At 63.9% G+C, this 112,376-nt stretch carries 106 protein-coding genes, 1 other RNA gene, 3 pseudogenes and 1 riboswitch (2 of these 111 running past the window's edge); of the genes and pseudogenes, 60 read left to right on the top strand and 50 right to left on the bottom strand.

The features are described 5' to 3' along the window. Positions 1–606 carry the 5' portion of a helix-turn-helix transcriptional regulator gene (locus AC4FS3_RS03550; RefSeq protein ID WP_491019414.1) on the bottom strand. The gene continues 357 nt to the left of window position 1, outside the view, so only the first 606 of its 963 coding nucleotides appear in the window; its start codon is at positions 604–606; its stop codon lies off the left edge, out of view. Positions 607–1,249: 643 nt separating this feature from the next. Then, positions 1,250–1,531, bottom strand: coding sequence for a hypothetical protein (locus AC4FS3_RS03555; protein ID WP_491019415.1), 282 nt, complete (start codon positions 1,529–1,531; stop codon positions 1,250–1,252). 50 nt (positions 1,532–1,581) lie between these two features. On the opposite strand from AC4FS3_RS03555, the gene AC4FS3_RS03560 reads away from it, so the two are divergent. Beyond that, the gene (locus AC4FS3_RS03560; protein ID WP_491019416.1) at positions 1,582–1,872 is read left to right on the top strand and encodes a hypothetical protein; all 291 of its coding nucleotides are present in this window, start codon (positions 1,582–1,584) and stop codon (positions 1,870–1,872) included. A gap of 28 nt (positions 1,873–1,900) precedes the next feature. On the opposite strand, the gene AC4FS3_RS03565 is transcribed toward AC4FS3_RS03560, so the two are convergent. The 4 genes from AC4FS3_RS03565 to AC4FS3_RS03580 form a co-directional block, all read right to left on the bottom strand. After that, a complete protein-coding gene (locus AC4FS3_RS03565; protein ID WP_491019417.1) occupies positions 1,901–2,536 on the bottom strand; it encodes a class I SAM-dependent methyltransferase in 636 nt (211 codons plus the stop codon). A gap of 40 nt (positions 2,537–2,576) precedes the next feature. Next, positions 2,577–3,464 carry an NAD(P)/FAD-dependent oxidoreductase gene (locus tag AC4FS3_RS03570; RefSeq protein ID WP_491019418.1) on the bottom strand — a complete coding sequence of 296 codons (888 nt, stop codon included), beginning with the start codon at positions 3,462–3,464 and terminating at the stop codon, positions 2,577–2,579. A 5-nt stretch (positions 3,465–3,469) separates the two neighbouring features. Beyond that, a complete protein-coding gene (locus AC4FS3_RS03575; RefSeq protein ID WP_491019419.1) occupies positions 3,470–3,925 on the bottom strand; it encodes an RrF2 family transcriptional regulator in 456 nt (151 codons plus the stop codon). A 148-nt stretch (positions 3,926–4,073) separates the two neighbouring features. After that, positions 4,074–4,958, bottom strand: coding sequence for an NmrA/HSCARG family protein (locus AC4FS3_RS03580; RefSeq protein WP_491019420.1), 885 nt, complete (start codon positions 4,956–4,958; stop codon positions 4,074–4,076). A 149-nt stretch (positions 4,959–5,107) separates the two neighbouring features. Between AC4FS3_RS03580 and AC4FS3_RS03585 the strand changes: the two genes are divergently transcribed. Continuing rightward, on the top strand, positions 5,108–5,461 hold the full coding sequence (locus AC4FS3_RS03585; RefSeq protein WP_491019421.1) for a winged helix-turn-helix transcriptional regulator: 354 nt from the start codon (positions 5,108–5,110) through the stop codon (positions 5,459–5,461). 138 nt (positions 5,462–5,599) lie between these two features. On the opposite strand, the gene AC4FS3_RS03590 is transcribed toward AC4FS3_RS03585, so the two are convergent. After that, entirely contained in the window at positions 5,600–6,526 is a 927-nt protein-coding gene (locus AC4FS3_RS03590) for an AraC family transcriptional regulator (protein ID WP_491019422.1), read from the bottom strand. A 105-nt stretch (positions 6,527–6,631) separates the two neighbouring features. Here AC4FS3_RS03590 and AC4FS3_RS03595 point away from each other — a divergent pair, with 105 nt between their 5' ends. Next, positions 6,632–7,384, top strand: coding sequence for an SDR family oxidoreductase (locus AC4FS3_RS03595; protein ID WP_491019423.1), 753 nt, complete (start codon positions 6,632–6,634; stop codon positions 7,382–7,384). Between the two features lie 28 nt (positions 7,385–7,412). Here AC4FS3_RS03595 and AC4FS3_RS03600 read toward each other — a convergent pair whose 3' ends face one another. The 3 genes from AC4FS3_RS03600 to AC4FS3_RS03610 all read right to left on the bottom strand — a co-directional run bounded on the left by AC4FS3_RS03600 (position 7,413) and on the right by AC4FS3_RS03610 (position 9,970). Then, positions 7,413–7,928, bottom strand: coding sequence for a hypothetical protein (locus AC4FS3_RS03600; RefSeq protein ID WP_491019424.1), 516 nt, complete (start codon positions 7,926–7,928; stop codon positions 7,413–7,415). Positions 7,929–8,058: 130 nt separating this feature from the next. Continuing rightward, the gene (locus tag AC4FS3_RS03605; RefSeq protein ID WP_491019425.1) at positions 8,059–8,598 is read right to left on the bottom strand and encodes a TIGR02444 family protein; all 540 of its coding nucleotides are present in this window, start codon (positions 8,596–8,598) and stop codon (positions 8,059–8,061) included. 40 nt (positions 8,599–8,638) lie between these two features. After that, complete coding sequence (locus AC4FS3_RS03610) at positions 8,639–9,970, bottom strand: formimidoylglutamate deiminase (protein WP_491019426.1); 1,332 nt, start codon at positions 9,968–9,970, stop codon at positions 8,639–8,641. Positions 9,971–10,201: 231 nt separating this feature from the next. On the opposite strand from AC4FS3_RS03610, the gene hutI reads away from it, so the two are divergent. From hutI to AC4FS3_RS03635, 5 genes are read left to right on the top strand one after another with little or no spacing between them, the layout of a single operon-like run. Next, positions 10,202–11,365, top strand: coding sequence for an imidazolonepropionase (gene hutI / locus AC4FS3_RS03615; RefSeq protein WP_491019536.1), 1,164 nt, complete (start codon positions 10,202–10,204; stop codon positions 11,363–11,365). A 2-nt stretch (positions 11,366–11,367) separates the two neighbouring features. Then, positions 11,368–12,897 (top strand): histidine ammonia-lyase, encoded by a 1,530-nt coding sequence (gene hutH / locus AC4FS3_RS03620; protein WP_491019427.1) that lies wholly within the window; start codon positions 11,368–11,370, stop codon positions 12,895–12,897. Then, a complete protein-coding gene (gene hutG / locus AC4FS3_RS03625; RefSeq protein WP_491019428.1) occupies positions 12,897–13,697 on the top strand; it encodes an N-formylglutamate deformylase in 801 nt (266 codons plus the stop codon). Before hutH ends, hutG begins: the two co-directional genes overlap by 1 nt. Positions 13,698–13,707: 10 nt before the next feature. Beyond that, on the top strand, positions 13,708–15,402 hold the full coding sequence (hutU, locus tag AC4FS3_RS03630; protein WP_491019429.1) for a urocanate hydratase: 1,695 nt from the start codon (positions 13,708–13,710) through the stop codon (positions 15,400–15,402). Further along, positions 15,399–15,941: a HutD/Ves family protein gene (locus tag AC4FS3_RS03635; protein ID WP_491019430.1), complete on the top strand. Its 543-nt coding sequence runs from the start codon at positions 15,399–15,401 to the stop codon at positions 15,939–15,941. The genes hutU and AC4FS3_RS03635 overlap by 4 nt, the downstream gene beginning before the upstream one ends. A 61-nt stretch (positions 15,942–16,002) precedes the next feature. On the opposite strand, the gene hutC (AC4FS3_RS03640) is transcribed toward AC4FS3_RS03635, so the two are convergent. The 8 genes from hutC (AC4FS3_RS03640) to hutC (AC4FS3_RS03675) all read right to left on the bottom strand — a co-directional run bounded on the left by hutC (AC4FS3_RS03640) (position 16,003) and on the right by hutC (AC4FS3_RS03675) (position 23,040). Further along, positions 16,003–16,740, bottom strand: coding sequence for a histidine utilization transcriptional repressor HutC (gene hutC / locus AC4FS3_RS03640; protein ID WP_491019431.1), 738 nt, complete (start codon positions 16,738–16,740; stop codon positions 16,003–16,005). Between the two features lie 88 nt (positions 16,741–16,828). Continuing rightward, on the bottom strand, positions 16,829–18,208 hold the full coding sequence (locus tag AC4FS3_RS03645; protein WP_491019432.1) for an FAD/NAD(P)-dependent oxidoreductase: 1,380 nt from the start codon (positions 18,206–18,208) through the stop codon (positions 16,829–16,831). Continuing rightward, on the bottom strand, positions 18,205–18,519 hold the full coding sequence (locus tag AC4FS3_RS03650; protein ID WP_491019433.1) for a (2Fe-2S)-binding protein: 315 nt from the start codon (positions 18,517–18,519) through the stop codon (positions 18,205–18,207). Before AC4FS3_RS03650 ends, AC4FS3_RS03645 begins: the two co-directional genes overlap by 4 nt. After that, positions 18,500–19,615 (bottom strand): NAD(P)/FAD-dependent oxidoreductase, encoded by a 1,116-nt coding sequence (locus AC4FS3_RS03655; protein WP_491019434.1) that lies wholly within the window; start codon positions 19,613–19,615, stop codon positions 18,500–18,502. The genes AC4FS3_RS03650 and AC4FS3_RS03655 overlap by 20 nt, the downstream gene beginning before the upstream one ends. Next, complete coding sequence (locus AC4FS3_RS03660; protein WP_491019435.1) at positions 19,612–20,325, bottom strand: aspartate/glutamate racemase family protein; 714 nt, start codon at positions 20,323–20,325, stop codon at positions 19,612–19,614. Before AC4FS3_RS03660 ends, AC4FS3_RS03655 begins: the two co-directional genes overlap by 4 nt. Continuing rightward, on the bottom strand, positions 20,322–20,915 hold the full coding sequence (locus AC4FS3_RS03665) for a UbiX family flavin prenyltransferase (RefSeq protein WP_491019436.1): 594 nt from the start codon (positions 20,913–20,915) through the stop codon (positions 20,322–20,324). Before AC4FS3_RS03665 ends, AC4FS3_RS03660 begins: the two co-directional genes overlap by 4 nt. A gap of 2 nt (positions 20,916–20,917) precedes the next feature. After that, positions 20,918–22,249: a UbiD family decarboxylase gene (locus tag AC4FS3_RS03670; protein ID WP_491019437.1), complete on the bottom strand. Its 1,332-nt coding sequence runs from the start codon at positions 22,247–22,249 to the stop codon at positions 20,918–20,920. A 26-nt stretch (positions 22,250–22,275) separates the two neighbouring features. Next, positions 22,276–23,040 carry a histidine utilization transcriptional repressor HutC gene (gene hutC, locus AC4FS3_RS03675; protein ID WP_491019438.1) on the bottom strand — a complete coding sequence of 255 codons (765 nt, stop codon included), beginning with the start codon at positions 23,038–23,040 and terminating at the stop codon, positions 22,276–22,278. 272 nt (positions 23,041–23,312) lie between these two features. On the opposite strand from hutC (AC4FS3_RS03675), the gene AC4FS3_RS03680 reads away from it, so the two are divergent. The 8 genes from AC4FS3_RS03680 to AC4FS3_RS03715 all read left to right on the top strand — a co-directional run bounded on the left by AC4FS3_RS03680 (position 23,313) and on the right by AC4FS3_RS03715 (position 32,063). Next, positions 23,313–24,803 (top strand): aldehyde dehydrogenase, encoded by a 1,491-nt coding sequence (locus tag AC4FS3_RS03680; RefSeq protein ID WP_491019439.1) that lies wholly within the window; start codon positions 23,313–23,315, stop codon positions 24,801–24,803. A gap of 5 nt (positions 24,804–24,808) precedes the next feature. After that, complete coding sequence (locus AC4FS3_RS03685) at positions 24,809–26,503, top strand: thiamine pyrophosphate-binding protein (RefSeq protein ID WP_491019440.1); 1,695 nt, start codon at positions 24,809–24,811, stop codon at positions 26,501–26,503. Positions 26,504–26,515: 12 nt separating this feature from the next. Beyond that, positions 26,516–27,616, top strand: a complete 1,101-nt coding sequence (locus AC4FS3_RS03690; protein WP_491019441.1) for an ABC transporter substrate-binding protein — start codon at positions 26,516–26,518, stop codon at positions 27,614–27,616. Between the two features lie 89 nt (positions 27,617–27,705). Then, positions 27,706–28,791 (top strand): ABC transporter ATP-binding protein, encoded by a 1,086-nt coding sequence (locus AC4FS3_RS03695; protein ID WP_491019442.1) that lies wholly within the window; start codon positions 27,706–27,708, stop codon positions 28,789–28,791. Positions 28,792–28,794: 3 nt separating this feature from the next. After that, on the top strand, positions 28,795–29,655 hold the full coding sequence (locus AC4FS3_RS03700; protein ID WP_491019443.1) for an ABC transporter permease: 861 nt from the start codon (positions 28,795–28,797) through the stop codon (positions 29,653–29,655). Beyond that, the gene (locus tag AC4FS3_RS03705; RefSeq protein WP_491019444.1) at positions 29,652–30,446 is read left to right on the top strand and encodes an ABC transporter permease; all 795 of its coding nucleotides are present in this window, start codon (positions 29,652–29,654) and stop codon (positions 30,444–30,446) included. Before AC4FS3_RS03700 ends, AC4FS3_RS03705 begins: the two co-directional genes overlap by 4 nt. Positions 30,447–30,524: 78 nt before the next feature. After that, positions 30,525–30,911 (top strand): Rid family hydrolase, encoded by a 387-nt coding sequence (locus AC4FS3_RS03710; protein ID WP_491019445.1) that lies wholly within the window; start codon positions 30,525–30,527, stop codon positions 30,909–30,911. Between the two features lie 987 nt (positions 30,912–31,898). Continuing rightward, positions 31,899–32,063 (top strand): ClbS/DfsB family four-helix bundle protein, encoded by a 165-nt coding sequence (locus tag AC4FS3_RS03715; protein WP_491019446.1) that lies wholly within the window; start codon positions 31,899–31,901, stop codon positions 32,061–32,063. 19 nt (positions 32,064–32,082) lie between these two features. On the opposite strand, the gene AC4FS3_RS03720 is transcribed toward AC4FS3_RS03715, so the two are convergent. After that, positions 32,083–32,839 (bottom strand): IS5 family transposase gene (locus AC4FS3_RS03720; RefSeq protein ID WP_491019447.1). Its coding sequence is split into 2 segments (ribosomal slippage): positions 32,083–32,509 and positions 32,508–32,839, totalling 759 coding nucleotides; the frame shifts between segments, so codons are not numbered across the junction. A 99-nt stretch (positions 32,840–32,938) separates the two neighbouring features. On the opposite strand from AC4FS3_RS03720, the gene AC4FS3_RS03725 reads away from it, so the two are divergent. Continuing rightward, the gene (locus tag AC4FS3_RS03725) at positions 32,939–33,247 is read left to right on the top strand and encodes a ClbS/DfsB family four-helix bundle protein (protein WP_491019537.1); all 309 of its coding nucleotides are present in this window, start codon (positions 32,939–32,941) and stop codon (positions 33,245–33,247) included. Then, on the top strand, positions 33,210–33,620 hold the full coding sequence (locus tag AC4FS3_RS03730; RefSeq protein ID WP_491019448.1) for a hypothetical protein: 411 nt from the start codon (positions 33,210–33,212) through the stop codon (positions 33,618–33,620). The genes AC4FS3_RS03725 and AC4FS3_RS03730 overlap by 38 nt, the downstream gene beginning before the upstream one ends. Before the next feature lie 631 nt (positions 33,621–34,251). Here the strand turns inward: AC4FS3_RS03730 and AC4FS3_RS03735 are convergent. Next, complete coding sequence (locus AC4FS3_RS03735) at positions 34,252–34,392, bottom strand: hypothetical protein (RefSeq protein WP_491019449.1); 141 nt, start codon at positions 34,390–34,392, stop codon at positions 34,252–34,254. A 269-nt stretch (positions 34,393–34,661) separates the two neighbouring features. After that, positions 34,662–34,814, bottom strand: a pseudogene (locus tag AC4FS3_RS03740) (IS5/IS1182 family transposase); the annotation flags it as partial. A gap of 376 nt (positions 34,815–35,190) precedes the next feature. On the opposite strand from AC4FS3_RS03740, the gene dhaL (AC4FS3_RS03745) reads away from it, so the two are divergent. The 8 genes from dhaL (AC4FS3_RS03745) (at position 35,191) to AC4FS3_RS03780 (ending at position 45,515) form a co-directional block, all read left to right on the top strand. Further along, on the top strand, positions 35,191–36,921 hold the full coding sequence (gene dhaL, locus AC4FS3_RS03745) for a dihydroxyacetone kinase subunit DhaL (protein WP_491019450.1): 1,731 nt from the start codon (positions 35,191–35,193) through the stop codon (positions 36,919–36,921). Between the two features lies 1 nt (position 36,922). Next, positions 36,923–37,576, top strand: a complete 654-nt coding sequence (gene dhaL, locus AC4FS3_RS03750) for a dihydroxyacetone kinase subunit DhaL (protein ID WP_491019451.1) — start codon at positions 36,923–36,925, stop codon at positions 37,574–37,576. After that, positions 37,576–39,624, top strand: a complete 2,049-nt coding sequence (locus tag AC4FS3_RS03755) for a bifunctional sugar-binding transcriptional regulator/dihydroxyacetone kinase subunit DhaK (protein ID WP_491019452.1) — start codon at positions 37,576–37,578, stop codon at positions 39,622–39,624. Before dhaL (AC4FS3_RS03750) ends, AC4FS3_RS03755 begins: the two co-directional genes overlap by 1 nt. A gap of 154 nt (positions 39,625–39,778) precedes the next feature. Further along, positions 39,779–40,762: an ABC transporter permease gene (locus AC4FS3_RS03760; RefSeq protein ID WP_092898255.1), complete on the top strand. Its 984-nt coding sequence runs from the start codon at positions 39,779–39,781 to the stop codon at positions 40,760–40,762. Positions 40,763–40,839: 77 nt separating this feature from the next. Next, positions 40,840–41,841, top strand: coding sequence for a substrate-binding domain-containing protein (locus AC4FS3_RS03765; protein ID WP_092898257.1), 1,002 nt, complete (start codon positions 40,840–40,842; stop codon positions 41,839–41,841). 82 nt (positions 41,842–41,923) lie between these two features. Beyond that, positions 41,924–43,516: a sugar ABC transporter ATP-binding protein gene (locus tag AC4FS3_RS03770; RefSeq protein ID WP_491019453.1), complete on the top strand. Its 1,593-nt coding sequence runs from the start codon at positions 41,924–41,926 to the stop codon at positions 43,514–43,516. Next, positions 43,513–44,532, top strand: coding sequence for an ABC transporter permease (locus AC4FS3_RS03775; protein WP_283178287.1), 1,020 nt, complete (start codon positions 43,513–43,515; stop codon positions 44,530–44,532). Before AC4FS3_RS03770 ends, AC4FS3_RS03775 begins: the two co-directional genes overlap by 4 nt. 38 nt (positions 44,533–44,570) lie before the next feature. Beyond that, positions 44,571–45,515: a carbohydrate kinase family protein gene (locus AC4FS3_RS03780; RefSeq protein WP_491019454.1), complete on the top strand. Its 945-nt coding sequence runs from the start codon at positions 44,571–44,573 to the stop codon at positions 45,513–45,515. 81 nt (positions 45,516–45,596) lie between these two features. On the opposite strand, the gene AC4FS3_RS03785 is transcribed toward AC4FS3_RS03780, so the two are convergent. Beyond that, a complete protein-coding gene (locus AC4FS3_RS03785) occupies positions 45,597–46,577 on the bottom strand; it encodes a sugar-binding transcriptional regulator (RefSeq protein WP_491019455.1) in 981 nt (326 codons plus the stop codon). A 162-nt stretch (positions 46,578–46,739) separates the two neighbouring features. On the opposite strand from AC4FS3_RS03785, the gene AC4FS3_RS03790 reads away from it, so the two are divergent. Beyond that, a complete protein-coding gene (locus AC4FS3_RS03790; protein WP_491019456.1) occupies positions 46,740–48,788 on the top strand; it encodes a bifunctional aldolase/short-chain dehydrogenase in 2,049 nt (682 codons plus the stop codon). 313 nt (positions 48,789–49,101) lie between these two features. Here AC4FS3_RS03790 and bluB read toward each other — a convergent pair whose 3' ends face one another. Further along, complete coding sequence (gene bluB, locus AC4FS3_RS03795; protein ID WP_491019457.1) at positions 49,102–49,872, bottom strand: 5,6-dimethylbenzimidazole synthase; 771 nt, start codon at positions 49,870–49,872, stop codon at positions 49,102–49,104. Between the two features lie 63 nt (positions 49,873–49,935). Beyond that, positions 49,936–50,136, bottom strand: a riboswitch (cobalamin riboswitch). Between the two features lie 320 nt (positions 50,137–50,456). Here bluB and AC4FS3_RS03800 point away from each other — a divergent pair. Then, complete coding sequence (locus AC4FS3_RS03800; protein WP_283178292.1) at positions 50,457–50,858, top strand: bactofilin family protein; 402 nt, start codon at positions 50,457–50,459, stop codon at positions 50,856–50,858. Positions 50,859–50,947: 89 nt separating this feature from the next. On the opposite strand, the gene AC4FS3_RS03805 is transcribed toward AC4FS3_RS03800, so the two are convergent. Then, a complete protein-coding gene (locus tag AC4FS3_RS03805; RefSeq protein WP_491019458.1) occupies positions 50,948–51,376 on the bottom strand; it encodes a DUF1489 family protein in 429 nt (142 codons plus the stop codon). 184 nt (positions 51,377–51,560) lie between these two features. Here AC4FS3_RS03805 and AC4FS3_RS03810 point away from each other — a divergent pair, with 184 nt between their 5' ends. Continuing rightward, positions 51,561–53,867: an adenosylcobalamin-dependent ribonucleoside-diphosphate reductase gene (locus tag AC4FS3_RS03810; protein WP_491019538.1), complete on the top strand. Its 2,307-nt coding sequence runs from the start codon at positions 51,561–51,563 to the stop codon at positions 53,865–53,867. 9 nt (positions 53,868–53,876) lie between these two features. Here AC4FS3_RS03810 and AC4FS3_RS03815 read toward each other — a convergent pair whose 3' ends face one another. Both AC4FS3_RS03815 and ssrA read right to left on the bottom strand, forming a co-directional pair. Then, positions 53,877–54,620 carry a YoaK family protein gene (locus tag AC4FS3_RS03815; protein ID WP_491019459.1) on the bottom strand — a complete coding sequence of 248 codons (744 nt, stop codon included), beginning with the start codon at positions 54,618–54,620 and terminating at the stop codon, positions 53,877–53,879. A 247-nt stretch (positions 54,621–54,867) separates the two neighbouring features. Further along, positions 54,868–55,223: a transfer-messenger RNA gene (gene ssrA / locus AC4FS3_RS03820) on the bottom strand. Positions 55,224–55,547: 324 nt separating this feature from the next. Here ssrA and AC4FS3_RS03825 point away from each other — a divergent pair. The 5 genes from AC4FS3_RS03825 to AC4FS3_RS03845 all read left to right on the top strand — a co-directional run bounded on the left by AC4FS3_RS03825 (position 55,548) and on the right by AC4FS3_RS03845 (position 58,867). Further along, positions 55,548–56,144: a TetR/AcrR family transcriptional regulator gene (locus tag AC4FS3_RS03825; protein ID WP_491019460.1), complete on the top strand. Its 597-nt coding sequence runs from the start codon at positions 55,548–55,550 to the stop codon at positions 56,142–56,144. A gap of 11 nt (positions 56,145–56,155) precedes the next feature. Further along, positions 56,156–56,488: a DMT family transporter gene (locus AC4FS3_RS03830; RefSeq protein WP_491019539.1), complete on the top strand. Its 333-nt coding sequence runs from the start codon at positions 56,156–56,158 to the stop codon at positions 56,486–56,488. Positions 56,489–56,569: 81 nt separating this feature from the next. After that, positions 56,570–57,478: a polyphosphate kinase 2 gene (gene ppk2, locus AC4FS3_RS03835; RefSeq protein WP_283178296.1), complete on the top strand. Its 909-nt coding sequence runs from the start codon at positions 56,570–56,572 to the stop codon at positions 57,476–57,478. Positions 57,479–57,722: 244 nt separating this feature from the next. Further along, complete coding sequence (locus AC4FS3_RS03840; RefSeq protein ID WP_283178297.1) at positions 57,723–58,100, top strand: DUF1428 domain-containing protein; 378 nt, start codon at positions 57,723–57,725, stop codon at positions 58,098–58,100. Between the two features lie 11 nt (positions 58,101–58,111). Then, positions 58,112–58,867, top strand: a complete 756-nt coding sequence (locus AC4FS3_RS03845; protein ID WP_491019461.1) for a VOC family protein — start codon at positions 58,112–58,114, stop codon at positions 58,865–58,867. Between the two features lie 4 nt (positions 58,868–58,871). Here AC4FS3_RS03845 and AC4FS3_RS03850 read toward each other — a convergent pair. From AC4FS3_RS03850 to AC4FS3_RS03865, 4 genes and pseudogenes are all read right to left on the bottom strand, one after another. Further along, positions 58,872–59,416, bottom strand: a pseudogene (locus AC4FS3_RS03850) (IS66 family transposase); the annotation flags it as partial. A 60-nt stretch (positions 59,417–59,476) separates the two neighbouring features. Next, positions 59,477–60,438: pseudogene (locus AC4FS3_RS03855) on the bottom strand (IS5 family transposase). Between the two features lie 169 nt (positions 60,439–60,607). Further along, complete coding sequence (locus AC4FS3_RS03860; RefSeq protein ID WP_491019462.1) at positions 60,608–62,668, bottom strand: OmpA family protein; 2,061 nt, start codon at positions 62,666–62,668, stop codon at positions 60,608–60,610. Between the two features lie 171 nt (positions 62,669–62,839). After that, positions 62,840–63,766, bottom strand: coding sequence for a LysR family transcriptional regulator (locus AC4FS3_RS03865; RefSeq protein ID WP_491019463.1), 927 nt, complete (start codon positions 63,764–63,766; stop codon positions 62,840–62,842). 94 nt (positions 63,767–63,860) lie between these two features. Here AC4FS3_RS03865 and AC4FS3_RS03870 point away from each other — a divergent pair, with 94 nt between their 5' ends. After that, positions 63,861–65,093: an acyl-CoA dehydrogenase gene (locus AC4FS3_RS03870; RefSeq protein WP_491019464.1), complete on the top strand. Its 1,233-nt coding sequence runs from the start codon at positions 63,861–63,863 to the stop codon at positions 65,091–65,093. A gap of 321 nt (positions 65,094–65,414) precedes the next feature. Further along, positions 65,415–66,350 (top strand): hypothetical protein, encoded by a 936-nt coding sequence (locus AC4FS3_RS03875; protein ID WP_491019465.1) that lies wholly within the window; start codon positions 65,415–65,417, stop codon positions 66,348–66,350. Between the two features lie 67 nt (positions 66,351–66,417). Here AC4FS3_RS03875 and AC4FS3_RS03880 read toward each other — a convergent pair whose 3' ends face one another. Then, positions 66,418–66,825 carry a lysozyme inhibitor LprI family protein gene (locus AC4FS3_RS03880; protein WP_491019466.1) on the bottom strand — a complete coding sequence of 136 codons (408 nt, stop codon included), beginning with the start codon at positions 66,823–66,825 and terminating at the stop codon, positions 66,418–66,420. Then, the gene (locus tag AC4FS3_RS03885) at positions 66,822–67,178 is read right to left on the bottom strand and encodes a GFA family protein (RefSeq protein ID WP_491019467.1); all 357 of its coding nucleotides are present in this window, start codon (positions 67,176–67,178) and stop codon (positions 66,822–66,824) included. Before AC4FS3_RS03885 ends, AC4FS3_RS03880 begins: the two co-directional genes overlap by 4 nt. A gap of 81 nt (positions 67,179–67,259) precedes the next feature. Here AC4FS3_RS03885 and pyrC point away from each other — a divergent pair, with 81 nt between their 5' ends. The 14 genes from pyrC to AC4FS3_RS03955 all read left to right on the top strand — a co-directional run bounded on the left by pyrC (position 67,260) and on the right by AC4FS3_RS03955 (position 81,206). Then, entirely contained in the window at positions 67,260–68,303 is a 1,044-nt protein-coding gene (pyrC, locus tag AC4FS3_RS03890; RefSeq protein WP_491019468.1) for a dihydroorotase, read from the top strand. 102 nt (positions 68,304–68,405) lie between these two features. After that, positions 68,406–69,083 carry an orotate phosphoribosyltransferase gene (locus AC4FS3_RS03895; RefSeq protein ID WP_092898310.1) on the top strand — a complete coding sequence of 226 codons (678 nt, stop codon included), beginning with the start codon at positions 68,406–68,408 and terminating at the stop codon, positions 69,081–69,083. Between the two features lie 265 nt (positions 69,084–69,348). Then, a complete protein-coding gene (locus AC4FS3_RS03900; RefSeq protein ID WP_198835610.1) occupies positions 69,349–70,854 on the top strand; it encodes a replicative DNA helicase in 1,506 nt (501 codons plus the stop codon). 177 nt (positions 70,855–71,031) lie between these two features. Continuing rightward, positions 71,032–72,081, top strand: a complete 1,050-nt coding sequence (gene alr, locus AC4FS3_RS03905; protein WP_491019469.1) for an alanine racemase — start codon at positions 71,032–71,034, stop codon at positions 72,079–72,081. 5 nt (positions 72,082–72,086) lie between these two features. After that, positions 72,087–72,878: an MlaE family ABC transporter permease gene (locus AC4FS3_RS03910; protein ID WP_092898314.1), complete on the top strand. Its 792-nt coding sequence runs from the start codon at positions 72,087–72,089 to the stop codon at positions 72,876–72,878. Beyond that, a complete protein-coding gene (locus tag AC4FS3_RS03915; RefSeq protein ID WP_491019470.1) occupies positions 72,875–73,621 on the top strand; it encodes an ABC transporter ATP-binding protein in 747 nt (248 codons plus the stop codon). The genes AC4FS3_RS03910 and AC4FS3_RS03915 overlap by 4 nt, the downstream gene beginning before the upstream one ends. Positions 73,622–73,628: 7 nt before the next feature. Further along, positions 73,629–74,006 carry a hypothetical protein gene (locus AC4FS3_RS03920; protein ID WP_491019471.1) on the top strand — a complete coding sequence of 126 codons (378 nt, stop codon included), beginning with the start codon at positions 73,629–73,631 and terminating at the stop codon, positions 74,004–74,006. A 156-nt stretch (positions 74,007–74,162) separates the two neighbouring features. Then, on the top strand, positions 74,163–74,975 hold the full coding sequence (locus tag AC4FS3_RS03925) for a DNA repair protein (protein ID WP_491019472.1): 813 nt from the start codon (positions 74,163–74,165) through the stop codon (positions 74,973–74,975). 169 nt (positions 74,976–75,144) lie between these two features. Beyond that, positions 75,145–75,594 (top strand): paraquat-inducible protein A, encoded by a 450-nt coding sequence (locus AC4FS3_RS03930; protein ID WP_283178311.1) that lies wholly within the window; start codon positions 75,145–75,147, stop codon positions 75,592–75,594. Beyond that, positions 75,587–76,588 (top strand): LLM class flavin-dependent oxidoreductase, encoded by a 1,002-nt coding sequence (locus AC4FS3_RS03935; RefSeq protein ID WP_491019473.1) that lies wholly within the window; start codon positions 75,587–75,589, stop codon positions 76,586–76,588. The genes AC4FS3_RS03930 and AC4FS3_RS03935 overlap by 8 nt, the downstream gene beginning before the upstream one ends. Before the next feature lie 186 nt (positions 76,589–76,774). Then, positions 76,775–78,133 (top strand): DNA repair protein RadA, encoded by a 1,359-nt coding sequence (gene radA / locus AC4FS3_RS03940; RefSeq protein ID WP_198835511.1) that lies wholly within the window; start codon positions 76,775–76,777, stop codon positions 78,131–78,133. A gap of 25 nt (positions 78,134–78,158) precedes the next feature. Then, positions 78,159–78,818 (top strand): CvpA family protein, encoded by a 660-nt coding sequence (locus AC4FS3_RS03945; protein WP_283178313.1) that lies wholly within the window; start codon positions 78,159–78,161, stop codon positions 78,816–78,818. 121 nt (positions 78,819–78,939) lie between these two features. Continuing rightward, positions 78,940–80,415 (top strand): amidophosphoribosyltransferase, encoded by a 1,476-nt coding sequence (gene purF, locus AC4FS3_RS03950; protein WP_491019474.1) that lies wholly within the window; start codon positions 78,940–78,942, stop codon positions 80,413–80,415. A 131-nt stretch (positions 80,416–80,546) separates the two neighbouring features. After that, positions 80,547–81,206 (top strand): SDR family NAD(P)-dependent oxidoreductase, encoded by a 660-nt coding sequence (locus AC4FS3_RS03955; RefSeq protein WP_491019475.1) that lies wholly within the window; start codon positions 80,547–80,549, stop codon positions 81,204–81,206. On the opposite strand, the gene pdxR is transcribed toward AC4FS3_RS03955, so the two are convergent. The 6 genes from pdxR to AC4FS3_RS03985 form a co-directional block, all read right to left on the bottom strand. Then, positions 81,199–82,689 (bottom strand): MocR-like pyridoxine biosynthesis transcription factor PdxR, encoded by a 1,491-nt coding sequence (gene pdxR, locus AC4FS3_RS03960; protein ID WP_491019476.1) that lies wholly within the window; start codon positions 82,687–82,689, stop codon positions 81,199–81,201. The genes AC4FS3_RS03955 and pdxR overlap by 8 nt on opposite strands. Before the next feature lie 1,496 nt (positions 82,690–84,185). Beyond that, entirely contained in the window at positions 84,186–85,319 is a 1,134-nt protein-coding gene (locus tag AC4FS3_RS03965) for a substrate-binding domain-containing protein (RefSeq protein WP_491019477.1), read from the bottom strand. Between the two features lie 35 nt (positions 85,320–85,354). Next, entirely contained in the window at positions 85,355–86,332 is a 978-nt protein-coding gene (locus AC4FS3_RS03970; protein ID WP_491019478.1) for an ABC transporter permease, read from the bottom strand. Next, positions 86,329–87,285: an ABC transporter permease gene (locus AC4FS3_RS03975; RefSeq protein ID WP_491019479.1), complete on the bottom strand. Its 957-nt coding sequence runs from the start codon at positions 87,283–87,285 to the stop codon at positions 86,329–86,331. Before AC4FS3_RS03975 ends, AC4FS3_RS03970 begins: the two co-directional genes overlap by 4 nt. A 2-nt stretch (positions 87,286–87,287) precedes the next feature. Next, on the bottom strand, positions 87,288–88,787 hold the full coding sequence (locus tag AC4FS3_RS03980) for a sugar ABC transporter ATP-binding protein (protein WP_491019480.1): 1,500 nt from the start codon (positions 88,785–88,787) through the stop codon (positions 87,288–87,290). Continuing rightward, on the bottom strand, positions 88,784–89,647 hold the full coding sequence (locus AC4FS3_RS03985; protein ID WP_491019481.1) for a sugar phosphate isomerase/epimerase family protein: 864 nt from the start codon (positions 89,645–89,647) through the stop codon (positions 88,784–88,786). Before AC4FS3_RS03985 ends, AC4FS3_RS03980 begins: the two co-directional genes overlap by 4 nt. Before the next feature lie 111 nt (positions 89,648–89,758). Here AC4FS3_RS03985 and AC4FS3_RS03990 point away from each other — a divergent pair, with 111 nt between their 5' ends. Further along, a complete protein-coding gene (locus AC4FS3_RS03990) occupies positions 89,759–90,802 on the top strand; it encodes a helix-turn-helix transcriptional regulator (RefSeq protein WP_491019482.1) in 1,044 nt (347 codons plus the stop codon). A 343-nt stretch (positions 90,803–91,145) separates the two neighbouring features. Here the strand turns inward: AC4FS3_RS03990 and AC4FS3_RS03995 are convergent, their stop codons facing one another. After that, the gene (locus AC4FS3_RS03995) at positions 91,146–92,402 is read right to left on the bottom strand and encodes an MFS transporter (RefSeq protein ID WP_491019483.1); all 1,257 of its coding nucleotides are present in this window, start codon (positions 92,400–92,402) and stop codon (positions 91,146–91,148) included. Between the two features lie 206 nt (positions 92,403–92,608). On the opposite strand from AC4FS3_RS03995, the gene AC4FS3_RS04000 reads away from it, so the two are divergent. Both AC4FS3_RS04000 and AC4FS3_RS04005 read left to right on the top strand, forming a co-directional pair. Then, positions 92,609–93,082: a carboxymuconolactone decarboxylase family protein gene (locus AC4FS3_RS04000; protein ID WP_491019484.1), complete on the top strand. Its 474-nt coding sequence runs from the start codon at positions 92,609–92,611 to the stop codon at positions 93,080–93,082. Beyond that, a complete protein-coding gene (locus tag AC4FS3_RS04005; protein ID WP_491019485.1) occupies positions 93,072–93,926 on the top strand; it encodes a sigma-70 family RNA polymerase sigma factor in 855 nt (284 codons plus the stop codon). Before AC4FS3_RS04000 ends, AC4FS3_RS04005 begins: the two co-directional genes overlap by 11 nt. A 30-nt stretch (positions 93,927–93,956) precedes the next feature. Here the strand turns inward: AC4FS3_RS04005 and AC4FS3_RS04010 are convergent, their stop codons facing one another. Further along, the gene (locus tag AC4FS3_RS04010) at positions 93,957–94,964 is read right to left on the bottom strand and encodes a zinc-dependent alcohol dehydrogenase family protein (RefSeq protein WP_491019486.1); all 1,008 of its coding nucleotides are present in this window, start codon (positions 94,962–94,964) and stop codon (positions 93,957–93,959) included. Positions 94,965–95,103: 139 nt separating this feature from the next. Here AC4FS3_RS04010 and AC4FS3_RS04015 point away from each other — a divergent pair, with 139 nt between their 5' ends. After that, positions 95,104–95,454, top strand: a complete 351-nt coding sequence (locus AC4FS3_RS04015; protein WP_491019487.1) for a winged helix-turn-helix transcriptional regulator — start codon at positions 95,104–95,106, stop codon at positions 95,452–95,454. A 449-nt stretch (positions 95,455–95,903) separates the two neighbouring features. Here the strand turns inward: AC4FS3_RS04015 and AC4FS3_RS04020 are convergent, their stop codons facing one another. From AC4FS3_RS04020 to tam, 6 genes are all read right to left on the bottom strand, one after another. Then, the gene (locus AC4FS3_RS04020; RefSeq protein ID WP_491019488.1) at positions 95,904–96,122 is read right to left on the bottom strand and encodes a hypothetical protein; all 219 of its coding nucleotides are present in this window, start codon (positions 96,120–96,122) and stop codon (positions 95,904–95,906) included. 231 nt (positions 96,123–96,353) lie between these two features. Continuing rightward, entirely contained in the window at positions 96,354–97,013 is a 660-nt protein-coding gene (locus tag AC4FS3_RS04025; RefSeq protein ID WP_491019489.1) for a GntR family transcriptional regulator, read from the bottom strand. A 210-nt stretch (positions 97,014–97,223) separates the two neighbouring features. Then, positions 97,224–98,147: an NUDIX domain-containing protein gene (locus AC4FS3_RS04030; protein ID WP_491019490.1), complete on the bottom strand. Its 924-nt coding sequence runs from the start codon at positions 98,145–98,147 to the stop codon at positions 97,224–97,226. Beyond that, positions 98,123–98,569 (bottom strand): TrgA family protein, encoded by a 447-nt coding sequence (locus AC4FS3_RS04035; RefSeq protein ID WP_491019491.1) that lies wholly within the window; start codon positions 98,567–98,569, stop codon positions 98,123–98,125. The genes AC4FS3_RS04030 and AC4FS3_RS04035 overlap by 25 nt, the downstream gene beginning before the upstream one ends. 210 nt (positions 98,570–98,779) lie before the next feature. Continuing rightward, positions 98,780–100,012 carry an aminotransferase class V-fold PLP-dependent enzyme gene (locus tag AC4FS3_RS04040; RefSeq protein ID WP_491019492.1) on the bottom strand — a complete coding sequence of 411 codons (1,233 nt, stop codon included), beginning with the start codon at positions 100,010–100,012 and terminating at the stop codon, positions 98,780–98,782. A gap of 282 nt (positions 100,013–100,294) precedes the next feature. Next, positions 100,295–101,092 carry a trans-aconitate 2-methyltransferase gene (gene tam / locus AC4FS3_RS04045; RefSeq protein WP_491019493.1) on the bottom strand — a complete coding sequence of 266 codons (798 nt, stop codon included), beginning with the start codon at positions 101,090–101,092 and terminating at the stop codon, positions 100,295–100,297. A gap of 270 nt (positions 101,093–101,362) precedes the next feature. Between tam and AC4FS3_RS04050 the strand changes: the two genes are divergently transcribed. Then, a complete protein-coding gene (locus AC4FS3_RS04050; protein WP_491019494.1) occupies positions 101,363–102,415 on the top strand; it encodes an ABC transporter substrate-binding protein in 1,053 nt (350 codons plus the stop codon). A 1,114-nt stretch (positions 102,416–103,529) separates the two neighbouring features. Here AC4FS3_RS04050 and AC4FS3_RS04055 read toward each other — a convergent pair. Both AC4FS3_RS04055 and AC4FS3_RS04060 read right to left on the bottom strand, forming a co-directional pair. Then, positions 103,530–104,003, bottom strand: a complete 474-nt coding sequence (locus AC4FS3_RS04055; RefSeq protein ID WP_198835534.1) for an Hsp20 family protein — start codon at positions 104,001–104,003, stop codon at positions 103,530–103,532. 202 nt (positions 104,004–104,205) lie between these two features. After that, positions 104,206–105,177 carry a trypsin-like serine peptidase gene (locus AC4FS3_RS04060; protein WP_491019495.1) on the bottom strand — a complete coding sequence of 324 codons (972 nt, stop codon included), beginning with the start codon at positions 105,175–105,177 and terminating at the stop codon, positions 104,206–104,208. Between the two features lie 245 nt (positions 105,178–105,422). On the opposite strand from AC4FS3_RS04060, the gene AC4FS3_RS04065 reads away from it, so the two are divergent. The 5 genes from AC4FS3_RS04065 to AC4FS3_RS04085 all read left to right on the top strand — a co-directional run bounded on the left by AC4FS3_RS04065 (position 105,423) and on the right by AC4FS3_RS04085 (position 111,522). Further along, on the top strand, positions 105,423–106,310 hold the full coding sequence (locus AC4FS3_RS04065; protein WP_198835536.1) for a LysR family transcriptional regulator: 888 nt from the start codon (positions 105,423–105,425) through the stop codon (positions 106,308–106,310). 230 nt (positions 106,311–106,540) lie between these two features. Next, complete coding sequence (locus tag AC4FS3_RS04070) at positions 106,541–107,782, top strand: FAD-dependent oxidoreductase (RefSeq protein ID WP_491019496.1); 1,242 nt, start codon at positions 106,541–106,543, stop codon at positions 107,780–107,782. Then, positions 107,772–108,251, top strand: coding sequence for a YbaN family protein (locus AC4FS3_RS04075; RefSeq protein WP_491019497.1), 480 nt, complete (start codon positions 107,772–107,774; stop codon positions 108,249–108,251). Before AC4FS3_RS04070 ends, AC4FS3_RS04075 begins: the two co-directional genes overlap by 11 nt. Positions 108,252–108,347: 96 nt before the next feature. Continuing rightward, entirely contained in the window at positions 108,348–109,553 is a 1,206-nt protein-coding gene (locus AC4FS3_RS04080) for an efflux RND transporter periplasmic adaptor subunit (RefSeq protein WP_491019498.1), read from the top strand. 10 nt (positions 109,554–109,563) lie between these two features. Next, positions 109,564–111,522 (top strand): MacB family efflux pump subunit, encoded by a 1,959-nt coding sequence (locus AC4FS3_RS04085; RefSeq protein WP_491019499.1) that lies wholly within the window; start codon positions 109,564–109,566, stop codon positions 111,520–111,522. A 213-nt stretch (positions 111,523–111,735) separates the two neighbouring features. Here AC4FS3_RS04085 and bfr read toward each other — a convergent pair whose 3' ends face one another. Together bfr and AC4FS3_RS04095 are read right to left on the bottom strand one after the other, a co-directional pair. After that, positions 111,736–112,221: a bacterioferritin gene (gene bfr, locus AC4FS3_RS04090; RefSeq protein ID WP_491019500.1), complete on the bottom strand. Its 486-nt coding sequence runs from the start codon at positions 112,219–112,221 to the stop codon at positions 111,736–111,738. Positions 112,222–112,374: 153 nt separating this feature from the next. Further along, positions 112,375–112,376 carry a 2-nt sliver of a (2Fe-2S)-binding protein gene (locus tag AC4FS3_RS04095; protein ID WP_198835542.1) on the bottom strand. 256 nt of this gene lie beyond the right edge of the window, so only 2 of the gene's 258 nt are visible here; its start codon lies beyond the right edge, outside the window; its stop codon straddles the right edge of the window (only 2 of its three bases are visible, at positions 112,375–112,376).

A 112,376-nucleotide genomic window follows, 5' to 3' on the forward strand; every position in this document is an offset into this window, starting at 1 on the left:
GCGCCCGCGCGCGATCGCTTCGGTGTCGCGGTCGGTGCCGATCGCCATCAGCACCAGATCCTGCATATGGGTGGCGCAGGCCTCCAGATCCTCGGGCGGCAGGTGCCCCGCCTCGGCATGAACGCCACGCGCATAGGTCAGGAGCAGGCGCCATTGCGGGGTTAACGCGATTTGGTCGCGCAGCGGCAGGCCGCCCGCAGCGCCAAGGACACCACGCGGGATCGACAGGTAGAAGCCATGCGTCTCGGGCCCGTGAAATCGGGCAATCCCGGGCACTTCGCTGGGATCAAGATAGATCTGCCCCGGCCGCAACTCCTGTTCGGCCCCGCCGCGCTGGCGGATGGTGAATCCGCCCGAAAAGGGAATGTGCAGCAAAAGATTGTCGCCGGTGCCGGCAGCCAGCGCCATGGTCCGATGCGTCACGCAATCGGAATGGGCGGTATCGGCCATCACCACCCCGCCCGCCAGCGCAATCGAGGTCCGGGACGAGAACTCTCCCTCGCCCGGCTCGATCTGCAACTGACAGATATGGGCGCAGGCGGCCTCGAATTCGGCTACCCGCCGCTGTGCCTCGAGATCTGAAGATCGCAGGATGAAATGGCTCATGGCAAGGGCCTGCTGTTTCGGAATGGGCTCGTTCAAAGCGAATAAAGTTGAGGCTGAAGCCCAAACGCCTTTCGTGCAAGAGCAGAGTGATCCAGATAGCAGATGCGCTTGCCGCACGTTACCTCAGGTGCCGAGAAACGTGTTGCGGCAAAGCAGACGACTGCGTCGGATAGCTCCGACGATCCGCTCCTGAAGCTGCCTGAGCGGAACCCCAAGGCAGAACCAAATTTGATTCTGCTGCGATACCAGTCGCATGTTGGCTTCCGGGTATTCGGCCACGCAGCATTGATCGATGACGACCGGCAGATAAGGGCCGACCTCGCCAAGCTCCGGCCGCCCCCTTGCCCCCAGCGATCCCTAGCGATCGCTGCGGCGCAGTTGTTACTCCGAGCCTTAGCTTACGTTCGTACGCTTGTGTGACGTGTTGATCCAGGACATCCGTTCCATGAGCCGGAACTTCAGCACATTCTTCAGCCCGCTATCGTCGAAAAAGTTCGGGGCGCTCAATGCCCTTCCGCAGCTCATCCAGTATTTCCTTGGAGATCGTCCACCATGCATATTTTCGATGAAGCATGGACCGGATCAGCCATACACAAAGACCGAACACTCTCACTGAATACGTTGAGCCGCGCCCTAACCGCAGTCAGATACTCTCGAACATGCGTCCGAGGACGATGGCACCAATCAGCAGGCCGACAGACAAGAGGGCGCAACAGAAACCAAAGCGGTTCAGCCTCTCTTCCGCCGATGCGGCCCCGCCGAGTTTCCTGAGCTTTTTGCTACGGAGAATGGCCAGGGCGGCGGCGGCCATTCCCATAAAGCTGACTGCCGAAGCGAGGAGAGTTGCCAGTAAAGCCATAGCTTCTCCTCTATATTTCAGGTCAACCGGCACGGTGAGCAAAATGCGGCGTCCGGTCAAGGCCATGCGCAGATTACCCCCTTCACGACCAGCTTAGCCCCATCGGATAGGCTATCTTGAAGCTCAATGACCGCATCGCTGCGATCCAGGCCGGCTGTTTACTGCGAAGCAAGATGGAAGGCAGCTTCCGAGGTTACATCAAGCAGCATAGACAGAGGTCCGCTGGCAGCAAAGTGCCATATGCGGCGATCGACCGCGCCTGCACCAACGCATTGAAACACCTAGGTTTGTTCGCCGCACTTTGGTTTTCATACGCGGCGGCCGAGCCGGTCTTCGCCGTGAGCACATCCCCGATGCCTGTGGAGGTGCAGCTTCTGGCAACAGCGCCTCAGCGGGCCTCATCCTGAAAGCCCACCTCCCGTCGCAGGCTTTTCGTCAGGCGGCGCATCTCTCCAGCCAGACCAGGTTGTCCCAAAGCTCAGCCGATGCGCCATCAGGGCCTTTTCCCTGACGCGAGACCTTCTCGGCACTCAGAATGATCCAATCCTCTGGCGCATCTGCGATTACTTCCAGTTCTTCGTCCACCGTTGGGAACGGATCTGCTTTCGCCAGCATCTCCGCACTCGCCCAGGGCGGCGGCGCAGCATGTGAGACGATCAGAAGATGGCCGCCAGGCGCGACCTGTCCGGCTGCCTCCCGCAGCACCCGGGCGCGCGGCAGATCAACATGGCTCTGGAAATAGAGCGCAGTGATCAGATCGAAAGGTCCGTCCGGCACGCCCTGACCCAGATCCCGCGCCTCGAACCGGGCGCGATTCTGCAGATCGAGCGACGCGGCGCGCGCCGTGGCACGGTCGCAGGCGACGACTGAGATGTCGACCCCGAGCGCCTGCCAGCCCTGCGTCGCAAGCCAGACGACATCGTCGCCATTCGACGAGCCGAGATCGAGAGATCGCCCCGGGGTCAGGCCTTCCGAGATCTGCACCAGCAGCTTGCTCGGCTGCCCCGACGACGTGCTGCGCTTCGTGCGGTAGATTTCGTCCCAATGCGTACGGGGATCGGTGTCGGTCATGGTAACCTCCTTGAATTTCGAACCGGCGGACTTGCAGCTATCAGCCTTCGGGCCAGACCAGCGAGCGGTGGAGCTGTGCCCCCGCCCAGGCACCATCGCCGACCGCGAGCGACACCGAATGCGGCACCCGGGCCGCATCGCCGCAGGCGAAGACGCCGGGCAGATCGGTCTCCTTCGTCTCTCCGGTCGCGATCTGCAGGCCCATCGGTGTCTCGATCAGCCTGCAGCCCATCTTCGCCGCCAAATCACTTGCCGGCGTGCAGCGTGGCGCGGTGAACAGACCCGCGAAGTTCAGTCGGCGCCCGTCGGTCAGCACCACCTCGGCCTCCGCTTCGATCTCTGCGATCAGCTGCCGCTCCACCGTGACCCCGCGACGGCCGAGATCCGCTTCCGCCTCGGCATCAAGGGACGTGACGCCGTTGGTGAACAGGGTCGTCTCGCCCCATTCCGGCAGCAGTTGCGCCTGGTGGACCGACATCGGTCCCGTTCCGATGACGCCGATGCGGCCCTGGTTCAGCTCGTAGCCATGGCAATAGGGGCAATGAAACACCGACCGCCCCCAGCGGTCTGACAGCCCCGGAATCGCGGGTAGCTCATCCCGCACCCCGGTCCCAAACAGCAGACGTCGCCCAGCGTGCCGGGTTCCCCCAACTGTCTCCACCATGAAATCGTCCTTCCGGCCCGAGGCGGCGATTACCCTGCCCTCCATCCATTCCAGCGTCGGATACGCCGTCAGCTGATTGCGGGCATTCGCATGGATGACCGCCGGATCGACCCCGTCCTCGCCCAGAAAACCATGCGAGTGGCTGGCAAACCGGTTGCGCCGCTCTCCGGCGTCGATGATCAGCACTTTGCGCCGGGCACGCAGAAGCTGCAGGGCGGCTGCCATTCCGGCGTAGCTGCCCCCGATCACGATCACGTCCTGCATCTGGTCTAATCCCTGGTTGCGCGCCTTTCCGCATGCCGCCGCGCGAAATCGGCGGCCAGATCGGCGAGGGTTACATCGGCGAAGCGGTCGAGCAGCAGCGCCTCCGCCTCGAGGAAGGCTTTGTCGAGCGCGGCATTCACCGCCTGTTCCACAAGGCATTCCGGGGTTTCGTTGCGATTGCCGATCGCGAAGATCGCGGGCTCGCCCAGTGCCGCATGCAACTGGCGCAAGTTGACGGTCTTCAGATCGGCGCTGATGCGCCAGCCACCCGCATGCCCCCGCTCGGCCGAGACCAGCCCCGCCTCGCGCAAGAGCCCCATCGTACGGCGAACGACGACGGGATTGGCCCCGAGGCACTTCCCCAGGGCCTCAGAAGTCATCGGCCCCTCATGCTCTGCCATATGGAGCAGAGCATGGAGGACGGAGGAAAGACGGCTGTCACGCTTCATGTAACTATACATGTTACGATTCGGGACGAAGGTCAAGCCTGAGGCCGAAGCTTTGCTGCACCAACCTCCGGTGCTGACTTGCGGAACAAGGCTTTATGTCCACCAGGTCGCAGAGCCGCTCCAGCTCTCGTCACCCTGTGTCGCCCGGCACTTGCTACCGTCAGCCTGTGGTTCCCAGAGCCTGCTCAAGCGCCGCACGCCCACTTCCCGCGAGCCAGGAACGCAGGTTGAGCAGTTCCGGGTTGATCTCGCGCATGGCATCAAGGTCGACCACCTCCGAAAGCGGGCCTTCTTCCAGGCTCTTCGCCATATGCGCGAGGTCCTGATTTGCGGCGAGAACATCATCGGGGAAGCGTTCATAGGTGATCGAACGTCCCGCGGCTTCAGAGAACGCCACCTCCAGCTCGCGCCCGGTCACCCGGTCGCTGGCAATCTTCATTGTCTTGCCGCCGAAACGGACCTTGTCGGCAAACACGGCGGAAGCAAATTTGCCGATATCTTCCACCGCAGTCAGGTGAATCGCCTGATCCCGCCGAATCAGCGACACCAGCCTGCCCTGATCCAGTCCGAAGCCCGGCCGCACCAGCATCTCCATGAAGATCATCGGCCGGATGATGGTGGCCGTGATGGGAAGCGCGCGGACATGCGCCTCGATGCGGGGCTTGGCGTCGAAGCGCGGCACGCCCGTCAGCACATCTCCCGCGCTCGCTCCCGAGGAGTAGAGGAGATGCTCGATGCCGGTTTCGGCTGCGATATCCGCAATCGCGATCCCATAGCGGACTTCGTCTTCAGCGGCCAGGTTGCCCGGCAATACGCTGAAGACGCCATAAGCGCCTCTCATGGCTGAGCGGATTATATCCCTGTCCTCGAATGAGCCCTGGATAAGATCAACGCCTGCATCCCGCAGCGTCAGAGATGCGGTCCCCGTGGCGTCCAGGACAAGCGCTCGAACGGGCCACCCTGCCCTCAGCAATGCTCTGGCGACAGATCCTCCCTGTCGCCCGGTGGCGCCGAAAACCAGAATGGGTCTTTTATCATTGGTCATGGGATACCCCCGCGTGGAACAAGGGCTATCCATATATACCAACGTAAACCCGCCGGAAGACGGCACATTTTCCTGCATCAGGCACAAGGATGATACCCATGGACACACAAATACATGCCGACAGCCCGCAAGCGTCTGAGGATAGCCGAGTGTTCAGGCCCGTTCCATCAAACGGGGTTTGCACTCTTCTGAGCGACAAGTGGACTATTCCTGTTCTTTGGCGGCTTTCACTCGCAAACGACTATCGGCTCCGCTTCTCAACGCTCAAGAAAGAGGTGGGCGGCGTCACGCAGCGCATGCTGACACTTACGCTCCGCAACCTTGAGCGCGATGGGCTGGTTGCCCGCTATTATTTCCCGGAAGTGCCGCCGCGCGTCGAATATGAACTGACCGACATGGGCATCGGAGCCTTGCGCGCCCTTGAGGGGTTCAACTTCTGGGTCCGCGACAACCTGCAGACCATCAGGGAACACCGCCGCGCTTACGACGAAGTGGCTTCGTAAGCCTTTATCATTCAAACTCTTTACGAGAAACTACGTCCCCTCGCCGCGTTTGACCAAACGGCCGGCTCAAAGAACGACGCTATGCGGCATCAATGGCTCTCGACCGGGCTCTTGAGGCCGAACAGGACGCGTCCTTCCTCAGACCGGCGCATCCTCGGGCACCCACCGAGCGACCGACATCGCATATTGTCCCGGTGGCTGGCCGACCTCGCGGGCAAAAGCCGTGTTGAATGCGCTGGCCGAACCATAACCCAGGGCCGCGCCGATCTCGGCCAGACTGCCGTCCCCTCGCCGCAGCCGGTCCTTGGCGAGGCTCATTCGCCAGCCGGTTAGATAGGCCATCGGTGCAAGCCCGACCTCACGCTCGAACCGCGTAAAGAAGGCAGAGCGTGATAGGCCCGCAGCGCGGGCCAGTTCCGCCACCGTCCAGGATCGCGCCGGATCGGAGTGCATGGCGCGCAAGGCGGTGGAAAGATGCGGATCACCAAGCCCCCGCAGCAGGCCTGGCGGGGCCGTGATGCCGCTGGATGCGCGGAAAGCCTCGATCAGCAGAACTTCCAGCAGCCGTTCCAGCACCACCTCGCGCCCCGGTCGTGTTGCCCGCGCCTCATCGGCGACGAGTCGGATCAGCATCGCGAGCCGCGCCTCGCCACGGATCACAACCAGATCGGGTAGCAGTGTCAGCAGAAGCGTGGCATCCCGCGCGCCAAAGGTGCAATGGCCGACAAGCTGCTGCGTCGTGACAGGCAGATCAGGATCACCGATGCGCACCTGCCCGGGCGCAAGCAGCACAGGCTCGGAGAACTGCCCTGCCGGCAGGACGGGATCAGGGCTTGAGATCGTGAAGCGCGTGGCGGCCGGGATCAGCGCGAAGTCGCCCACCTCAAGAAGGATCGGCGGGCGCCCGTCCACTTCAAGCAGCGCCTGCCCCGCAAGGGTCAGGTTGTAGAAGACGATGCTGTCCTCATCCCGGCGCACCCGCCAGGCACCAGAAGCGCTGGCGATCTTGGCATAGGGCGCACCGGGGCGGAGCAAGGTCACGATCTGGGTCAGCGGATCGGTCATAGTGAGTTCAGTTTGGACGGTGAGTAAATCATCATGGACTTCGGATTATAGGTCGTCGCCCTCAGGATGGCTAGATCGGGAGGGCAACTGAGAAAGGACTTCCCCATGCCCACCATTCTGATCACCGGCTGCTCCTCGGGCTTCGGCCTGGAAACCGCGCGGCACTTCCTGACCGAAGGCTGGAACGTCATCGCGACGATGCGAACCCCGAAAGCTGATCTCCTTCCTGCCTCCGACCGGCTGACGATCCTGCCACTGGACGTCACCGACGCCGCAAGCATCGCCTCGGCGGTGGCAGCCGCTGGCGAGATCGACGTGCTGGTGAACAATGCCGGTATCGGCTGGCTGAACGCGGTTGAAGGCACGTCGATCAACGTCGTGCGCGACATCTTCGAGACCAACACTTTCGGCACCATTGCCATGATCCAGGCCGTGCTGCCGCAGTTTCGCGCACGCGGCGCGGGGGTCATCATCAACGTGACCTCCAGCGTGACGCTGAAGACTTACGACCTGCTGTCGGTCTATACCGCCAGCAAGGCGGCGGTGAACGCGCTGACCGAAGTGATGGCGCTGGAACTCGCCCCGTTCGGGATCCGCGCCCATGTCGTGCTGCCGGGCCAGGCGCCGGGCACCGCCTTTGGCGCTAATGCCCGCGAACGTCTGACGCAGGCCGGCGGCTTTCCGGAACCCTACAACGAGATGGTTCAGGCGGTCTTCGCGCGGCTGGCCAGCGGGTCAGAAGATGAGTTGACCAAGGCAGAGGATGTGGCTGCGGCGATTTCGCGCGTCGCGACCGACCCGACCGCACCCATGCGCGTACCCGCAGGAGCGGATGCCGTGGAGTTGTTCAAGGGCTGAGTTCACGTCACAAGGGGCGCACTGAAGCTCAGCGCGACACGGCGCTGGAGTTACTCCCGGAGCGGCGCAGATGCAGAATCTGCGCCGTCAGCCCGATGACGAGCAGGGCGAGCAGCGTGCCGAGCGCGCCCAACAGGATCGGCGAGTCCGGTCCCTTCGCGATGGGATTGAGATTTGGCACCCGGGTCAGGGTCTCGTTGACCGACGGCACCAGCAACAGGAAGACCGTCAAGCTCAGAAAGATGGTCTCAAGGTAGCGGGCGGCGCGGCCAAGTGCCGGCACGCGTCCGACCGTATAGCCCGCGACAAGCAGCACCAGGGTCACGGCGCCAACCCAGATGCTGACCGGCTGTTTTGCGATCAGAAAGACCGTCAGCCCGCCGATCGCCATGAAGATGAACCAGGCCACACCAGCACCGGATCGGGGCACGATCCTCCCGTGGCGGGCGAGCATCCAAAACGCAAGCGGAATGGCCGGCGCACTTCCAGAAATTCCTGCCTGTGCATCAGCAGGACTGGCACGATCCAAAATCCCTTTCAGCATAAAGGGATTTTCTCTCAACCACACATCCGATTGAACATCTGCCATCGACGCCGAAGGGGAGAACAGGCCGTCTTCGCGAGTTGCTGAAGATTGCTTCAGGGCCTGTAAGCGTCCAGTGCGCTTACCTACCTTACCCTGTGATCTGCCAAGCAGACAGCAGGGTAAGGACTGCCGCTACGATCATCTGCACCTCTTCAGGCAGCCCTATGACCCGTTTCGCATCTGTCAGGTCCAGAACCCACTCTCCGGCCTCATACAGGCGCTCTGCCGCCACGCCTTCCATGGGAGCAACCGGCCATGCGAGGAGAAGCGTTGCAAGCAGTTCGACAGCGATCCGCTCGGCCTGCAATTCCTGATCCTTGATCGCTTCGCGCAGGGCCGGAACAGCCTGGTGCAGAGACAGCAGATCGGGCGCCTTCATTCTCCTGCGAATACGGCGCAGGGGCGCGATCACCTCCTGCCGCCAGGGAGCGCAACTTCGCTCCAGCAGCGCCAGTGCCTCGCGATCCATCCGGCGCCCCGTCGCCACGGCATGAAGCACCGCCAGGAACAGCGGGACATCAAGCCCATATACCTCCTGCAGGCGCAGGCAGGCGGGCGCGACATCCGGCAGGTCATAGACTGCCAGCATGAAGTCCCATAGCTTCTGGCCTTCACAACTCTTCTGCATCGCTCCCCGGTCCTGTGTGGCTTTGCCTTGTTGTAGCATTTCAGATCAGGCGTCGCACGGCCTTTGCCGCAGCCTCCCTCACGGCGTCCCGATCCCGGTGCCGCCCCTCTTGCACGAGATGCACGCCATGGGCCCAGACATCGCTGACCCCGACCCCCTTGCCGAAGATCCAGCGGTCCGGCAGACTGCCGGCCTCTTCCAGCCCCATCGGATCCTGCAGCGCAACCAGATCCGCAGGCGCGCCTGCGGCAAGCTCTGGCACCGGCACGCCAAGCGCCCGCGCGCCGCCTTTCAGGGCTGCGGTAAAGAGGGCGGTGCCGGTTGAACCGGCCTCGGCGCAGATATTGCGGCCCCGGAGCGAAAGGCGCTGCGAATATTCCAGCATCCGCAATTCATCGGCAACCGAAATGGCAATATTGCTGTCGGTGCCGATGCCGAAATACCCGCCGGCGGCCAGGAAATCGGGGGCCGGAAAAATGCCATCGCCCAGATTGGCCTCTGTAACTGGGCAAAGCCCCGCCACAGCACCGCTGCGGGCAAGGGCTGCGGTCTCGGCTTCGGTCAGATGGGTCGCGTGGATCAGGCACCAGTCCGGCCCGACCGCATTGGTGTCCATCAGCCATTCGACCGGCCGCGCGCCGCTATGGGCAAGGCAGTCCGCGACCTCCTTCTCCTGCTCGGCGATATGGATGTGCAGCGGGCGGCCCGGCCAGGTCGCGGCGAGATGCGCAATCTCTTGCGGCGTGGCGGCGCGCAGCGAATGCGGCGCAAGGCCCAGACGGTCCTGGGGACGGGTGAGACTTGTCTCGCAAAGCTGCATCAGCCGCCCGAAGGCATCAATATCATGCAAGAAGCGGCGCTGGCCTTCGCCCGCCGGCGCCGGGCCGAAGCCGCCATGGGCGTAGAAAACCGGCAAATGCGTCAGCGCGATGCCGGTGTCTTGCGTGGCGGCAAAGATACGGCGCGACATCTCGGCCGGATCGTCATAGGGGCGACCATCGGGGGCGTGATGCAGATAGTGGAACTCTCCGAGGCGGGTATATCCCGCTTCAAGCATCTCGACACAGGCCAGCGCGGCGATGGCCTGCATTCCGTCAGGATCGAGCTGCAGCGCAAAGCGATACATCATCTCGCGCCAGGTCCAGAAGCTGTCACGCCCTGGCCCGCGCCATTCGGTCAGCCCCGAAAAGCCACGCTGGAAGGCATGGCTGTGCAGGTCAGGCATCCCCGGGATCAGGGCTGCAACCCGCATGTCACCAGGCAGTGGCGTGCTTTCCGCCGTGACCGAGGCCAGATTGCCCCCCGCGATCACCAGCGAGACATCCTTTGCCCAGCCCCCCGGCAACAATGCCGCCGCCGCATGAATACGCATATCCGAACCCTCCGCCGATGCCCGCCCTGGAAAATCATGAGTCTCATTATGTATATACTTGATTTCCATTTCAGGGAAGGGCAACCTTTGCTCAGGAAAGGGCGAGCGGCCTGATTCCGTGCAGTCCCGCAGCGCCGCCCCGGATCCGGCCCCGATCTGGCCAGGCAAGAGCAACAGGAACAGGACCGAACTGCCATGACGCGAACGCTCTGGACGAATGTCCGACTGGCCATGCCGGACCGGGAAGGCGGTCGCCCCTCTGAGCCGGGCACCGCCGAGCTTCTGACCGAAGACGGGCGCATCCTCGCGACAGGCCCTGACCTGCCGCGCGGCACGGCGCGGATCGTCGATTGCGGCGGACGGCTGATGACGCCCGGGCTGATCGACTGCCACACCCATCTGGTCTTTGGCGGCGACCGCGCGCGCGAATTTGAAATGCGGCTTGAGGGGGCGGGCTATGAAGAGATCGCCCGTGCCGGGGGGGGCATCAAAGCCTCGATGGCGGCGACGCGGGCGCTTTCGGTCGAAGGGCTGATCGAGGCCAGCCTGCCGCGCCTTGATCATCTGCTGGCCGAGGGCGTCTCGACGGTTGAAATCAAATCGGGCTACGGACTTTCGGTCGCCTCCGAGCTGAACATGCTGCGCGCGGCGCGCGGCCTTGCCGACCGGCGCCGGGTGCGCGTGAAGACCACCTGGCTTGCCGCCCATGCCCTGCCCCCGGATTATGCCGGCCGCGCCACTGACTATATCCGCGAGGTCGCGATTGCCGGTCTGGAAGAGGCCCATGCCGAGGGGCTGGTCGATGCCGTTGACAGCTTTTGCGAGGGGATCGCCTTTTCCACTGCGGAACTGGAGCCGCTTTACCTGCGCGCCCGTGAGCTGGGTCTGCCGGTCAAGATCCATTCCGAGCAGCTTTCCCATCAGGGCGGCACCGCTTTCGCCGCCCGTCATGGCGCGCTGTCAGCCGATCACCTGGAACATGCGACCGAGGCCGATGCCCGCGCGATGGCCGCTTCCGGCACCGTCGCGACGCTGCTGCCCGGCGCCTTCTATATGCTGCGCGAGACCGTGCTGCCGCCGATCCGGGCCTTCCGCGAGCATGGCGTGCCGATGGCGCTTTCGACCGATTGCAATCCGGGTACCTCGCCGCTGACCTCGATCCTGATGACGATGAATATGGGCGCGACCCTGTTCCGGCTGACCGTGCCGGAGTGCCTGGCCGCCGTCACCATGCATGCGGCCCGCGCGCTTGGGCTTGGCACCGAGCTCGGGCGTATCGCGCCCGGCTTCCGCGCCGATCTGGCGCTCTGGGATGTCGAGAGCCCGGCACAACTGGTGGCAAGGATCGGGTTCAACCCGCTCCATGCCCGCATCTTCCACGGAGAAATGGTCTGACAATGGCTGATACACTCATCCCCGGCGCCGTCCCGCTCAGCACCCTGCGGCGGATCTACTGGCAGGCGGAAACCCCGGCCCTTGATCCCTCGGCGGATGCGGGCATCGCGCGCTCGGCCGCGCGTATCGCCGAGGTCGCCGCCGGCACCGAAGCGGTTTACGGCGTGAATACCGGCTTTGGCAAACTCGCCTCGATCCGCATTCCGGCGGGGGATGTCGCAACGCTGCAGCGGAACCTGATCCTGTCGCATTGCTGCGGTGTCGGCGCGCCGCTCGACCAGGATGTGGTGCGGCTGATCCTGACGCTGAAACTGATGTCGCTCGGCCGTGGCGCCTCGGGGACGCGACCCGAGGTCGTGGCGCTGATCGGTGCGATGCTGGCGGCGGATGTCCTGCCGGTGATCCCGGAAAAGGGCTCGGTCGGCGCTTCCGGCGATCTGGCACCGCTGGCCCATATGGCCGCCGTTCTGATCGGCGAGGGGGAGGCCCTTTATCAGGGTGAGCGCCTGCCCGGGGCGAAGGCCCTGGCCAAAGCCGGGCTGAAACCCGTGGTGCTGGCCGCGAAAGAGGGGCTTGCGCTGATCAATGGCACCCAGGTCTCGACCGCGCTGGCGCTGGCGGGGCTGTTTCGCGCCGAGCGCAGCTTGCGCGCCGCCATCGTCACCGGCGCGCTTTCGACCGATGCCGCGATGGGCTCCACCGCGCCCTTTACCGAAGAAATCCACACGCTGCGCGGCCATCAGGGCCAGATCGACGTCGCGCGGGCGCTGCGCGAATTGCTGGCCGAAAGCCAGATCCGCATGAGCCATGTCGAAGGCGATGAGCGCGTCCAGGACCCCTATTGCATCCGCTGCCATCCCCAGGTCGCCGGCGCCGCGCTTGACGTGTTGCGCCAGGCCGCCCGCACGCTGGAGATCGAGGCCAATGCGGCGACCGACAATCCGCTTGTGCTTTCAGACGGCCAGGTCGTCTCGGGCGGTAATTTCCACGCCGAGCCGGTGGCCTTCGCCGCCGATATGATCGCGCTTTGCGTGGCCGAAATCGGCGCAATCGCGCAGCGCCGCGTCGCCCTTCTGGTCGACCCCGCGCTGTCTTACGGGCTGCCGGGCTTCCTGACGCCAAAGCCGGGCCTGAATTCCGGGATGATGATCGCCGAGGTCACCACCGCCGCCTTGATGAGCGAAAACAAACAGATGGCCCATCCGGCATCGGTGGACAGCACGCCCACCTCGGCCAATCAGGAAGACCACGTCTCGATGGCCTGCCATGGCGCGCGCCGTCTTTTGCCGATGACGCAGAACCTGAACTGGATCATCGGTGTCGAGGCGATGATCGCCGCGCAAGGCATCCACCTGCGCGGCCCGCTGAAATCCTCTCCCCGGCTGGAAGCCGCGATCGAGGCGATCCGCGCCCGCATCCCCGTCCTCGACACCGACCGTTTCATGGGCACCGACATGGAGGCGGCAGGTGAGCTGATCGCCACCGGCGCGCTGGAACTGGCGGGCGCGGGCCTCCTGCCGGAGGTGGGCTGATGGATCCCTTCACCCTGCGGCAGGGCGACAGCCCGGTCATCCTTGGCTTCCCGCATGCCGGTTTTTCGCTGCCCCATGAGATCCGCGAAAGGCTGAATGACGAGGGCCGCCTCAGCCGCGATACCGACTGGCATATTCAGCATCTCTATGCCGATCTGATCCCCGGCCTGACCACGATCACCGCCAATCACTCCCGCTATGTGATTGACCTGAACCGGGATCCGGGCGGCAACAGCCTCTATCCCGGCCAGACGACGACCGGGCTGATCCCGGTGACGACCTTCGACAATGCCCCGATCTGGCGTGAGGGTGCCGAGCCTGGCGCGGGTGATATCGCGCATTGGCTCGACGCCGTGCACCGCCCCTATCACGCCGCGCTCGCGGCCGAGATTGCCCGCGTCAAGGCGCTGCACGGGGTGGCGATTGTCTTTGACTGCCATTCGATCCGCTCGCAGATCCCCTGGCTTTTCGACGGCCTTCTGCCGGATCTGAACATCGGCACCGATGGCGGCGTGACCTGCGCCCCCGCGCTTGAAACCGCAGTGGTCGATATCGCCCGCACCTCCGGCCACAGCTGGGTGCTGAACGGGCGTTTCCGCGGCGGCTGGACCACGCGCCATTACGGGCGGCCCGAGACCGGCGTGCATGCGATCCAGATGGAGCTGGCGCAAAGCAGCTATCTGCAGACCGAAGAACCGCCCTTCGCCTTTGATCCGGGGAAGGCCGCGCATCTGCGCCTGACCCTGACCAGAATACTCACTGAACTGGCGGAAATCGCCCCCCGCCTCGCCAAAGCCTGAGAGGTTCCCGATGACCATGACCCGCCACAACAACCGCGACATCTATCCGCCGGCCGGGCCGGAAATCACCTGCAAGACATGGGCCGCCGAGGCCGCGATGCGGATGCTGATGAACAACCTGCATCCCGATGTCGCCGAAAACCCGCATGAGCTGGTGGTTTATGGCGGCATCGGCCGCGCCGCCCGCTCCTGGGAGGATTTCGATCTGATCGTCGATGCCTTGCGGGATCTGGAAGCGGATGAGACGCTGCTGGTGCAATCCGGCAAGCCGGTCTCCATCGTGAAAACCCATGCGGATGCGCCGCGCGTGCTGATCGCGAATTCCAACCTCGTGCCCCGCTGGGCGACATGGGAGCATTTCAACGAGCTCGATAAAAAGGGCTTGATGATGTATGGCCAGATGACCGCTGGCTCCTGGATCTATATCGGCGCCCAGGGCATCGTTCAGGGCACTTATGAGACCTTCGCCGAGATGGGCCGCCAGCATTACAATGGCGATCTGACCGGCAAATGGGTGCTGACCGGCGGCCTTGGTGGCATGGGCGGCGCGCAGCCGCTGGCGGCGGTTTTCGCGGGGGCGTCCTGCCTGGCGGTTGAGGTCGATGAGACCCGGATCGATTTCCGTATCCGCACGAAATACCTCGATGCGAAGGCGAAAACGCTTGATGAGGCGCTGGCGCTGATCGCTGACTGGACCGCAAAGGGGGAAGCGAAATCCGTGGGCCTTCTGGGCAATGCAGCCGAGATCTTCCCCGAGATCCTGCGCCGTCAGCTGGCAGGCGAGGCTTTGCCGAATGGCGGCCCCGATATCGTGACCGACCAGACCTCGGCGCATGATCCGGTGCATGGCTACTGCCCCGCCGGCTGGACGGTCGGCGAATGGCGCGCGCGCCAGGAAAGCGACCCGGCATCGGTCGACCGCGCCGCCCGCATCTCGATGCGGACCCATGTCGAGGCGATGGTCGGCTTCCATGATGCCGGCGTTCCGACCGTGGATTATGGAAACAATATCAGGCAGATGGCAAAGGAAGAGGGCTTTGAGCGCGCCTTTGCCTTCCCCGGTTTCGTGCCGGCCTGCATTCGCCCGCTCTTCTGCCAGGGCATTGGCCCCTTCCGCTGGGCGGCGCTGTCCGGAGACCCGGAGGACATCGCGAAAACCGATGCCGCGATGAAAAAGCTCTTCCCCGAGAACAAGGGCCTGCATCGCTGGCTCGACATGGCGGCAGAGCGCATCGCCTTTCAGGGCCTGCCGGCGCGGATCTGCTGGATCGGTCTGGGGGATCGCCACCGGGCCGGGCTGATGTTCAACGAGATGGTGGCAAGCGGAGAGCTGAAGGCCCCGGTGGTGATCGGGCGCGACCATCTCGATTCCGGATCAGTTGCCAGCCCCAATCGTGAGACCGAGGGCATGATGGACGGATCGGACGCGGTGTCGGACTGGCCGCTCCTGAACGCGCTCACGAATACCGCCTCGGGGGCGACCTGGGTGTCGATCCATCACGGCGGCGGCGTCGGCATGGGGTTCAGCCAGCATGCCGGCGTGGTGATCGTCGCCGATGGCACGCCCGAGGCCGCGAAACGGCTGGAGCGGGTCTTGTGGAATGACCCGGCCTCGGGCGTGATGCGCCATGCCGATGCCGGTTATGAGCTGGCGAAGGATTGCGCGCGGCTCCACAAGCTGCGGCTGCCCGGCATCCTGAAATGAACGGGATTTACCCGGCACAGGGCCGGATCTGGCGGCCCTGGAAAAATGGCGGCGGCAAGACGGCAGAAATTGCCGTCTTCCCCGCGGGCGCCGGATTTGACAGCTTCGACTGGCGCCTCTCCACCGCCATCGTCGCGGCAGACGGCCCCTTCTCGACCTTTCCGGGCATTGATCGCGTGCTGACCGTGCTGGAAGGCGGCGCGATGGAGCTGGACGTCGCCGGCACCCGGCATCTGCTGGATGCGAGCAGTCCGCCACTGGCCTTTCCCGGCGACCTGCCGGTCATGGCAAGGCTTCAGGGCCCGCAGCTACTGGATTTCAATCTGATGCTGCGCCGCCCGCTCAGGGCCAGCTTGACGCGCGGGCCGCTTGTGCCCCGGCGCGCGCCTGAGGCCGGGCAGCGCCTGCTCGCATTGCTGCTTGAAGACAGGGCAGGAGTGTCACGGCTCGATCTGGTTGATCTCGGGGCGGTGACGCCCGCGCTGTGTCAGGCGCTGACCGGCGCAGAAGCGCTTCTTGTCACCCTGACGCCCGGCTGACCACCTCGCAATCCGGGCGCCGCAATCTGAGGCCCCGCAATCTGAGGACAGGAAACCCCGTTCAGCCAAGCGTATCGCGCGGACCGAATTGCGCCACAAGCTGGTGACGGTCACCGGGATAGGTCTGGCAGACCAGCGTCACCCATTGCCCGACCGCCTCGGTCTGCCTGGTGATCTCAAGGCAGCTGCAGTCCCTGGCAAGACCCAGCTCCTGCGCCACCTGTTTCGAGGCGGGCACCGCCCTGATCCGGTGCCGGGCCGAGGTCCAGGGGATCTCGCGCAAGAGCCAGCCCCCGGGCGCGATATGGCGGAAATCCACCTCGACAGCCTGCGGCGCCGCTTCGGGATTGATGATCCGTGTCTCCAGGCAAAAGGGCAGATCCCCGGCATGATGCACCCCGCGCAGGGCCAGAACCCTGCCCTTGCCCGCCTCAATCCCCAGGCTTTGCGCCTCTTCGGGCAGGGGCGCACGCAGGCTGCGCTCAAGCAGATCAAAGCGCCAGGCAAGCCCGAGCGCCGCCACCTCGGCCTCGATATCGGTGATCTCCATCACCGCCGCCTGAGCCATCGGCCGCGCGACAAATGTGCCGAGCTTGCGCCGGCGCACCAGAAACCCCTCGCGCGTCAGCTGCGCAAGCACCTTGTTCATCGTCATGCGCGACACGCCATGCGCCTCGGCGAGCCGGGTCTCAAAGGGCAGCTGAAAGCCGGGCGGCCAGTCGCCGCTGGTGATCCGGTCCCGCAACTCGGTCAGGATGCGGTCATGATGGGTGCCCGGGATGGCAGGGGCGCTGGACATATGGCCTCCTCAGATGGCTGCCCTCATATCTAGGAAACCAGCCCCGTAAGGTCTATCAGGTATGGAGACTGTTCGATGGAATTTGCCTTCAGGCACCAAGATCCGCGATTTCGCCCACTGTGACCGGTCGCAGCGGCGGTCGAATGGTAAGGCCGATATCATTCCTGTCCGGCGGTGCAGAACCGGCCTCGCGCGTCAGCGCGACCAGAGTCGGACCACAGATCCGCCCCTGACAAGGCCCCATACCGCAGCGCAAAAAAGCCTTGATCTGGTTTGGCCCGGCATCCCCGGCAGCAAGGCTCTGGCGGATTGCGCCGCATTGCACCTCTTCGCAGCGACAGGCGATAACCTCATCGGGCGGGGTCAGGATCGCAGCCGGGGGGTGGTAGAGCCTCTCAATCAGCGGGCGGGCGCGCAGATGCGCGCGGCGCTCTTGCTTCGCGGCACGCAGGATCTGCGGGTCAGGTCCGCGGGCCAGCCGTTGGAGAATCGAAGCCGCCGCGATCCGCCCCTCTTGCAGGGCGACCATGGCGCCGCCGATCCCTCCCGCATCCCCGGCGATGTAAATATTTTCCAGCGAACTGCACAAAGCGGCATCACGAAAGGGTTCCAATGCGGCGGTCTCCGCTGCCCAGACCATATCGCAGCCAAGGCTGCGCGGAAGGTGGGTTTCCGGGATCACCCCCTCATGCAGCCCGACCCGCGCCGCATCCAGCTTATGGACCCGGCCTTTGGAGCGGAACTGCAGATGCAGCCCTTTCTCACCTTCTGTGATCGAAAGATCGCTCACGCCTTGGTAGCGGCGTGTTCCGGCGCGACGCAGGCGCCATAAAAGTTCTGCCCCCTTGAGCAGGTAGCTAGGCCCCGCCCCGCTCAGCGCCGCCGGAACATGCAAGACCGCCCGCGACCAGGCACTTCGCCGCGCAGTATCCAGCAAAACCAGGTCACGCTTGCCCGCCGCCAGACATTGCGCGGCGTAGAGATAGAAAAGCGGCCCGCTCCCGGCCAGAGCAAGCGTCCCTTCGGGCAAAATCCCGTCGCGTTTAAGCAGGATTTGCAATCCGCCGATCGTCGTCACCCCGGGCAGGGTCCAGCCGGGAAGCGCGACCGGACGCTCCATCGCGCCGGTGGCAATCAGTATATGCCGGGCCTTTTCGCAGCGCAGGCCGTTTTCATCGCGCAGCCAGACGCTGCCATCCGGCTCTGCGCGCCAGACCGCCGTGTTGAAGGCCAGTGTAGCACCGCTTTCTCGCAAGCGCGCCACCTCAACCGCGCCTTTGGCGTAATCGGGGCCAAGTATCGCCTTGCGCGCGATGTTTGCCTTTTCGATGCTCCGCCAGATCTGCCCACCGGGGCCAGGGGCCTCATCGACCACCAGAACCCGTGCGCCCTGTTCAGCCATCAGGGTCGCGCCACCGATCCCGGCCGGACCGCACCCGATCACGATAACATCATGGGCCTGGGTCATGCGTCGTCTCCCGCCGCGTCCCGGCGCGCACCGATCTGACGGCACACCACCATGCCAGGTCGCGCCTCGACCATGCAGGCACGCTGGTTTTCCTGCCCGTCAATCGCCACGAGGCAGTCAAAGCAGACCCCCATCAGGCACCATGGCCCGCGCGCCGTGCCACTGACGGGCGTTTCGCGAAATGCTCCGATCCCGGCGGCCAACAGGACGCCGGCAACGCTTTGGCCCGGCACGAAGGGCAATATGCACCCTTCAAAAATCAGCACCGTGCCAGCATCAGTCGCGACAGGATCAAGCCGGAAGAAGGTCAAACCTTGCACTCCTCATCGAAGGGGGGGCATCGCCCAGATGCCCCTGGGCCAGAGCAGGCCCGAGCAACAGCGCGTGCAGGCTGGCAAGCGTCACACCGCTGTGGCAGGTAACAAGAAAGGCGCCCGGCATCGTGGCGGATTGCTCATAAATCGGCAGGCCGTCAGGTGACATCACCCGCAGCGCGCCCCAGGCCCGTATCAGCCGCGCCGCGCGAAGAGCAGGAAAAAGCCTGACCCCAATCTGGCAAAGCCGCGTCAGATCCGCCACTTCGGTGCCGGTCGAGAAGCCCGTATCCTCATGGGTGCTGCCGAGGAGCACCGTGCCCTCGCGGCTTTGCCTGATCGAGCTGGAGGGATGTTTCAGGAAGGGTGCGATCCGGTCGGTAACAAGGATCTGCCCCCTCTCCGGGGTCAAGCGAGGGTTGATCCCGATCTGACGGCCCAGATCATTGGCACCAAGCCCTGCGGCGACGACCACCCGACGCCCGGTAAACCTGCGGCCCTCACAGTCGCGCAGAACAAAGCCCGTCCGGTCATCGGGGGTGACAGAGGTAACCGTCACATTGGTCTGCAAGCACCCGCCATGGCGCGAAAATCCCGCCTGAAGCGCCCGCAGCGTCATCAGGGGACTGACCTCTCCGTCAAGGTCGGACAGCGAAGCCCCGACCACATCCGGCCCGATCCCGGGCGCAAGTGCCAGCAGTGCCTGGCGGTCGAGCATCTCAATCGCGATCTCGCCACCTACCGCATGGGTGCGTGCAATCAGGCCGCGCCGCTGCTCCATCTCGGCCTCAGAGCAGCAAAAATGCAGCCCTCCCCCGCCGCGCCAGCCTGTATCCAGCCCGGTTTCTGCGGCAAGGATCGCCGCAAATTCAGGCCAGAGCCGGCCCGCGCGGATAGACCAATGCATGTAATCCGGCTGGCCAAGGCCCTTGCCCTGCAACCAGACAAGGCCGAAATTCCCGCGTGAGGCGCGAAAAGCGATATCGCCCTCATCCAGCAGCGTGACCGAGGCTCCTGCCCGCGCGGCCCCCCAGGCGATTGCCGAGCCGATCAGGCCACCACCGATGACCACCAGATCGCAAGCCGCGTTCATTTCACCCAGTCCGGTGGCAACAGCGCCATCTGCATCCAGCGCCCGAGCGTCACGATGTCGAAGACCGGCAGGCCGAAGCGACGACTGATCGCCGCCGAATAGGGCGGCAGATTGGCGCATTCAAAGACCAGCGCCCCCACTTCGGGATGGCGCCCCAAGAGATCAGCCACGGTTGCCATGACATCGGCTTCCTGGGCCGCAGGGTCAATCGGCGACGCCGCCTCGCGCATATTGCGCAAGAGCGGGCCATCAAACGGAAGCGCGGCCACCGGCAAGTCTGTCGGCATTCCCATATTGTGGAAATGTCGCGGGCCAAGCGCCTTCAGATCCGACAGGATCAGCCCCGGCACCCGGCCGTGCGGCAGAGTTCGCGCAATCATCGGAACCTGTAACAACGCGGAAGACAGGAAAGGCACCGGCGAATGGCGGATCAGATCCTCCTGGACCGCTGCCAGAAAGCCGCAGCTGGTGGTGATCGCGGAACAGCCAATCGCGACGAGATCGTCAATCGCCTCGCGAAACGCGGCAAGGGACCGGCGTGGATCGCCCTCGATCACATCTCGCGGGGTCACACCTTTCACCACCCGGAACTGCACGGGAAAAGGCCAGGTCGCAGCATGGGCCACATCACCGGGCAAACGGATGAAACCCGTATCAAGCACGATGATCCCCAGCATCACGCCCTGAACGGTCCGACGCGGCGCGGTCATGACGGCTCCGCGCACAGCGCGTCTTTCAGACCATTCCAGCGGCTGACCGCCCCCGTCTCGATCCCGAACAGATCAAGCGCGCGGGCGACCGAATGCGAGACTACCTCATCAAGGCTTTGGGGCTTCGCATAGAAGGCCGGCACCGGCGGCATGATGATCGCGCCCATTTGCGTCAGGCGGGTCATGGTTTCCAGATGGCCCAGATGCAGCGGCGTCTCACGCAGCATCAGAACCAGCCGCCGCCGCTCTTTCAGCACCACATCCGCCGCGCGGCTCATCAGGCTGGAGGTCACACCGGTCGCGATTTCAGACATCGTTCTGACCGAACAGGGCGCGATCAACATCCCCATGGTGTGAAACGAACCCGAAGCGATGCTGGCGCCGATATCGGCCACCGGATGGGTGACATCGGCGCGCCCCTCAAGATCGGCAGCCCGTATCCCCAGCTCCTGATGCAGCGTCAGCAGCGCCGAGCGCGAGACGACAAGATGGGTCTCGGCACCCGCTGCCCGCGCCAGTTCAAGCGCGCGGATGCCGTAAGCCGCGCCCGATGCCCCCGAAATCCCGATGACAAGCCGCCGCGCGCCCATGGTCATTGCCCCGCGAACCAGTCTTCGGCGCGCACGCTGTCGCCAAGGCGCAGGCGTTTGCGTTCGAACTCATCCTCGCGGCCCCAGGGTTTGGTCGCATCGACCAGAAGACGGCCCCAATGGTCTTTCTGCTCATCACGGTAGAAAGAGGGGGTTTCCGGGATAATCATCATATCCTTATCCGGGCGGCAGCGGGTCAGGATCGCCCATTGGACATCATCCATGTCGTAAATATTGATATCACGGTCCACCACGGTGATCTGCTTGGCCCAGATCGGTTCGGCCCCAATCGTCGCCAGCATGACCTGACGGGCATGGCCCTCGAATTGCGGGTCAATCTGCACGATGGCATGGTTCACGAAGGGCTGGCAGGTCACATTGACAATGCCCGGCAGCGCCGCCGAAAGCCGCTGATAGATATTGGCCGAAACCGACAGCTCCAGCGTCAACACCTCTTCGGGCGAGCCGCACAGGATCGAGTGGAACATCGCATCCTTGCGCACGGTGACGCCCAGCACCTCGAAGACCGCATTCGGCCCCACCGGCACATAATAGCCCATGAACTCGCCGAACGGGCCTTCGGGGCTGCGCACATCTGGAAGGAAACGGCCTTCGATCACCACCTCGGTCTCGGCGGGGACCTCAAGGTCGATGTGATTGCATTTGCGCATCGCGATCGGCTTGCCGCGCAGGCGGGCCGCGACCTCCAGCTCATCCACATCATAGGGCAGAGGGGCGGCAGCGGTCAGGAAGGCATGGGCGGGCGGACCGATCAGCATCGCCGCTTCCAGCGGCTTACCCATCTTCTCGGCCTTCTCGTGATAGATCGTCAGATGGTGGCGCGGTGCCAGCCGGCAGCGCAGCTCGCCGTCATTGATATACATCGAGCGGTGATAGGACAGGTTGCCCACCCCGGTCTCGGGGTCTTTCGCGATGAACATGGCCGAGGTGAAATAGGCGCCGCCATCCCGGTCGGAATAGGTGATCAGCGGCAGATCCGACAGCTTCACCTCTTCATATTCGGGCAGATCGGCCGGCCCCGCCGCCACCAGCGGCTCTTTCATATCGGCCGCGCCAAGCGAGGACAGCCTGCTCCACTGACGGCAGAAATCGCCGGCATCAATGCCGATCACCTCGCCCAGTCTTTCGCGCGTACTGTAGACATTGCTAACGACCGGAAAGCGGGTGCCTTTCACATTGGTGAACATCACCGGCTTTTGCCATTTCTTCTGGGCCAGTGCCGTGACCGCCGCCAGTTCATGCGCCGGGTCGATCTCACGGTCGACGACCAGAAGATCGCCGCGCTGTTCCAGTTTGCGAACAAAGTCTCTCATGATCTTCAGTCCTTATCAGCGCCGGCTCAGCGGCCTTTGCCCGTGGGTTGGGGGGGGACGATCCGGTTCGAGCGCGCCTCATGGGTCGAGCGCAGACGGTAACGGTCGCCGGGATAGATAAAGCGGCTGCGGGTGACAGGCACCCCGTCGCGCCAGGTCGAGCGGTCCAGCAAAAGGCAGGGCTGGTTCTCGTCGATCTGCAGATGTTTGCGCACCTCTTCATCGGCACGGATCGCGCGGATCGTATTGTCGACCGTGGTGACTGTCGTTTCGCGCAACAGCCAGTTATGCGGCGTTATGCGCGAGAAATCCTGTTCCAGGTAGGCCGGAGCTTCGGCCGCATTCACATAGCGGTCCTCCAGCTGGATCGGGGTGCCATCCTCAAGATGCAGGATCCGCGAATAGAAAACGATGTCATCAGGCGCGAGCTGCAGCATGTTGCGGCCCGGGCTGTCGCGTCCCAGAATCGCATGATGCAGCACCCGGCAGGAATGCGCGCCGCCCGAGAAAGAGACCTCTTCGGCAATATCGGGCAGGTTGAAGACTGCACATTGCATCCGCGGGCCGATGACGAAGGTGCCGCGACCCTGGATCCGCAGCAAAACCCCGTCGGCCTGCAATTCGCGCAGCGCCCGCCTGACCGTCAGCGAAGAGGTGCCGAACTCGCTGGCCAGCGCCTCTTCCGACGGGACCTGGAAATTGGCCGGCCATTCCTCGGTTTCGATTCTGCGGTCAATCGCACCTTTGATCTGCTCGTAAAGAGGTTGCTCTGTGCTCACCGTGATTTCCATAATGATATCATTATCAATCCAAACATCCCTCAAAACGATCCAGCAAAGCAAGCAGAAAAGTCGATTCGCGGCGCCGACATGGCGATTTTATCCATTTTCAGCCCAAACGCAGCGGGGATATGCACAATTTTTATGCAGAAATGGCTATTTTTATAAAAGCTAAACTCTATTCTTGACATGCTTTAATAATATCATTTCGATCATGAAAAATACAAAGTATGCCGAGTCAGTCTCCTGACCACCCGGCAACCGGCACCAGAAGCGGAGCGACCATGACCCAAGATAACCTTCCGAAACTGTCCATGTATATTGATGGCCAATGGGTCCCCCCGTCGTCAGGCGCCTACCTGGAAACGGTTGATCCCTTCACCGCAAAGCCCTGGGCGCTGATCCCGCGCGGCAATGCGGATGATGCCGATCAGGCGGTCCAGGCCGCGCACCGGGCCTTCAAAACCGGCCCCTGGGGCAAGATGCATGCCAGCCAGCGCGGCAAGATCATTCGCAAATTCGCCGATCTGATCGAAGAAAACGCCGACATGCTGGCCGAGATCGAAGTGCGCGACAATGGCCGCCTGCTGGCCGAGATGGGCCATCAGATCCGCTATGTCGCAAACTGGTTCCACTATTATGGCGGCCTGACCGACAAGATCGAGGGCGCCGTCCATCCTTGCGACAAGCCCGCACTCAGCTATTCACGCCATGAACCGCTTGGTGTCTGCGTCGGCATCGTGCCCTGGAACGCGCCCCTGTTCCTCTTCTCGCTCAAGGCCGCACCCGCCCTGGCAGCGGGTTGCACCCTGGTGATGAAGCCGGCGGAAACCACCTCCGCCACCGCGCTGAAACTGATGGAACTGGTTGAAAAGGCCGGCTTCCCCAAAGGCGTCATCAATGTCGTTACCGGCTATGGCCCAGAGGTCGGTGAACCGCTTGTCACCCATCCGCTGACCCGCCATGTCGGCTTTACCGGATCGACGAAAACCGGCGCCCATCTCTATCAGCTGGCTGCAAAAGACATCAAACGCGTCAGCTTGGAACTGGGCGGGAAATCCCCCAATATCGTGTTTGACGACGCCAATCTTGACAATGCCGTGCGCGGCGTGGTCGGCGGCATATTCGGCGCGGTCGGTCAGACCTGCATCGCCGGATCGCGGCTGCTGGTCCACCGAAAAGTCCATGACCAGTTCCTTGAGAAGCTGGCCGCCTTCACGAAAACCGCGCCGATCGGCGATCCGAAGAACCTGAACACCCGCATCGGGCCGATCGCCAATGTCATGCAATATGAAAAGGTCCTCGGCTATATCGACATCGCGCGCCAGGAAGGCGCCGAGCTGGTCCTTGGCGGCAAGCGCCCCGATCTTGCCGAATGCCGCGACGGCTTCTTCGTCGAGCCCACCATCTTTGCCGGCGTGCGCAATGACATGCGCATCGCGCAGGAAGAGGTCTTCGGGCCCGTCCTTGCCACCATCCCCTTCGATGAGGTCGAGGAAGCCATCGAAATCGCCAATGACAGCGAATTCGGTCTGGCTGCGGGGGTCTGGACCAGCGACATGCGCCGCGCAATCCTGATGTCCGAGCGCCTCGAAGCAGGCAGCGTCTGGGTCAATACGTATCGCGACGTTTCCTATACCACCCCCTTTGGCGGCTATAAGAAAAGCGGCATCGGCCGCGAAAACGGCATCGAGGGGATCCGCGAATTCCTTCAGACCAAGGCCGTATGGCTGTCGACCGCCGAGGAAATCGCCAACCCCTTCGTGATCGGGTGACGGAAATGAGAAAAGGTGCAGAAATTCTGGCCGATGAACTGGCGCTGAACGGCACATCGGTCATCTATCATGTTCCCGGCGAAAGCTTTCTTGTTGCGCTGGATTCACTGGCGACGCGCCACCCCGTTATCAGGGCGATCAGCTGCCGCCATGAAAACGGGGCGGCACAGATGGCCGAGGCCCATGGCAAGCTGACCGGACAGCCCGGCGTGGCCTTCGTCACCCGCAGCCCCGGCGCCACCAACGCGGTCAACGGCGTTCACACCGCCTTTCAGGACAGCTCGCCCATGATCCTGATCGTGGGTCAGGTGAAACGCTCGATCCTCGAACGCGAGGCCTTCATGGCCTATGATTTCCGTACCATGTTTGCCCCCATGGCGAAATGGGTCGGGCAGATTGATGACCCGGCGCGGATCCCGGAATTCGTGCAGCGCGCCTGGGCCACGGCCCTGTCAGGCCGCCGCGGGCCGGTGGTGCTGGTCGTGCCTGAGGATGTGCTGGAGGAAATGTCGGATGTCGCCCCTTCGGCCCGCCCGGCCCGCCCGTCGCATGCCGGAGAACCGCGCGCGGAAGACCTCGATGCCCTGTTCGGTATGCTCGAAACCGCCGTGAAGCCGTTGATCGTGGTGGGCGGATCGGACTGGAGCGAGACGGCGCGCAATGACATTCAGGCCTTTGCGACCCGTATGGGTCTGCCGGTGGTCACCACCTTCCGCCGCCGTGACATCATCGACCACCGCCAGGACTGCTATGTCGGCGAGATCGGCATCGGCTCAAACCCGGCGCTGCTGGCCCAGATCAAGGAATCCGATTTCGTCCTGATGCTCAATGATGCGCTGAGCGATGTGAATACCATCGGCGCAGGCTATATGGAGGGGTTCACGCTCTTCTCGATCCCGCATCCACACCAGAAAATCGTGCATATCATGAAGGATCACGGCGATCTGAACCGGGTCTTTCAGGTCGATCTGGCGCTGGTGGCGGATAATGAAGCAACCGCTGCGGCGCTGGCCGCATATCAGGCCGATCCGGTGCCGGTCCATGCCGGGTGGTGCGCCAAGCTGCGCGATATCCTGACGGAGGAGCGCCAACCCCGGCCCTGCCCGGGCGATATCGACCTGCCCGGCATCATGGGCTGGCTGCGCAATCGTCTGCCCGGGGACGCCATTGTCACCAATGGTGTCGGCGCTTATGCCACTTGGAGCCAGCGCTATTTCCCGCATTACCAGCTGCATACGCAACTGGGCCCGATCAGTGGCACCATGGGCTATTCCCTGCCCGCAGCCATTGCCGCGAAAATCGCCCGCCCCGACCAGATTGTGGTCGATTTCGTCGGCGATGGCTGTTTCCAGATGAGTAGCGAGGAACTGGCAACCGCCGTGCAATACGGGGCGAATGTCATCATACTGCTGTTCAACAACGGCCTTTACGGCACGATCCGCATCCATGAGGAAAACCGGCTCGACGGGCGCACGAATGGCACTGTGCTGACCAACCCGGACTTCCTGAAACTGGCTGAGGCTTACGGCGCGCATGGCGAGCGGGTCACGACCACCGCCGAATTCGCGCCCGCTTTCGAGCGCGCCCTGGCTGCAGGCAAGCCCGCACTGATCGAAATGGTCATCGACCCCGAGGCGATCCATACCCGCTACTCGCTCAGCGACCTGAAAGCGCGCCGTGCGGCACGGGCAAAGGGCTGAGGCCTGAAGACTTTGCTCGGCCCGCCGCCAAGAGCGGGCCAGCACCCTCCGGGACGGATCCCCGCCCCTTTTCCCCAACAGGAGAACCACATGAAAGCCAGGTATCTTATTGCAGGCCTTGTCCTGTCGACATCATGGGCAGGCATGGCCGCCGCCCAGGACTGCATGCTGCGCGTCACCACCTGGGGCGGCAGCTATCAGGCCACCTATGAATCACTCGCGGCAGCCTTCGAAGAACAATACAAATGCCGCATTGAATGGGTCGTGGGGTCCAGCCCCGATCACCTCATCAAGGCGCGCCTCGGCCAGGTCGATGTGGTCACGAATACCCTGCTGAACTCTATCGCAGGTGAGAAAGAAGGCCTTTGGGCCCCTCTGGATCCTGCCAAAATCCCTAATATGGCCAATCTTTACGACAATGCCGTCTATTCGGATTACACGGTCTTCGCCAATGTCGGCGATTATGTGCTTGCCTATAACACTGACCGCGTCAGCGAGCCACCGACAAGCTGGGACGATCTGTGGAACCCGGACTTCGCCAACAGCGTCGTGATCTATGGCGTCGACCACATCCCCTTCCTCAGCCTGATGGTCATGGAGGCCGAGCAGAACGGCGGCAGCATCGACAACATCGGACCCGGCATCGACCGCATGGCCGAGTTGATGAAAAGCGGCAATCTGATCGGCTCGCTCGATGTGGAAAGCCAGATGGTTTCGTTGTTTGAAACCGGCGATGCGGCGATCGGGATGCTTGCCACCGGACGTATGCGCGACCTCTTGTCGAAAGGTGTGACGAATGTCTCTTTCATTCGCCCGGCTGAAGGCACCTTCCCCCTCATCTCCAGCATCAACATCCACAAAGATGCAACCGACCCGGATATGGCGGCAAACTTCGTGAACTATGTCCTCAGCCCCGAGGTTCAAATCGCTTTTGCAACGCGCAACCTTTACGCGCCGACCGTCAACAATGCCGAGGTTCCCGAAGATACGCTTTATCGGGAACTGCTGGTGACCGGAGAGGAATTCAGCCGCCTCTACCTGCCGGATCAGGAAAAGATCACCGCGAACAAGGCCGCATGGCAGCAAGAGCTCAGCAAAAAAGCCGGACGTTGAGAACCAGCAGACAGGGGCGGCCCGCTGCGGGCCGCCCTCCCCCTCCGAAGCCTTGCTCCGGCCCTCACAATCAGGATTGAACCCAGCCCATGACCGATGACGCCATCCAAGTCCAGGGAGTCAACAAAGACTACGGCACCATGCTGGCCGTGGAAAATGTCTCTTTCAACGTCGCGCAGGGGGAGTTCATTTCACTTCTGGGCCCGAGCGGATGCGGCAAGACCACCACACTGCGCATGATCGCCGGCTTCATTGACACGTCGGGCGGAACGATCCGGGTGCATGGCCGCGATGTCACCCATCTGCCGCCGGAAAAGCGCGATCTGGGCTTCGTTTTTCAGAATTATGCGCTCTGGCCACATATGACCGTCGCCGAGAATGTTGCCTTCGGGCTGAAACTGCGCCGTAAATCGCGTGAATTCATCCGCAACAAGATCGATGAATCCCTCTCGATCACCGGCCTGTCAGGCTATCATGACCGGCTGCCGCGTCAGCTTTCGGGAGGCCAGCAGCAGCGTGTCGCCCTCGCGCGCGCGCTCGCGCTGGAGCCGAAGGTTCTTCTGATGGACGAGCCGCTCTCGAACCTGGACCGCGCCCTGCGCGTCACCATGCGCCGCGAACTTAAAGAGTTGCAGGCACGGATGAAGATGACAACGCTCTATGTCACCCATGACCAGGAAGAGGCGCTGTCGATGTCAAACCGCGTCGTCATCATGAATGGCGGCAAGGTCGAGCAGATAGCAGCCCCCCATCAGCTTTACGAAAATCCCGCCAGCAGTTTTGTCGCCGATTTCGTCGGTATCACCAATTTCCTGGAAGGCCAGGCAACCGGCGCCTCGGGCGGAACGCTCGGGGTCAGGCTGGCGTCAGGGCAAACCCTGCGCGTGCAGTCGCGTGCGCAGGTTGCCGAAGGCACCGCTGTGCGGGCGCTGATCCGGCCCGAGCGTATCAGCCTGACGACCGGAAGCGCCACGGGGCCAAATATCCTTGGCGGTCGCGTTGTGATGTCGGAATATTTCGGAGCGGTCCTGCGCTACGCGCTGCGTCTGGACAGCGGTGAGACCCTGCGTGCGGAAGTCCACAACTTCGATCGCGTGCTTGACCCCGGCACCGAGGTGCAGGTCTCGCTCAGACCGGACCATCTGCGGGTGCTGCCCGCTGACCCGCGAGGCTGAACCATGCTGCGTAAACTCATACCCCCGCTTGCGCCCGCGCTCGTGGCGCTGCTGATCTTCATTGCCCTCCCTATGCTCTGGGTGCTGCGCACCAGTTTCAACGAACTGGCCGAGGGCGCCTATATCGTCGAAGCGATGTCGCCCTACAATTACACCCGTTTTCTGGGTGATCCCTGGTATCTGGTAAATACGCTGTGGTTCACGATCCGCATCGCCCTGATCGCAACCGTGGTTTCGGTGGTCTGCGCCTATCCTGTGGCCCTTTACATCGCAAAAACCCGCGGGCTGGAACGCAATATCCTGATGGCGCTGGTGATGGCCCCGCTGCTGATTGGGCTTGTCACGCTGGTCTATGGCTGGATCGTCATCTTCCGGGGCGGGGGGCTGCTGAACTCTCTGATGATCTCGCTGAACATCTATGACCGCCCCGTGAAATATATGTGGGACATCAAGGGAGTAATCATCCTTCTGGTCTATATCGGCATCCCATATGTCGTGCTGTCACTCCTAGACAGCATCGAGAGGATCAGCCCCTTCCTGGTCGAGGCCGCCCGCAATGTCGGAGCCAGCCGTTGGACCGCTTTCTGGAAAGTGGTCTTCCCACTGACCATGCCGGGGCTTTACGCCGGGCTGGTCATCGTCTTCTCGCTGAACTTCGCGGCCTTTGCGGTGCCTTTGATGATCGGCGACAGCAATACGCAGATGATCGGTCTGATCATCTATCGCGAGGCACTTCTGAACAATGATCTGCCCTTCGCCTCTGCCCTTTCGGTCATCATGGTGGCAGTCAACGCTCTGATCCTGATCGGCATGGCATGGCTGTTTGGCAGGTTCATCCTCAACCGGCTGGAGGGAAAAAGATGACACGGTTTGACCCGGGCACATTCGCCCTGCGGCTTTTCACCCTGCTGATGATGATCTTCCTGATTGTGCCGATCGCTGTAACCCTGATCGTTGCCGTCAATCCGCGCGAGTTCATCCTGCCGCCTAACGGCTTCACACTGGACTGGTTCAGCGCGGCATGGAGCTCAAAGACCTTCCTGCGCGGCATGGGGGTCAGCCTTGTGCTCGGGCTGGTGGCGGCAGTACTGGCCAATGCGCTGGCACTGCCCGCTGCCATCGCGCTTGTGCGCAATGACTTTCGTGGCAAGGCGGTCATCAACCTGATCCTGATGTCCCCACTGCTGATCCCGACCACGATCTTCAGCCTGGCGCTTTATATCTGGTTCGTGCGGATCGGTTATGGCGCAGGTTTTGTACCCTTACTGGTCGGCCATACGATCCATGTTATGCCCTATGCACTGCGCATTCTCAGTGCGAGCCTTTCGAACCTGGATCCAAGCTATGAGGAAGCCGCACGCAACATCGGCGCCAGCCGCAGCCGCACTCTGTTTTCGATCACATTGCCGGTCATCCGCACCGGGCTGATTTCCAGCCTGGCACTGTGTTTCATTCTATCCTGGAATGACTTCCCGATCTCGGTCTTCCTTGCCCCGCCAGGCTGGACTCCGCTGCCGGTCGAACTCTTTGCCTATATCAAGTTCCAGTATGACGCAGTGGCTGCAGCCCTTGCAGGGTCGCTGATCCTCCTTTCTATCATCGCGATGGTCGTGATCGACAGGCTGGCGGGATTGCGGCGTGTCCTGCGCAGCTGATCACTTCAAACGACATTACCCCATCTGACCCGCACTCCTGAACCGGGTTCAGTCCCGCAGCTTTGGCATGGAACCATCATGAAAAACCGCATCTTCACCGGCATCGCATCCGAAACCACTGCGGGCTATGCAAAGGCCGTCATCGCAGGGCAGACGATCTATGTCTCCGGCACCACCGGGCGCGATCCCGAAACCGGCACTTTCCCCGACGACCCGGCAGAGCAGGCACGGCACGCCTTTGCATCGATTGACGCTGCGCTCCGGGAAGCCGGTTCCGGACTGCAGGACACTGTTGTGAGCCGTGTCTATGTCACCGACCAACAGGCTGCGGCCGCAGTCACGCCGGTTCTGGGTGAGATATTTGCACAGATCAGACCGACAAGCACCTTCCTGATCTGTCAGATCCCCGCCTCCGGAGCGAGGGTGGAAATCGAGATAACCGCATTCCGGGCCTCATTGGACTGATGCTCGTATTGGTGGCGCGGATTTCCCCCCGCGCCATAAGACGGGACACCCTGCCAATCACGTGAATAGCCCAGCGCTTTGTAGACGCCTTCTCCTCTTCGCGCAGGGCATTCCACGGTGAGTCACCATTTAAATGCCGGTCAACCTTTCTGGCGGGCCATCCGGCCCGGTTTACCCGCCATGCCCCAAGTGCGGGTCTTTTTTGAAATCCAGACCAAAAATCCAGACATACAAACGGATCTCAAGGGGTTTCACTGCCACAGCGATCATGAAATTCTGCACGACCACGACCAACCTGAAGCAGATCCAAGGGCCGCCCCGCCAAGAGCCAACGACAATCGAAACGGGAATCCGAAGCCCAAAGAAGCCGAAAATTGATCATCACAGAACCGAAACAGAAGCCCGAGAACCGCAGATGCCACGCGCTGGAACGCACGTTTCCTCCCCTGATTTTAGGTGAAACCAGCCTCCGGAAATCCGAAAACAACCATACTCTCTCGCCCAATCGAAGAGCGCGGAAACCGTCACGAAACTGAAAATCCAGCCCAGTCCTACGATGAAATCCGGTCCACTAGGTGCCCCGAAAACTCGAAAATGGGCCGGATCTGGCGGGTTTCCGGACGGCCCAAGCAGCCTGCTTCATCGCTGCTCTGCACCCATCCGAAGCTCCCCAGAAGCAAGCGGCAAGCGTTTTATAGAAGTGGCGAACGGACAAATCCGCCGCAGGGAGACGGCTTTGCTCCACCAGTTCTAATTCGGCGCAGTTTCCTGAAATGATCCTTAGAACATGAACACCCGAGTTTTAGCGCTGACAATATAGGGTTATGCGGCGGAAATGGTGGTTTTCGGCAGACTTGCTCTCCGGCTCCCGGCCACAAGTCTCAGACAACCCTCTTGCCCCGCCCGTTTGTCAAAAGCACGAAACGGACAGAGTCCATTTCCCGTCCGGTCCTCTCCCCGGCTCCGCAAACCTCCGGATTTTCTCCCATGACGGTGCCCACATCCAAGGCTGAACTACTTGCCACCATCGAGCTGAACTTCGCCCGCTTGGTGACTGATCTCGGCAAGGTGCCCCTGGATCGCACCCGTGAATCCACACTCCAGGGTCATGCAGGCAGCACGATGATGAGCCCGTCCGACCTTGTTGCCTAGGTTCAGGACTCGTTCTTGATCATAGCCAGAACAAGACCGTTGCGGCGAGCATGATGGCTGAGAAGAAGGTTTCCGGGCACCGGTCGTATCGGGTGGCGACACGCCTCCAATCCTTCAGCCGCCCAAACATGATCTCGATGCGGTTGCGCCGTTTGTAGCGCCGCGTGTCATATTTGACGGCCTTCTTGCGGGACCTCCTACCGGGAATACAGACCTTTATCCCCTTGTCTTTCAAGGCATCTCTAAACCAATCGGCGTCATAGCCCCTGTCGGCCAGCAGCCACCCCGCCTTCGGCAGGCTGCCCAGCAGCGCTGCCGCGCCGGTGTAATCGCTGACTTGACCGGCCGACATGAAGAACCCGATCGGTCGTCCTTTGGCATCGGAAACCGCGTGCAGTTTGGTGTTCATGCCGCCTTTGGTTCGTCCAATCTGGCGCGCACGCCCCCTTTTTGACCCGCAGGCTCGACGCCGTGCGGTGCGCCTTGAGATAGGTCGCGTCGATCATGATGGTCTTGTGTTCAGCGCGCTCGGTGGCCAGGCCCACCATGATCCGAGCGAAGACCCCATTGTCGCTCCAGCGCTTCCACCGGTTGTAGAGGGTCTTCGCCGGACCGTATTCCTTCGGTGCATCACGCCAGCGCAAACCATTGCGATTGATGAAGATTATGCCGCTCAGAACGCGACGATCATCGACACGGGGCTTGCCATGGCTCTTCGGAAGGAAAGGTTTGAGGCGCTCCATCTGGGCGTCAGAAAGCCAGTAAAGGTTGCTCATCGGTCAGGTCTCCTTGCAGAGCCTGAATCACGACAATGGCCTGATATCAATGGGTCCTGAACCTACCTGATCGGCTGGAATGAGCTGGTTCTGGAATGGCTGACGCACGACGATCAGGAGCTTCCGGTCGGCTTCCCCGAGAGCGGATTTGTCTGGAATCAGCTCGGAAAACTGGCGCAAAAGTTTTACCGCGACTACAGCGACCTTGACTGGCAGGATCGGCTCGACCGCCTGAACCACGCCAAAGCTGATCTGGTTGCGACGATCGCCGCCAGATCCGACGCCGAATTCTATAGCCAGCCGTGGTATGGCAAGTGGACGAAGGGGCGGATGATCCAGCTCAACAGCGACTCGCCCTATGCCAACGCGCGTGGCCTTATCCGCAAATGGCTGCGCGAGACGGGTTGACCCGGCTCAGCATCGCGCCCGTCCCGCCAGCCAGACCCTGAAGATCGCCACCGCCACGCCCAAGACCTGGCTCCAGCCGGGCACCCGCCCGAACAGCGCGGAGACGACCAGCGCCGAGACAGGCACCAGATTGAACAGCACCGAAGTCGCCGCTGGGCCGCGCACGGTGATGCCGATCTACCAGAATACGATGGCCAACACCGAGCCGATCAGCGCCATGTTCGCCCCCGCGAACCATGTGAGGGGCGAGACCGATGTCAGCGCCGTAACCGGGCTATCAACCATCAGCGCGATCCCGGCCAGCGCTACGGCACCGATCTGCCGCTGCAAATGCTACGACCCGATCATCGCAACCTTTTGGTCCGGCCTCTAACAATTATGGGCTTCGGTCTTTACGGTCCATTGGATGGCGCACGGTCTTACCCCGCGATCTCCTGGCCCGATCAACTCGACCTAGCGGGCACCCGCTCTCATGCTCCTATCGACGCACGTCGCGGACGAAGACTCGTCATCCTTTAGTCAGATTCCAATCTAACTCAGGGTCGAAAACTACGCTGCACCCCGCCAGACCACGAAATTCTGCGATCAAAGCATGAACATGAATTGCACACGAGAGACAGCAACATACTGATTTAAAAAAGAAAAACGTCCAATCCATCATAGGGGCCACGGAAAGCCGTTGACTGCCGTAAGCACCTTGATTTTGGTCAGTTATCTTCATTTTCGCGGTCATACGAGCTTACACATTCTGGCAGATTTTCGACCATTTCTGAATGTTGCATCTCTCCAGGCCCTGCGGGCTGGTGAAGTGTCATACATGTCAACGACAGGTGGACGGACCGTAAAGGACGGCACGTCTGTATTCATAACGCAGATCGTGCGCAGGGGCCACGGGTTCCAGGAATTGCGATCTTTCGACCGCGAAAAGACTGCGAAAGCCTGGGCCAGGCAGCGCGAGGCCAACATTGACGCGATGGATGCGGAAAGTCAGAGGCCGAAGCCGCTCAGGTCGCTGACGCGGCTGACCGGCAGGCCGCATCCATCTTCTTGCCCGTGTGCTTCTTGCCCGTGTGCTTCTTGCCCGTGTGCTTCTTGCCCATGTGCTTCTTGCCCATGTGCCGCGCCGATACCTCGCGGGCTGCCATCGCGGATGCCCTGAACGCTGCCAGGGTGTCGCCCCGCATCAGCGGGTGATGATATCGCGTTTTTATGTTTGCCCCCGCTCTGGAAGGCTGCTGATCAAGTCCTGCGCCTGGAATGGCGGCCTCGCATGTGAGGCAATTTGCGCCCTGATCCGCCGGGTCTGCGCGCGGCTCGGCATGGTCTGGCCTGGCCGGTTCCCCTCAGGCACGAGGCAGTTTGGGCAGTCTTGCGAGATTTCCGGCCGCCGGCGGCAGCCGCCCGGTCGATCGGTCAGCCAGCTTCGGTTTTCCATCAGCGCATGACCAACGAAGCACAGCATGGCCCCTGTGCCCGGCGACAATCTGTAAAGCCGCACGTCGGGGTCGGTGGTCGGGGGATCGGTCGCATTCGAACGCCACGCGCCCCGGATGTCGGTCTCAGCATTCAGGGGGCTGGGCTTTGGGTTCGGCAGCGGGCGGGGTCGGGCCTGGTCACGACAGACCATTAACCCCCTGGATTCGCCGAGGGAAACCCGCTTGCCGGCGGTTTCTGCAACAACACGCATCACCGCTCTCCTGGGTGGAGCATCGCAGCCCCCCCCTGCACAGAGATGCCGTCGGGGCGCAGCCGAGACAGATCTGACATTTTTCAGTTGTGTCTTGACAAAAATCAACCGGCGCGAAAAAACAGGCGCAGGACGGGGCCGGCAGCTTTGCAGCCCGCCGTCCGGAGGAGACCAGCTCAGTCCGAAATCCGGCCAGATCGCGCAGCCTGCGCGGGCATGGAGACGGCCTGGCTGCGAACGGAAAACGGGATCAGATATGCAACGCTTCCTCAATAACCCCGACGATATCGTCGATGAAACTGTCGCGGGATTTGTCCGTGCGCATCGCGATCTTGTGCGGCTTGATCCCGACAATCCGCGTGTGGTCGTCTCGACGGCGGCACCGCAGCCGGGCCGGGTCGGCATCGTGACCGGCGGGGGGTCGGGGCATGAGCCGGCCTTTATCGGCTATACCGGCCGCAATATGGTCGATGCGGTGGCGGTGGGAGAGCTGTTTTCCTCGCCGACCGCCAAAAGCTTTGCCGACGCGATCCGCGCAGCCGATGGCGGCGCCGGGGTCGCGGTGCTCTACGGCAATTATGCCGGCGACAATATGAATGTGCGCATGGCGAAAGAGATGGTGACCCCCGACGGGATCGAGGTCGCCACAGTCGTCGCCAATGACGATGTCTGCTCGGCCCCGCTGGCCGAGCGCGAGCGCCGGCGCGGCGTCGCGGGCGAGATTTTCATGTGGAAGATCGGCGGCGCGAAGGCAGCCAAAGGCGGCTCTCTGGCCGAAGTGATCCAGGCGGCGCAAAAGGCAATCGATGCCTGCCGCTCGGTCGGTGTCGGCCTTGGGCCCTGCACCCTGCCCGCCGTGGGCCATCCGAATTTCAAAATCGAGCCCGGCACGATGGAGGTCGGCATCGGCCATCACGGCGAACCCGGCGTCCGGGTCGAGGCCCTGAAAACCGCCGATGCGGTGGCCGATGACATGCTGGACATCGTGCTGGGCGATCACGGGTTGCAGGAGGGCGCCGAGGTCTCGGTGCTGCTTTCGGGCCTTGGCGCGACGCCGATCAACGAGCTTTACGTGCTCTATGACCGGATCGAGAGCCAATTGGATGCCAAGGGCATCCATGTGCACAAGGCTTTCGTCGGCAATTACTTCACCTCGCTTGAGATGGTCGGCGCGACGCTGACGGTGATGGCGCTGGACAGCGAACTGAAAGAGCTCCTCGATCTCGCGGCAGAGGCGCCCGGCATGGCCACGGGTGCGGTGGCCGCGCCGAAAAACGCAGGGGTGGCCCATGGTCGCCATGCGGCCAGTGCCACAACTACCACCGCCACGGTTGCAAAGAATGTCACCCTCACCGGCGCATCCGTCCCGGTGGCGGGCAGCGCCGGGATCGTCCGCGAGATCGCAGCCGTGATCGTCGCCAACAAGGCGCATCTGTCGGAGATCGACGGGCTGATCGGCGATGGCGACCATGGGATCAACATGGCCAAGGGCTTTGGCCGCGCCGCAGACCGGATCCCGGCGGATGCCAGCCTTGATCAGGCGCTGCGGATCCTTTCGGATGTGCTGATGAGCGAGATCGGCGGCTCGATGGGCCCGCTTTATGGCTTCATGTTCCAGGGGATGGCCGATGAGGTAGCGGGCCGCCCGGGTCTTGATGCCGATGGTTTCGCCGATGTGCTGAATGCGGCCCTTGCGGGGGTGCGCAAGACCGGCTCGGCCCAGGTGGGTGACAAGACGCTGATTGATTGCCTGGTGCCTGCGGTCGAGGCCTTTGATGCGGCGAAAGCTGAGGGCCTTGCCGCTGCACTGACGGCGATGTCTGCGGCCGCAGTCAAAGGCCGCGACTCGACCGTTGATCTGGTGGCAAAGATTGGCCGCGCCAGCCGGCTGGGCGAACGCTCGCGCGGGGTGCCGGATGCCGGCGCGACGTCCTGCTGTCTGATCCTGACCACCCTGGCGGATGCCGCCCTGAAGCGGCTGGCCTGACATGACCGGTCTGAGCGCCGCCGATGTGACCGACCTGTTCCGCACCGTCTCGTTGCGGATCGGCGAGGCGCGCGCGGCGCTTGGCGCACTTGACGGCGCCATCGGCGATGGCGACCACGGCAATTCCATGGCCGAAGGCTTTGCCGCCCTGACCCGGGCGCTCGTCACCGCAACCCGCGAGGGCAAGGGCGCGGGCGACCTTTTCCCCATCGCCGCCGAGAGCTTTCTCGACGCGGTAGGCGCCACCACCGGGCCGCTTTACGCCTCGGCCTTCCTCAGCGCCGGGCAGCTGTTCAGCGGCATGGACAGCATTCCTGCCGCCCGGATCCCCGAACTGGTCACCGCCTTCGATGAAGGCATCGCAAGGCGCGGCAAGGCGAGCGCCGGCGACAAGACCATGCTCGACGCCTGGCGGCCTGCTGCGCGTGCAGTTGCCGCCGCCGGCCCCGACCCGCTGGACGCGCTCGCCGCCGCCGAAGCCGCAGCAAGCGAGGGCCGCGATGCCACCCGCGCCATGGTTGCAGCCCTTGGCCGTGCCGCGCGGCTGGGCAGCCGGACGCTGGGCCATATCGACCCGGGCGCGGCCTCGGCCGTGATCATCATCCAGGGGCTGCGCGAAGGCCTGCAGGCCCATCTTGCGCGGGGGGGCAGCTGATGGCCCTGAAACCCGAAAGCGGTGCGCTGGCGGAAATGCCGATGCGCTTTGGCGATGATGCGCTCCTCTGGGCCGCCTGGCTTTATTACGAGGACGGGCTGACCCAGAGCGAGATCGCGCAGAAGATGGGCCTGTCGCGTGCCTCGGTGAACACCTGGCTGGCCGATGCCCGGGCGCGCGGCCTCGTCAATATCGAGATCCAGCCCGAGCGCTTTCGGGCGGTCTCGGTTGCGCGCGGGCTGAAGGACCATTTCGGCCTGCATGACTGCCTTGTGATCCCCTCGGAAGGCGACGGCAAACCGCTGATTGAACGCCTTGGGCAGGCCGGTGCGATGGTGCTGAAGCGGCTGGTGCGGTCGGGCGACACGCTGGCGGTGACCTGGGGGCGGTCGGTGCTGGCGCTGGCTTCGGCGCTGGATCATCCCGGGCTTGCCGATATCCGCGTGGTTCAGGCCACCGGCTCGACCACGGCGCGCATCGCCTGGACGCCAGAAGCCTGCGCCTCGCGGCTTGCCTCGGCGCTTGGTGCACGCTGGATCCCGCTGGCAGTGCCCGCGATCGTTTCATCACCCGCGATGCGCGCCATGCTGATGGAAGAGCCTGTGCTGGCAGAACAGCTCCAGGTCCTGTCCGAGGCCAATCGCATCATCATGGGCATCTCATCGATGCGGCCCGAAAGCACGATCCACAGCTCGGGATTCCTCGAAGGCGTCGACCGTCACGCCCATTACCAGGATGCAGTCGGCAGCCTTCTGGGCCGGTTCATCTCGGCCAGGGGCGAGCTGGTCGCGGGGCCGGTCAATGACCGCACCATCGGGCTGGATCTCGACGGGCTGCACCGCGTGCCGCAAAAGATCGCGGTGGCGGGCGGTATCGACAAAGTGGCCGCAATCCTTGCGGCATTGCGCGGCGGGCTGATCGATGTGCTGGTGACCGATGCCGCCACCGCCCGCGGCGTGCTGACCGCCGATGGCTGGCAGGAAAGCAGCCGCCGTCCGGCGCCCGTGGCGCCCGCAATCGCCACCCGCAGCCACGGCAAAAAACTGATAAATGAGGCGCGGAACGCCGTTGATGAGAGCCTCGCCGGCGCGCTGTTGGCGCATGAGGCGCTGATCAGCCTTGTCCCCGGCACCAGCCGCGCCGTGATGGCAAAGCACGGCCCGCGCCCGGGCAAAGTCGGCATCGTGATCGGCGGCGGCGCCGGGCATGAGCCGGGCTTCTGGGGCTATGTCGGCCAGGGCCTCGCCGATGCGGCGGTGGTGGGGAATATCTTTGCCGCCCCGCCGCCCGGCCCGATCCTGGCCGCCAGCCGCGCCGTCGATGGTGGCGCCGGGCTTTTGTACATTTTCGGCAATTTCTCGGGCGATGTGATGAATTTCGAGATGGCGCGTGAAATGGCCGAGGCCGGCGGCATCCCGGTGCGCCAGATCATCACCACCGATGACATCGCCTCGTCAGAACCTGACAGCCGTGGCTCGCGCCGGGGCGTTGCGGGCAATGTCTTTGTCTTTCGCATCGCGGGCGCGGCCGCCGATCTTGGCGCCTCGCTTGAGGCCTGCGAGGCGGTGACACGGCGCGCGGCGCAGCGCGTCTATACGATGGGCCTCGCGCTGGAACCCGCCCGCCTGCCCGATACCGGCCGCCCCGGCTACGAGCTGGGCGCGGATGAGATGGAGATCGGCGTCGGTGTCCATGGCGAGCCCGGGGTGGAACGCCAGCGGCTGGTCTCTGCCGATGATGCCGCCGATCTGCTGCTGGACCGGATCCTTGCCGAAATGGTGCCCGCACGCGGTGACCGGGTGGCGGTGCTGGTCAATTCGCTGGGCGGGACGCCCGCGATGGAGCTTTACATCCTCACCCGCCGCATCCGGCAGCGCCTGACGGCGCATGGCATCACGGTCAGCCACATGCTGGTCGGCCCCTATTACACCTCGCTGGATATGGCGGGCGTCTCGCTCTCGATCCTGCATCTCGATGATGAGCTGGCGGCGCTGATGGATCATCCCTGTGACGCGCCTGCGCTGATGAGCAAAGGGGGCCGCGCATGACCCGCTGCCCCGCCGGACACCAGATCAGAAAACAGGCCACACAACAGGCCCATGACATACGACAGCAAGCATTGACATTTGTCACCGGCCAGTGTCGATATACAGAACCGGATCAGGGCGCGCAGTCTGCCCCTGCCCCGGCGGGAGGAAGACCGTGATCAAGACCGCTGACCGCCAGACCGTGTTTCTGGCCCTGATCAATGTGATTGTGCTGGTGGCAGGCGCCCTGCTGGCCGGAGCAAATTTCGTTGACAGCTATAACCTGCAGGTGATGGCCGCGCAGGTCCCGGAACTGGGCCTGCTGGCGCTTGGCGTCGCGCTGGCGATGATTTCCGGCAATGGCGGCATCGACCTTTCCGGGATCGCACTGGCGAACCTTGCCGGCATCACCGCCTTTCTGGTCGCAAGCCGCATCCTGCCCCCGGGTGATGCGCCGATGGCCTTCTCCTGGACCTTCGCCGGCATCGCGCTTTGCGTCGGTCTGGCCGGCGGGCTGATCAACGGGCTGATGATCGCCTATACCGGGCTGACGCCGCTGATCGCCACGCTCGGCACCCAGCTTCTGTTCACCGGGATCGCGGTCTGGCTGACCAATGGCTCCTCTGTGAGCCTCGGCTATATCCCTCCGCTGGATGATTTCGGCAATCTGCCGGTGCTGGGTGTGCCGCTGTGTTTCGCGCTGTTCGTGCTGATCGCCGGGCTGATCGGCTATCTGCTGCGCTTCACCCCCTTTGGCGTCAAGCTGATGCTGCTGGGATCGAACGAGAAAGCCGCGCGCTATGGCGGTATCCCGGTGAAGCGGATGATCGTCATCACCTATGCGATCTGCGGCATCCTCGCCTCGGTTGCGGGCATCGTGATCGCCTCGCGCGCGGGCTCGGTGAAATGGGATTACGGCAGCTCTTATGTGCTGATCGCCATCCTGATCGCGGTCTTGGGCGGGGTTAAGCCCGAAGGCGGATATGGCCGCGTCCTTTGCGTCCTGCTGGCCGCTACCGCGTTGCAGATGCTGTCGAGCCTTTTCAACTTCCTCGGCATCTCGAACTTTTTCCGCGATCTGGCCTGGGGGGTGCTGCTTCTGGCGCTGCTGGCCTCGGCGCGGGTGAATCTGTCGTACTGGTTCCGACCGGCGCGATAACGGATGCGGCGCCGGCCCCGCAGGGCAGGCCGGATCGCTGCAAGACAAATGCCCCTGAAAACCGGAGGAGGACTACCATGAAAACACTCGCGAAACTGGCCGGAAGCGCCATGATCGCCGGTGCGATGGTCGCAGGCGCGGCCATGGCCCAGGACAAGCAGTCGATCACCACCGTGGTCAAGATCACCGGCGAAGGCTGGTTCGTGCGGATGGATGAAGGTGTGAAAGCCTTTGCCGCCGATCACGCCGATATTGACGCGGTTCAGGTCGGACCGGCTCAGGCCGATGCCGCACAACAGGCCCGCATCATCGAAGACCTCGTGGCCAAAGGCGTCTCGGCCATCGCGGTCGTGCCGATGGACCCGGCGGCTCTTGAAGGCGTGCTGCGTCGTGCCCAGGCCCGTGGCATCAAGGTCATCGCGCATGAAGGCGACAGCATCGTCAATGCCGATGCCGATATCGAAGCCTTCGACAACGCAGCCTTCGGCCGCAAGATCAATGACGGCCTTGCGGAATGCATGGGCGGTGAGGGCAAATGGACGAGCTTTGTCGGCTCGCTCGGCAGCCTGACCCATAACATCTGGGCCGATGCCGGTGCTGAAAGCGCCGCCGCAAACCACCCGGGCATGGAACTGGTCGCCGCCAAGAACGAGTCGTTCAACGACGCGAACAAGGCCTATGACAAAGCAAAAGAAATCCTGCGCGCCTATCCGGATATCAAAGGCTTCCAGGGTTCTTCCGCGATTGACGTGATCGGCATCGGCCGTGCGGTTGAAGAGGCCGGCCTTGTCGGCAAGGTCTGCGTCTATGGCCTCGGCCTTCCGAAAGACACCGGCCCCTATCTCGAATCCGGTGCGGTCAACCGCATCTACTTCTGGGATCCGAAAGACGCGGGCTATGTCATGAATGTCGTCGCCGCCAAAGTGCTGGCCGGCGAGGAAATCGCGGATGGCGCCGATCTCGGCGTGCCGGGCTATAACGCCGTCACCGTGACGCAGGGCCCTGGCAAGGGCATCATCATCCAGGGCGCTGCCTGGGTCGATGTCGGCAAGGACGAATACAAGAACTACCCGTTCTGATCTGCCTTCCCTGACCGGACAACCAGGCGAAGGCGCGGCATTCTGCCCGCGCCTTCGCATCCACAAGCTGAGGACGACCGCGATGCAATCGCAGCCAGGCCAGACCAACCAATCCACCGGCCAGAAGCCCTTTCTGGAAATCCGCAACCTGCGGAAGTCCTTCGGCGGCGTGCAGGCGCTGAAAGATGTCAGCCTCACGCTGGAGGCGGGCCAGATTTACCATCTGATGGGCGAGAATGGCTGCGGCAAATCCACCCTGATCAAGATCGTCTCGGGCGCGCAGAACGCGACCTCGGGGCAGATTTTCATTGATGGCGAGGCCACCGGCCCGCTGGCAGGCGATATCGGTGCCATCGGCGCGCTGAAGGCCGGGATCGAGACCGTCTATCAGGATCTCTCCCTGCTGCCGAACCTGTCGGTGGCGGAAAATATCGCGCTGACCGGCCAGCTGGTCGCAGCAGGCGGGCGTCTGGCGCGGCGGCTGAAACGGGCAGAACTGTTCGCCACCGCCGCCAAAGCGCTGGCCGAGGTGCATCTGCCGACCGACGCCGCCTTCCTGACGCGCCGCACCGATACTTTGCCGCTCGCGACCCGCCAGCTCGTGGCCATTGCCCGCGCCATCGCGGCCTCGGCGCGGCTGGTCATCATGGACGAGCCGACCACCTCGCTGACCCGGCAAGAGGTCGAGAACCTGCTTTCCGTGGTGCGCCGCCTTCTTGACCAGGGCGTGACAGTGCTCTTCGTGACCCATAAGCTCGACGAGGTGAAATCGCTGGGCGGGCACGCGATCATCATGCGCGACGGCCTGAAAGTGGCGGAACGCGAGGTCGCCACCACCAATAAAGCCGAAATCAGTCAGCTGATGACCGGACGCGAGATTTCCGAGGCCCGCTACCGGACCGAACCGAAAATCGGCGAGGGGCTGCTGGAGGTCGAGAACCTCACACAGACAAGCGCCTTCCGGAATCTGTCGCTGAGCCTGCGCAAGGGCGAGATCCTCGGCATCACCGGGCTTCTCGATTCCGGCCGCAATGAACTGGCGCTGGCGCTGTCGGGCGTGCGCCCGGCGAGCAGCGGCGCGATCCGGCTGGAAGGCAAATCCGTCTGGCCGAAAAACCCGGGCGAGGCGATCCGGGACGGCATCGGCTATGTTCCCGAAGACCGCCTGACCGAAGGGCTGTTTCTGGAAAAACCGATCCAGGACAATGTGACCCTGCCGGTTCTTGACCGGCTGAAAAACGCAATCGGCATGATCAGCCCGAAACGCGCGCGCAAACTGGCGGAAGACCAGATTGCCGACCTCCAGGTCGTGGCACCGAATGTCGCGGCCCCGGTGCAGTCGCTCTCGGGCGGCAATCAGCAGCGCGTGCTGATCGGGCGCTGGCTGACGATCGAACCACGGCTTCTGATCCTGCACGGCCCGACCGTGGGCGTCGATGTCGGGTCGAAAGACACCATCTTCCGCATCATCCAGCGCCTTGCGGATGAGGGGATGGGCGTCATCATCATTTCGGATGACCTGCCCGAGCTTTTGCAGAATTGCGACCGGATCGCCGTGATGCGCCAGGGCGCGATTGCCGCAACCTATGACGCGGCGACCACCAGCGAAGATCGCCTCTATCAGACAATGGCCGGCGCAGCGCCCGCCGTCACAGACCTGGAAATGCCAGCATGACCGACGTCCCCGCTTCCGCCGCAACCCCGGGTCTGCCCGCGCGCATCTGGGATCTGATGGGCCGCCGGCCAGAGCTTTTCACCCTTGCCCTGATCGTGGTCACGGTGATCGGCGTGGCCATTGCAAACCCGAATTTCTTCGCGATGAACAATGTCTTCGACATCCTGCGTGCCTCGGTGGTGCGGGGGATCTTTGCGATGGGCGTCCTTGTGGTGCTGGCCGCAGGCGGCATTGACGTCTCCTTCACCGCCATCGCAGCCTTTGTAATGTATTCGCTGACCATGCTGGTCACGAATATCTTCCCGGGAATGCCGCTTTGGGTGATCCTGCCGCTGGCGGCCCTAGGCGGCGCGGTCTTTGGCGTGATCAACGGGCTTTTGGTGCATTCCCTGCGCGCGCCCTCGCTGATCGTCACCATCGGCACGCAATATATCATCCGCTCGGCGCTGCTGACCTTTGTCGGGACGGCCCTGTTCATGAACCTGCCCGCCTCGATGGAGGCCTTCGGCAAGGCCTCCCTCATCACCTGGACCGGCGGGACCGGGGTGATCTCGACCCTGCCTGCGACCGTGCTGGTGCTGGTCGTGGTCGCTTTCGCCACCTGGTTCATCCTTGAGCGCACCCTGATGGGCCGCGCGATCTTTGCCTCGGGCGGCAATCCGGGGATCGCAGAACGCCTTGGCTTCAACCTCTTCCATATCCGGCTGTTCGTGTTCGGCTGGGCAGGGCTGCTGGCTGGTATCGCGGGCATCGTGCATGTCGCCTCGAACCGTCTCGCGAACCCTTTTGACCTGGCCGGGATGGAGCTTGAAATCATCGCGGCCGTGGTGCTTGGCGGCGCGCGGATCACCGGCGGCTCGGGCACCGTGATCGGCACGCTGCTCGGTGTGCTCCTGATCACGCTGGTGAGCAATGTGCTGGTCTTCGTGGGCATCCCCTCGACGCTGCAGCTTGCCATTGTCGGCATCTTCATCCTGATCGCCGGCACCATTTTCGCGCTGCGCCAACGCAACTGAGCAATGCGCGGCTGATTAACCTTCCGGGAGGAACCACCATGAGCCATGATGTTTCGGTCATCGGCCTTTATATCCTTGACGTGCTGGGGCGGCCGGTCGATGCGATCCCGCCGGGCGGCTCTGTCGCCTTTATCGACGAAATCCGCCTGACCGTGGCCGGTACCGCCGGCGGTACCGTGGTCGATCTGGCGAAACACGGGCTGAACTGCCTTGCGGTTGGTGCGGTTGGTGATGACGAAAAGGCCGATTTCGTGCTGGCGACGCTGGCGCGGTTCGGGGTCGACACGACCCAGATGCAGCGCCTTGCGGGCGTCCCGACCTCGGCCTCGATCCTGAACATCCGCCGGAATGGCGAGCGCCCTGCCCTGCATCAGCGCGGTGCGTCAGATCATTTCGACATCATCCCCGAAACGCTGGATGCTGTGCTGGCCGCCCCTATCATCCATCTCGGCGGCACCGGTCTTCTGGCGAAACTCGATGGGGAGCCGAGCGCGAAGCTTCTGGCCGAGGCCAAGCGGCGCGGGCGGACGACCACCTTTGACCTCCTTGGCGCCGATGAGAATACGATCAACCTCGTCGCACCGCTTTTCCCGCATATCGACTATTTCATGCCCTCAGTCGAAGAGGCCCAGGCGATCTCCGGCGCGACGACGGTCGAGGCCGCGGGGCGCTTCTTCCTCGATCGCGGGGTGAAACAATGCGTCTTTACGCTTGGCGGGGATGGCGTCTGTTTCATGGATAACAAGGGTGCCGTAGTACGCCAGCCGGCATTTGAGATCGAAGTGGTCGATACCACCGGCTGCGGCGATGCCTTCGACGCGGGCTTCATCACGGCACTGCATCATAAAATGGATCTGAAAACCGCGCTGAATTTCGCCCAGGCGACGGCGGCGCTGGTGGCGACCGGGCTCGGGTCAGATGCAGGTGTTCAGTCGTTCGACCATACGCTTGAGTTCATGAATACAGCGAAGATCAAAGGCTGAATGCCCTTTGCCGAACCGCCGGAGGGGTGTTGCATCCCTCCGGACCTCTCCTTGTGTGATTTTATCGGGCGAAAGAAAGCGTCAGGGGGTCTGTGCCAGCAGGCCTGCGGCTGTTTCAGTATCGGTCACCAGATGGCTGACATAGCCGCCCTTCAAAGTGGCGCGCAGCGCGGCGATCTTTCCCGGGCCACCTGCGACGCAGACCCGGCGGGGGATGGCGCGCAGCTCTTCAAGTTCGATCCCCATCATACGGCTGTCAAAATCACGGCGAACCTGCTGCCCTTCGGCATCGAGGAAACGGCAGATCAGCACCGCTTCGGCGCCATCTGCGGCATAGGCGTCGATCTCATCCGTGCCGGCGATGCCGGCAACCCGCATCGTGCTGTCCGGCCCGAGACCGCCGAGACCGAAGACGATGGTGCGCGCCTTGCGGATCAGCGCGAATTGCTCGGAAAGTGCCGGCTCCTCCCGCAAGGCGGTGCAGAGCGCGGCACTCGACAGCACCGCAGGTGCATGCATCACCATGCTCAGCGCGCCGAGATTGCGCGCCATGATCGCCGTGCAGAGTTCGGCCGAGAAATCACGCCGCCCCATGGCCGCGCCGGTGACCTGGACCACGCTCAGCCCCTCGACGGGCAGAGAGATCGCATCGGCCACCGCCAGCACCGTGCGCCCCCAGGAGATGCAGAGCGTCTCGCCCGGGGTCAGCATCCGCTCAAGCTGCCGCGCCCCGGCGGCGCCAAGGGCTGCCAGTCGCGTCGCCGCATCGTCTCCGGGCTGCACCGGCACCACCAGCGCCTCTTCGAGGCCAAAGCGCGCGGCGAGGGCCAGCGACAGCGAATGCCGCGCCATCACGCCCGCATCCATGCTGATCCGCACCGCGCCGCGTTCGCGCGCTTCCTGAAGATAATTGACCACGCTGGCACGCGAGACGCCGAGCCGCGCGGCGATATCGCTCTGGTTCAGGCTTTCCTCATAATAGAGCCAGGCGGCCCAGATCACGATATCGTCGAATTCTGCCGGCACGGCCCCCCGCCCGCGTATCTGCGCCTCTGCCGACATCAGTCCCCCTGCCCGTCACGCCCAGTCATGCCATCAGCTTTGCCACGAAACCCAGGCCTTGGCGAGGCTTTCACCGATCTCTTTCGTACTCGCATTGACATTTGACACCAATAACTGTCATTTGACATCAACTCAGACCTGAATGTCCAAGGAGAAGATCCGATGCAATCCCTGTGGTCCGATGCGGATTTCGAGAAAACCGTTGCCGCCTATGTCGCGGCCGGCGTGAACCGCGATGTGGCGATCCGCACCTGGACGACGCGGCTGCTGGGCCAGGTGCCGCAGCTGGTGCTGCATGGCGGCGGCAATACATCGGTGAAAACCGTGATCAATGACCATGACGGCACGCCGGTCGAGGTGCTCTGCGTCAAGGGGTCGGGCTGGGATATGGGCCAGATCGAACCGGCAGGCCTGCCGGCGCTGCGTCTGGCCGAGCTGAAGGCGATGGTGAATTACGAGACGCTGTCGGATGACGATATGGTCATGCTGCAGCGCCGCCTGTTGCTGGATCCGGCCTCGCCCAACCCTTCGGTCGAGGCGATCCTGCATGCGATCCTGCCCTTCCGCCATGTCGATCACACCCATGCCAATGCGATTGTCGCGCTGACCAATCAGCCGAATGGCGAGGCACTGATCCGCGCGCTTTACCCCGAATATATCGTCATTCCCTATGTCATGCCGGGCTTTGACCTCTCGAAGGTCTGCCTCAGGGCCTTTAATGAACGCCCTGATGCGCCCGGGATGATCCTGATCAAACACGGGATCTTCACCTGGTCCGACGATCCGCGTGTCGCCTATGAGGCGATGATCGAGGCGATCACCCGCGCCGAAAACCGCATCGCGCAAGGCAATCCGAAACCATTTGGCACCGCGCCGGTGCTGGGCGGGCTTGCAGACGCGGCAGAGATCGCGCCGATCCTGCGCGGCGCCATCGCATTGCCGGGCGCGCAGGAAGGCCTGCCCCGCCGTTTCGTGATCGAACATCGCGTGAACCAGGATATCCTGGATTTCTGCGGCGCGGAAAATGTCGAAAGCCTGACCCGGCGTGGCAATGCGACACCCGAACATGTCATCCATATCAAGCGCTTCGGCCTGGCACTGCCCGCGCCAAAAGCGGGTGATCTGAAGGCCTGGGCGGCGCTGGTGCGTGAGAAGATCGCGGGCTATATCGCGGATTACACCGATTATTTCACCCGCAACAATGCGCGTGCGGGCGGCATCAAGACCATGCTCGACCCGATGCCCCGCGTCTTCTACGTCGAAGGCGTCGGCGTCTTTGCCGCTGGTCCGACTGCGAAAGCCGCCCGGATCGGGGCCGATGTCGCCGAGGCGACGATCCAGGTGATCCGGGGTGCCGAAGGGATCGACGCTTTTGAGGCTCTGCCCGAGGAAGACCTTTTTGATCTGGAATACTGGTCGCTGGAACAGGTGAAGCTGAAAAAGGTCGCCGAAAAGCCGCTGACCCGCCAGGTCGCGGTGATCACCGGCGGCGCCGGTGGTCTGGGCCTTGCCATGGCCGAGGCGCTTCGCGCCGAAGGTGCCGAGATTGCACTGCTGGATATTGACGCCGACAAGGCCGCAGAGGCGGCGACGCGGCTGGGCGGCATCGGCATCGGCTGCGATCTGACCGATGCGGTCGCGGTCGATGCGGCGATTGCGCAGGTGGCGCTGCGCTTTGGCGGCGTTGATATCCTCGTCTCGAATGCCGGGGCGGCCTGGCAGGGCGCGCTTCTCGACGTGTCGGATGCCGATTTCCGCGCTGCCTTCGAGCTGAATTTCTGGGGTCACCACTATGTTGCCCGCGCGGTGGTGCGGGTGATGCAGGCCCAGGGCACCGGCGGCGCGCTCTTGTTCAACGTCTCGAAACAGGCGGTGAACCCGGGTCCGGACTTCGGCCCCTATGGCACGTCGAAAGCCGCCCTGATGGCCTTGATGAAGCAATATGCGGTGGAACATGCGGCGGATGGCATCACCTCGAATGCGGTCAATCCGGACCGGATCCGCACCGGGCTGATGACCGACCAGATGATCGAAGAGCGCGCCCGCGCCCGGGGCGTCACGCCCGAGGTCTATATGCGCGGCAACCTGCTGCATCGCGAAGTCACCGCCGAAGATGTGGCCCAGGCCGCGCTGGCGCTGATCCGCGCCCGCACCTCGACCGGGGCGGTGATCACCGTCGATGGCGGCAATACCGCTGCGATGCTGCGCTGAGCCAGCCCGACCTGCCCTTTGGCCTGACGCCGGCGGCACGATGTCGCCGGCGCCTTCGTCTGTGCCACACCTGCGGTCCCCCGGGCCGCAGGACAAGCACCGCCGGGACAGGCAGTCCCTCTGCTGCTGCCTGAACCGGATCAAGTCGGGTCGCAGACCGGAACACTGCGGGGGGAATCAATGTTATCCTTCTGTGGCTGACGGGCCGTCATTCTCCCGATCACTGGTCATTGCCAGCCTTCGCCGCGACGACGGCCCTCTGCCCGTGGCGGCGGCCTCTTCCGGCATTGCGCGGGACGGCAGCGGCAGGTCCTCAGCGCCCCTGCCAGCGGTCGGCGAAGACCATGTCTTCCAGCCGGTGACGCTGCCCCCAGCCCCGGACCTCGAGCTCCGGCCGGTCATAGAGGTCGCGCACATGACCAAGGCACAGGAGCGCCACCGGCACCACATCATCGGGCAGATGCAGGATGCGCTTCAGATCACCTTCGCGGAAGATGCTGACCCAGCCGACACCGATCCCCTCGGCCCGCGCGGCGAGCCAGAGGTTCTGCACCGCGCAAACCGTGGAATAGAGGTCGGTCGCGGCATCATGGGTGCGCCCCAGCACCACCGGACCGCCACGTGTGCGATCACAGGTGACGCACAGGCAAAGCGGCGCCTCGGAGATCCCCTGGAGCTTGAGCTGCGAATAAAGCGCGCGCCGCCCCTCGCCGAACATCGCCGCCGCCTCGGTATTGGCGGCCTCGAAAGCGTCACGGATCTCGGCTCGCACGCCCTCATCGCGGATCAGGATGAAATTCCACGGCTGAGAGAGCCCGACCGAAGGCGCGGCATGGGCCGCCGCCAGGAGCCGGAGCAGCAGATCCTCGCTGAGCGGATCGGGCAGGAACTGGCCCCGCACATCGCGCCGCTCAAAGATCGCGCGGTAGACGGCGGCGCGTTCCTCTGCCGAAAAGGCAGCGGCGGTGCCGGGCGCGCGCAGGTCAGGACCGGAAGTGCCCGGATCTGAGCCAAGTGGATCGGAAGGGAGCTGTTCGGCAGGAGCGTGATCGCAACGGGCCGCGAGCGGCAGTTCTATCGGCATGACATTTCCCCTGTCAGGCAAACCGGCGCCCCTGCTGCCGTCCGCGCAGCCGGGGCCGTTCTGGTCTGGCCGGTCTTCTGGCTCGGTTTCATCCCGAAACGGCGCCTTCCCGGCCAAAGCCAGTGGCATCTGCCGCCCGGTCCGCAAAAGCGGTCCACCTTACAGCGTTGGGCACGCGGCGGATTTGCACCGCCTTCCCGATTATCCCTCCGGCCAGGGGCGGCACAGGGTCAGCGCCCTTGCCCGGGCCGGAGAGCACCAGACAGCGTCACTATCAGAGAAGTCCGGCCAGAACGCAACCGCGCCGCCCCCTGATTCGCAGCGACAGGATGCGCCTTGCGATCCGCCCCCGGCCGGCATCGCCGCCCGCACCAGACAGGAGGCCCCGCCCCCAAAGAGCGCGTCTCTCTGTTTCATGCGCCTTTTCACCGGCTTTAGGATGCCGGACGCCGCCCCGTCCCGTCGTGATCATTAAGTTTCGGCAGAAAACCGGCTTTCCCCGGCCTCGGCGGTCGCAGTCCACTTGACCCTCGCGCCGCAATTCCGCCTTATCGCCCTCGAGACGCTTTCAGAAAGATCCCCCAATGTTCTCGAAAACTGCCGCTCCGAATGGCGAGCCCGGACAGGCTGGCTCCCAGGCGACCACGCCTTCATCCGGCGCCAGCCGCAGCAATGCGACCCGTTCTGTGCTGGGCTCTGACCTGAAGATCACCGGCGAGATCAGCTCGACCGGCGCGCTTGAGGTTCTGGGCGAGGTCGATGGCAATATCACCGCCGACGCGCTGGCGGTCGGGCAGCATGGCCGCATCTCCGGCTCGGTCAGCGCGAAATCGGTCGAGGTGCATGGCCGTCTCGACGGCAAAGTCGACAGCCAGCATTTCATCATGCGCGCCACCGCCCAGGTGACCGCCGATATCACTTATGACACCCTGGTGATCGAGAGCGGCGCCACCATCGAAGGCCGCTTCACCCGCGGTCGCGGCTGATCACCCGCATCTGAAATGGCCGCTCTGAACCGGCACCGGTCGGCAGTTCAGAGCGGGGAGTTCAGATCGGGCCAGATGCGCAAAACGCGTCAGCGCAGGCCGATCTCGGCCAAAGCGCGTTCCAGGTCCGGCGGCAGGCTGTCATCGCCGTCCCGGCCCAGCGTCAGGTCGCGCGGCACGTCCTCCGGGCCGATATAGCGCCAGCCCTGAAACGGGCGGCGCGGCGCGGATTCGGTGCGGATGATCTCGCGGTCCATCACGATGGCGCAGCGGCTGATGCCATCACCGGTCTCGACCCGTTCCAGCGCGGTGATGCGCTGCCGGCAGAGGATCACCCCCTTGATCACCCAGTAAAGCGAGCCGCCCGCCAGCACCTCGGCCTCGCGTTTGGGCCACATGCGGGTGACATGTACCGCCTGCCCCGCAGGCCAGCGCGCCGCATTTTCCTCTTGCCAGGTCGCAAGATCCCCGATGCTTTCGGCACCGACACAAAGCTTGAGTATATTCACGAATCCCATGGCCGGATCATAGGCGCCTGCCCCGCCGCCGCAAGATTGACCGATGGCCTCCGCCTCCCTATCCTGTGGCTCTGGCCGGATCCGGCGCAAATGCTGGCCCAGTCCTCGCGCCGCTGACGGCCCTCTTTGCCGGAGGGTCTGCACCTTGCCCGATACTGCACCCGATGCTGACGCCGCCGACCGCCTGACCGGCCCCGCTGCTCAGGACGGGTCTGTCGCGCAGGATGGGTTTGCCACCCCCATCGCGGCCCGGATCTGGGATATGAAATACCGGCTGAAGAACGCGGATGGCACACCCATTGACCTGACGGTCGCCGACAGCTGGCGCCGTGTCGCCCGCGCCCTTGCGGTGGACGAGCCCGATCCCGCAGCCGCTGAGCCCCGGTTCATGTCGACGCTGGAAGGCTTCCGCTTTCTGCCCGCCGGTCGCATCCTGGCCGGGGCCGGCACCGATCGCGCCGTCACGCTGTTCAACTGTTTCGTCATGGGCACGATCCCCGATTCGATGGAGGGGATTTTTCAGGCCCTGAAAGAGGCCGCACTGACGCTGCAACAGGGCGGCGGCATCGGCTATGATTTCTCGACCATCCGGCCGAAAGGCGCATTGGTGGCGTCTGTGGCGGCGGATGCTTCGGGGCCTTTGTCTTTCATGGATGTCTGGGACGCGATGTGCCGCACCATCATGTCCGCCGGCGCGCGGCGCGGCGCGATGATGGCGGTCCTGCGCTGCGATCACCCTGATATCCTTGACTTTATCAGCGCCAAACAGGATGCGGCACGGCTGAGGATGTTCAATCTTTCGGTGCTGATCACCGATGCTTTCATGGCAGCGGTGAACGCGGATCAAAACTGGGATCTGGTCTTTGGCGGCAGGGTTTATCACAGCCTGCCCGCCCGCGCGCTCTGGGACCGGATCATGCGCGCGACCTATGATTATGCCGAGCCGGGCGTGATCTTCATCGACCGCATCAACCAGATGAACAACGTCCATTACGCCGAGGTGATCAGCGCCACCAACCCTTGCGGCGAACAGCCGCTGCCGCCCTATGGCGCCTGCCTGCTCGGGTCGGTCAACCTCGCAGCCCTGGTGCGGGACCCTTTCACCGAAGCGGCCCGGATCGCGGGCGATGAGCTTGCCGATCTTGTCGCGACCGCCGTGCGGATGCTGGATAATGTGATCGACCAGTCGCGTTTTCCCCTGCCTAAACAAGAGGCCGAGGCACGGGCCAAGCGGCGGATCGGCCTTGGCGTCACCGGGCTTGCCGATGCGCTTTTGATGTGCGGGCTGCGCTATGGCGCGGATGAGGCGGTGGCCCAGACCGATGCCTGGCTCAAAGCGCTGTCACGGGCGGCTTACCTTGCCTCGGTGGATCTCGCGAAGGAACGCGGCCCCTTCCCGCTGTTCGAGGCTGAGGCCTTCCTCAGAGGCGGCACCATGGCGGCGATGGACGGGGATATCCGCGATGCCATCCGCAGCCATGGCATCCGCAATGCGCTGGTGACCTCCATCGCGCCCACGGGGACAATCTCGCTTTATGCGGGCAATGTGTCTTCGGGGATCGAGCCGGTCTTTGCCTGGAGCACAAGGCGCAGGGTGCTGCAAAAGGATGGCAGCGCGCGCGAGGAAGAGGTCGGGGATTACGCCCTGATGCGCTGGCGCGCGCTGCATGGTGACGCGCCCCTGCCCGCGCATTTCGTGACCGCGCAGGAGCTGGCGCCGATGGATCATCTGCGGATGCAGGCGGCGGCGCAGCGCCATATCGACAGCTCGATCTCGAAGACGATCAACTGCCCGGCGGATATCCCGTTCGAGGCCTTCCGCGATGTCTATCTCGCCGCCTGGGATATGGGCTGCAAGGGCTGCACCACTTACCGGCCCAATGCCGTAACCGGATCTGTGCTGAGCGTCGCGCCCGCCCCCGGGGACAGCGAGACGCCCCGGGATGCGCCGCTGCCGCGCCCCGCCACGCTTTCGGGCGAGACCTATAAGATCCGCTGGCCGGGCTCGGAACATGCGCTTTACATCACCGTCAATGATATTGTCTCGGGCGGGCGCCGCCGCCCCTTCGAGGTCTTCATAAACTCGAAAAACATGGAGCATTTCGCCTGGACGGTGGCGCTGACGCGGATGATCTCGGCGGTGTTCCGGCGGGGGGGCGATGTGTCTTTCGTGGTGGGCGAGCTGAAGGCGGTGTTCGACCCGAGGGGGGGCGCCTGGATTGACGGGCGCTATATCCCCTCGATCCTCGCGGCGATCGGCGGTGTGATCGAACGCCACCTGATCGCGACCGGCTTCATCGCGGGCGAAGGCATGGGGCTGCAATCCGACCCAGGCGCCCTGCCGCCGGCCGAGGCCCCCGGGAGCGGGATGGGAACCAGGGCCGGAGAGCCCGGACTTCAGGCCATCTGCCCCAGTTGCGGATCCTTTGATCTGCGCAGGGAAGAGGGCTGCCTGATCTGCGCCAGTTGCGGCTTTTCGCAATGCAGCTGAGGCCCGTCCTCAGCTGCGCCGGCAGCTCCAGAGTGCCGGCAGCGCCATCGCCAGCAACAGGCATCCCAACGGCAGTGAGAACCCGAACCCGATCCGCGCATAGCCAAGCGCCCCGGTCACCCCGCCCAGAAAGAAGGTGAGAACCAGCTGCGCCATCAGCCGCATCCGGTGCCAGTCAACCCTGTGGACTGCGTCGGGTGCATGGCGGCGATACAGGGCGCGGCCGAGACCGATGCCTATATCGGTGATCATCGCCGTGGCATGGGTGGCGCGCAGCCTGCCGCCCGAGATCTTGGTCACGGTGGCGTTCTGCATTCCCATGGTGAAACAGAGGCACGCCATGCACCAGAGCCGCCAGGCCGCGCTTTCAAACCAGCCGCCGGTGGCAAACAGCATCAGGCAAACGCCCTGCACCGCCACGCTCACCGCATATTGGCGACCCGGCAGATGCAGCCGCGCCCAGTGGATCAGCGCCGAACAAAAGGCCGCGCCGCTGACAAAGGCGCCGATGGCGATCAATGCGACCAGGCAGATCCACCATTCGGCCACCACCAGGTGATCGGCCAGCTGCGACAGGTAGCCGGTCACATGCGAGGTATATTGGCCAAGCGCGAAGAAGCCGCCCGCATTGGCGGCGCCGGCGGTGAAGGCGATGACCGTGGCCAGCAGCAGATCCGCCCCGGCAGATCGCCGATGCCCCAGAATGACCCGCGCCGATTGCAGCGGATGCAGAATATGACGGTGCCGTTTCACAGCAATGCCTTTCGGGAATGCCTCTCTGGCAATTTGCCCGCCGGGACCGGATCAGGCGCCGGGGCGAGGCCTCATTGCCATAGCGCGGCTGCTCTGGCGGGAAAAGCCTTAGCAATACCGTAACGGATACCGGCGGCCCATGTATGGCGGTATCCGAACGGCGATGATGGTGAAAGCCACCATAATCGCGGTCGCGAAGCAGGTCCTTACGACCTGAGGCACAGGTGATCGGACTGAAGCGGGGGAAGGTGCAGGTTTCTGTTGCCAGGTACCTGCGAACCCCGCCTTACGCGGCTAAGCGCAAGGACTTAGGTTTGGTATTGAGAGCTGCTTACGCAGCCATCGCCACCGGAGCACTGTTGTCATTGGCAACTGTGATCATGGACCGATAACGGTGGTACCTTACCGAGCGAAAGCTGGCCTCTTTGAACGTCCGTCGATCCTGTTTCGGCCCCACACGCCCGCAATGAACGGGAGATTTGGTGGAGCCGCCGGGTACCGCCCCCGGGTCCGAGCCGCCTATTACAGGTGCGTTTATCGCCATAGTCCGGGTTGCCCCGGACAAGAAGGAATATAGGACCACACCTGACCGGGCGCAAGCGGCGGCAGAGACCGGCGCGATGAAATCCCGAAACCCCATCGCTTATGACCCGGACCTTATGCTCTGACATGCGATAACCCGAACTCTCAGCAGGCCGCTGAACTGGCATTCCGGATCTGCCCGACAGCGGTGATCCGTCCTGAACAGACGGCTGACACTGCAAAACAGGGGATTGCTGGTCATGCGACAGCGAGCCACCTGCCTTCCAGCGCGGGTCTGGACCTTTTCCCGTCTTCTTCGGCCCCCGGGTATAGGCCGAAGACTGCAATATCGGCAGGCAAGAAATCTGTTGCCGATTACATACCAAGCGGTATGTAATCGGCTGCATGACCGCAGCCCCGCCCTCGCTTCCGCCGCCCTCGCTTTCCCCGGCGTCGTCGCCCCGTCGCCGCCAGCCCGAGATTTTGCGGCGCCGGCTGCTTGATGCAGCGGCGGCGCTGGCGGTTACAGGCGGGCTCCAGGCGATGACCATCGCGGCGGTGGCAAGGGCCGCCGGGGTGACCAAGGGCGGGCTTTTTCACCATTTCCCCGACAAAGAGGCGCTGATCACCGCGCTGTTGCGCGATCTCCTCGATCATTTCGATGCGGCCATCGACCTCAGTATGGCGGCTGATCCCGAGCCCCAGGGCAGCTTTACCCGCGCCTGGATAGCCGCCACGCTTGACCCGGGGCTGGCGGCTTCGGCGCCGCTGAACGCGGTCCTGCTGATGAATCCCGGGATGCGCAGCCTCTGGTCCGACTGGCTGCGCGCCCGGCTTACGCGCCATGCCGCGACCGATTCCGGCCCCTGGTACGAGATCCTGCGCCACGCGGCGGATGGCTTCTGGCTTGCCGATCTCTGGCAGGTCGAACCCGATCTGCGCCAGCCGATGGCAGACTTATGCGCAAAATTGCTTGACCTGACCCGAAGGAATCCCGGCTGATGAACCCTACGCTGACAACCTATGTCACGCTCCTCCTCGCGGTCTCGCTGGAGGTGATGGCGACCTCGCTTTTGCCCCAGACACGGCAATTCACCAAAGCTGTGCCGACCATCATCATGCTCTGCCTTTATGGCGGCGCCTTTTTCTTCCTGTCGCAGGCGCTCAAGACCCTGCCGGTGGGGATCGCCTATGCGATCTGGTCAGGATTTGGCATCGTACTGATCTCGATGATCGGCTGGATCTGGCTGAAACAGTCGCTTGATCTCGCGGCGGTGATCGGGATTGGGCTTATCCTTGCCGGTGTGCTGGTGATCAACCTGTTTTCCCAGGCCGCTCCGCATTGATTTCCGTCACCAGACCGTCATGCTTCCGTTACGCTGTACTGCCATTGAGATCCCGAACTCCCCTCACGCGCGACGGATGCCATGAACGAACAGACCCCGATGGACTGGCTGGAAGCCGAACTCTCGGATTCCTTCGATGAGGATTATGAGCTTGAGCTGGAAGATGCCGAGCTGTCCGAAGAAATCGCGAAGATCTACAAGAAACGCCACGGGCCGGGGATGGAGCGTAAGGATTACCTGCGCGCGCTGATCCGCCTTCAGGCCGAACTGATCCGGCTGCAATCCTGGGTGCAATATCACAAGGAACGCGTGGTCGTGATCTTCGAGGGCCGCGATTCCGCCGGCAAGGGCGGCGCGATCAAGCGGATCACCCAGCGGCTGAACCCGCGCGTGGCGCGCACCGTGGCGCTGCCGGCGCCTTCGGACCGTGAAAAGACCCAATGGTATTTCCAGCGCTATGTGCCGCATCTGCCGGCGGGCGGTGAAATGGTGCTGTTTGACCGGTCCTGGTACAACCGTGCCGGGGTCGAGCGGGTGATGGGCTTTGCCTCGGAAGACCAGGTGGAACAGTTCTTCCAGGACGTGCCGGAATTTGAACGGATGCTGGTGCGCTCGGGCATCAAGGTGGTGAAATACTGGTTCTCGATCACCGATGAGGAACAGCAGATGCGCTTTCTCATGCGGATCCATGATCCGATGAAACAATGGAAGCTTTCGCCGATGGATCTGCAAAGCCGGGTGCGGTGGGAGCAATATACCAAGGCGAAGGAAGAAATGCTGGCGCGCACCAATATTCCCGAGGCGCCCTGGTATATTGTCGAGGGCACCGACAAGAAACGCGCGCGGCTGAACTGCATCGACCATCTCCTCGGCCTCTTCCCCTATGAGGATGTGCCGCATGAGGACATCCAGCTGCCCGAACGCGTCTTCAACCCCGATTATGAGCGCGCCGTCCTGCCGCCCGAACTCTACGTTCCGCTGAAATACTGAGGCATCTGTTGTTCCGGCGTCTTGCGACGCCGGAATGCCTCCGGCGGGGATATTTAAGGACCGAAAATGTTGGGGACATGATGGGGAGCCGCTGAGCCGGGATGATCGGCTGGCGACCAGAGGCGCCCTGCGCGGCGGTCATTTCCCGCCGCTTCTGGCTGCTGTTCGATATTCCATTTGCCTTTCGGAAGGATCAGCCGGAGCATGGTCGGTGACCGCAACCTGAGATCCGGAGGAGCAGATCATGGCAAAGCAGTCTCCCGGCTATATTGATGGCTTTCTGATCCCGGTCCGCAATGAGGATCGCGAGACCTACCGCGCGCATGAGGCGAAGTGGTGGGGCGCGTTCAGGGCGCTCGGGGCGCTGACGCTTGTGGCGGGCTGGGGGGATGACGTACCGCCTGGAAAGCAGACCGACTTTTTGCGCGCGGTGGATCTGCAGGACGGCGAGAGCGTGGTGTTTTGCTGGATGACCTGGCCCGACAAGGCGACCCGTGACAAGGCCTATGCTGCCATGGAGGCGCGGTCAGAAAGCGATCCCGACATGAAGCCCGAAGCCATGCCCTTTGACGGCAAGCGCATGATCTATGGCGGCTTTGTGCCCCTTTTGGTCGAAGAATGAGGATCTGAGCCATGACATTGCAAGGAACCCCCTGCTGGTACGAGCTCTGCACCATGGATACCGGGGTGGCGCGCGGCTTTTATGGCCCGCTGCTGGGCTGGACCTTCCAGGATGCCGGAATGGAGGGGTTTGACTATGGCCTTGCCACCAAAGACGGGGCGATGATTGCCGGGCTGATGACGCCCGACAGCCCGATGCCGGAATTCTGGATGGTCTATTTCGCGGTTGACCACTGCGATCACATGGTCGCCAAAGCCAAGGCGCTCGGGGCCAATGTGCATCGCGCGCCCGAGGACATCCCCGGCACCGGTCGTTTCGCGATTCTGGCCGATCCTCAGGGCGCCGCCTTTGGCCTGTTGCAGCCCGAAGACGGCACTCCGGGCCATGCCTTTGACCAGGCCAGAACCGGTCATGGCAACTGGCTTGAACTGCATTCCTCGGACCCCGAGGCCGGGTTCCAGTTCTACGCCGCCCTGTTTGGCTGGAGCGCGACCGATGCGATGGATATGGGGCCGGATGGCAAATACCAGCTTTTTGCCCATGATGGTCGTGATATCGGTGGAATGATGGGAATGCTGGGCGTGGAAGGCGCACCGCCGCACTGGCTGCCCTATTTCGGGGTGCCCGGGATTGATGCGGCAACGGCCGGGGTCACTTCGCTGGGGGGCAAGGTGCTGCATGGCCCTGTCGAAGTGCCGGGCGGTGCCTGGATCACTATGGCAAGCGACCCGCGCGGGGCGGGTTTTGCAGTGGTCGGGCCGCGATGAGGCGTTAGCGCTGCCCTGGCGCCGCCTTGGCGGCATAGTTCCACGGCAGGAGATCTTCGACCCGACCTCTGCTTTTGGCGATTGACGATGGCGGTGAGCGTGCCGGCCTGCGAGGCGTATGGATCGACGCCGTTCTTCTTACAGGTGTCGGTCAGCGAGACGCTGACCACCCGGTTTTCGGCGCCGGAGTCGTGACCGGCGAAGTGGGCGTTTTGCGGTGCAGGGCGATGGGGCGGATAGCGCCTTCGAAAGAATTGCTGTCACTCCCTACGCGGCCGTCCTGCGCGGCCGTCGGTCAGGAAGCGACCCCGGCCGTCTCGGCATCTGGCGATAGAGGCCAGTGCCATACCGAGGGGCGTTTTGGCAAAAGCACGGGCGCGGTGATGGCACAGCCCTGCTTCCAGACCGGGCAGGATCGGGATGGAGGATCCTGGCGTGCGGTAGGGGGTGGGGGATCGCAGCCGCTGTTCTCATCCTTAATATGGCGCAGAGGTCGCGGATGAGGATGACAGCGTCCTCGGCAATCGGCCCGGGTCCGGCGCGGGTGATCTAGATCGGCGTTTTTGCAAAAGTCAGTCTATGTGTGATCTCCCGCTTTCCCCGGCAACCTCAGGCCACGCGTTCAGTCGCGTCCGTGGCGAGGGAGTTGACGCGGTTCATAAGAGCGGCACGGAATAGCGACACGGATGTGGATTTCGGCGGTTTGACGTTCGGGGTCGCGTGATGCGATGCGCTCGCCGAAGGCTTTGAGGCAGCTCATCTTCGCCTCGATCCTGCTTCGGGCTTGATATCCGCTCCAGCACTTCCGGATGGTTCGGCCCCGGCGTTGGGGTGCGCGGAGGATCTCATTGCGTGCGGCGGCAGCGGGACAATCCTCCCGCCATCGTCGGCCATTCTTGCGAATGGGTATGACTGCGGCGCCTCCGCGTTCACGGATTGCGGTATGGCACCTGCGGGTATCGACCGCGCCGTCTCCCGTTACAGTGCCGATCTGCTCGCCGGGCGGGATTGCGGCAGAACGGGACTGTCGCCCTTGTCGTTGGAGGTGAGCTCCACCGCGCAGACGTCACCGGTCGCCGTATCCATCGCCAGATGTGGCGCCGGCGCTGCGTGCCGTGCTTGCGCGCCAGCCACTCGCCATCACCCAAAAACCTGATCCCTGTGCTGTCCACCAGCAGGTTCAGGGGACCAGGCCGCATGGCGCTGCATGATCTCACCTCTATGCTCTTCTGCCTGCGGCTCAGCGTCGGGAAGTCCGGAACCGGCCAGTCGGGCCTGGCCGTCGAAAGCATGCCCGCCACCATCCCTGTCGTTTGCCGAAGCGGCAGACCAAACAGGAGCTTCACCATGAGACAGAACCGGATCGCCGTCGTCAGGAAATCAGTCCCCCGGACTGTTTTCTGATCTTCCTCCGCGCTGAAGACCCGGGGTCGGCCATTTTGACCCGCCTTCGGCGCCCGCCACACCATGTCTTTGTCGGGCCAGATCAGCAAAGACCCGCGTCGTCGCAAAGCTTCATTGCAGGGTTTCCAGTTCGTCGTGAAGTAGCGGGCAGGATCAGGCCCTGTCATGACAGGTCATTAAACCCATGAATTCGCCATGGGAATCCTGCGAAACGAGGACTTCTGAAACAACGCCACGCGGATGTAACAAAGACCAAAGCCGCGCTTTCTGCGCGGCTTTGTCATTCAGATCAGGTCTTTATCAGGGCAAGTCAGACCTTTGACCTGCTCGGGCGCCTCAGCCTGCATTGCGCAGCAGCGGTGTGATCAGCCGCACGAGAACCCGGCGATTTGCGCGCTCTGCCGCTTCGGTCCGGATCTTCAGCTCAGCCTCGCCATAGCCCTGCACCACGAGATTTTCCGGCGGAACGCCGAAATATTCCGTCAGTGCCAGCGCGAGGCTCTCTGCCCGCCGGTCCGACAACAGCAGATTAGAGCTCGCCGAGCCCACTGCGTCGGTATGACCTTCGATCAGGAAGACATGACCCGGGTTCGATGCCAGCAACTGCTGCATAAGCCGGCCAAGATCGGCAAGCTTCTTCGCCTCGGTCGCATTGATCACCGATGAGCCGGTGTCAAAGGTGATGCTGTCCACCTCGACCGTGGCCGCCAGGGCCCGCACTTGCGGAATATCACGCACCTGGCGCAGACTGAATTTGCGGCCAAGGCCTTCAACCTCCAGCGCTGCCATTTCCGCCTTCAGCGCCGCGTTCTGGTCCGAGGTCGAGATCACGACCCGGTCAGGGCGCGGCTTGGGCAGCTGCGTCACGATGATCGGCTGTTCCGGCTCCAGATCGTTGATCAGAAGCACTTCCTGACCATATTGATCATAGGCGGCACGGCGCAGCACCCTGCCCGACGCGTCGCGGATCGTCACCACCTGGGTGCCATCGGCGCGGCTGACCACCGTGCGGGTCGAGCCGTCATTAAAGCTCTCGGTCTGGGTGCGCACGCCGGGACGGCGCAGCACGGCATCGTCATCCTTATAGACGACGTAAGAACCATCCGCATTCTCGACCACCACCCGGTCGCCGGAATTGCTGACAACGCGGCGTTCATCCTTCTTGCCGCCATTTATGATCGTGCCTACCGCCAGGGCGCCCAGCGCCAGCAACCCGACTTTCTCGAGGTCAGAGAGGCCGGATTTCTTGCCTTTGCCGACCGCGACCGGGGCCGCGGCAAATTCATTGACCGAAGTCCGGGTATTGGCCTCGGTGATGATCGTATCAATCACCGAAACCGGTGCAACACCCGTCCCCGTCGTGGCCCCTTCCCCTGCGCCCGTCGTACCAGTCGCGGTCTCCGTACCTGTTGCCACGCCGGGAACATTGACTCCGCCCGGGACGCCTTCAAGGAAGGAGGCCGCCGCGACGGCGGGCACCGCGAGGACTGTCGCATCCGCGACCGTGCCGGCCCCGGCTTCCGCATCGGTACCCTCACCCGCATCGGCCTGTGCGTCCGGCATTCCAAGAATATCCGCGAGGCTGCTGACCGCCTTCTCTTCCGGCACCGGGGCGTCGATCGCATTGGCGAGGGCTTCGGGCGAGACTTCTGCCGCACCGGCTTCGGTCGGCTCAATCGCATCCGCAACATCCGCCGGCACAGCAGGTTCAGCCGTTTCGCTATCCGAGGTCGCAGCTTCCGATGCTTCGGCTTCCGCTGCCGCAGCGCTGGCGGCTGCGGCTTCGGCCGCTGCCTTGGCTTCCGCCGCTGCCTGAGCCTCCGCCGCCGCCTGAGCCTCCGCCGCTGCCTGAGCTTCCGCCGCTGCCTGAGCCTCCGCTGCCGCCTGAGCTTCCGCCGCTGCCTGAGCCTCCGCTGCCGCCTGAGCTTCCGCCGCTGCCTGAGCTTCCGCCGCTGCCTGAGCCTCCGCTGCCGCCTGAGCCTCAGCCGCTGCCTGAGCCTCCGCTGCTGCCTGAGCCTCCGCCGCTGCCTGAGCTTCCGCCGCTGCCTGAGCCTCCGCCGCTGCCTGAGCCTCCGCTGCTGTCTGAGCCTCCGCTGCTGCCTGAGCCTCCGCTGCTGTCTGAGCCTCCGCTGCTGCCTGAGCTTCCGCCGCTGCCTGAGCTTCCGCTGCCGCCTGAGCCTCCGCTGCTGCCTGAGCTTCCGCCGCTGCCTGAGCTTCCGCTGTTGCCTGAGCCTCCGCTGCCGCCTGAGCCTCCGCTGCCGCCTGAGCCTCCGCTGCCGCCTGAGCTTCTATCTCAGCCTGTGTCTCTGTCCCATTTTCCTGCGCATAGACCGGCAGCGTATGGAACGAGCTCAGCGCGACCGAGAGTGCGGTCGAGGAGATGAGTAATTTGCGCATTGGTCTTCCTCTGAGATCCTGGCCGTGATGCTGACGCCACGTCCCGGGGTGCTTGCGGGCCTCTTCGCCGGCACAAGTCCCGGGAATCGCGGTGTCTTCAGCCCCTGACCCTGCACCGGACAGGGCGTGCTATGCGATAGCAACGCAGATCCCGGAGCGGGGTTCCGCCTGTCATCGGATATCAGTCGCCCTGGCAACGGCTCCCGGCCCCTCTCCCGCGCCGCCCCCCGCAGCCAGCCAGCGGCGAAACGAGGTGAGCGGCGCGCGTTCCGGGCGCGTGGCGGGCCAGACCAGGTAATAGGCGCCCGAGGCCGCGACCGCGCCGCCCCAGGCTGGCACAAGCCGCCCGGAGGCGAGATCCCCCGCCGCAAGAAAGGTCGGCAACAGCGCCACCCCCATCCCATGCACGGCCGCCTGGGCCATGGTGGCGAACTGGTCGAACAGCATCGCGGGCGGGCGCTGACCCGGCAGATCATGGCTGGCGAACCAGCGCCCCCAGTCGCCCATCCGGCTTTCCAGCTGCAAAAGCGGCAGCGCCAGCAGATCCGCCGCCCCGGTCAGCGGGCGTGTGAGCAGCGCAGGCGCCGCAAGCGCAATAACCTCTTCTTCCATGAGTTTCATGTAAGTGACCCCGGGCCAGTCCTCGCGGCCATAGTGGATGGCGGCATCGAAAGAGGTGCCGTCGAAATCAAAGGGCCGGAGCCGGGTCGAGAGGTTCACTGTCACCTCCGGATGCCCCGCCGCAAACCCCGCGAGGCGCGGCGCCAGCCAATGCATGCCAAAGGCCGGCAGGATCGACAGATGCAGCGTGCCGCCCGATGGGTTTGCCCGGAGCGCCAGCGAGGCATCTGACAGCAATTTCATAGCTTTGCGCACCTCTGCCACATAATCTCGCGCGGCCGGTGTCAGAACCAGCCGCTGACGTTCGCGCGCGACAAGGGGGGCGCCCAGCTGCCCTTCAAGCAGCTGGATCTGCCGCGAGACCGCGCCCTGGGTCAACGACAGTTCCGCCGCCGCCGCCGAAGCGGTGCCGAGCCGCTCCAGCGCCTCAAGCGCGGTGAGCGACGCGATGGACGGCAGATAGCGACGCGGCAGCATATGAGTTTTCCTCATGATCCGGTGACAGAGTTTCGATACCCTGACCGCACCCTTCCATGCAATATGGCGGCAGATGATTCCGGAGGATCAGCCCATGTCAGATGCCAGCAGCAGCCGCCCGAAACTGAAAGCCAAGGACGCCCCCGACCTTTCGCGCTTTGACTGGGAGGATCCCTTCCGTCTCGAAGACCAGCTTTCGGAGGAAGAGCGCGCGATCCGCGATGCGGCGCGCGCCTATGCCGAAGGCAAGCTGCAGCCCCGCGTGATTGAAGCCTTCCGCAATGAGGAAACCGACCCGTCGATCTTCCGCGAAATGGGCGAGATGGGCCTTCTCGGCGTGACCATCCCCGAGGAATATGGCGGGCTTGGCGCCTCTTACGTATCCTATGGTCTGGTCGCGCGCGAAGTCGAGCGCGTCGACAGCGGCTATCGTTCGATGATGTCAGTGCAGTCGAGCCTCGTCATGTACCCGATCTACGCCTACGGGTCCGAAGAGCAGCGCCGGAAATATCTGCCGAAACTGGCCTCGGGTGAATGGATCGGCTGTTTCGGCCTGACCGAACCCGATGCCGGGTCTGACCCCGCAGGGATGAAGACCACCGCGAAGAAAACCGCGAATGGCTATGTCCTCAACGGGTCCAAAATGTGGATCTCGAACGCGCCGATCGCTGATGTTTTCGTGGTCTGGGCGAAATCCGAAGCGCATGGCGGCAAGATCCGCGGCTTCGTGCTCGACAAAGGCAGCAAAGGCCTGACGGCGCCGAAAGTCGGCGGCAAGATCAGCCTTCGCGCCTCGATCACCGGCGAGATCGTGATGGATCAGGTCGAGGTCGGCGAGGATGCTTTGCTGCCGCATGTCGAAGGTCTGAAAGGGCCGTTCGGCTGCCTTAACCGCGCGCGCTACGGCATTTCCTGGGGCGTTCTGGGGGCTGCGGAATTCTGCCTCCATGCCGCGCGCCAATATGGGCTGGACCGCAAGCAATTCGGCAAACCCCTTGCCCAGACCCAGCTTTACCAGCTGAAACTGGCGAATATGCTGACGCAGATCAGCCTTGGCCTTCAGGCCAGCCTTCGCGTCGGACGGCTCCTGGATGAGGCCAATGCTGCGCCCGAGATGATCTCGCTGATCAAGCGCAACAATTGCGGCATCGCGCTGGAGGCCGCGCGCCACGCCCGCGACATGCATGGCGGCAATGGCATTTCCGAGGAATTCCAGGTCATCCGCCATATGGTGAACCTTGAAACCGTCAACACCTATGAGGGCACGCATGACATCCATGCGCTGATCCTTGGCCGCGCCATCACAGGACTGCAGGCGTTTTTCTGATCCCGGCGCTGCCGCGTCGGTGACATCAAAGGGCGGATCCTGACGGATCTGCCCTTTTCATTTGCCTTTTCCCGGCGCGACAGGACCTGCCCTGCGACCTGCGCGCCACATTGCGCATCCGTCCGACAACAGATTGTTCACGAATGCAGAGTTCACATTCCGGCGTGATCCCTTGCAGCAACCGTCCCGACTGCCGATACTGGACAGCACGTGGTTCGGTGTGATGCCTGCGGCGTCGCAAGGGCCTGACCCTTCGCCAGACCTGAGCCAGATATCCCGGCCAGACCGGACAAAACGCAGTTTAATGCTACAGGAGTGACGATGTCCTTCCCCGACAGTGCCGACAACCTTCCGGCACATCCCGGCACTGAATGGCTGGCTGCGATGGAAAGCGTCGCCGACGAGGATGGCTATCTTGACCCGCTTGGCCCGAACCACTGGGCGTTTTTTGCCGAAACCGGCACGACATTGCTGGTCACCTTTGAACGTGCCGAACAGATCGAGGCCAATGACGGCAATATGCCCGCGTCATGGGACCTGGCAAAGCGCAATGGCTGGTCGCTGCTGTGTCTGATCGCGCGCGGCGAGACCTTCTGGCGCGCGCCCGAGGTCTGGGGCTATTTCGACCGCCTCGTCGATGACGCCTTTTTTGACGATTTCGACCAGGTGCTGTTTTACGGCTCGGGCCCGGCAGGCTATGCCGCCGCCTCTTATGTCGTAGCGGCCCCCGGGGCCCGGGCGCTTTTGCTGGCGCCGCGCGCCACGCTCGCGCCCACCATCGCCGGCTGGGACCGCCGTCACCTGGCGCAGCGGCGGCTCGATTTCTCCAGCCGCTACGGCTACGCCCCCGACATGACCGAGGGCGCCGACCATGTCTGGCTGATCCATGACCCGCTTTCCCCCGGCGATAACGCCCATGCGGCGCTGTTCCGGCGCAATTGGACAACTATGCTGCACACCCGCTGGGGCGGCGAGCAGCCCGAGCGCAGCATGCCCGCCGGCGTCCTTGATCAGGTGATCCAGGCGGCGATGGCCGGCACCCTGACCCCTGCCGGTTTCGCCGCCCTGTGGCGCGCGCGCCGCCGGTCGCCGGCCTGGGTGCGCTCCCTCCTGACCGCCATTTCGGCCAAGGGCAATCGCCAGCGTCAGATCCGCGTATTGCGTCAGGTGCTGTCCGAACAGCAGATCCCGCGATTCGAGCGGCGCCTCGCCGCGCTCCTCGCACAGGACGACCCAGAGGGCACGGGCGAAGACTGAGCCACAGACCTCAGAACTGGCACCTCAGATCGGGCTGCCGCACGCCCAGGACCGCTTGCAAAGCCGGTCAGTGCTCGCCATATTCGATCAGCCCTTCGAGGTCTTCGGTCCTCGCCTCGGTCAGCCGCGCCTTGCAGCCATAGACGAGCAGCGGCTCTGCACTGCCGCCGCGCATCGCGTAGCCCTCGGCGGAACAGGCGGCATCGCGATAGGTGATCCAGGCGCGCTGCGCCGCGCGCAGCTCCGCCGGACCGCCCTTCAGCGCCTCGGGCAGATCCGCGTCCCAGGTCTGCAACAGCTTCATTGCCTCTTTATACCGCTGGTTCAGCAGCACATCCGCCGCCTGCCATTCCGCAGCGGCGCATTCGTTCAGATCGGCCTGCACCATGGCATTCGCGCAATCGGCATCCTGTGCCGCCGCCTGCCCGGCCTGCCCCGCCAGAGCCATCAGAACAATCAGTGCAAATCGTGTCATCGTGAAGCTCCATCCACCAGTTTCGCCCGCGCCGCCAGCGCATGGCCATCAACCCCGTCGAGGCAGCGCGCATTGACCGCCACAATCTCGCTGCCATCCGGCATAGCGCCGAGGGAATAGCTCTGCACCCCGCAGGTCTTACAAAAGTAATGCCGGATGACATGATCATGGAAAAGATATTCCGTGCTGGCACCGGCGCCCTTTTCCAGCGTGAATCCGGCCGCCGGCGCGAACACCAGCACCGCCCCGATCCGGCGGCACCGCGAGCAATTGCAGATCAGCGGCGCCTCCAGCGAGACGTCAACACTGTAGCGCACAGCTCCACACTGACATCCGCCCCTATGGCTGGCCATCGGATTCTCTCCTTTATGATCCATCCCGATCCTGGCGGAAGTCTCTGGCAAAGACACGCGGTTTCGGCTAGCTGCGGGGGTATGGAAAACAGCTTTGAGATCCGCCGCCCCGACGACTGGCATCTGCATCTGCGCGATGGCGCGATGCTGGAAGGCGTATTGCCCGAATCTGCGCGCGATTTTGCCCGCGCAATCATCATGCCCAACCTGGTGCCGCCGGTTGTGACCGCGAAAGACGCACGCGCTTACCGCGACCGCATCCTGAGCGCCCTGCCCGAAGGCATGGCGTTCGAGCCGCTGATGACCCTTTACCTGACCGAGGAAACCGACCCCGCCGATGTGGCGCAGGCGGCGGCTTCGGGGCTGATCAAGGCGGTCAAGCTCTACCCTGCGGGTGCCACGACCAATTCTCATTCCGGCGTGCGGAATTTCGATAAGGTCATGCCAGTGCTTGAGAAAATGGCCGGGATCGGCCTGCCGCTCTGCACCCATGGCGAAGTGACAACCGCCGAAGTCGATATTTTCGACCGCGAGGCGGTGTTCATCGACACGGTGCTCGATCCGCTGCGCAAACGGCTGCCGGAGCTGCGGGTGGTGATGGAGCATATCACCACCGAAGAAGGTGTCGCCTATGCGGCAGAGGGCGGAGAGACGCTGGCGGCGACGATCACCACGCATCACCTGATCATCAATCGCAACCATATCCTCGTCGGCGGCATCAAACCGCATTACTATTGCCTGCCGGTCGCCAAGCGCGAGAAACACCGGCTCGCGCTGCGCCGCGCCGCCACATCCGGCAGCCCGCGCTATTTCCTTGGCACCGACTCGGCACCCCATATCGACGCTCTGAAAGAACATGCCTGCGGCTGCGCCGGTTGCTTCACCGCGACGAATACGATGCCGCTCCTGGCGCATGTCTTCGAAGAAGAAAACGCGCTCGACCGGCTCGAGGCCTTCACCTCGCTGAATGGCCCCGCCTTTTACCGGCTGCCGGTCAATGAGGCGAAACTGCGCCTCGTCAAAGGCGCAGCGCCCACCGCTTTCCCGGAAAAAATCGAGACCGGCGCTGGCCCGGTCACCGTCTTCAACCCCGGCTTTCCCGTCCTTTGGTCGGTCGAAAGCTGATTTCCTCCTGACTTAAATACTCCCGCCGGAGGCGCCTTTCGCCAGCCGGGGAAGCCTCCGGCGGGTGTATTTTCTCAAGAGGAAGCTGCAAAGGAGCACTGAATGATCCCCGCTGCCTTCCCCTCGAAAGAAGAGATCGCCCGTCTGACCGCCCGCGCCTTCCTTGAGATTGGCGCGGTGCATTTCAACGCGCGCGAACCTTTCACGCTGGCCTCTGGTCTGCCGTCGCCGACCTATATCGATTGCCGCAAGCTGATCTCTTATCCGCGCATCCGCTCGATGCTGATGGATTTCATGGCGGTGACCGTGATGCGCGAGGCCGGGTTCGAGGCCTTCGACAATATCGCAGGCGGCGAGACGGCGGGTATCCCCTTCGCGGCACTGGTGGCCGAGCGGCTCGCCTTGCCGATGACCTATGTGCGCAAGAAGCCGAAAGGCTATGGTCGCAATGCCCGGATTGAGGGCACCATGACCGAGGGGCAGCGCGTGCTGCTGGTCGAGGATCTGACCACCGATGGCGGCTCGAAACTCAGTTTTGTCGATGCGATCCGTGAGACAGGTGCCACCTGTAACCATACGACCGTGATCTTCTATTACGGCATTTTCAAAGAGACCGAGGCGCGGCTGGCCGAACATGGCGTCAGCCTGTCCTGGCTCTGCACCTGGTGGGATATGCTGGCCGAGGCGAAAGCTCAGGGCTCCTTCGACCAGGAAACGCTGGAGGGTGTCGAAGACTTCCTCAACGACCCGCGTGGCTGGCAGGCGGCCCGCGCGAAGTAGAGCGGGAAACCGCCGGGCTGGCCGGGGGCGTGGATTATCTTTCAGTCTTCCGCCCCCTCGGCCCCGCCGAGGCCCGAATACGAATCGCGAAACCCGTCTTTCCTCCAGACAGGATACGCAAGATATGGTATGCTCAGGCTCAGATACCCCCAGGCCACTCTGCCAGAGCCGGCTTATCCTGTCACTTTTCCACAGACCTGTGCAGCGGTTGCTCTGACGCGCCCTGACAGGCTAAAGCTGATCTCTTAATGGGGCGCAGGTGATCATGAACGAAGTCGCGAAAATCCGCAGCGATCTGCCGGCGCCGGCCGTGACCGAGGCGCTGCCGCAGAATATCGAGGCCGAGCAGCAGCTGCTCGGCGCGATCCTCGTCAATAATGACATCTATGACCGCATCGCCAGTGTGGTGAAGACCGAGCATTTCTACGACCCGGTGCATCGCCGGATCTTTGACATCGCCGCCTCGCGGATCCAGAGGAATGCCCTCGCCTCGCCGGTGACCCTGAAGGCGTTTCTCGAAGAGGATGAGGGACTGAAAGAGCTTGGTGGCGCCGCCTATCTGGTGCGTCTGGCGGGGGCTGCGATCTCGGCCTTTGCGGCCCGCGACTATGCGCAGATGATCTATGATCTCGCGGTGCGGCGTGAGCTGATCCAGCTGGGTAAAGACATCGCCGACCGTGCCGGCAAGGTCGATATCGACTCCGAGCCGCGCGCCCAGATCACCGAGGCCGAACAGCGGCTTTACAAACTGGGCGAACAGGGCGTGGCCGAGCGCGGCTTTCAGAGCTTCCTCAAGGCCGCAACCGATGCGGTCAATGTGGCGAATGCCGCCTATCAGCGTGGCGGCGGTCTGGCAGGGATTTCGACCGGGCTGGTCGATCTCGACAAGAAGATGGGCGGGCTGCATGAGAGCGACCTGATCATCCTCGCCGGGCGCCCCTCGATGGGAAAAACCTCGCTTGCGACCAATATCGCCTTCAACGTGGCCAAGGCCTATAAACGTGGCCGCAAGCCCGATGGGCATGAGGGGGCGGTCGAGGGCGGTGTGGTCGGCTTCTTCTCGCTCGAGATGTCGGCCGAGCAGTTGGCGGCGCGGATCCTCTCCGAGGCCTCCGAGGTGCCGTCGGAACAGATCCGGCGCGGCGATATGACCGAGCCCGAGTTCCGCCGCTTTGTCGATGCCGCGAAATCGCTGGAAAGCTGCCCGCTCTACATCGACGACACGCCGGCTTTGCCGATCAGCCAGGTCGCAGCGCGGGCGCGGCGGCTGAAGCGGACGCATGGGCTGGATGTGCTGATGATCGACTACCTGCAGCTTCTGAAGGGCTCGTCAAAAAGCTCAGAGGCGAACCGGGTGCAGGAGGTCTCCGAAATCACCCAAGGCCTGAAAGCCATCGCCAAAGAACTGAACGTGCCGGTGATCGCGCTGTCACAGCTGTCGCGCCAGGTGGAGAGCCGGGAAGACAAGCGGCCGCAGCTCTCTGATCTGCGCGAATCCGGCTCGATCGAGCAGGACGCGGATGTGGTGATGTTCGTCTATCGTGAGGAATATTACAAAGAACGCGAAAAGCCCGGCGATCATGAGCTGGAGAAAATGGCGGCCTGGCAGCAGATCATGGAACAATGCCATGGCAAGGCAGAAGTCATCCTCGGCAAGCAGCGCCACGGGCCGATCGGTTCGGTGGAGCTGTCCTTTGAGGGCCGTTTCACCCGCTTTGGCAACCTCGCCCGACCCTGGGATGGCGGCGCCGGCCCGGATGGGGGCTTTTGATGGCTGAGGGCGCAGAGGGGGCTCTGCCCCCTCACCCCCGGGATATTTAAGGACAGATGAAAGACAATGCCGATTTCATCTGTCCTTAAATATCCCCGCCGGAGGCTCCCTGCCTGACCAGAGGCGCCGCGATTTCCCCCTTGACCCCAGATTTCCAGATGCCAGGAAGTTATCCTCATGGCCACATCGTCCCTCACCGTTGATCTCGACGCCATCGCCGCCAACTGGCGCGCGCTGGACCGTCTTTCCGCGCCCGAAGTGCAAACCGCTGCGGTGGTCAAAGCCGATGCTTACGGTCTGGGCGCCGGCAAGGTGGCGCGGGCTTTGGCCTGGGCCGGGGCGCGGCGCTTTTTTGTCGCAGCCGCCGAAGAAGGCGCGGCGGTGCGTCAGGCGCTTGGGCCCGGGCCGCAGATCAATATCCTCTCGGGCCATATGGCCGGCGACACTGAGATGCTCAATGATCTTGAGCTGACACCGATGCTCAACAGCCTTGAGCAGATCACCCGCCATCTGGAGGCGCTGCCGGGCCATCCGTTCGGGGTCCAGCTCGACAGCGGGATGAACCGGCTCGGCGTTGAGCCGGTGGAATGGCAGGCGGTGGCGCCGATCATCATCGAGGCCGGCCCGGCGATGCTGATGAGCCATCTCGCCTGTGCCGACGAGCCGGACCATCCCATGAACCAGGCGCAGCTGGAAGCCTTCCATGAGATGACCGATGGCACCAGCCTGCCGCGCAGCTTTGCCGCCACGGGAGGCATCCTGCTGGGGCCGAAATATCATTTCGATCTGACCCGCGCCGGGATCGGGCTTTATGGCGGGCGGCCGTTCGAAATGGCCGAGCGCGTTGTCACCCTGTCTTTGCCGGTGATCCAGACCCGCGATGTGATGCCCGGCGAAGTGGTTGGCTATGCCGCGTCATGGGAGCCGGAAGTGCCCTCGGTCATCGCCACGGTGGCTGCCGGCTATGCCGACGGGCTGCCGCGCACCCTTTCGAACAATGCGGTCTTATGGGATGGCGACACGCCCTGCCCGCTTATCGGCCGGGTTTCGATGGATCTGATCACCGTCGATGTCACCCATCTGAAAGAGATCCCGAAAAGCCTCGATATTCTCGGGCCGCATCAGTCGGTGGATGATCTGGCCGATGCGGCCGGCACCATCGGCTATGAGATCCTCACCGGGCTCGGCAAGCGCTACAGCCGCCGTTATCTCGAGACGCGCGGGTGACGGGGATGCTGAACGGACGGCCAGCGGCGTTTCTGGCGGCACTCGGGCGGCCGGTGCTGGAGCTGCTTGCAGCGATCGGGCGGGTGGCGCTATTCGCGATGGTGGCGGTGAGCCATATCTTCCGGCCGCCGTTTTACTGGCGCGAATTCGGCCAGGCGGTGATGCAGATCGGCTGGTTCTCTCTGCCGGTTGTGGGCATGACCGCGATTTTCACCGGCGGCGCGTTGGCGCTTCAGATCTATGCCGGCGGCAACCGTTTCGGGGCCGAGGCCGTGGTGCCGCAGATCGTCGCCATTGGCATGGCGCGCGAGCTTGGCCCGGTCTTGGGCGGGCTGATGGTAGCGGCACGGGTGGCCTCTTCCATTGCCGCCGAGATCGGGACGATGAAAGTCACCGAACAGATCGATGCGCTGACCACGCTTTCGACCGATCCGATGAAATATCTGACGGTGCCGCGCCTGCTGGCGGCGGTGCTGACGTTGCCGGTGCTGGTCGCGGTCGGCGATTCCATCGGGATCATGGGCGGCTGGCTTGTGGGGGTGACGCGGCTTGATTTCAACTCGGCCACCTATATCAGGAACACCGTCGATTTCCTGCAGGTCTGGGACATCGGCTCGGGCCTTGTGAAGGGCGCGGTCTTTGGCTTCATCGTGGCGCTGATGGGCTGCTGGCATGGGATGAATTCCGGGCGTGGCGCCCAGGGCGTGGGGGCGGCGACCAAATCTGCCGTTGTCTCGGCCTCGGTGCTGATCCTCGCCGCCAATTACCTGCTTACAGAGGCCTTCTTCTCGGCATGATAGAGCTCAGCGGCGTATATAAGGCCTTTGGCAGCAATCAGGTGCTGAACGGCGTCGATCTGAGCATCGCGCGCGGCGAGAGCATGGTGATCATCGGGGGCTCGGGAACCGGCAAATCGGTGATGCTGAAATCGGTGCTGGGGCTGGTGACGCCGGATCGCGGCACGATCACGCTCGACGGCCAGGATGTGGCGCGTCACGAGCGTGACGCCTTTCTGGCCCGGTTCGGGATGCTGTTCCAGGGCGCGGCTTTGTTCGATTCGATGCCGGTCTGGGAGAATGTCGCCTTCCGCCTGCTGCGCGGGCGCCTGAAACGCCCCAAACACGAGGCGCGGGAAATCGCGGTCGAGAAACTGCGCCGCGTGGGCCTCGGCCCCCAGGTCGCCGACCTCTTCCCGGCCGAGCTCTCGGGAGGCATGCAAAAGCGCGTCGGCCTCGCCCGCGCCATCGCCGCCAACCCGGAGATCATCTTCTTCGATGAGCCGACCACTGGCCTCGACCCGATCATGTCAGGCGTCATCAATGAGCTGATCCGCGAGATCGTGACCGAAATGGGCGCGACCGCAATGACGATCACCCATGACATGACAAGCGTGCGCGCCATTGCCGACAGGGTGGCGATGCTGCATGGAGGCATCGTGCGCTGGACAGGGTCTGTCACCGAAATGGATGACACTTCAGACCCTTACGTGCAACAGTTCATCCATGGTCGCGCCGAAGGCCCGATCCCTTCCGTACGCTGAGGCCGTGATGGAAAGTGATTTTCTCAACCGGCTCCTGACGCCGTCGCCAGTGATGCAATGGCTCTTGCTGCTTTTCCCGGCGGTGGTTCTGGTGGCCGGGCTGACGGGGATACGGCGACGCCATAACGGCGCGTTCCGCCTGACGGGGCTTGCGCTGATCACGCTGGTCTGGCTGGCGCTGCCACTGCATTTCGTTGATCCGTCGGGCCATGCCATATCGGTGCTGGTCTCGACCCTGCTTTGGGTCTCGGTGCTGGCCGCCTGGGGTGCCCATGTCTGGAACCGCTGGCCCAGCCCGGTCTGGGCACATGGCTGGGTGGTGTCGCATCTGGTGACCATCGTGATCGCCTGTCTGGTGGCGCTGGTGCGCGCGCTGTTGCACTGACCCAGGCACAACCACACCGCGCAGAACGTTGACAGGATCGAAACAGTCCCGGCTTTCCACAGGATTCGGTTTCTCACTCGCCCGTAAATTCAGGTTTTTTCTTGCAAATTTAAGACGTTCAGCCTTTGCCTGAAAAGGCCGTAACGGGGGTTGGGCATGTTTTCAGATGATCGCGCAGCTTTGCGCAGGGTTTTAGCCGCCGGCCAGGTCTGTGCCCATGCCGTGATTTTCGGGGCCAGCCTGATCCTTATGGGCACCAGTCTTTTCGCAGCCCTTGGCTGGAGCTCCTGGCCGGAAATAGCACTATCGCTGGGCGGGGTGCCGGTCGCGAATGCAGGCATGTGGCTGCAGATCGGACTGACCGCATTGCTGGCGATGCTGGTCTTCTGGTTGCCCGCAAACAGCCGCATGGCACGGCTCGAGGCCGGGCATCGCAGCTTTGCGATGGGCGTCTCGGATGTCGCCCGCGCCTATCAGATGTCGCATGAGGCTGACCGTACCGGGCTCTTCGGCCTGTCCGCGGAATTCGACTCGATCCGCGCGCGGATGGAAGAGCTGCGCCGCCACCCCGATTTCGCCGGGCTGGAGCCGGAGCTGCTGCAACTCGCGGCACAGATGAGCCATGAAACCCGCGCTCTGGCCCAGACCTATTCCGATGCGAAAGTGGCGCGGGCAAAAGGTTTCCTGGAACAGCGCCAGCAAGAGATCGACGCGCTGAACGAGCGGCTGCGGCTCGCGCGCGGCATCTGCGACGAAATGCGCCGCTGGCTTGCCGCCATCGAGGCCGAGGAACAGCACGCCCGGATCCAGCTCAAACGGCTTGAGGCCGATCTGCGCGAGATCCTGCCCGGGCTCGGCTATGCCGTCGATATCGAAGACCGCAACGAGCCCGAAGGCAATGTCGTTCCCCTGCCAAAACCCGGCCCCCTCCGGCCAGATCCCCGCAGCCAGACGCCCCTGGCTGATTGAGGAAGCCTCCGGCGGGGATATTTAAGAGACAGATGAAATCAGGGCCGCGCAGTTCCTTTCATCTGTCTCTTAAATATCCCGGGGGAGGACCGGCGGAGCCGGGCCGGGGGCAGCGCCCCCTCTTCCGCGCTCCCCTTGACCTCGCGCTGAGCGGATGCAAGCTGCCGCCATGCGTTGGCTCAATCTCTCGCTTCTGGTTCTCTTCCCCATCGCCTGGTTCGCACCGCTGATGCGCGCGGCCCTGCTGCCGCTGTTCGGCATGGATGAGATATCCGTCATCACCGGGCTGCAAACGCTCTGGGGCACGGATCCCGCCCTTGCCTTGCTGGTGACCTTTCTCGCGGTGTTTGCGCCCTATCTCAAAACCATCGGCCTTGCGCTTTTACAGTTTGGCCTGCTTTCCCGCGCCGTGTTGCCGGTGCTGCAGTTCCTTGGCAAGCTGGCCATGGCAGATGTTTTCCTGATCGCGCTCTATATCCTTGTCGCCAAAGGCGCCGGCTGGGTCACGATAGAAACCGCCTGGGGCCTCTGGCTTTTCACCCTTTGCGTGCTTACCTCGATCCTGATCGCCTGGAATGCCGGGCGCATTCCCGGCAAGGAGCGACCTTCAAATGACTGATAATATTCCACTTTCTCTTCTTGATCTCGTCCGGGTGCGCGAGGGGTTTGATGCAGCCAATGCGCTGTCCGAGGCCCAGAGTATTGCGACGGTTGCCGACCGCCTGGGCTATAACCGCTACTGGGTGGCCGAGCATCACAATATGGAAAGCATCGCCTCGGCCGCGACCGCAGTGGTGCTGGCCCATGCCGGGCAGCACACAAAGCGGATCCGGATCGGATCGGGCGGCATCATGTTGCCCAATCACTCGCCCTATATCATCGCCGAGCAATTCGGCACGCTGGCCTCGCTTTTTCCCGGCCGCGTCGATCTGGGCCTTGGCCGCGCGCCGGGAACCGATCAGGCGACCTTGCGCGCCATCCGCACCCCGGTCGGAGCCGCAGAGCGCTTCCCACAAGAGGTGATGGAGCTGATGCACTGGTTCGCGCCCGCGGATGAGCCGGGCTATATCCGCGCCTGGCCCGCCGCCGGAACCGAGGTGGATTTCTGGATCCTTGGCTCGTCGGAATTCGGTGCCATGCTGGCGGCAGAACTGGGCCTGCCCTATGGCTTCGCTTCGCATTTCGCGCCTGATTACCTTGATGAGGCGCTGCATATCTACCGCTCGCGTTTCAAACCCTCGGCGCAACGCAAAACGCCCTGTGCCATGGTCGGCGTCAATGTGATCTGCGCCGAGACCTCCGCCGAAGCCCGCCGCCTCTTCACCACCGCTCAGATGAGCTTTACCGGCATCTTCCGCGGCGCACGCGGCCTGTCCCAGCCGCCGATCGACGATATTTCAACCTATTGGAACATCCGCGAGGAAAGCCAGGTCTCCCGCATGCTTGGCTGTGCTGTCGTCGGCACTCCGGATGAGGTCAAAGCCGGGCTGAAGGCCTTGCAACTGCGGACACAGGCCGATGAATTCATCATCGTCTCCGATATCTGGGACCCTGCGGCCCGCCGGCGCTCGCTGGAACTGACCGCTCAGGCCTGGGGGCTGTCTGCGGCCTGACCGGTCAGCCGGTCTCCTCTGGCCCCCCGGCGGAAGCCTCCGGCGGGGATATTTAAAAGACAGAAAATGAGCCTCCCTTCTGCTCTCATTTTCTGTCCCTCAAATATCCCGGGGGTGAGGCCCTGAAAGGGCCGAGGGGGCTGGCCCCCTCTTGCCCCCGCCTGCCCCGCCATGCGAGGTCAGAGCATGAGCAAATCCGCCCCCTCTTTCACCTGCACCGCCTGCGGCGCGAGTTCGCGCAAATGGGCCGGACGCTGCGATGCCTGTGGCGCCTGGAATTCGATCATCGAAGAGGCACCGCTCTCCTCAGGCCCTAAACCGCTGGGCCCCAGGGGCAAGCAGGTCGCGCTGACGGATCTTGCGACGGAAGAAGCACCGCCGCCCCGCGCCACCTCGGGCATATCCGAGCTGGATCTCGTGCTGGGGGGGGGCCTCGTGCCGGCCTCGGCCATTCTGGTCGGCGGCGATCCGGGGATCGGGAAATCGACCCTTCTGTTGCAGGCCGCCGCCAGTTTCGCGAAGACCGGGCTGAAATGCATTTATATCTCCGGCGAGGAGGCGGCAGCCCAGGTCCGGATGCGGGCACAGCGCCTTGGTCTCACCGATGCGCCGGTCATGCTCGGCACCGAGACCAGCCTGAGGGATATCCTCACCACGCTGGATGCCGAGCGCCCGGGCCTTGCCATCATCGATTCGATCCAGACCATGTGGCTCGACACGGTCGCGGCGGCGCCAGGCTCGGTCTCTCAGGTCCGTGCCGCCGCGCATGAGCTGGTGAACTTCGCCAAACGGTGCGGCGTCGCCATCATCATCGTGGGCCATGTCACCAAAGAGGGCCAGATTGCCGGCCCGCGTGTGGTCGAGCATATGGTCGATACCGTGCTGTATTTCGAAGGCGAGCGCGGCCATCAGTTCCGTATCTTACGCGCCGTCAAGAACCGCTTTGGCGCCTCGGACGAGATCGGCGTTTTCGAGATGACCGGCCGGGGGCTTTCCGAGGTCACCAACCCTTCGGCGCTGTTTCTCGCGAACCGCGATGCACCTGCCCCCGGTTCCGCCGTCTTCGCCGGGATCGAGGGCACAAGGCCGGTCCTGACCGAAATACAGGCCCTTGTCGCGCCCTCGCCTCTGGGCACGCCGCGCCGCACGGTGGTCGGACTTGATTCGGGCAGGCTCTCGACCATCCTCGCCGTGCTGGAGGCGCGCGTCGGTATTCCTTTCACCGGGCTTGATGTTTTCCTCAATGTCGCAGGCGGCATGCGCGTGACCGAGCCCGCCGCCGATCTGGCCGTTGCCGCCGCGCTTTTGTCGGCGCGCGAAGATGTGGCGATCCCGCGTGACATGGTGCTTTTCGGGGAAATCTCGCTCTCGGGCGCGCTGCGCCCGGTGTCCCAGACCGAAAACAGGTTGAAAGAAGCGGCGAAACTTGGTTTCACACAGGCGGCACTGCCCAAGGGATCGAAACCCGGCGCGCAGGGTGGGTTGAAACTGCGCGAAATGGCCGATCTCACGGCTTTTACGGGCGAGATGTTCGGGGCGGGCTGAGGCGCGTCCGGCAGGAGAGAGCGGAATGGACAATTTCACCTGGGTCGATGGCGGCGCGGCCCTGATCATCCTGCTCTCGGCGGTTCTCGCCTATTCGCGCGGCCTTGTCCGCGAAGGCATGGCGATTGTCGGCTGGATCGGCGCGGCCATCGTGGCCTTCATCTTCGCGCCCTCGGCCATGCCCATCGTGCGCGAGATCCCGATGGTCGGCCAGTTCCTCGCCGACAGCTGCGAGCTTTCGGTCGTCGCCTCCTTCGCAGCGGTCTTTGCCATCGGGCTGATCGTCGCGGCTTTGTTCACGCCCCTGTTCTCGTCGATTGTGCAGCGCTCGGCGCTTGGCGGCATCGACCAGGCGCTTGGTTTCGTCTTTGGTGTGGCACGCGGCGTGCTGCTCATCGCAGTCGCCTTCATCGTCTATGACCGCGCCCTGGCGAATCATTCGATCACCGCGATCGACAATTCCCGCACCGCCAAGGTCTTCGCAAATTTCCAGGCCTCGATCGACAATGCGATCCCCACCGATGCACCTGGCTGGATCGTGGCACGCTATAATGACCTGACCAATGTATGTTCGGCCGAAACCGCCCAGCCGGTGAGCCCGCCGCCCGCAAATGGTGAAACCGCGCCCGCACAAGACCCGGCAGCGGCGCCCATTCCGGCCCCGGTTCCGGCGCCGGCGCCCTGATCCGCGCCGGCTGTGCATTTGCGCAGCGCCCGACCTGCAACATATGCATGACAACGGGGGGTGACTCTGGCACTCTCAGCGACTACATCAGCCGCGAAGAAGCAGCCGGATCGGAGGCCAGATGCGCCGTTTTCCCGCCCACCCGTTTGAACCCCTGAATGACGGGGACAAGCTGAAGGAAGAATGCGGGATTTTCGGGGTCATTGGCCTCGCCGATGCCGCGAATTTCGTGGCGCTCGGGCTGCATGCCCTGCAGCACCGCGGCCAGGAGGCCGGTGGCATCGTCACCTATGAGGCCGAAACCGGTTTCCATTCCGAACGCCGTTTCGGCTATGTGCGCGACAAATTCACCTCTTCCGCCGTGATGAACCTGCTGCCCGGCGATCTGGGCATCGGCCATGTGCGCTATTCCACCGCCGGATCGAAAGGCACTGCCCAGATCCGCGATGTGCAGCCCTTCTTCGGCGAATTCGCCATTGGTGGCTGCGCCATTGCCCATAACGGCAACCTGACCAATGCGGCGCGGCTGAGAAAAGACCTGATCGCGCGCGGCGCCATCTTCCAGTCTTCCTCTGATTCAGAATGCATCATCCATCTGATGGCGCGCTCCCTGCAGAAAACCCAGGCCGAACGTCTGAAAGACGCGCTGCGTCTGGTCGAAGGCGCGTTTTCCGTCATCGCCATGACCCGTACGAAACTGATGGGGGTGCGCGACGCACTCGGCGTACGCCCGCTGGTCCTTGGCCGCCTGGGCGAGGGCTATGTGCTGGCCTCGGAAACCTGCGCGCTCGATATCATCGGCGCCGAATTCATCCGCGAGATCGAACCGGGCGAGATGGTCGTGATCGAGAACGGTCATATCGAAAGCTCGCGCCCCTTCCCGCATGCCAAAGGCCGCTCCTGCATCTTTGAACAGGTCTATTTCTCGCGCCCCGACAGCATCGTCGGCGGCCGGTCAGTCTATGAGACCCGCCGCCAGATCGGCGTAGAACTCGCGCTGGAGAGCCCGGTCGATGCCGATCTCGTCTGCCCGGTCCCGGACAGCGGCACCCCCGCCGCCATCGGCTTTGCCGCGCAATCGGGCATCCCCTTCGGCCTCGGCATCACCCGCAACCAGTATATGGGCCGCACGTTCATCGAGCCGACTGAGCAGATCCGCAATATGGGTGTGCGCCTCAAGCTCAATGTGAACCGCGCCCTTATCCGCGGCAAACGCGTGATCCTTGTCGACGATTCGGTCGTGCGCGGCACCACGTCCCGCAAGATCAAAGACATGATCATTGATGCAGGCGCGGCCGAAGTTCACTTCCGCATCGCGTCCCCCCCCACCGCCTGGCCCTGTTTCTACGGCGTAGACACGCCCGAGCGCTCGAAGCTCCTCGCCGCCACCATGACCGAAGACGAGATGCGCGACTGGATCGGCGTCGACAGTCTGAAATTCATCTCGCTGGACGGGCTCTACCGCGCGGCAGGCGAGGCCAAAGGCCGCAACAACCGCAGCCCGCAATATTGCGATGCCTGCTTCTCGGGCGAATATCCTGTCATCCCCGCCGACAAGCTGGATGAAGGTTTCGAGATGAAAACCGCCGCCGAATAACGCAGGCAGGACAGAGGCGCGGCCCCCGGCCGCATCCTCGCTGCCCTTTTTCATCTGTCCAGAAATATCCTCTGGGGGTCCGGGGGGCGAAGCGCCCCCGGCTTTCCAGCACCAGCTATCGGAGCCAGCTCATGTCCAGAACAGCCCTTGTGACAGGTGCTTCCCGCGGTCTTGGTGCCGGCCTCGCCGAACAGCTGGCGCTGCGCGGCTGGCATGTCGTCGCGGTCGCGCGCACCACCGGCGGGCTGGAAGATCTCGATGACCGGGTCAAAGCCCAGGGCCTGCCCGGTGCGGGCAGCCTGACGCTCGCGCCGATGGATGTCACCAATGAAGACGCCATGCGCCACCTGACCGACTCGATCGCCGCCCGCTGGGGCAGCCTCGGCTTCTGGGCCCATACCGCGATCCATGCGACCGCCCTTGCTCCGGCCTCCTCGGTCGATATGAAAGACCTCGATAAATCCATCGCCACCAATCTGCGCGCGACCTCGCAGCTGATCACCCTGGTCGAGCCGCTGTTGCGCGCGGGCAAAGGCACCGCCCTGATCCCTGATGACCCCTTCCCCGGCACGGCCAATTCCGCCGCTTACGGCGCCACCAAAGCCGCACAGCTGGCGCTCGCCCGTGCCTGGGCGGCCGAGACACAGCGCATCGGCCCGAAAGTCGTGATCGCCGCCCCTGCCCCGATGCCGACCGCTTTGCGCGCCCGCTTCCATCCCGGCGAAGACCGCGCGCCCCTTGCCGACCCGAAGGCCGAGGCCGCGCGCCTCCTCGATCTCGCGCTCAGCTGACCGACGCCATAGCCCGTGCGATCTTCTGGATCCCTTCGGGGATCCGCGCCGGCTGGATCGAAGAATAAGCCAGCCGGTAGTAATTCCGCGCCACACGTTCCGGGTCGAAAAAGCTCTGCCCCGGCTCGATCAGCACGCCCTCCTTGCGCAGATCCTGCGCCACCCGGGCGGTATCTACTCCCGCGCCCGCGCGCATCCAGAACGAAGATCCGCCATAGCCGCCCTGGCCCGCAATGGTCAGCCCCTCGGCCTGGATCGCCTCTTCCATCCCCTGGCGGCGGCGCCGGAACGCAGACCGCATCCGGTTGATCAGCGCATCATAATGGCCCTCGGCCAGAAAATAGGCGACGGTGCGCTGAATGTGACCGGGCGGATGTTTCAGCGCCATCGACCGCAAAGCCCGCGCCTCCGCGATAAACCCCGGCGGTGCCACCAGATAGCCCAGCCGCATCCCCGGAAAGATCGACTTGGAAAACGAGCCCGCATAGATCACCCGCCCCGCCTTGTCCAAAGACTTGAGCGCCGGTGAAACCGGCTTCAGAAAGCTCATCTCGAATTCGTAATCATCTTCGATGATGATGAAATCCTCGCGGCTTGCAGCCTCCAGCAGCTTAAGCCGCCGCTCCAGCGCCATGGTCGCATTGGTCGGCGCCTGATGGGACGGCGTGACATAGACCACATCACCGCGCCGCACCTGACCACCGGGCGCAAATCCCGCCAAAGGCAGCCCGCCCTCATCAACATCAAGCGAGACCACCTCGGCGCCCGAGACCTCCAGCACCCGTCGGATCCCCTGATAACACGGGTTCTCGATCACCGCGCGATGACCGCGCGCGGGCTCGCCCAGCAAGATCTCGGTCGCGATCCAGAGCGCATTCTGCGCCCCCATTGTCAGCAGCACCTCATCCGGCCCCGCTGCGATGCCACGCCGCGGCAGGATCACCCGCAAAACCTGTTCGATCAGCGCCGGATCGTCGCGCTCATAGAAATCCGAGGTGAGGGTCGAAAAATCCCGCCGCCCCAGAGCCCGTAACGCGCAGGCCCGCCAGTTCTGATGGTCAAACAGCGTGGGATCGGTCTGGCCATAGATAAAGGGCCAGGGATAGCGCTCCCAGTCATCCGGGCGCTCGACACCCTGCATCGCGCGGGTAAAGCGCCCGCCCGAAAACGCATGATAATCAACCTCTTGGGCAGGGCGGGCGGGGCTTGGAAAATCCGGCGCGCGGGGGGCATTGTCCGAAACATAATAGCCCGATCGCCCGCGCGACGTGAGATAATCGGAGGATACCAGGTCGCCATAGGCCAGCGTGACGGTGATGCGCGAGATCCCCAGATGTGCCGCAAGCCCGCGCGAAGAAGGCATCTTCTGCCCCGGCCGGAAGCGCCCCGAAAGGATCCCCTCGGTCACCATGGCCCGGATCCGGCTTTGCAGCGTCCCCGCCGCGCCGGACGCCAGAAAGAATGCCTCGACTGGAATCGCCATCTGCCGCCCCTCCGACTGGACCGAAACCCACGACAAGACTGGCCATATACGACACCGGTTGCAATGAAAAGCGGCTTGCCCAGGGCCAGGGGTGCGAGCGCGCGCGGCCCCCGTCCGCCCGTCCGGCGGCCTCTCCCGGGATGTTCAAGAACAGATGAAAGGTGCAGCTGATTTGATCGTGGATAATTTCTGCCGGCGAAGACGGCAGCGGATCATCTGTAAGCTATTGAAATCACGTCTTCCAGTTCGGCGCATTCAGCCTTTGCGTCATGGCTGCCTGCGTCAGGTGACGCAAGGCAGGCATCGCCAGCGGCCATCGCTTCGGCATCTGCCGATCTGGCCTGGAGCGGACGGCTCTCTGCATTCCTCACCCAGACGGAAGCCCCGATCTGCAGAACCGTACCTCCGATCCATCATAGCGCATCGGCCAGAGCAACCGCCCGCCGGCGTGGATGCGGGTTGGAGGGAAGAACGACCTGCTGACGGACGGCATGGCACATAACCGCCGGCGACCATCGGCCCATCTGACCTCATGGTTGCTGAACAGATCGTTGCGTGGGCCCTCTGACCAAACCAATAGTCACCAAGGGCCGAACAACGTCGAGAGACTGTGTTCTCCGACACAGGTCACGGCGAGGCCGATCTCGGAAATGACATGGCAAGCCTCGTCCACCAGCACGCAGGTTCTCCGGCTGCTGCAATGATGCCCGCCACGATGCCCTGCCACGTTTTCAGCGAGGCCCGCGCGCGCCCCGATCCACATCAGTCCCCGCGAAGCCCGCTCCAGCCTGACAACTCGGCCCGCTGGTGGCGCCACAAATGCAGGCACCGGCAGGTTCAGACCAGGGGCGCAGCTTTGCCGGACCAACGGGGCCGCGCTGCGATATCTCACAGGCCGAAATGCGGTCTAGATGTCATCAGTATGAAAGTGGCGTGACGTATGCTGCGGCCAGCCGCGTGGCTTATCGCCGGGGATCAGGCCGGGGATCAGGCCGGACTGATGCTGCATGTGCATGACCCTGACATTCTGTCTCACCCAGCCGGAGAGCTCGTTTTGCCTCTGCACCCGGCGGGATGCGGAACTGCGTCTGATCACGCTGAGACCCCATGCCTGCCTCTGGCGCTGCACTCAGGCCGGTCAGACGCGGGCGCCGGTCCTTCGGAGAGGGACTGTGACGGGGCAAACCATTGCCAGTCCAAGGCTTGGGAAAACAAGTTCAGGCCTCTGCGAGCCGCGCTGACACCCGGACCCGAGATCTCTGGCCGGTCACAAACGGCGCCCGCGTGGCGACAGAGCCTTCTGCGGCTCCAGACCAATCGGGGCCGCGGGCTTTTTTGCGGCACTCTTCCAGGCTGGGGTGACCGGCCTGCTCAGGGCCAGTCATGCGCGGGCGCGCGCCTGAGCATCGGAGCCCCCGGCCCCGAGCCCCAATCCGCAGCCGTACGACCCTGCCATCCTGGTCTGGATGGCAGGGTCGCCTGATCAACAGCTTATATCAGTCGCTGCCGCCCCAGCGTGCGGGATAGCCGGGCAGATCCTGGCAGCCGCAGAGGCTGTAATGCAGCGGCGGGAGCTTCTCGTCGATATAGCCATCGCGGGTTTCGGCGGTGATCGCGGGCTGCGGCAGCACCCATTCCGGGCCAGGAACCGGCTTGCCATCAAGAATCTCAAGCGCGGCGATGATCGGGGTCCGCCACTGATACGTCGGATAGGACGGCGCGATCGCGGTCAGATTCTCATCGCGCCATTTGCGCAGGAAATCCTGCTGATCCTCGCCCGAGATCACCGGATAGGGCAGACCGGCATCCTCGAAAGCCTCAAGTGCAGCGGTTGCGGTATCGCCCGCATCCATCCAGATCGCATCGATCTGAATGCCACGGTTCAGATAATCCTCGACCACGGATTTCGTCTTTGCCCGGTCGGAGCCGGTGAATTCAGACCCCACGACATTGAGGCCGGCCTCATCAAAGATGTTCTTTGCCGCCGAATAGCGGGTCTCGAGCACATCGACGCCTGGCACGATGCGGAGCGCCAGAACATTGGCGCCCTTTTCCAGATTGGCCGCGATGAACTCGCCCGAAGAAATCCCGAAACCGTAGCCGCCGACCGGGTGGATATAGGTCACCGGCGCGGTGGTATTGACGCCCCGGTCAAAGACCACGACCGGCAGCTTCGTTGCCGCCGCTTCGACCGCCGGGGTCAGGGCCGCGGTCGTATTCGGCGAGACGATCAGCACATCGCATTTGCCGCCCGCCACCAGCGCCTCGATATCGGCGATCTGCTTTTCATCCTTACCCTCGGCATCGACGACGATCAGTTCTTTGATCCTGTCGCCCTGCGCCTCGGCTTCGGCCTGGAAGTTATGCATCCCCACCACGCGCCAGGGGTTGAAGATCCCGGCATTCGAGAAACAGATCGTGGCCGGGCCGTCCTTTTTCCATTTGGCGGTATCGACCATGCTGTCGCCCAGATGCTGGGCCCAGGGCTGGCCTTCGGGGCCTTGCGGGGTCATCGAGAGCTGCGCGCGCTGTCTGGCGAATTCTGCCGGATCGTTGAACTCCTGGGCGCCTGCGGCACTGACCAGGGCAAACAGCGCCACGGTGGTGGCAAACATTGCTTTCTTCTGCATTATATCTCTCCTCCTCATTGGTCCGAAATAAGAACTCAGCTGCGGCGACGGGTTCGCCATGCGGTCAGGCCGACCGCCAGGATCAGGATCAGCCCCTGGATGCTGTCGCGCAGCGCCTGCGGCAGCCCCATCAGGTTCAAAAGCGTGAACAGCGCGAACAGCGACAGCGCCCCCCAGATCGCGCACCAGATCGTGCCGCGTCCGCCCAGGAGCATCGCGCCACCGATCACGCAGGCCGCAATCGACTGCAGCTCCAGCCCGGTACCGGCATTGACCGAGACGCCCGAAAAACCACCCAGCAGGATGCCCGCCGTCACCGCCGCGAGCGACGAGATGACAAAGGCGGTGATCCGGGTGCGGGCGACGGGGATGCCCGCCAGTTCGGCCGCGCGCGGATTGTCGCCCACCGCCAGCGCGCGCTTGCCATAGCCCATGCCATGCAGCCCCCACCACAAAAGCGCGCAGACCACGACCAGCACCAGCGCCGCCATCGGCAGTGTGCCGATCAGCGGCACATCACGCCATTGGAACCGCCCCGGATCACGGAAATTTTCGGGCAGATCACCGCGGGCAGCCCCTCCGGACCAGGCAAGCGCCAGCCCGTTCAGCCAGAGCATCGTGCCAAGTGTCGCGATGATCGAAGGCACTTTCAGATATGCGACAACCAGCCCGTTAAAGAGCCCGATCGCCGCGCCCATCAGGTATAAAAGTGCGATCACACCCCAGGTCGCTCCCGGATCTCCGTTGATCAAAAGCGCCGCCGCCGTGACGGTAAAGGTGACCACCGCCCCCACCGAGAGGTCAAACCCGCCGGTCAGGATCACGTAAATCTGCCCCGAGGCGAGGATCACCAGCGGCGCCGCCCGGCGCAGGAAATTCATGAAAAGCCCGGGTTCCAGATAATTCGGCTGGATCAGCACAATCACCGCATAGAGCCCGAAGAACAGGACAAGGCCTGCATTCACGGCAATCCGTGCCGCCTCTACGCGGGGGGTGTTCAGGGTCTCGCTCATGCAACATGCCCCCTGCCGCGTATCGCATGGACCGCGACCGCCACGATGATGATAAAGCCGCGCAGCACCTGTTTCAGGAAGGCGTCGATCCCCAGCATGTTGAAGCTCGCGTCGAGGCTGGCGAAGAGAAACACGCCGGCAAGGGTTCCCGCGATACCGCCTTTGCCTCCGGCCAGCAAAGTGCCCCCGATCACCGTCACCGCGATGGATTCAAGATCATAAATGCCGTCGCGGCCCAGCCAGGGCGTGCCCGCCTGCACCCGTGCCGCCAGGTAAAGCCCGGCCAGACCCGCGAAAAGGCTGCAGATCACATGGGCGGTCAGGATGACCCAGCCGGTTCGGATACCTGCAAGCCGCGCGCCTTCGGGGTTGCCGCCCACGGCAAAGATCCGCGCGCCAAGGACCGTGCGGTTCAGCACGAAGGCCATCGCCAGCCCAAGACCGAACAGCGCCAGCACCGACCAGGGAATGCCGAAAAGGCTGCCATAGGCCAGCTGCTGAAACGCCGGCGCGACAGAGCCGCCGAGGAGACCGTAGCCGGCCGAGAGCACGCCTTGCAGGATCAGCCCGGTGCCAAGCGTCGCGATCAGCGGATTGATGCCCCCGAACGCCACCAGCGCGCCATTGACCAGCCCGACCGCCAGCGCAAACCCCAGGCACAGCAGAACCGCAGGCACGATCATTGCCGGATCGCCGCCCATCATCCAGGACGCCAGCACCGCCGTGCCGGAAATCACCGCCGCGACCGACAGGTCGATCGAAGCCACCAGGACCACGAAGGTCTGGCCGATCGCCACCAGCCCGAGCGCCACCATGCGCTGCAAAAGCCCGGTGACCCCCTGAAGGGAAAACTGCGCCATCTCGCCGGTCGCGACAGCCGTTACGACGAAAATCACCAGCGAGATCAGCAAAAGCACCGCAGCCACCGAAAATTGTGGCCTGATCTTCCCCATCCTCATGCCGCCACCCCCAGCGAGAGACGCATGATCTCCTGCTCGCTGGCGCCGCGGGGCAATTCCCCCTGGATCGTGCCGCGATGCATCACGAGAATGCGGTCGGAAATCCCGATCAGCTCGGGCAGATCAGAGGAGACCACGATGATGCCGCGCCCCTGATCGGCGGTGTCGCGCATGGTCTGATAGATCGCCGCCTTGGCCGCGATGTCGATGCCCCGCGTCGGCTCGACGAATAAAAGCACCGCCGGGTCCAGCGCCAGCCAGCGGGCAATGATCGCCTTTTGCTGATTGCCGCCGGACAGCGCCCCGATGTCCTGGCCGTAATGGGCCGCGCGCACATCCATCCGCGAAAGCCCCGCGTCGAGTGCCTCTTTGGAAAAGACCCCTGCCCCGGGCCGGGCCCAGGCGGGCCGCATGGCGCGCAGCGCAAGGGCCGCGTTGTCGCGCACTGACTGGCGCAGCGCCAGCCCCTCGCGCTTGCGGTCCGCCGGCAGATAGCCCAGCCCCGCCGCAATCACCCGGCGCGGATTGCCCAGCGGCATCGGCTCGCCCGCCAGCCGGGCGGTCCCCCCCTCTGGGCGCAGATCGCCTGCAAGCAGCCGCGCCAGCTGACCCTTGCCGGAATCCTCCAGCCCGGCCACGCCGAGGATCTCGCCCCGCCGCAGGCTCAGGCTGATGCCGGGCAGACCCGCAGCCCGCACATCCTGAAGCTGCAAGACGGTCTCCCCCGGTGCGCTGACCGGGGCGGCAGGGTAGAAGTCCTTCAGATCGCGCCCGACCATGGCCGAAACGATGGCGGGGATCGTGGCCTCCGCCTGCGGACGGGTCCAGACCAGCCGGCCGTCTTTCAGCACCGTCACCCGGTCGCCAATCGCCGCAACCTCAGGCATCCGGTGGGAGATATAGACCAGTGCCACCCCCTGCTCCCGCAGCGCGCGGATCAGATCCAGCAAATGCCGCGCATCGCGGTCGTCCAGCGCGGCGGTCGGCTCGTCCAGCACCAGAATCCGCGCGTCAAGCAGCAGCGCCTTGGCAATCTCGACAAGCTGCTGTTCCGCGATGGAAAGCTCTGCCACGATATCATCCGGGCTGATCCGCGCGCCCACACGCTGCAGCAAAGCCACGGCCCTCATCCGCATCGCCGCACGGTCAAGCAGCATCCCGGCAAAGCCCTTCCGCACCATCTCATGCCCCATGAATATATTCTCGGTCACCGAGCGATGTGGCAGCAGGCTGAGTTCCTGATGGATGATCGCGATCCCGGCCTGCGCCGCCTCACGCGGATGGGCAAGGCGCATCACCGAGCCGCCGATACGGATCTCGCCCGCATCGGGGCGGTAGCTGCCGCCCAGCACTTTCATCAGCGTGGATTTCCCGGCGCCATTTTCGCCGCAGATCGCATGAACCTCGCCGGGCAGGCAGTCGAAACTCACCGCATCCAGCGCCCTGACGCCGGGGAATTCCTTCGAGATTTCGCGCATTTCAAGGACCGGGTTCATGCCGTGAGGCCCTCCCCGGCAAGCGCCCATTCGCGACGGATGAAAGCCGCACTATCGGCAAAAAGCGTATCGAGATCGTCAAACAGATCGCGCCAGACCCGGGTCGCTCCGGCCAGTTCCGGCAAAGCGCGGCCAAAGGCCTCGACCGTCAGCCAGCCGTCATAGTTGCAGCGGCGCAGGGCCCGGAAATGCGCCCGAAACGGCACATGGCCGGTGCCAGGCACGCCGCGGTCATTTTCCGAGACATGGAAGTGGTTGATTTCGCGGTGATAGCGCTCATAGGTCGCGGGCGCGTCCTTTTCCTCGATATTGGCGTGGAAGGTGTCGAACATATAGCCGTAATTCGGGTGATCCACCTCGTGGAAGATACGCGAGGCCTCGGCCATGGTGGACATCATATAGCATTCAAAGCGGTTCACCGCCTCGGCGGACACCCTGATGCCGGCTTCGCCCGCATAATCGGCCAGCGCCCGCATGGCGTCCACACAATGGCCGCGCTCGGTGTCGGTCGGGCCAAGGCCGGTAAAGACCCCGACCGGCGAATGCAGCGGGCCTGCGATGATCTCGCCGCCCATCGCATGGGTGCAATCAACGATCCAGCGGTGATGATCGCGCGCCCTGGCGCGAATGGCGGGATCGGGGCTGACCGGGTTCGCCTCGGGCGTGGCCACGGCGGCAGCCCCGGGCGTGATGCCGAGATCGGCAAGAATGCGCCCGATGTCGCGATACTGCGCCGGATTTCCTGAAAAGACCGGGATCTCCAGCGCGTCATAGCCATGTGCCTTCAGTCGCGCCAGTTGCTGCGCATGGGCCGGCGTGATCGCGGCCCCGATCACCAGCAGATTGAAGGCAAGCTTCATCGTCAACTCCTCTTCCCGGCAGACAAGGTGACAGACTTGACAGAAGCTGACTTGCACGGATGATCATTGGTAAAAATCTTAAGTCATATTTCTGCGGGGAGGCGGAACGCCATGAATGAGATCAGCCCGTTCCGGGAGGCGCCGCCTTGCGAAAACCGCCGTCCAACAGTGTTTCGCCAGCCGGATTCGATGATGTATGCCGATAATTGCCGCGAATTGCAGGCCGCCGCGCGCCGGGGCGAATGCGAGCTGCATGCCTGGACCCGTGGCAGCTATCCCGGCACGGGGCTCGGGGATCTTCTGCCCGGGATCTGCACGGTCGGCTTCTGGGATGCCCGGCACACTCAGACCTGGGGCCTCGCGCGACATTGCAATGAAGGGTTCAAGATTGCCTGGCTGGCCCGCGGGCGGCTGGATCTGGTGGTCGACGACAGAAGTTACGATCTGCGGCAAGGCCAGTTCATCGTGATCCGGCCCTGGCAGCAGCACGCCATCGGCGCGCCGCATGTCGGTGCCAGCCGCCTCGTATGGATCCTGCTGGATGCCGGTTTGCGCCGCCCGTCCGAGCAATGGCACTGGCCGGGCTGGATGCTGTTTTCCGACGCGGAGGCCCATCACCTTGGCCAGCTTCTGACCCAGAACATGCGGCCGGTCTGGGATGGCAATCCCGACCTCGCGCGCGGGTTTGAGGCCCTGCCGCAGATCCTGACCACCCGCAGCCCCGAAGAGGGCGAAAGCCGGCTGAAGCTTGCGATCAACGCCGTGATGCTGTCCCTGATCGAGCGGATGGCCGCGCAATCTCCGGAACTGGACCCGCAGCTTTCCACATCACAGCATACGGTGGCGATCTTTTTGCGCCGCCTGCCCGATGCTCTGGCCGAAGACTGGACGCTGGATGGCATGGCCGAGGAATGCGGCCTGTCGCGCACCCGCTTTGCCGATCTGTGCCGCCAGCTGACCAACAGGACCCCGCGCCAGTATCTGCAGCATCTGCGGCTGGACCATGCGCGCGGCCTCTTGTCCGGGAACTATCCCGCCAGCGTCACCGATATCGCCTTTGCCTGCGGGTTCAATTCCAGCCAGTATTTCTCGAACGCCTATCGCAAGCGATTTGGCGAGGCGCCCCGGAATACCGGGCAGGTGGCAGCGCAATGAGGCCGGCCATGCAGGCCCGTGTAAGTCCATGTAGGCCACGCCTTTGCCGCAATTCTTTTGAAAGGGTCGGCGACCATTTGCGATGAGCGCTGGTATCTGCCCGTCAGACCAGCCGCCGCTGATATGAGGTCAGCACCGTGACTTTCGCGGCGTCACCACCGATCAGCCTCATGCGGCGACACCCCCTGCAAAGCGTCGCTGTACCGACCAACGGCGCCGGGCCATCGCATCACGCGGTGCCTTCCTTCTGGGGGCCGGTCACTTCGTCGGCGAGCCTGCCCCTCCCTAGGGCGCAGATATAGCAGCTGACCGCGGCATATGGGGCAAATGGGGCAACGGGCCGTCAGCGCCTGGCGGGCTCTGGCGGGACGGCTTTCGCCAGCAGTACGGGTGACAGAAAACCCGCCAGTGCCACCAGCCCGCTGACCGCGCCCATCGCCACAAAAAGCCAGCGGATGCCGATCATCTCACCCACCGGCGTGGCGATGGCAAGGCCTACCGGGGCGGCAAGCCCCATCATCGTCGCCATCAGCGACAGGGCGCGGCCCTGCAGATGGTTCGGGACCCGGGTCTGGATCAGGACAGTCAGCGGCGCATTCCCCAGAATGAAGGCCAGGCTGCTGACGACCCAGAACACCACTGCCAGCCAGAACATCGTCCCCGGCATAAGCGCTGCCAGCGCGAAGGCAAAGCAGGACAGCGCAAACCCCCAGAGGATCCACAGCACCAGCCGTTTCGGAGCCAGCGCGGTTACGATGATGCCGCCAAGGATCATGCCCGCACCGCCCAGACCCTCGATCACCGCGACCTCTGTCGGGCCGCCGCCGAATTGCTCTTTCACCAGCAAGGGCACCAGCGTGAAGGAGGGCATCAGCACCAGAACCACCGCCGTCAGTAAAAGATAGACCCGCCACAACACGGCATCACCCCTCACCAGCGTCACGCCCTCACGGAACTCCGCCCAGAGGCTGCTGCGCTGGTCTTTCGGCATACGGGCCTGCGGGATCGCATAGATCAGCAGCGGCACAATGCCCAGAACGGCGGTGACAACGTCGATGGACAGCGCATAACCGATAGGCATGACGCTGATCGCAAGCGCTCCCAAAGGCGCGGCGGCGATGGTGATGATCCCCATCAGCGTCTGGTTCAGCCCCGCCGCGCGCGGCAAAAAACTGACCGGAACCAGCATTGCCGTGCTCGCCGCCGCCGCCGGCTGCTGAAAGGCCTGCATCGCACTGCGGATGAACATCATGGTGTAAATGTGCCAGAGCTCGATCCGCGCGCTCAGGAACAATGCGATCAGCACCAGCATGCACAGGGCACTGACCAGATCGGCGACGATCATGATCAGGCGGCGGCTGTAGCGATCCGCCAGCGTTCCGCCCAGCGGCCCCAGCAATGCCTGCGGCAACAGCGCGACCAACCCCGCCAGGGCCAGCGCCGAGACAGAGCCCGTGCTGTCGGTGATCCACCAGATCAGCACAAATTGCGTCATGGCAGAGCCGATCAGCGAGGCTGCCTGCCCGCCGAAGATCGCCCAGAACCGCCATTCCCAGCCGGGGCCGGGATCGCGGGCGGCGCTCAGACCTGTATCCGTCATGGCTGCGCCCCGCCTGGTCCCGACATAAGCAAACTCCCTCACGGCATTTGGTCAGCAACCCAACGTCGCTGACGCAAAACGATGGCTGGGATATCCCGCAGGCGCATCAGGTACTGAAAACCTGATCTCCGGAAAAATCCCCATTCTATGTCACATTCCGCTATGCTGCCTCGTCATGCAGGTGTCTGATCAAAGAGGAGAGACCGATGATACCCCGCATGACCGATTACTTCAAACGCGCCGAAGCCGGGTTCAGGCCGCTCTACGCGCTGGAAGCCGCGCTGAAGGCCGGCCCGCTGGAGGCGCCGCTCCTGCATCTGATCAAATTGCGCGCCAGCCAGATCAACGGCTGCGCCTATTGCATCCACATGCACACGGCCGAGGCGCTGAGAGACGGCGAGACGTCGCTGCGCCTGCATATGCTGGTCGCATGGCGCGAAAGCCCGCTCTATTCTCCGCGCGAACGCGCAGCCCTCGCCTGGACCGAAGCGCTGACGCTGCTGGCTGAAACCGGGGCGCCGGATGCCGACTGGGAGGCGGTGAAGGCCGCTTTCAACGAAGATGAGCGCGCCTGGCTGTCGATGGCCGTCGCCGCGATCAATATGTGGAACCGGGTGCAGGTCGGCTTCCGCGCCGCCCATCCAACCGAACTGCCCAGCGAACAGAGCCATGCCGCCTGACCGCCACACCGAAATCTTCGAGACGCAGCGGCCCCGGCTGCTGCGTCTTGGCTACCGTATGCTCGGCTCGCGCCATGATGCCGAGGATGTGGTGCAGGAAGCATATCTGCGATGGCACCACAGCGATCAGGGGGCAGTGCTTGAACCCGCTGCCTGGCTGACCCGGGTGGTGTCGCGCCTCTGCCTTGACCAGATGAAATCCGCCCGCGCCCGGCGTGAGGCCTATCCAGGCACCTGGCTGCCGGAGCCGCTGATCGAGCCGGAGGAGGACGCGATGCGCCCCGACAATCTGACGCTGACCCTGATGATGGCGCTGGAGCGGCTGTCCCCGCTGGAGCGCGCGGCGTTTCTGCTGCATGACGTCTTTGGCCAGCCCCTCGATGAGGTCGCCACCACAATCGGGCGCAGCCCCGCCGCCACGCGCCAGCTGGCAAGCCGGGCGCGGGCGCATGTGAAACTCGACCGGCCCCGACAGGAGATCCCGCGCGAAAGGCGCGACAGCCTCGCCCGCGCCTTCTTTGACGCCTGCCTGTCGGGCGATGCCGAAAGACTTGGCGCGATGCTGGCAAGCGATGTCAGCGTGCAATCCGATGGTGGCGGCAAGATCCGCGCCTTCGACATCATCCGCGGCAGCGACCGGGTCAGACGGCTGTTCCAGGGCATCACGCGAAAGTTCGGCCCGATCGAGCTTTTGCGGATGGTCAGCATCGACGGGTTGCCGGGCTACCTCACCCGCGTCGGCGGCATCTTGCAGACCACCGCGCTGGAATTCGACGGCGAGCGCATCGCCAATATCTATATCACCCGCAACCCCGACAAACTCGACGGGGTTGCGCTGCACTGACGGGATACGGCTCCGGTCTCCGGATCTGTCTCACCAGGTCAGGCAGATCTTGCCAAAATGCCGGCCCGCCTGCTGCCAGGCGAAGGCCCCGGCGATCTCTTCCAGCTTCAGGCTGCGGTCAATCACCGGCCGCCAGCTGAACGCCTCCAGCGCGCGGACCATGTCGCGCTGGTCTTCGCGGCTGCCGACGATCAGGCCTTGCAGCTTTTGCTGCCGCGCCATCAGTTCCACCGTCGCCACTTCGCCGGAATACCCGGTCAGCACGCCGATCAGGGCAATATGGCCGCCCACCCGACAGGACCGGATCGACTGGGTCAATGTGGCCGGGCCGCCGACCTCGATCACGATATCCGCGCCGCGCCCGGCTGTGGCTTCCATCACCGCCACGCTCCAGTCCGGGTTTGCGACATAGTCAATGACCGCATCGGCCCCGAGATCGCGCAGACGTTCCGCCTTGGCAGCGCCTGAGGTGGTGGCGATCACCCGTGCGCCCATCGATCTGGCCATTTGCAGCGCGAGGATCGAAACGCCGCCGCTGCCCAGGACCAGCACGGTATCGCCCGCTTTGACCCGGCCATCGACCACCAGCGCCCGCCAGGCGGTCAGGCCCGCCGTGGTCAGCGTCGCCGCTTCGGCATGGCTGTAGCCTTTGGGGGCATGGGTGAAGGCGCTTGCCGGCAGCGTCACGCTTTCGCGGGCAAAGCCGTCAATACCATCCCCGGGGACCGTGGCAAAGCTGCCGGGCATGTCGCGGCCCGATTGCCACTCGGGAAAGAAGCAGGAGACCACCGCATCGCCCGGCGCGAATTCGGTGACATCTGCGCCGATGGCCGTCACGACGCCCGCGCCATCCGCCATCGGGATCAGGGCGCCATTTGCCTTGCGCGGCCGGGTCACCACCAACAGATCATGGTAATTGAGCGAGCTCGCATGCAGGCGCACGGTGATCTCGCCGACACCCGGCGCGGCAGGTTCGGGCAGATCGACCAGCCGCAGATTCTCAAGGCCGCCCGGAAAGGCAAGCTGTATCGCTTTCATGAAACTCACTCCGGTTTGGGGCAGGCTTTATAACCCTGCCATTGCCCGACAGACTAAAGCGCTGTAGTCAATTCTCGCAAGAACGCACAAATTTCGCATATACTTACAAAAATGTAAGTTACGGACGGCCGGAGGAAAAATGCGCAAGCTGAACAGCAAAAGCGGTTGTGCGGTCGAGGTGACGCTTTCGGTCATGGGCGGCACCTGGAAGCCGATCATCCTGTTCCATCTCTTGCGTGGCCGCATGCGCTTCAGCGATCTGGGGCGGGCGATCCCGTCTGTCACCCAGCGGATGCTGACCCTGCAGCTGCGCGAGCTGGAGGAGGCCGCGATCATCACCCGCACCGTCTATCCCGAGGTACCGCCACGGGTGGAATACGGCCTCACCCCCCTTGGCCACACGCTGGAGCCGATCCTTGTCTCGATGCGGGACTGGGGGCAGACCTACACCGGCGCGGCGCCGGTAACGGAAGCCTGCGCGGCCTCCTGAAAGGGCGGCAGCCCCCGGCCATTTCCTTCGATGGAATGTGGGGCATACGATGCCCAGGGGTCTCGGGCCCAGGGGAGGGTTTGCCCGCGCCGGCACCTCTCGCCCCCCATGTCGACTTTGATATCCGGCAGCTTGCAAGCGCCGACCCGCATAAGGATGTCTTGCAGCAAGAGGCCGGGTTTCGCCCTCGGGATCTGAATATCCCACCGCTTTGCGGTTGTGCGGCCCAGACCCCATGTTCCACGGGAGGTCAGAAGGCATGGCGGGCGGCGCGGCGGCGCCCCCCTCTCATCTCGATGCCGATGCAACTGATCTGGCCTGCATGAACAGTTAGGCTGTGACCTGGCCGCGCCGCAGTCAGGTACCTTGAGGCCGCATATGGCACCGCCGCGCCAGTCTTTGACAACGGGCGAAACGGGGGAGCGGCCAAAGGCGCGGGCATACCCGCTTCAGCAAGAGGTCACGAAGGCAGCCGCGATCCGCCGCACCAGATCTTCAACGCTCATCGGTTCCACCGGCAGCACGGCCTCCCGCAGCACATAGGCCGCCGCACTGCACCCGGCCAGCCGCCGACGCAAAAGCAGGGGCAAGAGCGGGCAAGCGGTGCCCCATCCAAGGCAGGTGCCCCCGGTCACCGCCCGGATGCCGGATGCGATCCTTCTCGACAATCCGTTTCCCGGCGACCCCTCAGGTTCTTGCCCGCATCCCGCGCCGCAAGAATTGCAGCTATTCTAACGACAATTGTGGGCAACCCGATCACCTGCCTGCGCGAGCAGAAGCCCCCGCCGCGCGGGAAAGGGTGAGGATACTTTCCCATCCACACCGTCAGGTGCAGTCCCGGGAATCCAGGATCGGGAAAGAGTGACTGGCGCCTTCAACACGGGGCAAGGCGGCCAGTGTCAGAACGCCCCTTCGGCAAGCGCAAGCCGCACCTGATCCATGCCCTGGCCGATATCCTGCGCAATCGCGGCGGCAAGGGCCTCGGCATTGCCCGCCTCCATCGCCGCCAGCGCCTCGACATGCTGATCCGGCAGCCCGGCCCCCCCAAGCCGCCCCATCACGAGACGCAGGGACGGCCCGGCCCGCAGCCAGAGGGATTGCGCGATATCCAGCAGAACCGGCGCATCCGCCGCCTCGTAAAGCGCGAAATGGAAGGCATGATTGAACCGCAGATAGGCGGCGATATCGCCCTCGCTGATCGCGGTGTTGATGCGGTCGTCCAAAAGCCGCAACCCCCGGATCAGCGCCGGTTCCATCGCCCGCATCGCAAGCCGCGCCAGCTGCGGCTCAATCGCAAAACGCGCCCAGCCCAGCTGATCAAGCACCGATTCCGTCATCTGCGGCACCGAGACCCGACGATTGCCCTGGGGCATCAGCGCGCCTTCGGCCGCGAGCCGCCGGATCGCCTCGCGCACCGGTGTCATGCCGGCGTCAAGTTCGCCGATCAGCCCCTGGATTGTCACCGGCTGCCCCGGCGCCAGCGCGCCAAAGAGGATCATGTCGCGCAGCCGCGAATAGGTGACCTCATGGGTCGGGATCTTGCGGCTATCTGCATCCATCTCGGTCAATCCGGCCCTGAAATCCCCGGCATTCCACCGGAGCCGCACCCATCAACCCACCCCATGGCGGCCTCCCCGGCGACTGAGGCAGAGTTATGACCACCCACCTGGCCCGGATCAAGTGTAACAGGCGTGAAACCTGTGCCTGCGTGACAAAACACGCAGCTTTCCTGCGCCGGGCGCGGCCCAGATGCCGCCTCGGGCCTCTGGTCAGCCCGCGCCCGCAGCTGCGCGCAAGGCAGGCCGCTGCCGCGCCAGCCAGAACAGCGACAGGATCAGCGGCGCATTAGCAAGCCGGCCCTCGGTGAGCCAGGCCATCGCGGTGTCAAAGGGGATCACATGGGTGCGGATATCCTCGCCCTCGGTCGCGAGGCCAAAGAGCCCGCCGCTCTCTTCGGGCAGATCCGCAAGCCCCACCAGTGACCAGATATATTCGGTCAGCGCGCCGGGCGACGGGTAATAATCGCTGACATGCAAAAGCTGGCCGATGGTCAGGCCGGCCTCTTCCTGCGCCTCGCGCCGCGCGGCCTCTTCCGGGGTCTCGCCGGCGTCGATGCGGCCCGCGACCGCCTCGATCAGCCATGGTCGCGCCTCGCCTCTGATCCAGGGGCCCATGCGAAACTGTTCCACCAGCAGAACATGATCGCGCAGCGGGTCATAGGGCAGCACCGTCACCGCATCGGTCGCGACAAAGGCCTCGCGGATAAGCCCCCCACTCATGCCCCCGGCAAATTGCCGGTGCCTGAGCCCGGCCCGCGCCACCGCAAAGAAGCCGCGAAACGGGTGGTCCATGCTGTCGGTCTCGACCCGGGCATCTTCGGGGCCATTGGCGCGGGTTTGCCCGGCCGCGCGCAAAGCAGAGGCCGCACAGGACAGCATCGGCCCGCGCAAGGCATAAAGCCGCTCTGCCGGGGCAGCCCCCTGCTGCGCCAGGATATCCTGGGCAAGCCGCAGCTCCAGCGCCGGATCGCCGGCCTCTGCGCCGCGGGTGGCCGCCTGCCAGAAGGCGAGACGCGCCTCCCCTGCGGCACCGCCGGGCCCGGCGATCAGATCGCGCAGCCCCGGGCATTTCGCAAAACGGGGATCCCCGCCCGGCAGATCCGCCGCGCTCACCGCCAGCGCCGCCTGGTCCATTCGGCAAGCGGCCCGCCAAAGACCCCCGCCACGATCAGCACGCCCAGCACGCCGACCGTCACCATATCCCGGCCGTTTTCCATCATTTTGGTGAACCAGCCCAGCATGGCATCCATCGGCCCTTCATAGCGCATCTTCATCGAATCGGCGACCATCTGCCGCCCCGAAAACACCATAAGCGCGAAAAACGCCATTACAATCGAGGTCTTGAGCCCCGTGCCGAGAGAATCGGCATAGCTGGACCCAACGCCATTTCCCATGATCTTCCAGCCGCAAATCAGGCCGATCGCTGCCGAAACCCCGCGAAAGACCATGGTGCCGCCAGCCCCTGCATCGGGAAGCGCGGGAATATGAGCATTGGCCGCAAGCCAGCCCATCAGGGCAAACCAGAGCGCGGCCACCAGTTTTGCGGATGTCGGCATGTCACTCCTCAGACCCCGGAAGGCCCATCCAGACTGTTTCACTACAGCTGCAAACTCACGCAGAATTTTGTCAATTTGCGGGACGAGTTAAGACAATCTGCGTCAGATCAGCATGCTGCGCGCGAAAAACATCACCGCACAACCGCCCTCTTCCTCATGACCCAAATACTCCGGGGGTCCGGGGGCTGCCCCCCGGCGACCCCGGCTGTCTCAAAGCACCTGATCCAGCGCCCGGATCAGCCGCGCCACATCATCGGCGCTGGTGTAATGCGCCGCTGACAGCCGCAGCACCCCCTTCTCGCGCGCAATCCCAAGCGCCTCCAGCGGCCTGACGGCGTAGAAATCCCCGGCCCAGCAGGCGATCCCGTGTCGGCCAAGCTCTTCCGAGACCGGCTCTGCCGCAGCTGACAGCTCCACCGCCACCGTCGGCGCGCGCCGCGCCGCGTCACGGGGGCCGATCAGCCGCAGGTCGTTGCGCGCGGCAAGATAGTCCAGCAAGGGCTGGATCACCTTTATTTCCTGGGCGCGCATCAGATCATGGACAGCGCGCCCCCGCGCGCCCGCATCGCCGGTGATGCCGTGATGCGCCGCCAGGGCGTCGACATAATCCGCCATGCCCGCACAGGCCGCGACCTGGGCATGGTCTGGCCCGGCGGGCGTATGCCGCTTGTAAAGCGAGCCATGATTGAAGAAATGCCCCTGCCCCGGCAGATCCATCCCGAAAGCCTCGTCCAGCACCATGATCCCCTGATGCGGGCCATAGGTCTTATAGGCGGAAAACAGATAGGCGTCGCAGCCAAGCGCCGGGAAATCCGGGAAACCATGCGGCGCGTAAGACACGCCATCGACCACCACCTTCGCCCCCGCCGCATGGGCCAGCGCAGAGATCGCCGCCACATCATTCACTTCTGCAATCACATTTGAGCAATGCGGGAAGGCCACCAGCCGCACCTGCCCATCCGCCAGCAGCGCGCTCAGATCCGCCGGATCGAGCGAACCGGTCGCAGGATCGAGCCGCCATTCCCGGACCTCGATCCCCTCATCGGCCAGACGCCGCCAGACGCCGCTATTGGCCTCGTGATCCTGGTTCGTCACCACGATCGCCGCCTTCGCCTCCCCCTTCAGCCAGGCCCGCACCGCCTGCGCCAGCACATAGGTATTGGCACTGGTTGACGGGCCGAAAGAGACCTGTGACGGCTTGACCGCCATCATCGCGGCCAGCTTTTCCCGCGCCTCATCCATCTCGGCGCCCGCCGCCTGCCCGCCCGGATAGGGCCCGTAAGGCTGCACCTTGCGGTCATGGTAGAACCGCGTCAGCCGGTCGATCACCTGGATACAGGGAAAGCTGCCGCCGGCATTCTCGAAAAACGCATGTGAGGACAGGACCGGCGAGGCAAAGGCCGGAAACTGTTTGCGGGTAAAGTCCAGATCAAGTGCCGTCATGCCATTTTCCCAGTCATTCTGATCCCTGTCATTATGGTCCCAGTCATTCTGGGGCCTGTCTTTATGACTGCGGAAAAGGGGGGCGGCACAAACCTGCGGCCCGGGGCGCATCCGGTCTCCCGGCCCCCCTTTTCGCAGCAGGTCTTCCAGCCAGAGCCGGCGATGTCTCCCGCCGGCCCAGACCCCGCGACAGAGCTGTTTGCCGCCGGGGATCGCTGCCGAGATTTATCCGGCGCCTCCTGAAAGGCAAGCCCTCTCTTGCGGGGGCAGCCCTGACGCCGTTCAGGCCCGGGTCGCGACAAAGAAGGCGCGCGGGAAGGGCAGGAGAACGCGCCCGTCTTGTTCGGGATAGAACGGCGCGATCCGCGCGCGGAATGCGTCGAGGAAATCCGTGCGTTCCGCTTCGCTCAAAGGCGCGAGCAAAGGTCGCAGCGCCGAGCCGAGGAACCATTGCGTCACCGCGTCCGTGCCGGTCAGCTCCACCTGGTAGACTGTCCGCCAGATATCAAGCTGCCGGCAGTCCGCGCGCAAAAGCGCGTGCAGCTCCGGGGGGGTCAGAAGCGGCACGCGCCGCGCCCGGGCTGCCGTCAGCCGGTCAGCCCAGCGGGGATCGGCCGAGATCTCGCGCATGGCGATATGGGTCGGCTCGTCAAGATTATCGGGCATCTGCACCGCAAGCACGCCGCCCGGGCTCAGCTGCGCCAGAAGCCGGGGAAAGAGCTGCCGGTGATCCGGGATCCATTGCAGCGAGGCATTGGCATAGACCAGGTCCTGCGGCCGCGCCGCCGTCCAGGTCGCAATATCCGCCGCCTCGAAAGCGCAATCCGGCAGCGCCGCGCGCGCGGTTCGCAGCATATCCGCATCGGTATCGGTCCCGGTGATCCGCGCCGCGCCGAACCTTGCGCGCAAAAGCGCGGTGGAATTCCCCGGGCCAGAGCCAAGATCGGTCACCTCCTGCGCCGTCTCCAGCGGCACCGCCGCCAGCAGATCGCGGGCCGGGCGCGTGCGCGCATCAAGGAATTTCGCATATTGGCCCGCGGACCATCCGCCTTCCGTCTGATCTGCCCCGGTCACTGCCATTGTCGCCCCCGTTTCTTTTCAGCTCTGGCCCCGTCTCATCGCACGGGGGACCTCACGCCTGTCTCACGCGGCTACAAATCAGCCGCCCGGAAATCAGCCAGCGGAATTCTTTCCCATATCCGCGACGGCGGAAAGCCGGTTTTGGGTGTCAAAGATGCTTGTGAGAGAATTTCACCTGTCATAGCCTCAGACAGATCACCCGTGCCCGGATCTGCCCCAGGGGGCCAGACTGACGGCACCTGCCTGATATCAACCGCCAGAGGAGTCACGATGACCCGTTGCCTTTCTTACCTTGCCGGAGCCGCTTCGGCCATCGCGATTGCCACCGCAGCGCAGGCCGCCGACCCCGAGCTGACCGTTTTCGACTGGGCTGGCTGGGAAATCGATGGCGCGCTTGCCCCCTATGTCGCGAAACACGGCCAGAAGCCGACCTACGCGTTCTATGCAGATGACGATGAGGCGTTCCAGAAAGTCTCTTCCGGGTTCAAGGCCGATGTTGTCCACCCCTGCCCCGGCGCCGTGCCGAATTACCGCGAAGCCGGGCTGATCGAGCCCTGGGATACGTCGAAAATCGAGGCTTTCGCCAATATAGACCCGGAATTGCTGGAATCGCATCACATCAAAGATGATGAGGGCGTCTGGTTCATCCCCTATGACTTTGCCTATACGGCCATCGCCTATAACAAAGACAAGGTTTCCGAGGACAAGGTCGCCTCGCTGAATGTTTTCCTCAACCCCGACTTCAAGGGCAAGATCGCGATTTCGGACAATTCCGATGACGCCTGGGCGCTTGGGTTCCTCGCTACCGGCACCGACTCCTGGGATGAGGTGACCGATGAACAGATCGAGAAAGCCGCCGCCTGGCTGCGCGAAGCCGCGCCGAATGTGCGCTCCTGGTGGTCGGATCCGTCGGAACTGGCGCAGCTGATGGCATCGGGTGAGGTCGAGGTTGCCTGGTCCTGGAATGACCCGGTCGCCATTTTGCAGGCCGATGGTTTCCCGGTGGGCTTCAACCGCGCGCCGGCTGAGGGTTCCACCACCTTCTTCTGCGGTTTCGTCAATATGAAGAACGGCCCCGGCAAGGAAGACAAAGTCTATGACTGGGTGAATTCGATGTTCGCAGTCGAAAGCCTGCCGTCGATCATCGAAGCCATCGGCTATGCCAATACCAATAAAGCCGCGACCGATGCCATCGATCCCGAAAGGCTGAAATCCGCCTTCCTCGACCCGGTCGAGACCACGCTGTTCCGCCAGACGCCGATGGACCCGGATCTGCGCGCGCGCCTCCTGGAAGAGTTCGAACTGATCAAGATGGGGCTCTGATCTCATACTGACCCGAATGCCCCCCGGCGGAGCGTTCCGCCTGGGGTTTTTCTGTGAGTGGCGGCGTCGCAGGCCAGGGGCCGACCACATCTCCTGCCCCCCCCGCGCGCCTGCCGCAACACCTGTGACAGAGTTTGCGCGGCCCGGGCGGCGTGTTCGCTCTCCCAAAGGCACCGCAAGCTTCCCGGCTCGTTCCGCCCCTGCATTTCCACGGGGCCGCGAAATCGCCGACCTGCCGGTTTCCCCGGATTGCTGCCCTTGTGATGTCTGACCCTCCCGTCTTATGCTCAGACCTATGGGGACGGTCATCGTAAACATTGGCCTGGCCGCCGCGGGCATTGCGCTGGTCATTGCCTCTATTGCGGTGCCCAACCTGATCGTACTTTGGGCGGCGCTTTATGTGGCGCTTTGGGCAGTTACCCTCTGGATACGCAGGAAGAGATAGGTCCAGCCACCGCAAGAGCACCTTTGCCTGCGCCACGACCTGTCCGGCCTGCGCTTCGGGCAGGTGTTGCCTGGCTGCGAGAGCCTTCGTTTTTCGGCCTTCAGGGGCAGGCCACCCGGAAGCCGGGACTTCCGTAATACCAGCACAGATCCTGAAAGATACCGGCGCGAAACCGGAGGCCCAACAGGGAGCCTGGACAATCGCTTTGCCTGGAACCCGATTACGAAGGCAGGCATCGAAAAATCTGCCTCGGCAAGCGTCGCCGGTTGAGCGACTTCTTTTGAGCCGCTGACACGCAGCGGGCCAGAAGCTCAAATTTCCGCCATTTCTATTTTATATCAAATAATTACGCATAAATCTCAGTGCTGAAGATAGCGGGTTGTGGCTCTTCGGCCTCTGTCGGTTTCCCAGAGCTGGACCAGGCAAGGTACGGGCTGCGAGACAACTGCGCCTGAACCACCCTGGTGGTGCTGTCCTTGATCTATCATGCGTGGCCGGCGGCACATGCGGCGCCGACAAGAGATTTCAGCCGTCTGCTCTGGCCGTGATACCGACTGTGGCACTCAGATCATCCCTCGCTGTCGAGGGAACCGTATCAGACGAGAAAAGGCGCATCGGTTGCCCGATGCGCCTCTGGGTCTGCCGAATTTTCTCGGGCAGACCGCTGCCTCAGTTCACCTGTTCTGCCCTGGCCTCAAGCGCGGGGGCCTCTGCCCTGACTGGCCCGGCAATCTCGATCCGGCGCGGCTTCATTGCCTCGGGGATCTCGCGCGCGAGGTCGATATGCAGCATGCCAAGCTCATGCGTCGCGCCGGTGACGCGGACATGATCGGCCAGCGCGAAGCGGCGCTCAAAAGCGCGGGTCGCGATGCCACGATGCAGGAAGCTGCGGGGGGCCTCATCGGCGGCCTTGCGGGCGGTCACAAACAGGCTGCCGTCGCGCACTTCGACCGTAAGATCCTCCGGGGCGAAACCGGCAACGGCGACCGAGATGCGGTAAGCATCTTCGGCGGTTTTTTCGATATTATAGGGCGGATAGCCCGGCTGAGCGACATCGGATGTCAGAACCCGGTCCATCAGATCGGCCACACGGTCAAAGCCGACAGTGGCACGGTAAAGCGGTGCGAAATCATAGCTGCGCATGATCATCCTCCTTGGGAAGCGATGCTCTTCGGATCAAACCCTCCCCTCACGGGGCCGGGCATAGGCGCCGGACCCATCATGGCGTCCGGCATGATCCTGATCTGGGAAGCATGGCCCCCTGCGTCAAGGGGCGCGCTACAGCCGGGCAGAGGTCACATCCGCGTGAGCGCCTCGCTGTGCCGGGAAGGCGCCGCGAGACGCGTTACGGCCGGATGAATTTGGCGCCGCCCTGCCCCATGGTGGAAGCCTGGCCGTCCCCGCTGGCCGGGTCCGCGGTTTCCGCCGCAGTTTCCGCCGCCGCCCCGCCACCGCGATTGGCGCCACCGCCTGAGATCACCCGTACCCCCGCCGCCCCGCGCCCGGGCAAATCGAGCCCAAGTTCATCGCGCAGCCGTTGCAGCGGCGCGTCCACCGCCACGGCGAGCGCGACTTTCTCGCCGTTGTAATCCGCCTTGGCCGAGATCACCGCCACGACCTCGGGCCGCCCGTCGCGCAGCGCGAAAACCGGTGCACCGGAGGAGCCGAAATCGATGTCACAGGTCAGCACCAGCGCCGATGTCTCCAGCGCCAGCACCGCACAATCACGCTCGATCGAAGGCACTTCCGAGCGGTCCTTGGCATAGGAAACCACGCTGACGGCGGCGTCTCGCATCGGGCGGGGGCCAGTGGGAAAGGGCTCGATCTGCGGCAACATGATCGGTTTGTCGAGTTCCAGAAGCGCCAGATCCCAGGCAACGCGGCCCAGATTGTCACTGCCGGAATAAACGTAATCCGGATGTGCGACCGAACGGCGGACGCCGCGATAGGCCTCGGCCCGGCCATTGCGCCAGCCCGCCTGAAAGGTGATCATTTCATCCCTGAGCCGGGCGCCGGTATCTTTGTCAAAGAGGCAATGCGCCGCTGTCAGCACCAGCTGCCGCTCGATCAGCACCCCGGTGCAAAACCCGCGATCCCCCAGCACCAGCTTGCCTACCGGCTGCCAGCCCCGTGCTTCATCGGCCGTCTGCATCCCGATCACTGCCTTCGGATCAGCCGCAGCCGGCGCCGGCAGCAGGATCGGCGCCAGTGCGGCCCCGGCCAAGGCGATAGCGGTCAGTGAAATTCTGGGCTGCGAGAGCGCCAGTCTGCCCGCACCCACCGCCATTGCGACAAAGAAATTCGGCAAACTGATCATCGCTGGTGCAATCGCCCTTTGTATCCATCCGGATCGGCGCGCAGCCGGAGGTGGCGCGCATACTCACCCGGGCAAGCTCCCGCATCATTCTGGTGAATTTGCGGCAAAAGCAACCCAATCTCACGCCCCTCATTGGGCAGGGGAAGATTTCCCTGCATCCTGGCATGTTTACCCCGGAGCCCTCTTGCCTCTTGCGCCAATCCGTAATCATCTGTGCGCTGACGCACAGCCAGCCGGGGAACTTCATGGAAAACTGGGACGAGATCCGAACCGCCTTTCAGGTCGCCCGACTTGGCACCGTCTCGGGTGCGGCTGAAGTTCTGGGCGTGCATCATGCCACTGTGATCCGCCATATTGATGCGCTGGAAAAACGGCTCGGCACGCGGCTTTTTCAGCGCCATACCCGCGGCTATACGCCGACCGAGGCCGGGCGCGACCTGCTGACCGTCGCCCAGACCACCGAAGAGCAATTTGCCCAGCTCGGCTCGCGCATCAAGGGCCATGGCGAGACGGTGCAGGGCGAGTTCATCATCACCTCGATCGCCGGGCTTTCGGGCCTGCTGGTCCCGGTACTGGCCGATTTCCAGCGCCAGCATCCGGCGGTGATCGTGCGGCTTCTGACCGATATGCGCATCTTCCGGCTGGATTATGGCGAGGCGCATGTGGCGATCCGCGCCGGCGCAGCCCCCGAAGAGCCCGACAATGTCGTCCAGCCGCTGATCCGGATCCGCTACGGGCTTTACGCGTCGAAATCCTATGTCGAGGCCTGGGGCAAACCGGAATCGGAACATGATTTCGCCGGCCACCGCTTTGTCATCGCCGAAAGCGAAGGCAGCCGCGCCGCGTTTTTCCGCTGGCTGCGCGACAAGGTGTCGAACGAACAGCTCACCTTCCGCTCGACTGAACCCGCGGCCTGGGATGCGGCGCTGGAAGCTGGAATGGGCATCGGTTTCCTGCCCGCCTGGGAGGCCGCAACCCGCCCCGACCTCGTCGAAGTGCTGGCGCCGCGCCCGGAATGGGATTCGCCTTTGTGGATCGTCACCCATGTCGACCTGCACCGCACCCGCAAGGTCCAGGCCTTTGTCGGGCTTTTGAAGGAAAAGGCCCGCAACTGGCCACAATGCGCCGGGTAATCCGCCTGCCCTGACCCTTGCGGGCCCGGACACGCTTGCGTGACGCAGGCCCGGGCGGCGGGGAGGATCTGGAAACCCGCCCGCCCACATGCGAAGATAGGCGCATGCGTTCAGCCAGCCAGGGCCGCCACAAGCCGCGCGCCCCGCTTTCGCCAGAACGGCAGCGCCGGTCTGCCCCCGAAGGCAGAGCGGAGGCGGCTCAGGGATGGGCCAGAGGCGGGGACAGGACGATGCCGGAACAGGATCAGGACTGCGTGATCGCGGGCGGAGGCCCGGCGGGCATGATGGCGGGGCTCTTGCTGGCCCGCGCCGGTCTGCGGGTGACGGTGATCGAGAAACACCCTGATTTCCTGCATGATTTTCGCGGTGACACCATCCATCCCTCGACCCTGCAAGTGATCGCCGATCTGGGCTGGCTCGAGGAATTTCTGGCTCTGCCGCATCAGAAGGCCCCCGATCTCCATGCTGAGATCGGCGGGCGTCAGGTGACCATCGCCGATTTCCGCAGCCTGAAGACAGATTGCCGTTACATCGCCTTCATGCCGCAATGGAATTTCCTGAATTTCCTCGCCGGAAAAGCCGCCGCCATGCCCGGGTTCACCCTTCGAATGGGGCATTCGGTCACCGGTCTTTTGCGCGACGGCGATAAACCCGGCGATAAAACCTGTGGCCTTACCTGGCAATCGGACAGCGGGACGGGCGAGATCCGCGCGCCGCTCGTGATCGGCGCCGATGGCCGACATTCGGTGATACGGCGCGAGGCGGGGTTTATCGTCACCGATTTCGGCTCGCCGGTGGATGTGGTCTGGCTAAGGCTCTCGCGTCGGGCCGGTGATCCCGCGCCCGCGATGAGCCATGCCGGCCCGGGCCAGGGCCTCGTGCTGATCGACCGTGGCGAATACTGGCAATGCGGCTATGTGATCCGCAAAGGGTCTTATGATGATCTGCAGGCTGCGGGCCTGCCGGCATTTCGTGCGGCACTGGCAGCACTTGCGCGGCTTCCGGCCGGGCGGTTTGACGAGATCACCTCCTGGGATCAGATCCATCTTCTGTCGATCCGGATGGACCGCCTGACGCGCTGGTGGGCGCCGGGCGTGCTTTGCATCGGCGACGCCGCCCATGCGATGTCGCCGGTCGGCGGCTTTGGCGTCAATCTCGCGATCCAGGATGCGGTGGCGGCAGCGAATATCCTCGCGGCCCCCCTGTGCGAGAGAAGGCTGAGCCCGCGCGACCTGGCCCGGGTCGAGGCGCGGCGCCTTCTCCCCACCCGCGCGACGCAAGGCCTGCAAAAGATGATGCGCCGCAAACGACGCCCCGATGGCGCGGCCGCCCCCCGCCCGCCGGGTTTTATCCGCATGATCGCGCGCTGGCCGGTGCTGGCCCGGCTGATGGGGCGGCTGATCGGCCTCGGCTTCCGCCCGGAACGGATCGCGCCCCTTCCCCTGAAGCCCGGGAGTGCCCATGACCGATAAAAGCCCGCAATCCGGCGAAACCGGCAATCCCCCTGACACCAAAGGGTTCAGCAGCGAGAGATTCAGCAGCGAGGCCGGCACCGGCAGCCCGGCCGCCACCAAATCAGTCATCGCCCGCACGCTTTTCCTGGCCCTCGGTCTGTTTCTCACCGGCCTCGGCTTTGTCGGGATCTTTCTGCCGGTGGTGCCGACCGTGCCTTTCCTGATCCTCGCTGCCGCCTGTTTCACCCGCTCTTCGCCCCGGCTGGAGCGCTGGCTGCTGGATCACCGGCATTTCGGCCCGCTTTTGCGCGACTGGCGCGACAAGGGCGCAATCCCGCGCCGCGCGAAATGGATGGCAGCAGGCGGCTGCAGCCTTGGCTTCACCGTGTTCCTCTGGGGCAGCAGCCCCGGCTGGCCGCTGACCCTCGCGGTCGCCGCAATCATGGCTTTGGGCGTGATCTTTGTCTTCACCAGACCCGATGCCTGAACAATAAATCCCGGGCCGGGCCGCGACGGAAGCTTGCGGTGCAAGCGTATAATCCGGCAACAGACGAGCAGCACAAGCAAGCCGGATCACAGCCAGATGCGCAAAATCCTTTGGACCACCCTTATCCTCGCACTTGCCGGCGGCGCGGGCTTTGGCCTGTGGCGGATGCAGGTTAACGAGGGCGCCGCCCAGGCCGCGCCGGTCTCGGAGGCGGTGATCCGCGGCACCTTCCGCAAGACCGTGCTGGCAACCGGCGTGATCGAGGCCGCAAGCCTTGTCTCGGTCGGCGCCCAGGTCGGTGGTCAGATCCAGTCCCTGCCGGTTGAGCTGGGGCAGAAACTCGCCGCCGGAAACCTTGTGGCGCAGATCGATCCTGAGGATCAGAAGACCGACCAGCTGCGCGCCCAGGCCTCGCTGGCGCAGATCCGTGCCCAGATCGCGGCCCAGGAGGCCAGTATCGAAGAGGCCCGCCTCGCGCTCGACCGTCAGCGCGCGCTGAACAGCCGCAAGCTCGCCACCACCCAGACGCTTGAGGCCAGCGAGGCGCAGTTCAAGGTCGCCGAAGCCAATCTCGCGGCGCTGAAAGCCAGCGAATCCCAGGCCGAACTTGCCGTTCAGGCCGCGAATATAGCGCTGGAACGCACAAGGATCACCGCGCCCTCTGACGGTACGGTCGTGGCCCTGGTCGCGCGCGAAGGGCAGACGATCAACGCCAACCAATCCAGCCCGACGCTGATTAAACTGGCCGAACTCGACCGCATGATCATCAAGGTCGATATTTCCGAGGCCGACGTGATCGCGGTTCATGCCGGCCAAAAGGCAAGTTTCACCCTGTCGGGCGCGCCCGATATGCGCTTTGACGCGGTCCTGCGCGATATCGAGCCGGCGCCGGCCTCGATTGCAACCTCCGATGAGGTCGATACCAGCTCGGCGATCTATTACCGCGCCATTCTCGAAGTGCCGAATCCGAAAGGCATCCTCAGGATCGGCATGACCGCCGAAGTGGTGATCGTGATGGAAGAGATCCCCGATGCGCTGATCGTGCCGACCGCCGCGGTGATCTCGGGGCGGAGCAGCGGGAGTAAGCTGCGGGTGCTGGACCCGGCCACCGGCGCGGTCGAGATCCGCGATGTCGAGACCGGGGCCGCCACCGCCAGCCAGACCGTGATCCTCTCCGGGATCGGCGAAGGCGAGCGCATCGTGACCGCCGGTCCTGGCGCCATGCCGCGTGGGGCGGGCCAGCAACCGGGTCAGACCGGCCGGATGCCGGGGACACCGAGGCCCTCGGGCGGGCTGTTCTGAGGCCGGGCAGATGAGTGATCCCGTCAAAAGCGGCCCGCCGCTGATTGAATTGCGCGGCATCAGCCGCAGCTTCACCAGCGGCGGCGAGAGCCTCACCGTGCTGCAAGATGTCAGCCTGACCATCCATGCCGGCGAGATGGTGGCGATTGTCGGCACCTCCGGTTCGGGAAAGTCGACGCTGATGAACGTCATCGGCTGTCTCGACCGGCCAAATACAGGCAGCTACCACTACAACGGCATCGATGTGACTGCCCTGCCCGAAGAAGGCCGCGCCCGGCTGCGCCGGCTGCATTTCGGATTTATTTTTCAGCGTTATCAGCTTCTTGCCGATCTTGACGCCAGCGGCAATGTCGAAGTTCCCTCGATCTATGCCGGCCGCCCCGCTGGCGAGAGATCCCGACGCGCGAAAGACCTGCTCGCGCGGCTTGGCCTTGGCGAGCGCAGCGACCACCGCCCGTCAGAGCTTTCGGGCGGCCAGCAGCAACGTGTCTCTGTCGCACGCGCGCTGATGAATGGTGGCGAGGTAATACTCGCCGATGAGCCGACCGGCGCGCTCGACAACCGCTCAGGCAAGGATCTGCTGGCGCTGCTCGATGAGCTGAATGCGCGCGGCCATACGATCATCATCGTCACCCATGACCGCGATGTCGCCGCCCGCGCCGGACGGGTGATCGAGATCTCGGATGGCACGATCCTGTCGGACAGCGGCCCGGCACCGGTGACGGGCGCAAGGCCCGACCCCGCGCCGCCCGAGAAAACCGGCGCCCTCGCCCGGCTCGGGCGGCTGCGCGACGCTTTCACAATGGCGCTGCGCTCGCTCAATGCGCACCGGCTGCGCAGCTTTCTGACCATGCTCGGCATCATCATCGGCATCGCTTCGGTCGTATCGGTGGTGGCGCTTGGCACCGGATCGCGCGAGCAGGTGCTTGAAAATATCGCCTCGCTCGGCACCTCGACCATCACCGTGCGCCCCGGCACCGGTTTTGGCGACCGCAATGCACGGCGAATCAACACACTGATCGACACTGATGCGACGGTGCTGGCTGGCGAACCCTATACCGCCTCGGCCTCACCCGAGATCTCCACCACGGAAAATGTGACACGCAGCGCGGTAACAGCGAGCCTCTCCGTGCGCGGTGTCGGCGCGGGCTATTTCGATGTCGGCGGGTTTTCGGTGGCCAGCGGGCAGCTTCTGACCCAGATTGCGATAGACAGCCGCGCCCAGGTCGGCGTGCTCGACAGTGATACACGCAACGCCTTCTTTGCCGCGGGCGAGGATCCGATCGGCAAAGTCCTGTTGATCGGGCGGGTGCCGATTGAGGTGATCGGTGTGGTCAGCGCCTCCGGCCAGAGCTTTGGCCCCTCAACGCCGCGGATCTTCCTGCCCTATACGACCGTCAGCCAGCGCATCACCGGCCAGAACCGGGTGGATTCCATCACCGTGCGGGTGAATGATGACGCCGATATGGCCGAAGCCGAGGCACGGATCACCCGGCTCCTGACCCAGCGCCATGGCAAGGAGGATTTCTTCCTCACCAATTCCGACACGATCCGCGAGAATCTGACCGCCACCAACCGGACACTGACGCTCCTGATCTCGTCGATCGCCGTGATCTCGCTGATCGTCGGCGGCATTGGCGTGATGAATATCATGCTGGTCTCGGTAACCGAACGAACCCGCGAGATCGGCGTCCGTCTTGCAGTGGGGGCAAGGCGGTCCGACATTATCGCGCAGTTCCTGATCGAAGCGGTGCTGGTCTGCTTCATCGGAGGCGTGCTCGGCGTCGCCCTCGCCCTTGGCGGCGGCTGGCTGGCTGGCCAGATTGGCCAGGAAATCCGGCTGAGCTATTCCACGCTCACCATCATCGCAGCCTTTCTGTCCTCAACGACGATCGGCATCGTTTTTGGCTATCTGCCGGCGCGCGCGGCTTCGAAACTCGACCCGGTGGTGGCGCTGGCACGGGAATGATCCGCGCGCCGCTCCCTGCCCGGCTGCGGAAGCCTCCGGCGGGGATATTTAAGGGACAGATGAATACACCCCGCAGCATTCATCTGTCTCTAAATATCCCGGGGGTGAGCGGCAAAGCCGCGAGGGGGCTGGCCCCCTCCTGCTTCTCATACTGAAAGAGCCGCGGCAGGTTTCCCCTCCACGGCTCTTCAGGATCAGATATTAAGGCTGTTCTTACTCGGCTTCATTCGCTGGCGAAGCATTCAGCAGGCCGTAATTCTTGTCGCCAAGTTCTTTGAACAGACCCAGCTGGGTCTCGAGGAAGTCGATATGGCCTTCCTCATCCTGGATCAACTCGTCAAACAGCGCGCGGCTGACATAGTCGCCGGCTTCGTCGCAATAGCGGCGCGCCTCGATATAGAGGTCGCGGGCACCGTGTTCAGCGGCAAGGTCCGCCTCGAGGATCTCTTTCACATTCTGGCCGATCCGCAGGCTGTCGAGCTTTTGCAGATTCGGGTGGCCTTCGAGAAAGATGATGCGGGTGATGAACTTATCCGCATGCTGCATCTCTTCGATCGACTCGGCCCGCGCCTTGGCGGCCAGTTTGCCATAGCCCCAGTCGTCGAGCAGGCGGTAATGCAGCCAATACTGGCTCACCGCGGTCAGCTCGGAGCGCAGGCCGGCATTGAGATATTCGATGACTTTCTTGTCGCCCTTCATGGCAAACCCCAATCGTTGCGCGGGCGCAGGGCCCGGCTTGCTACGGATGGGCAGAAGGTAAATCGACCCGACGCCGCTGTCTATGGGGGGAGAGAAACTTTTTAGAATAATTCTAAATCTGACAAAAACGCCCGGAAAAATTCTGGCTTTTTCTC

This window comes from Pseudogemmobacter sp. TB195 (assembly GCF_058313095.1).

Bases quoted from the DNA above. Each gene is read 5' to 3' on its own strand.
- alr (WP_491019469.1), top strand. From the start codon at position 71,032: ATGGCCACATCGTCCCTCACCGTTGATCTCGACGCCATCGCCGCCAAC.
- AC4FS3_RS03970 (WP_491019478.1), bottom strand. From the start codon at position 86,332: ATGAGCGAGACCCTGAACACCCCCCGCGTAGAGGCGGCACGGATTGCC.
- tam (WP_491019493.1), bottom strand. From the start codon at position 101,092: ATGGCAGTGACCGGGGCAGATCAGACGGAAGGCGGATGGTCCGCGGGC.
- AC4FS3_RS03965 (WP_491019477.1), bottom strand. From the start codon at position 85,319: ATGCAGAAGAAAGCAATGTTTGCCACCACCGTGGCGCTGTTTGCCCTG.
- hutC (WP_491019431.1), bottom strand. From the start codon at position 16,740: ATGTCCAGCGCCCCTGCCATCCCGGGCACCCATCATGACCGCATCCTG.
- AC4FS3_RS04025 (WP_491019489.1), bottom strand. From the start codon at position 97,013: ATGGATGCAGATAGCCGCAAGATCCCGACCCATGAGGTCACCTATTCG.
- AC4FS3_RS03790 (WP_491019456.1), top strand. From the start codon at position 46,740: ATGCAATCCCTGTGGTCCGATGCGGATTTCGAGAAAACCGTTGCCGCC.
- AC4FS3_RS04060 (WP_491019495.1), bottom strand. From the start codon at position 105,177: ATGATCAGTTTGCCGAATTTCTTTGTCGCAATGGCGGTGGGTGCGGGC.
- AC4FS3_RS04085 (WP_491019499.1), top strand. From the start codon at position 109,564: ATGAGTGATCCCGTCAAAAGCGGCCCGCCGCTGATTGAATTGCGCGGC.
- AC4FS3_RS04080 (WP_491019498.1), top strand. From the start codon at position 108,348: ATGCGCAAAATCCTTTGGACCACCCTTATCCTCGCACTTGCCGGCGGC.
- AC4FS3_RS04010 (WP_491019486.1), bottom strand. From the start codon at position 94,964: ATGAAAGCGATACAGCTTGCCTTTCCGGGCGGCCTTGAGAATCTGCGG.
- AC4FS3_RS03700 (WP_491019443.1), top strand. From the start codon at position 28,795: ATGCTGCGTAAACTCATACCCCCGCTTGCGCCCGCGCTCGTGGCGCTG.
- AC4FS3_RS03870 (WP_491019464.1), top strand. From the start codon at position 63,861: ATGTCAGATGCCAGCAGCAGCCGCCCGAAACTGAAAGCCAAGGACGCC.
- radA (WP_198835511.1), top strand. From the start codon at position 76,775: ATGAGCAAATCCGCCCCCTCTTTCACCTGCACCGCCTGCGGCGCGAGT.
- AC4FS3_RS03765 (WP_092898257.1), top strand. From the start codon at position 40,840: ATGAAAACACTCGCGAAACTGGCCGGAAGCGCCATGATCGCCGGTGCG.
- AC4FS3_RS03780 (WP_491019454.1), top strand. From the start codon at position 44,571: ATGAGCCATGATGTTTCGGTCATCGGCCTTTATATCCTTGACGTGCTG.
- AC4FS3_RS03735 (WP_491019449.1), bottom strand. From the start codon at position 34,392: ATGGCAGCCCGCGAGGTATCGGCGCGGCACATGGGCAAGAAGCACATG.
- AC4FS3_RS03705 (WP_491019444.1), top strand. From the start codon at position 29,652: ATGACACGGTTTGACCCGGGCACATTCGCCCTGCGGCTTTTCACCCTG.
- AC4FS3_RS03915 (WP_491019470.1), top strand. From the start codon at position 72,875: ATGATAGAGCTCAGCGGCGTATATAAGGCCTTTGGCAGCAATCAGGTG.
- AC4FS3_RS03565 (WP_491019417.1), bottom strand. From the start codon at position 2,536: ATGACCGACACCGATCCCCGTACGCATTGGGACGAAATCTACCGCACG.
- AC4FS3_RS03635 (WP_491019430.1), top strand. From the start codon at position 15,399: ATGAACGGGATTTACCCGGCACAGGGCCGGATCTGGCGGCCCTGGAAA.
- AC4FS3_RS03710 (WP_491019445.1), top strand. From the start codon at position 30,525: ATGAAAAACCGCATCTTCACCGGCATCGCATCCGAAACCACTGCGGGC.
- hutG (WP_491019428.1), top strand. From the start codon at position 12,897: ATGGATCCCTTCACCCTGCGGCAGGGCGACAGCCCGGTCATCCTTGGC.
- dhaL (WP_491019450.1), top strand. From the start codon at position 35,191: ATGCAACGCTTCCTCAATAACCCCGACGATATCGTCGATGAAACTGTC.
- AC4FS3_RS04015 (WP_491019487.1), top strand. From the start codon at position 95,104: ATGCGCAAGCTGAACAGCAAAAGCGGTTGTGCGGTCGAGGTGACGCTT.
- dhaL (WP_491019451.1), top strand. From the start codon at position 36,923: ATGACCGGTCTGAGCGCCGCCGATGTGACCGACCTGTTCCGCACCGTC.
- AC4FS3_RS03570 (WP_491019418.1), bottom strand. From the start codon at position 3,464: ATGCAGGACGTGATCGTGATCGGGGGCAGCTACGCCGGAATGGCAGCC.
- AC4FS3_RS04065 (WP_198835536.1), top strand. From the start codon at position 105,423: ATGGAAAACTGGGACGAGATCCGAACCGCCTTTCAGGTCGCCCGACTT.
- hutU (WP_491019429.1), top strand. From the start codon at position 13,708: ATGACCATGACCCGCCACAACAACCGCGACATCTATCCGCCGGCCGGG.
- AC4FS3_RS03885 (WP_491019467.1), bottom strand. From the start codon at position 67,178: ATGGCCAGCCATAGGGGCGGATGTCAGTGTGGAGCTGTGCGCTACAGT.
- AC4FS3_RS03770 (WP_491019453.1), top strand. From the start codon at position 41,924: ATGCAATCGCAGCCAGGCCAGACCAACCAATCCACCGGCCAGAAGCCC.
- AC4FS3_RS04070 (WP_491019496.1), top strand. From the start codon at position 106,541: ATGCCGGAACAGGATCAGGACTGCGTGATCGCGGGCGGAGGCCCGGCG.
- AC4FS3_RS03595 (WP_491019423.1), top strand. From the start codon at position 6,632: ATGCCCACCATTCTGATCACCGGCTGCTCCTCGGGCTTCGGCCTGGAA.
- bluB (WP_491019457.1), bottom strand. From the start codon at position 49,872: ATGCCGATAGAACTGCCGCTCGCGGCCCGTTGCGATCACGCTCCTGCC.
- AC4FS3_RS03995 (WP_491019483.1), bottom strand. From the start codon at position 92,402: ATGACGGATACAGGTCTGAGCGCCGCCCGCGATCCCGGCCCCGGCTGG.
- AC4FS3_RS03665 (WP_491019436.1), bottom strand. From the start codon at position 20,915: ATGGGCGCGCGGCGGCTTGTCATCGGGATTTCGGGGGCATCGGGCGCG.
- AC4FS3_RS03945 (WP_283178313.1), top strand. From the start codon at position 78,159: ATGGACAATTTCACCTGGGTCGATGGCGGCGCGGCCCTGATCATCCTG.
- bfr (WP_491019500.1), bottom strand. From the start codon at position 112,221: ATGAAGGGCGACAAGAAAGTCATCGAATATCTCAATGCCGGCCTGCGC.
- AC4FS3_RS03800 (WP_283178292.1), top strand. From the start codon at position 50,457: ATGTTCTCGAAAACTGCCGCTCCGAATGGCGAGCCCGGACAGGCTGGC.
- AC4FS3_RS03880 (WP_491019466.1), bottom strand. From the start codon at position 66,825: ATGACACGATTTGCACTGATTGTTCTGATGGCTCTGGCGGGGCAGGCC.
- AC4FS3_RS03860 (WP_491019462.1), bottom strand. From the start codon at position 62,668: ATGCGCAAATTACTCATCTCCTCGACCGCACTCTCGGTCGCGCTGAGC.
- hutH (WP_491019427.1), top strand. From the start codon at position 11,368: ATGGCTGATACACTCATCCCCGGCGCCGTCCCGCTCAGCACCCTGCGG.
- AC4FS3_RS03925 (WP_491019472.1), top strand. From the start codon at position 74,163: ATGTTTTCAGATGATCGCGCAGCTTTGCGCAGGGTTTTAGCCGCCGGC.
- AC4FS3_RS03555 (WP_491019415.1), bottom strand. From the start codon at position 1,531: ATGGCCTTGACCGGACGCCGCATTTTGCTCACCGTGCCGGTTGACCTG.
- AC4FS3_RS03660 (WP_491019435.1), bottom strand. From the start codon at position 20,325: ATGACCGCGCCGCGTCGGACCGTTCAGGGCGTGATGCTGGGGATCATC.
- AC4FS3_RS04000 (WP_491019484.1), top strand. From the start codon at position 92,609: ATGATACCCCGCATGACCGATTACTTCAAACGCGCCGAAGCCGGGTTC.
- AC4FS3_RS04040 (WP_491019492.1), bottom strand. From the start codon at position 100,012: ATGACGGCACTTGATCTGGACTTTACCCGCAAACAGTTTCCGGCCTTT.
- AC4FS3_RS03755 (WP_491019452.1), top strand. From the start codon at position 37,576: ATGGCCCTGAAACCCGAAAGCGGTGCGCTGGCGGAAATGCCGATGCGC.
- AC4FS3_RS03575 (WP_491019419.1), bottom strand. From the start codon at position 3,925: ATGTATAGTTACATGAAGCGTGACAGCCGTCTTTCCTCCGTCCTCCAT.
- AC4FS3_RS03920 (WP_491019471.1), top strand. From the start codon at position 73,629: ATGGAAAGTGATTTTCTCAACCGGCTCCTGACGCCGTCGCCAGTGATG.
- AC4FS3_RS03655 (WP_491019434.1), bottom strand. From the start codon at position 19,615: ATGAACGCGGCTTGCGATCTGGTGGTCATCGGTGGTGGCCTGATCGGC.
- pyrC (WP_491019468.1), top strand. From the start codon at position 67,260: ATGGAAAACAGCTTTGAGATCCGCCGCCCCGACGACTGGCATCTGCAT.
- AC4FS3_RS03990 (WP_491019482.1), top strand. From the start codon at position 89,759: ATGAATGAGATCAGCCCGTTCCGGGAGGCGCCGCCTTGCGAAAACCGC.
- AC4FS3_RS03865 (WP_491019463.1), bottom strand. From the start codon at position 63,766: ATGCTGCCGCGTCGCTATCTGCCGTCCATCGCGTCGCTCACCGCGCTT.
- AC4FS3_RS03840 (WP_283178297.1), top strand. From the start codon at position 57,723: ATGGCAAAGCAGTCTCCCGGCTATATTGATGGCTTTCTGATCCCGGTC.
- AC4FS3_RS03895 (WP_092898310.1), top strand. From the start codon at position 68,406: ATGATCCCCGCTGCCTTCCCCTCGAAAGAAGAGATCGCCCGTCTGACC.
- AC4FS3_RS03955 (WP_491019475.1), top strand. From the start codon at position 80,547: ATGTCCAGAACAGCCCTTGTGACAGGTGCTTCCCGCGGTCTTGGTGCC.
- AC4FS3_RS04035 (WP_491019491.1), bottom strand. From the start codon at position 98,569: ATGCCGACATCCGCAAAACTGGTGGCCGCGCTCTGGTTTGCCCTGATG.
- AC4FS3_RS03805 (WP_491019458.1), bottom strand. From the start codon at position 51,376: ATGGGATTCGTGAATATACTCAAGCTTTGTGTCGGTGCCGAAAGCATC.
- AC4FS3_RS03845 (WP_491019461.1), top strand. From the start codon at position 58,112: ATGACATTGCAAGGAACCCCCTGCTGGTACGAGCTCTGCACCATGGAT.
- AC4FS3_RS03605 (WP_491019425.1), bottom strand. From the start codon at position 8,598: ATGCAGAAGAGTTGTGAAGGCCAGAAGCTATGGGACTTCATGCTGGCA.
- AC4FS3_RS03685 (WP_491019440.1), top strand. From the start codon at position 24,809: ATGAGAAAAGGTGCAGAAATTCTGGCCGATGAACTGGCGCTGAACGGC.
- AC4FS3_RS03670 (WP_491019437.1), bottom strand. From the start codon at position 22,249: ATGAGAGACTTTGTTCGCAAACTGGAACAGCGCGGCGATCTTCTGGTC.
- AC4FS3_RS03715 (WP_491019446.1), top strand. From the start codon at position 31,899: ATGACGGTGCCCACATCCAAGGCTGAACTACTTGCCACCATCGAGCTG.
- AC4FS3_RS04050 (WP_491019494.1), top strand. From the start codon at position 101,363: ATGACCCGTTGCCTTTCTTACCTTGCCGGAGCCGCTTCGGCCATCGCG.
- AC4FS3_RS03645 (WP_491019432.1), bottom strand. From the start codon at position 18,208: ATGACCCAGGCCCATGATGTTATCGTGATCGGGTGCGGTCCGGCCGGG.
- AC4FS3_RS03695 (WP_491019442.1), top strand. From the start codon at position 27,706: ATGACCGATGACGCCATCCAAGTCCAGGGAGTCAACAAAGACTACGGC.
- AC4FS3_RS03980 (WP_491019480.1), bottom strand. From the start codon at position 88,787: ATGAACCCGGTCCTTGAAATGCGCGAAATCTCGAAGGAATTCCCCGGC.
- AC4FS3_RS03985 (WP_491019481.1), bottom strand. From the start codon at position 89,647: ATGAAGCTTGCCTTCAATCTGCTGGTGATCGGGGCCGCGATCACGCCG.
- AC4FS3_RS03680 (WP_491019439.1), top strand. From the start codon at position 23,313: ATGACCCAAGATAACCTTCCGAAACTGTCCATGTATATTGATGGCCAA.
- AC4FS3_RS03610 (WP_491019426.1), bottom strand. From the start codon at position 9,970: ATGCGTATTCATGCGGCGGCGGCATTGTTGCCGGGGGGCTGGGCAAAG.
- AC4FS3_RS03600 (WP_491019424.1), bottom strand. From the start codon at position 7,928: ATGCTGAAAGGGATTTTGGATCGTGCCAGTCCTGCTGATGCACAGGCA.
- AC4FS3_RS03825 (WP_491019460.1), top strand. From the start codon at position 55,548: ATGACCGCAGCCCCGCCCTCGCTTCCGCCGCCCTCGCTTTCCCCGGCG.
- AC4FS3_RS03930 (WP_283178311.1), top strand. From the start codon at position 75,145: ATGCGTTGGCTCAATCTCTCGCTTCTGGTTCTCTTCCCCATCGCCTGG.
- pdxR (WP_491019476.1), bottom strand. From the start codon at position 82,689: ATGGCGATTCCAGTCGAGGCATTCTTTCTGGCGTCCGGCGCGGCGGGG.
- AC4FS3_RS03910 (WP_092898314.1), top strand. From the start codon at position 72,087: ATGCTGAACGGACGGCCAGCGGCGTTTCTGGCGGCACTCGGGCGGCCG.
- AC4FS3_RS03935 (WP_491019473.1), top strand. From the start codon at position 75,587: ATGACTGATAATATTCCACTTTCTCTTCTTGATCTCGTCCGGGTGCGC.
- hutC (WP_491019438.1), bottom strand. From the start codon at position 23,040: ATGGAAATCACGGTGAGCACAGAGCAACCTCTTTACGAGCAGATCAAA.
- AC4FS3_RS03785 (WP_491019455.1), bottom strand. From the start codon at position 46,577: ATGTCGGCAGAGGCGCAGATACGCGGGCGGGGGGCCGTGCCGGCAGAA.
- AC4FS3_RS03580 (WP_491019420.1), bottom strand. From the start codon at position 4,958: ATGACCAATGATAAAAGACCCATTCTGGTTTTCGGCGCCACCGGGCGA.
- AC4FS3_RS04005 (WP_491019485.1), top strand. From the start codon at position 93,072: ATGCCGCCTGACCGCCACACCGAAATCTTCGAGACGCAGCGGCCCCGG.
- AC4FS3_RS03775 (WP_283178287.1), top strand. From the start codon at position 43,513: ATGACCGACGTCCCCGCTTCCGCCGCAACCCCGGGTCTGCCCGCGCGC.
- AC4FS3_RS03975 (WP_491019479.1), bottom strand. From the start codon at position 87,285: ATGGGGAAGATCAGGCCACAATTTTCGGTGGCTGCGGTGCTTTTGCTG.
- purF (WP_491019474.1), top strand. From the start codon at position 78,940: ATGCGCCGTTTTCCCGCCCACCCGTTTGAACCCCTGAATGACGGGGAC.
- AC4FS3_RS03900 (WP_198835610.1), top strand. From the start codon at position 69,349: ATGAACGAAGTCGCGAAAATCCGCAGCGATCTGCCGGCGCCGGCCGTG.
- ppk2 (WP_283178296.1), top strand. From the start codon at position 56,570: ATGAACGAACAGACCCCGATGGACTGGCTGGAAGCCGAACTCTCGGAT.
- AC4FS3_RS04030 (WP_491019490.1), bottom strand. From the start codon at position 98,147: ATGGACCAGGCGGCGCTGGCGGTGAGCGCGGCGGATCTGCCGGGCGGG.
- AC4FS3_RS04055 (WP_198835534.1), bottom strand. From the start codon at position 104,003: ATGCGCAGCTATGATTTCGCACCGCTTTACCGTGCCACTGTCGGCTTT.
- AC4FS3_RS03590 (WP_491019422.1), bottom strand. From the start codon at position 6,526: ATGACCGATCCGCTGACCCAGATCGTGACCTTGCTCCGCCCCGGTGCG.
- AC4FS3_RS04075 (WP_491019497.1), top strand. From the start codon at position 107,772: ATGACCGATAAAAGCCCGCAATCCGGCGAAACCGGCAATCCCCCTGAC.
- AC4FS3_RS03875 (WP_491019465.1), top strand. From the start codon at position 65,415: ATGTCCTTCCCCGACAGTGCCGACAACCTTCCGGCACATCCCGGCACT.
- hutI (WP_491019536.1), top strand. From the start codon at position 10,202: ATGCCGGACCGGGAAGGCGGTCGCCCCTCTGAGCCGGGCACCGCCGAG.